Origin of the sequence: Massilia atriviolacea (genome assembly GCF_003953935.1) — a bacterium.
GTDB classification, from domain to species: domain Bacteria; phylum Pseudomonadota; class Gammaproteobacteria; order Burkholderiales; family Burkholderiaceae_D; genus Telluria_A; species Telluria_A atriviolacea.
Genome location: NZ_RXLQ01000011.1, coordinates 57,364 through 172,706, shown reverse-complemented (window position 1 = coordinate 172,706; position 115,343 = coordinate 57,364). Strand labels below are relative to the sequence as shown.

The window sequence follows — 115,343 nt, the reverse complement described above, 5'->3', positions numbered from 1 at the left end:
CGGGTCGGCGGCGCCGGCGTCCTGCTCGAAAAACTCACGCCCGACACGCTGCTGGCGGCCATCGAAAAATACCGCGCCACCGTGTGCTTTACCGCGCCCACCTTTTACCGCCAGATGGCGCCGCTGGCCGCCAATTACGATCTGTCGTCCCTGACCCGGACCGTGTCGGCCGGCGAAGCGCTGCCGCTGGCCACGCGCGAGGCCTGGAAGGCGGCGACCGGGCTGCGCATGATCGACGGCATCGGCGCCACCGAGCTGCTGCACATCTTCATTTCGGCGGCGGGCGACGCGATCCGGCCCGGCGCGACCGGTAAGCCGGTGCCGGGCTACCAGGCCTGCATTCTCGATGCCCAGGGCCGCCAGGTGGGGCCGGGCACGATCGGGCGCCTGGCGGTGAAGGGACCGACCGGCTGCCGCTACCTGGCCGACGAACGCCAGAAAGAGTACGTGACGGACGGCTGGAACCTGACCGGCGACGCCTACGAGATGGATGCCGACGGCTACTTCTATTACCGCTCGCGCACCGACGACATGATCATCTCGGCCGGCTACAACATCGCCGGCGCCGAAGTCGAGGAAGTACTGCTGCGCCACGAGGCGGTGGCCGAATGCGGCGTGGTCGGGCGGCCCTGCGAGGAACGCGGCCAGGTGGTGGAGGCGCACGTGGTGCTCAGGGACGGCTTCGAGCCGACCGAGGCGCTGGCCGCGCAGCTGCAGGAATTCGTGAAGCTGCAGATCGCCCCCTATAAATATCCGCGCTCGCTCAGGTTCATCGACAAACTGCCGCGTACCGAAACCGGCAAGCTGCAGCGCTTCAAGCTGCGCGCCGCCTAGCGCATCCCCTAAACTCACGACCAAGCTCATGAATATTGTATGTATCGGCGGCGGCCCCGCCGGACTGTATTTCAGCCTGCTCATGAAAAAGCAGGACCCGTCCCACCAGATCACCGTGGTCGAACGCAACCGGCCGTACGACACCTTCGGCTGGGGCGTGGTGTTTTCCGACCAGACGCTGGGCAACCTGGTAAACGCCGACCAGGCGAGCGCGCGCGCGATCCTGCAGTCGTTCAATCACTGGGACGATATCGACATCTTTTTCAAGGGCGAAAAGATCACCTCGGGCGGGCATGGCTTCTGCGGAATCGGGCGCAAGCGCCTGCTCAATATCCTGCAGCAGCGCTGCGAGGAACTGGGCGTGCAGCTGGTGTTCGAGAGCGAGGTCGAGGACGACCAGGCGCTCGCCGCCCGCTACGGCGCGGACCTGGTGATCGCCTCCGACGGCTTGAACAGCCGTACCCGCAAGCGCTACGCCGACACCTATCAACCCGAGATCGAGGCGCGCCGCTGCCGCTTCGTGTGGCTCGGCACGCGCAAGAAATTCGATGCCTTCACCTTCGCCTTCAAGCAGACGGAGCACGGCTGGTTCCAGGCGCATATCTACCAGTACGACGGCGACACCTCGACCTTCATCGTCGAAACGCCGGAAGACGTGTGGCGCCGCGCCGGCCTTGACACGATGACGCAGGAGGAGGGCATTGCGTACTGCGAGCGCCTGTTCGCCGACCAGCTGGACGGGCATGGGCTGATGTCGAATTCGCCGCACCTGCGCGGTTCGGCCATGTGGATCACCTTCCCGCGCGTGGTGTGCGCGCAGTGGGTGCACTGGAACGAGCTTGGCTCGGGCCGGGTCCCGGTGGTGCTGATGGGCGACGCCGCCCACTCGGCCCATTATTCGATCGGCTCGGGCACCAAGCTGGCGCTGGAAGACGCGATCGAGCTGGCGCGCTGCTTCGGCGCGCACGCCGATGCGGCGCGGGCGCTGGCGGCCTACCAGGAAGTGCGCGCGGTCGAAGTGCTCAAGCTGCAAAGCGCGGCGCGCAATTCGATGGAGTGGTTCGAGAACGTGGAGCGCTACACCGCCATGGAAGCGCCGCAGTTCGCGTACTCCATGCTCACCCGCAGCCAGCGCCTGTCGCACGAAAACCTGCGCCTGCGCGACCCCGGCTACGTGGCCGGCTTCGAAGCCTGGATCGCACGGCGCGCCTGCGAACAGGCCGGCGTGGAGGCGCCGGCCGGCGCGCGCGTGCCGCCGATGCTCACCCCCTTCAAGCTGCGCGGCGTCACCCTGAAGAACCGCATCGTGGTCTCCCCCATGGCGCAGTATTCGGCGCTCGATGGCGTGCCCGGCGACTACCACCTGGTGCACCTGGGCGCGCGGGCGCTCGGTGGCGCGGGGCTGGTGTTTGCCGAGATGACCTGCGTGTCGGCCGATGCGCGCATTACCCCAGGCTGCCCGGGCATGTACGCGCCCGAACACACGGCGGCATGGAAGCGCATCGTCGACTTCGTGCATGCCGGTTCGGATGCCAGAATCGCGCTGCAACTGGGCCATGCGGGGCCGAAGGGATCGACCCGCGCCATGTGGGACGGGATCGACCAGCCGCTCGAGAGCGGCAACTGGCCGCTGGTGGCGGCGTCCGACGAACAGTATCTGGAGGGCGTGTCGCAGACCGCGCGCGCCGCCACGATGGCCGACATGGACCGCATCGAGGCGGACTTCGTGCGCGCCACCAAGGCCGCCGACGACGCCGGCTTCGACTGGCTGGAGCTGCACTGCGCGCATGGCTACCTGCTGTCGTCGTTCATCTCGCCGCTGACCAACCGGCGCGACGACGAATTCGGCGGCACGCTGGAGAACCGTTGCCGTTATCCGCTGCGGGTGTTCCGCGCGATACGTGCGGCCTGGCCGGTGGACAAGCCGGTCAGCGTGCGTATCTCGGCGCACGACTGGGTCGACGGCGGCATCACGCCCGACGACGCGGTGCGGATCGCGCGCCTGTTCAAGGAGGCGGGCGCCGACATGATCGACTGTTCGTCGGGCCAGGTCAGCAAACGCGAAAAGCCGGTGTACGGACGCATGTTCCAGACCCCGTTCGCGGACCGCGTGCGCAATGAGGCGAAGATTCCGACGATCGCGGTGGGCTCGATTTTCGAGGCCGATCACGCCAACGGCATCATCGCCGCCGGCCGCGCCGACTTGTGCGCGGTGGGGCGGCCGCACCTGGCCAACCCGGCGTGGACCCTGACCGAAACGGCGAAGATCGGCTTTTCGGAGATCGCCTGGCCCAAGCCGTACCGGCCGGCCAAGCAGCAGCTGGAACGCAACCTGGAACGCGAACGCCAGCTGGCCGCCGCCGGCGCCGGCCTGACCCCGCAGCAGCTTGCTGCCAGGTTGCTGGAGGGCTGATGGACGACACCACACCAGACAACGACGGCGCGGTGCTGGACCTGGCCAGCCGCCTGACGCAAGACCATCACCAGTCGCTCAAGCTGTGGCTGCGCATGCTCTCGTGCACCGTGCGCATCGAGAACGAGATCCGCAGCCGCCTGCGCACGACCTTCGACATCACCCTGCCGCGCTTCGACCTGATGGCGCAGCTGGAGCGCCATCCGGACGGACTGCGCATGGGCGAGCTGTCCAAGCGCATGATGGTCACCGGCGGCAACATCACCGGCATCACCGACCAGCTGGAGCAGGAAGCGCTGGTGGTGCGGGTGCCCGACCCGAAGGACCGGCGCGCCTACAGCGTCAAGCTCACGCAGGAGGGCCATATCGCCTTTGCCAGGATGGCGGTGGTGCACGAGGAGTGGATCGCCGACCTGCTCAAGGATATCTCGCCCGACGACAAGGGGCAGCTGATCGCGCTGCTCTCGCAAATGAAACAGCATCTTCAATAAGGAATCCCATGCGTTACCTACCAGGCCAGGCGCAGCAACTGCCCGGCAACCGCAGCGCGCTGGCGTCGTACCAGGCCAGTCATTTTCGTTTCGAGGTCGAGGACGCGGTGGCGACCCTGACCCTGAACCGGCCGGAGCGCAAGAATCCGCTCACCTTCGAGTCCTATGCCGAGCTGCGCGACCTGTTTCGCGCGCTGGCGTACGCCGACGATGTGAAGGCGGTGGTCATTACCGGCGCCGGCGACAATTTTTGTTCGGGCGGCGATGTGCACGACATCATCGGGCCGTTGACGCAGCTCGACATGCCGGGCCTGCTGGCCTTCACGCGCATGACGGGCGACCTGGTCAAGGCGATGCGCGCCTGCCCGCAGCCGGTGATCAGCGCGGTCGACGGCATCTGCGCGGGCGCCGGGGCGATCCTGGCGCTGTCGTCGGACATGCGGCTGGGGACTGCGCGCAGCAAGACCGCCTTTTTGTTCACGCGGGTCGGGCTGGCCGGCTGCGACATGGGCGCCTGCGCGCTGCTGCCGCGCGTGATCGGGCAGGGACGCGCGGCCGAGCTGCTGTACACGGGCCGCTCGATGTCGGGCATCGAGGCCGAACGCTGGGGTTTTTTTAACAGCATCAGCGAACCGGATGCGCTGCTGGCCGACGCCCAGGCGCTGGCGGGGTCGCTCGCTTCCGGGCCGACCTTCGCGCATGGCATGACCAAGAAAATGCTGCAGCAGGAGTGGAACATGGGCGTGGACGAAGCCATCGAGGCCGAAGCCCAGGCGCAGGCGATCTGCATGGCGACCAACGACTTTCACCGCGCCTATCACGCTTTTGTGGCCAGGCAGCGGCCGGCGTTCGAGGGGGACTGAGATGGCGGATAAGACCTATCTGGACTGGCCGTTCTTCGACGCCCGCCACGCCGCGCTGGAGCAGGCGCTGGACGCCTGGGCCCGCGAGCACATCGCGCCCACCCACGGCCGCGATGTGGACGACGCCTGCCGCGCGCTGGTGCGCCGGCTGGGCGCGGGCGGCTGGCTCGATCATGCCGTCGGCGCCATCGACACGCGCGCCATTTGCCTGATCCGCGAAACGCTGGCGCGCCACGACGGCCTGGCCGATTTTGCCTTCGCCATGCAGGGATTGGGATCGGGCGCGATTTCGCTGTTCGGCAGCGCCGCCAACAAGGAGCGCTATCTCGGGCGGGTGGCGCGCGGCGAGGCGATTGCGGCGTTTGCGCTGTCCGAGCCGCAGGCCGGCTCGGACGTGGCGGCGATGCAGTGCGCGGCGGTGGCGGACGGTGACGACTATGTGTTAGATGGCGAGAAGACCTGGATTTCGAACGGCGGCATCGCCGACTTCTACGTGCTGTTTGCGCGTACCGGCGAAGCGCCCGGCGCGCGCGGCATCAGTGCTTTTATCGTCGATGCCGATACGCCGGGCTTCTCGGTGGCCGAACGGATCGCGGTGATCGCCCCGCACCCGCTGGCGCGCCTGCGTTTCGACGGCTGCCGCGTGCCGGCATCGCAGCGCCTGGGCGACGCGGGGCAGGGCTTCAAGGTGGCGATGGCGACGCTCGATGTGTTCCGCACCTCGGTCGCGGCGGCGGCGCTGGGCTTTGCGCGGCGCGCCTTCGACGAGGCGATCGCGCATGCCGCCACGCGCAAGATGTTCGGGCAGACCCTGGCCGACTTCCAGCTGACCCAGGCCAAGCTGGCCGAGATGGCCACCGGGATCGACGCGGCGGCGCTGCTGACGTACCGGGCCGCGTGGCAGCGCGACCAGGGCCGCAAGGTCACCAGGGAGGCGGCGATGGCCAAGATGACGGCCACCGAAACGGCGCAGAAGGTCATCGACGCGGCGGTGCAGATGTTCGGCGGGATGGGGGTGGTCAGCGAACATCCGGTGGAGCGGCTGTACCGCGACATCCGCGCGCTGCGCATTTACGAAGGCGCCACCGAGGTGCAGCAACTGATCATCGCGCGCGAGCTGCTGCGCGAGGCGGCGCCGCTGCGGGAAGGGAAGGCATAGCATGGAATTTCTTCAACCGCCGGGATGGGTGCGGGCACGCGGCTATTCGAACGGCGTGGCGGCCAGCGGACGCACGGTAAGCGTGAGCGGCATGATCGGCTGGGACGGGCAGGGCGTGTTCCACACGGATGACTTCGCCGGACAGGTGCGCCAGGCGCTCCAGAATGTGGTCGATGTGCTGGCCGAGGCCGGTGCGCGGCCGGAACACATCGTGCGCATGACGTGGTACGTGCTCGACAAGCACGAGTACCTCGGCGCGCACAAGGAAGTCGGGGCGGCGTATCGCGAGCTGATCGGCAGGCATTTTCCGGCGATGACCGCGGTGCAGGTGGCCGGGCTGATGGAAGACCGGGCGCGCGTGGAAATCGAGGTGACGGCCATCGTGCCGGACTGAGCCTGGTCGAGCAGCGCTGGGTTTTTCGATTTTTCGGATTGGTTCCCCTCATCGTTTCCTTGTCTGATTCACGGCAAGGCGCCGATGGAAAGCATGATGGCGGCAATCGTACGGGCCTACACTTGACGGCGCGGCGGGTGCCGTGCCAACCGGGGAAGGTCGATGAGTATGAATGCCGTGCCGAGCGAGCCACAGGAGCCTGACGACCAACGTGCGCCAGCGGCGGCTGGCAGTGGGCCGCCGGATCATGGCGCCATGGACCGCCGCATCACCGTGCTCGAAACGCGGTTTGACACCATCTTGCCGACCCTGGCGACCAAGGCTGACTTGGCCGATGTGCGCCTTGATCTGGAGAAGATGCGATCCGAGCTGCTCGGGAAGATAAACGAGTCAGGTTCCGAATTGCGCGGAGAAATCGCCGCGCAGGGCTCCGAATTGCGCGCAGCAATCGCCGTGCAGGGTTCCGAATTGCGCCGGGAGATGAATGAACTGGGGACGGGGCTTCGTGCAGAAATGGGGAAGCTGAGCAAGGAAGTGCAAAGTCAGTTGATGAAGGCGATGATGTGGTTTGGGGCTCCTGCCATGACTGTCATATTTAGCATGGTCGGTTTCGGAATTTACCTGAGTAATCAGGTCGCACAACAAGTCACTAGCCAGATCGGCAATCAGATTCACAATCTCTCCGCGCGTTTGCCGGTTGCCAACGCGCCGCTGGCGCCGCCTCGGGATCGTCCGGCGGACGGCGCTATGCCACCGCCATCGCGTTGAGCGTGCATTTAGTTCCTTTCGTCCGACGCTCGTCTGATTCACGACAAGATGCCCAAGGAAAGCATGACTGTGGCAATCGTACAGGCCTACACTGGTTGGCGCGGCGCGTGCCGTGCCAACCGGGGAAGGTCGATGAGTATGAATGCCGTGCCGAGCGGGCCAGAGGCGCCCGATAGCAAACGTGCGTCCGTTGCAGCAGGCGGGGGGCCGCCGTATGATGGCGATATGGACCGCCGCCTCACCGTGCTCGAAACGCGTTTCGACACCATCCTGCCGACCCTGGCTACCAAGGCCGACGTGGCTGACGTCAGCATCCGGATGGAAAAGATGCGTTCCGACCTGAGCGAAAAGATCGACGCCTTGCGTGGAATTGCACCTTGCGTTGACGAACATAATGAAATGGTGCGTCGGCATCGCCATGACGCTGTTCATCGGCATGGTCGGCCATGGCCTGTATCTGGGCACACAGATGAGTAACCTTGCTGCGCGCCTGCCTCCAGCCTCGCCTGTGGCGCCAGCGCCGGACCAGCCGGCCGCCTCATCCACGCCGCCGGCGCCGCTCGTCCAGCCGGAACCGCGGCCTGCACCGACGCCCTGACAAGCAGCGCCGCGCGCGCCCACGCTGTGCCACCGGCCTTGCCGCATCCTCCCTCTGCGCATTGACGGTAGCGATTTTTCATCCATCGCGCGCATCGCTCCGAACTTTTGCGCCATCGCGCACTCTGACCAGTATCCGGGCGAGATTGCCCATCTACTGCGGGGAAACAATGGACCAGCAACAATTCAGGCAGCACGCGCTCAGCTTCATCGACCAGTTGCGCCGCCTTGAAGACGGCGATGCATGCGCGGTCGACGCACTGGCCGCACTGTTCGGCGACAATGCCCAGCTGCGCAATCCCTTTGTCGACCATGCGGGCCGCGAGCGGATCGCCGCCTTCTGGCGCAGTTACCGGGCCAGCTTCGGCACGGTGCAGTCCACCTTCTCCCACATCACCGTCGCCGACTACTGCGCGGGCCTCTTCTGGCGCTCGGTCGGCACCGGTCCGCAGGGCCAGCCGGTCGACGACGAAGGCGTGACCCTGCTCGAATTCGACGAGGGCGGCAAGATCACGCGCTTGCGCGGCTATGTCGACAGCCGCCAGGTCCGGATCGACGCGCCGGCGCATGGAGCCGGCAGATCGGGGTGCAGGGACTGAGCGAGGGACTGGGCGGAGCGGCAATGGATACGGTGGCAGGCATGGACGCGGTGTTGTTCTCGCGAATCCAGTTCGGATTCACGATCGCGTTTCATATTGTTTTTCCGGCCTTTACCATCGGACTGTCGGCCTTCATCGCCACGCTCGAGGTGCTGTGGCTGCGTACAAAACGCGCGCATTACCACACGCTGGCGCGCTTCTGGACCAAGATCTTCGCCGTGTCGTTCGCGATGGGCGTGGTGTCGGGCATCGTCATGGAATACCAGCTGGGTACCAACTGGAGCCGCTTCGCCGAGATCGTCGGCAACACCCTGGGACCCCTGTTCGGCTACGAGGTGCTGACCGCTTTCTTCCTCGAAGCGAGCTTCCTCGGGATCATGCTGTTCGGCTGGAATCGCTTTCCGCCATGGCTGCACACGCTGGCCTGCATCGCGGTCGCGTTCGGCACCGCGCTGTCCGGTTTCTGGATCCTCGCGGCCAACAGCTGGATGCATACCCCGGCCGGCTTTGCGATGGAGCAGGGCATCGCCTACCCGGTCAGCTGGTTCGACATCATTGTCAATCCGAGTTTTCCGTACCGCTTCACGCACATGATGATCGCCGCCTACCTGACCACCTCGCTGGTGGTGTGCGCGACCGGCGCCCGCTACGCGCTGGCGGGCCGTTTCATGCCGGAAGCGCACACCATGCTGCACATGGGCCTGGGCATGCTGGCGATCCTGGCGCCGCTGCAGGCCGTGGTCGGCGACCTGCATGGCCTGAACACCTTGCGCTACCAGCCGGCCAAGGTGGCCGCCATCGAGGCGCACTGGGACGGTGCGCGCCCGGCGCCGCTGGTCCTGTTCGCCTGGCCCGACAGCGCCGCCGGCCGCAACCGCGCCGAAGTGGCCGTCCCCAAGCTGGGCAGCCTGATCGTCACGCACGACTGGAACGGGCGCTTTCGCGGCTTGCTCGATTTTCCCGCCGACCAGCGCCCGCCCGTGCCGCCGGTGTTTTTCATGTTCCGCCTGATGGTCGGGCTGGGCCTGCTGATGATCGCCGCCGGCTGGATCGGCGCCTGGTTGTGGTGGCGCAAGCGCCTGATGGACGCGCGCTGGTTCCTGCGGCCGCTGGCGCGCGCCTGGCCGCTCGGCTTCATCGCCATCCTGGCCGGCTGGATGGTGACCGAAATCGGGCGCCAGCCGTGGATCGTGTACGGGGTGCTGCGTACCGCACAGGCGGCCTCTCCGGTCACGGCGGCCCAGGTTGCCACGTCGCTGGCGCTGTTCGTGCTGGTGTATATGGTGGTGTTTTCGATTGGCGTCTGGTATATCGGCAAGATGATCGGCAAGGGTCCGGAAGCCTCGCTGCCCGGGCCGGAAACCTTGCCCAACCGTCCGCTGGCGGGCGGCCGGCCCGAGCCGACGGCGCAGCCGTGGGTGCCACCATGAGCGATCCCGGCGAGCTGTTGCCCGTGCTTCTGGCGCTGGTGCTGGGCGTGGCCTTGTCGATGTACGTCGTGCTCGACGGTTTCGACCTGGGCATCGGCATCCTGTTTCCCTGCTTCCGCGACGCATCCGCGCGCGACCAGATGATGAACTCGGTCGCGCCTTTCTGGGACGGCAACGAGACCTGGCTGGTGCTGGGCGGGGTGACCTTGTGGGCGGCGTTTCCCAAGGCCTTCGCCATCATCTTGCCGGCCATGTACCTGCCGGTACTGGTGTTGCTGCTGGCGCTGATCTTTCGCGGCGTGGCCTTCGAGTTCCGCTGGGTGGCCAAGGGGCACCAGCGCATCTGGGATGGGGCCTTCGCCGCCGGCTCCACCCTTGCCGCGTTTGCGCAGGGCGTGATCCTGGGCGGCCTGCTGCAAGAGATCCGGGTGCGCGACGGCCAGTTCGCCGGCGGCCCCTTCGACTGGCTCAGCCCCTTCGCGCTGATGTGCGGGCTGGGCCTGCTCAACGGTTATGCGCTGCTGGGTGCGGCCTGGCTGATGATGAAGACCGATGGCGCGCTTGCCGCCAGGGTGCGCAAGATGGCGCCGGCGCTGCTGGCCGGACTGCTGGGCTTTATCGTGCTGGTCAGCATCTGGACGCCGTTACAGATCCCGCGCGTCGCGCAGCGCTGGTTCAGTTTGCCGAACCTGTTCTTCCTGGTCCCGGTGCCGCTGGCCACCGCCCTGTCGGCGTGGCTGTGCTGGCGCGCCATCCGCCAGGATAGCGGGGTGCTGGCGTTCACGGCGGCGGTCGGCCTGTTTTTGCTGGCGATGGGCGCACTGGTGCTGTCGAACATGCCGTATGTGGTGCCGCCCGCGCTGACCGTGTGGCAGGCGGCGGCGCATCCGAGTTCGCAGCTGTTTTACCTGGTGGGCGCATCCATTTTGCTGCCGCTGATCCTGGCCTACACGGTCATGGTGTTCTGGCTTTTCAGGGGCAAGAACAAGGCGGGGGAGGGCTATCACGCGTGACTGTGCGGTTGTGGAACGCTTACCGGTATGGAAGGTTTCTTTGCCGAAATGTGCGACATTATTCAGGCTGAGCTTGTAGGCTGCGGCTTTCGGGCGGCGTTGCCGCCAGCCGTACACCGCATTCGAAGGAGACCGCATTTGGATATCCGTACCCTGACTTCCCCGCTGGCCGGGATCGCCCCTTCCAACTGGCTGCTCGCCCTGGCCGTGGCCTTGGGCAGCTACGTGATCATGCACGGCGCGGTCGTGCTGTTCCGCCGTCACATGGCCAGGCTGAGCGAGCAGGGACGGGCCGACAAACCCGTCGCCGAATTGCTCAAAGCCACCTTGGCGCGTACCAGCAAGCTGGCGCTGCTGGTGACCGCCCTGTTGTTCGGGCTGACCGTGCTCGACCTCGGCGCGCCGTGGGACGAGCGCGTGCGCCACCTGTGGTTCATTACCCTTGGCGCCCAGCTGGCGCTATACCTGGACCGCGCGCTCAGCGTCGGCGCCCAGCGCTACTTCCGCAGCCGCGCCAGCACGCCGGATGCGCCGGCCACCGTGGCCAACACGCTCATGGTCTGGGCGCTGAAAACCGTGCTGTGGGTGGTGTTTTTCCTGGCCGTGCTGTCGAACGTGGGCATCGATGTCTCGACCCTGGTGGCCAGCCTGGGCATCGGCGGGATTGCCGTGGCGCTGGCGGTGCAGAATGTGCTCGGCGACCTGTTCGCCTCGCTGTCGATCGCGGTCGACAAGCCCTTCGAGGTGGGCGATGCGATCAGCGTGGCCGGGTTTTCCGGCAGCGTCGAGCACGTGGGCCTGAAGACCACCCGCATCCGCTCCGACAGCGGCGAGCAGATTGTGATCGCCAACGCCGAGCTGCTGAAAAACACGCTGCGCAACTTCAAGCGCATGTCGACCCGGCGCGTGCAGTTTTCGCTGCGCGCCAATCCGGCCACCACCCCGGCGCAGGCGGCCCAGGTGCCGGGCGCGCTGCGCGCCATCATCGAACGCCAGGAAGGCGTGCGCTACGACCGCGTGCACCTGAAAAGCGTGACCCAGGAGGCGCTCGAGTTCGATGTCGTGTTTCATGTGCTCGATCCATCCTACGGCCGCTACATGGATATCCAGCAGGCGATTTTGCTGGCGGCGATGGAGGTGTTCGAGGAACTGGGCGTGTCCACGGTGGGAGCGTCGCGCCACGTGCTGATCGAACGGATGAAGCGCCCCGACAGCACGACGGCGGCCGCAGCTGCCAAGCCGGCAGCGGCGCTGCACAATATCGTATTGACACGCAAGCAGCCATCCTGACAAGTCTTTTGCAGCGGTAAGGAAATGGCATCGAAGGACGTTTCCGCGCACAATGTCTTCAAGGAGGAACACGCCATATGGATACCGCAGTCAGATTTCCCACCACGCCCAAGGCGGTGAGGGCTCACGCGCTCACGCTGTCGCCGCGCATGAACGTCGAGAAAGCCTTCCAGGCCATCATGCGCAATTGCCTCGACCAGATCGAAGCCAACGAAACCGGAGTCATCAAGTATCACGATGTCGAGAGCCTGCACCAGATGCGGGTCGGCCTGCGCCGCCTGCGCTCGGCCCTCGGCATGTTCGATGAGGTGCTGAGCCTGCCGCTGGCGCTGCGTCAGGAGCTGGACTGGCTGGTGGCGCAACTGGGACCGGCGCGCGACTGGGATGTGCTGGCCGGCTCGACCTTGCCGCGCATCGCCGCCAGCGTCGCTGGGCTGGCGCCGCTGGTGCCGGTGCAACTGGCCGCAGCCGACAAGGCCAACGCCTTGCACGCGGTCGCCGGCGCGGCGGTCGCGTCCGAACGCTACCAGGACCTGATCGGCCACCTGGAGCGCTGGCTGGACGAGCGCGGCTGGCGCGCGATGCAGTTGCCGGCGGACCGGGTGCGTCTGAAGATGCGGGTTGCCGACTTTGCGAAGGGGATTCTCGAAAAGGACCAGCAGCGCCTGCTCAAGCGCGGCCGCAAGTTAAAGGATGCGAATCCGGAAGCACGCCACCGGGTGCGCATCGCCGCCAAGAAAACCCGCTACGCCGCCGAATTCTTCGCCTCGCTGTATCCCCGGAAGACCGTGCGGCCGTACGTCAGGGCGCTGGCCGGACTGCAGGATGAACTGGGCTTGATGAACGACGCCAGCGTGGCGGACGGCCTGCTGGCGCAACTGGGCGAGGCCGACCCCGGCCTCAAGGATGGCACCGGCTTCGTGCGCGGCTACCTCGCTGCCCGCAGCGAGCAAGCGGGCGGCAAGCTGCGCAAGCTGTGGCAGCGCTTTGTGCCCTTGCGCGCGCCGTCCTGATATGAGGTGGGCAAGCGAGGCGGCCTGCGCGAGGCAGCTCGCATCGCTGCGTTGCCATCGCCTGCGCTTTCTCCCGATGGCGCCGCTGCGAACAGGGCGCCTCACCGCTTTTCCGAAGCCAGTTGAGGGATTTTCTGACGAGGTGATTCAAGTTTTGTCCGACGCCCGGTGCGACCTTGCGGCATATAATAGGGCGTTGACGGAGGTTGGAGAAATGGACGACGAAAAACGCATTCTCGATGCAATCAGTAGCATTGCGCTGCCTGATGATATTAAAAAGTTCGACGTGAAATTTTCACCGGACTCGACGGGCATGCCGGCTGTGTGGGTCAATCTCCACATCGACGACGATTATCATCCGAGCGAGGCCAAGATCGACCGCCTGGGCGCTGCGCGCAGCGCCATTTCCGACAAACTCCTGTCCATGGAACTCGATAGCTGGCCTTACATCAGGCTGGTAACTGACTGACCGTGCCAACGCTGATGGAGCATGTGCGGTTGGCGTCGGCGCCAACCCATCCACTGACCCGGTGCGCCTATCTTAAGATACAATATCTATTTCAAATAAGAAATAGTTCAGATGTCGGCCAGTAGGCCGATCACCCCAAGCTCCTACATCGCGCGCCTGGCCGCCAGGCCGGCGACCCTCCCTGGAAAGACGCTATGCGCACATCCCTGATGTTCATCTTGACGGCTGCCTGTCTGGTCGCCTGCAGCTCGTCTGGTCCGGTTCAAACCGGCAAAGATACCTATATGATCGCCAAAACCAGCGGCGGCGGCATGTTCGTCTCCGGCGCCACCGTCAAGGCAGACCTGATCCAGGAGGGCGTCGCCTTTTGCGCTAAAAACAACAAAACGCTGGAACTGATCAGTGGTGAGGGCAAGAATGCCATTCCGTTCGCGCGGACATCGTCGGCCGAGATCACATTCAAGTGTCTATGAGGGAGGCTGAGTAAAAAGGGGAAGGGGGACAGGCAGGCAGAATCAATGGTCCCTCCGACAAGAATCGAACTTGTATCCCACGCTTAGGAGGCATGTGCACTATCCATTGTGCTACGGAGAGACGCTGCTGATTCGGCGATCGGCGCCCGCCTTGGCTGGCCCGGTGTCGTGAATCGACCGCAATTATAGCCGAGGTTTGCCCCCTGAATGGGTCAAAATAAGGTCAAAGTGGCTTGTGCCTGCCCCAAGTCGGTACAATGCGTGCTTCATTCAATCATCCGGCCGGTTCTCCTGCCTGCGCACTCACTCTCTATGGCTGTCATTTCACTCTCGTCGGCGCAACTTGCGTTCGGCCACGTCGCGTTGCTCGATCACGCGGAATTTTCCCTCGAAACCACCGAGCGCGTCGGCCTGATCGGGCGCAACGGCACCGGCAAGTCCTCCTTGCTGAAAACCATCTCGGGCAAATTCAAGCTCGACGATGGCTTGCTGGTCATGCAACAAGGCATCAAAATCGCCTATGTCGAGCAGGAACCGACCTTCGACCCTGCCATGTCGGTGTTCGACGCGGTCGCCGCCGGCATGGGCGGCCAGGCCGCCATGCTGGCCGAATACGAAGAACTGACCGGCAAGTTCGGCCAGGGCGACGACGATGCGCTGATGGAACGCATGCACGAACTGCAGGTCCAGCTCGACGCCACCGATGGCTGGAGCATGCAAAACAAGGTCGACACCACCCTCGACCGCCTCAGCCTGGCGGGCGAGTCGCTGATGGGCACCCTGTCGGGCGGGATGCAAAAGCGCGTGGCCCTGGCCGTGGCGCTGGTCTCCGCGCCCGACGTGCTGCTGCTCGACGAGCCGACCAACCACCTCGACTTCCGCTCGATCCTGTGGCTGGAAAGCCTGCTGCGCGACTTCAAGGGCTCGGTCCTGTTCATTACCCACGACCGCAGCTTCCTCGATAACGTCGCCACCCGCATCATCGAACTCGACCGCGGCAAGCTGCTGTCCTACCCCGGCAATTTTACCGCCTACCAGACGCGCAAGGCCGAACAGCTCGAAATCGAAGAGGTCGAAGCGGCCAAGTTCGATAAATTCCTGGCCCAGGAAGAAGTCTGGATCCGCAAGGGCGTCAAGGCGCGCCGCGTGCGCGACGAAGGCCGCGTGCGCCGCCTGGAAGCGCTGCGCCTGCTGCGCGCCGCGCGCCGCGAACAGCAAGGCCAGGTCAAGCTCGAAGTGTCCTCGGGCGAACGCTCGGGCAAGATCGTGGCCGACCTGGAAAACGTCAGCAAGGCGTACGGCGAGAAGGTCATCGTCAACAATTTCAGCGGCACCATCCTGCGCGGCGACAAGGTCGGCCTGATCGGCGCCAACGGCGCCGGCAAGACCACCTTGCTGAAGATGATCCTCGGCGAAGAAAGCGCCGACAGCGGCTCGGTCCGCCTCGGCACCAAGCTGCAGGTCGCTTACTTCGACCAGATGCGCGCCCAGCTCAACGAGGAAGCGAACCTGATGGAAACCATCGCCCCGGGCAGCGACTGGGTCGAGATCAACGGCGCGCGCAAGCACGTCATGACCTACCTGAACGACTTCCTGTTCGCCCCGGAACGGGCCCGCTCGCCCGTCAAATCGCTCTCCGGCGGCGAACGCAACCGCCTGCTGCTGGCGCGCCTGTTCGCCAAGCCGGCCAATTGCCTGGTGCTCGACGAACCGACCAACGATCTGGACATCGACACCCTGGAATTGCTGGAAGAGTTGTTGGAAGACTACACCGGCACCGTCTTCCTGGTCAGCCACGACCGGACTTTCCTCGATAATGTGGTGACCCAGGTGATCGTCGCCGAAGGCGAGGGCAACTGGCGCGAGTTCGTGGGCGGATATTCCGACTGGGAACGGGTCAAGGCCCAGGCGCCGGCGCCGGCCGCCAAGGCCCCTGTTAAAAATCCTACAACATCTCCTGGCGTTCCTGTTGCCAAAAAGGTAAAATTAAGTAACAAGGAACAGCGGGAGCTCGAAGAGCTGCCATTATTGATAGCCAGCCTGGAGGACGAGCAATCGGCCATCACGCAGCAACTCAATGCACCGGACTTTTACAGGACCAACCCGGCCGACGCCAAGCGCCTCAATGCGCGCTTCGCCGACATCGATCAGCTTCTGATCGATGCGCTGGAAAAGTGGGAACTGATCGAAGCCCGTTCAAAGGGATGATCACCAACGCATAAAACAGGAGCAGGCAGACCGCCTGGCAGATGAAGAACCATGTCCGAACGCAATGAACAACACGACCTGGCGGCGAGCGCCGCTGCCAACGTTCCGATGTTCAGCCGCGCGGCATGGGCGCGCATCCTGCCTTTCCTGGTTTATATCTTCTTCATCATCGCGGTCGACGGGCTGACCCGCCTGGGCTTTGAGGTCCAGGCCTTGCGCTGGATGTACGCCCTCAAGATCGGCGCCGTGCTGGCCACCCTGGCCTTTTTCTGGCGCGACTACACCGAACTGCACCGCTGGGACCTGGGCCTGCTCGCCAGCGCCGTGGCAGTCGTCACCGGCGTGGTGGTGCTGGTGCTGTGGGTCAGCCTGAACGCCAGCTGGATGATGATCGGCTCGCCAGATGGCTTCGATCCCACCACCGGCGGCCGGGTCGACTGGCTGATGGTGGCGGTGCGCATCGCCGGCGCGGCCCTGGTGGTGCCGGTCATGGAAGAGCTGTTCTGGCGCTCGTTCCTGATGCGCTGGATCGATTCGGATCGGTTTCAAGCGCTTGATCCAGCACAAATAAGCCTGAAAAGTCTGGCGATCGGGATCGTGCTGTTTGGATTTGAGCATAACCTGTGGCTGGCCGGGATGGTCGCCGGCGCCGCCTATTCCCTGTTGTACATGAAACAACGCAGCCTGTGGTCGTCCATCCTCGCGCACGCCGTGACCAACGGCCTGCTCGGGGTGTGGATTGTGCGAACGGGACATTGGACATACTGGTAATATCTCGCCAATTCGATATGACTTGAACAAAGACTAACAAATGCCTTCACCCTTGCTTCCACATCCGCACCGTCCGCGCCGCGCCCAGGGCGCCGTCGCCTTGGTCCTTGCCCTGGGCGCCGTCGCCGGCGGCCCGGCCTGGGCCGGACCGTCCGATGCGCTGCACGTCTATGGCGGCCTCGGCTATTTCTATGACGACAACCTGTTCCGCCTGCCGGATGAGTCGCCCGGATACGACAGGCAGCGCAGCGATTCGGCGCGCCAGAGCGTGGTCGGGGTGCTGTTCGACAAGACCTACAGCCGCCAGCGCATCCAGGCCCAGGGCAAGCTGTCGAAGGTGGCGTTTTCGCACTTCAAGCAGCTCGATTACGACGGCAAGGATTTCCAGGGCACCTGGAACTGGCAGCTGGCCAACCATCTCGAGGGCGCGCTGGGCGCCACCTACGCCCAGACCCTGGCGCCGTACACCGATTTCCAGAGCCGCGAACGCAATCTGCGCGTGCAGCGCCGCCAGTTTGTCGATGCCGCCTGGCGCATGCACCCGAGCTGGCGCCTGCGCGGGGCCGCCTCGCGCGACAAATTCACATATGAACTGGCGGTGCAGCGCTACAACGACCGCACCGAAGACGCGCTCGAGGCCGGCTTCGACTACCTGCCGCGCAGCGGCAGCACCGCCGGCCTGGTCGTGCGCCGCCTGAGCGGCAAGTACCTGAACCAGCGCATCCTGTCCGGCGTGGTGCGCGACGACGATTACGAGCAGGATGAACTCAAGGCGCGCGTGCTGTGGCGCGTCACCCCGACCACCACCGTGCAGACCCTGGCCGGCTACGCCAGGCGCAAGAACGCGCAGTCCGGGCCGCGCGATGTCAGCGGCTTCAACGGGCGCGTCACGGCCAGCTTCAATCCGCGCCAGAAGCTGCGCCTCAACGGCGCCGCGTGGCGCGAGTTTTCTGCGATCGAGAACTACTACTACACGTTCAGCCTGAACCGCGGCGCCAGCGCCGGCGCCAGCTGGGACGCCAGCGCCAAGGTGCGCGTGGACGCCAGCCTGAGCGTGGAGCAGCGCTCCTACGAGGGCAGGCTGCTGAACAATTCGCCGGAGGACCTGAGCGACACGCTGCGCCAGGCCACCGTGGGCGCGACCTGGTCGCCCCTGCAAACAGTGCAATTTTCTACCTCTTTCATCCACCAGGACCGCAGCGGCGCTCAGTTCCTCGGCAATGGAAGCTTCAAGGCGAACACAGTTTCCGTGAACGCCAATGCGCAGTTCTAAAGGTGCCCATGACGGTCAATGACATCCCCTTAATTTCGTTTTTCCAGCGCGTGCTCGATCCCCTGATCATCATGGGGACCCTGTATGTCTCCTCGATGTTCTTCCATGAGCCATTCACGGGTTACTCGCTGGTATTGATGATTCTCGCCTTCTTCGTGTCCTCGGCCGTCTACCAGCACGTCGATCCCTACCGCACCTGGCGCAGCGGGCGCATGGTCGCGTATGTGCGCGACACCGTGTTCGGCTGGGTGCTGACCGTGTGCGTGCTGCTGTTCCTCGGTTCGGCCAGCGGCCTGTCCGGTTATTACGACACCGAGGTGGTGCTGGCCTGGTTCGTCGCCACCCCGGTCGTGATGCTGGTCAGCCACCTGGCGGTGCGGCGCGTTTCTGTCGGCCCCGGCAACAATACCGAGATGCGCTCGGTGGTGGTGATCGGCGCCAACGACGTCGGCCTCAAGTTCGCCGGCATCTGCGAGCGCCACAAGAATCTGTTCATGCAGATGCACGGCTTTTTCGACGACCGCACCGAAGACCGCCATCCGGCCAACCTGCGTCATCCGATGCTGGGCAAGATGGCCGACATCGCCGCCTATGTGCGCGAACATAACATCAAGATGATCTTCATCAGCCAGCCGATTTCGGCCCAGCCGCGCATCCGCAAGCTGCTCGACGAGCTGCAGGACACCACGGCCTCGGTCTACTTCCTGCCCGATATCTATGTGTTCGACCTGATGCAGGCGCGCTTCGACAATGTCGGCGGCATGCCCGTGATCGCCATCTGCGAAACCCCGTTCATGGGCCTGAACAGCATGATCAAGCGCACCAGCGACATCGTGCTCGGCCTGGTGATCCAGCTGCTGCTGCTGCCGATCATGCTGGTGATCGCCGCCGCCGTGAAGTTCACCTCGCCGGGGCCGGTGATCTTCCGCCAGCGCCGCTACGGCCTGTACGGCGAAGAAATCATCGTCTACAAGTTCCGCTCCATGACCGTGACCGAAAACGGCGACACCGTGGTGCAGGCGCGCAAGGGCGACCAGCGCATCACCCGGGTCGGCGCCTTCCTGCGCAAGAGTTCGCTGGACGAGCTGCCCCAGTTCTTCAACGTGCTGCAGGGGCGCATGAGCATCGTCGGCCCGCGCCCGCACGCGGTGGCGCACAACGAGCAGTACCGCAAGCTGATCAAGGGCTACATGCTGCGCCACAAGGTCAAGCCCGGCATCACCGGCTGGGCCCAGGTCAACGGCATGCGTGGCGAGACCGAAACCCTGGACAAGATGGAAGCGCGCATCCAGTACGACCTCGACTACCTGCGCAGCTGGTCGCTCTGGCTCGACCTGTGGATCATCGTCAAGACGGTAAAAGTCGTGTTCAGCCGCGAGAACGCACATTAAGTTGTTTTGTTGCAAAGGCTGATTAAGAGAAGCTTAAGCCTCTGCGGCAGTGCAGCAAAGTTGTTTCGCTGTCATCGGTAACGCGCTAAAATACGGCCCTGCGGACGGGCTCGGGCACAGTCCGCACAGCATGATGCGGAGCGCAATAGCGGCGCCATTTAAACGCAGCGATTTGCCGATATGTGTAATAATCCCGGCAATGTCGTTGTGTATTAATCAAGCTTTATAACAAAAATCAGAGGATAAATTGAACAACTCCACCCTGGCCATGTCGCCGCCTTCACACAAACGCTTGCTGTGCGCCGCCCTGATGGTCGCGCTTGCGGGACTGGCCGGCTGCGGCAACAAGGACAGCAAGCCCAAAGTGGGCCAGGCGCTGGTCAGCGTCAACGGGGAAGAGATCACCGAATTGCAGCTGAGCGAGGAGCTGATGCTGGCCAACGTGCCGCCGGCCCAGCAGACCGAAGCGAGCAAGAAGCTGGTCGAAGCCCTGATCGACCGCCAGCTGCTCCAGAACGAGGCGGCCAAGGATAAAACCGACCGCGATCCCAAGGTGGTGCAGGCGATCGAACGGGCCAAGGCCCTGATCATCGCCCAGGCCTACATGCAGAAAAAAGTCGGCGGCGCGGCCCGTCCGACCGCCGCCGAGGTCAGCGATTACTACAGCAAGAACCCGGACTTCTTTGCCAACCGCAAGCAGTTCGACATGAAGCAGCTGGTCATCCAGACCAAGGACCTGAGCGAGGAAGTCAAGACCGTCGCCGAGAACGCCAAGTCGCTCGACGATGTCGCCGTCTGGTTCGACGCCAACAAGGTCAAGTACCTGCGTACCCAGGCTTCGCGCACCACCTCCGACCTGGCGCCGGAAATGTCGGCCAAGCTCAAGAGCATGCCGAAGAACCAGCTGTTCATCGTCAAGGAAGGCGAGCGCAGCATGCTGGTCTCGATCGTCGACGTGCGCGACAACCCGGCCACGCTGGAAGTGGCGGCGCCCCAGATCGAGAAGTTCCTGTTCAACAAGCGCACCAAGGATGCGGCTGATGCCGAGCTCAAGCGCTTGCGCAGCGCGGCCAAGATCGAGTACCTGAAGGCCCCGACCCTGGCCGCCACGCCGGCCGAGGCTACCCCGGTCCCGGCCGCGCCGGCCCCGGTCGCCGCCCCGGCGCCCGCCGAGCCTGCCGCCACCCCGGCCGCCGACGATGCCGCCACCGCGCGCGGCGTGGCCGGCCTGAAGTAAGCGGCCCGCGCGGCGTTCCGACAACTGACACTGATTAGAGGTAAAGCAAATGAAACAACTGCTCCATGGCCTGATGGCTTTCCTGACCACGATGACGATGGGCGCCGCCATGGCGGCCGACCTGCCGCTCGGACCGGGCGACGTGCTCAAGGTCTCCGTCTACGGCAGCCCCGACCTGACCCTGGAAGCGCGCGTCAGCGAAAGCGGCAACATCAGCTATCCGCTGATCGGCCAGGTGCCGGTGGCCGGCCTGTCGGCCGCCGCGGCGGAAAAGAAGATCGCGTCCCTGCTGGAAGCGGGCAACTTCGTCAAGAAGCCGCAAGTGAACGTCAGCGTGACCGCGGTGCAGAGCCGCCAGGTATCGGTGCTGGGCCAGGTTAACCGCCCGGGCCGCTATCCGATCGAAGGCAAGCGCAGCCTGATCGACCTGCTGGCCATGGCCGGCGGCATCAACAGCGAGGGCGGCGACCGCCTGAGCCTGATCCGCACCCGCGACGGCAAGACCACGCGCGAGGAAATCGATGTCATCGAGATGGTCCGCAACGGCCAGCTGGACAAGGACTATGTCCTGTCCGGCAACGACGTCCTGTACGTCGAACGCGCGCCCAAGTTCTATATCTACGGCGAAGTCCAGCGTCCTGGCGCCTTCCGCCTCGAGCGCGGCATGACCGTGGTGCAGGCCCTGTCGGCCGGCGGCGGCCTGTCCATGCGCGGCACCGAGCGCGGCCTGGTGATCAAGCGCCGCGATGCGGAAGGCAAGATCCGCCTGATCGACGCCAGGCAGGACGATGTGCTGCAAGTGGACGATGTTGTTTTCGTCAAGGAAAGCTGGTTCTGACCGCCGGCCCGGGCCGCCGCACCACATTGAGAGTTGCTAAATGAATCTATCCCAGTTCCTGCTGATTTTGTATGCGCGCAAGTACATCATCCTCGCTACCTTGCTGGTCACCGTCACGCTGACCCTGATGGTCAGCCTGTCGATGCCCAAGACCTACCAGGCGACGGCGTCCGTGCTGCTCAATTACAAGGGCGTCGATCCGCTGACCGGGATCGCCATGCCGAGCCAGCTGTTGCCGGGCTATATGGCGACCCAGATCGATATCATCAGCAGCAAGAATGTGGCGGCCCGGGTGGTCGACCAGCTGAAAATGGCGGAAAACCCGACCGTCGTCGAGCAGTTCCGCAAAGCCACCGGCGGCAAGGGCACGGTGCGCGACTGGCTGGCCAGCCTGCTGCTGCTCAAGCTGGACGTGGTTCCCTCGCGCGAAAGCAGCGTGGTCGAGATCAACTTCAAGGGCGCCGATCCGCAGTTCGTGGCGGCCGTGGCCAACGCCTTCGCCGAGGAATACCAGAAGCTGAGCATCGAGCTCAAGGTCGAGCCGATGAAAAAGGCGGCAGCCTACTTCAACGAACAGACCAAAATGCTGCGCGGTAACGTCGAAGCGGCCCAGAGCCGGCTCTCCAAGTACCAGCAGGACAATGGCATCGTCAGCGTCGACAACCGCCTCGACGTCGAATCGAACCGCCTTAACGACCTGTCGGCCCAGCTGGTCGCGGCCCAGGGCCAGGCCATGGAAGCCAATTCGCGCCAGGGCATGGCGCAGGGCACGCGCGGCGCCGATTCGCCCGACGTGGCGTCCAATCCGCTGGTCCAGAACCTCAAGGTGCAGCTGGCCGGCGCCGAATCGCGCCTGGCCGAAGCCGGCCAGCGCCTCGGTGTGAACCATCCGCAATACCTGAGCATCAAGGCCGAAGTCGACAAGATCAACGCCAACCTGGCCACCCAGCAGCGTTCCGCGTCCAGCAGCGTCGGCAATAACGCCGCCATCCTGCAGCAGCGCGAAGCGGCGGTGCGCGCGGCGCTGGCGGCCCAGAAGGCCAAGGTACTGGAACTGAACCGCAGCCGCGACGAACTGGGCGTGCTGGTCAAGGATGTCGAGAGCGCCCAGCGCGCCTTCGACGCCACCTCGCAGCGCTTCTCGCAGACCCGCATCGAAGGCGCGTCCGAGCAGTCCGACATCGCCGTGCTCAACCCGGCCACCGCGCCGCTCGGCGCCAACGGCCCGCGCGTGATGCTCAACACCATGCTCTCGGCCTTCCTGGGCGTGATGCTGGGCCTGGGCTTCGCCCTGCTGACCGAAATGATCGACCGCCGCGTGCGTTCCGAAACCGATATGGCCGAAGTGCTGCAGATGCCGGTGCTCGGCGTGATCGACTGGACCGCGTCCAAGCGCCGCTACAGCGCGATCAATTCGCTGCTGCCGCGCCGCCTGCGCCTGGGCTAGTCCGCGCGCCCGAACCAACAATAGGAAACACCATGACGCAGACCGAGCTGTCCCTCGCCGCCTCCGAAAAAATGAAACGCGCCGATTCGAGCATCGGCGGCATGCTGCTCGAATCGGGCAAGATCACGCCCGAGAACGCCGAGCGCGTGCTGCGCATGCAGAAGGAACTCGGGATCCGCTTCGGCGAAGCGGCCCAGCGCCTGGGCCTGATCAACGAGGCCGACATCCAGCAGGTGCTGGCGCGCCAGTTCGACTATCCCTACCTGCAGCCGGGCGAGGGCAACTATTCGCCGCACCTGGTGGCGGCCTACGATCCCTTCAGCCCGCAGGTCGAGACCCTGCGCGCGGTGCGCAGCCAGCTGATGCTGCGCTGGTTCGCGCGCGGACGCAAGTCGCTCACCGTGGTCGGGATCGACCGCGGCGACGGCGCCAGCCTGTTCGCGGCCAACCTGGCGGTGGTGTTTTCCCAGCTCGGCGAACACACCCTGCTGGTCGACGCCAACCTGCGCAAACCGTCCCAGCACGCCATCTTTAACATTCCCGGCAAACAGGGCTTGTCCGATATCCTGGCCGGCCGCGCCGAGCTCGACGTCACCGCCCATGTCGGGTCCTTCGTCGACCTGTCGGTGCTGGGCGCCGGCACCTTGCCGCCGAATCCCCAGGAACTGCTCAGCCGCAGCAATTTCGCCGGGCTCAACGCCCAGCTCGAATCCAAGTACGATGTCACCCTCTACGACGTGGCCGCCAGCCAGACCGGGCTCGACGCCCTGGTGCTGGCCGCCCGCACCGGCGGCGTGCTGATCGTCGCGCGCAAGAACAAGACCCATATGGGCGACGTCAACGCCCTGGCCGAACAGGTTGCCCAGAATGGCGCCGTGGTGGTCGGCTCGGTGCTGGTGGATTTCAAATGACGACCCAGGCCAAGTCGACCCTGCCGGCCGGCCTGTCCGGCAACGGCGCGCTGCCGTCCTGGGCGCCGATCGCGCTCGGCCTGTTGCTGATGTACGTGCCGAGCTTCTACGACATGTTTACCGGCCTCTGGTCGACCGAAGAACAGGCGCACGGCCCGATCATCCTCGGCATTTCGCATTGGCTGCTGTACCGCAACTGGGGCCAGATGCTGGCCGTCAGCGAAGGCGAGCGCGGCAGTCCGCTGGGCTGGCCGCTGCTGGTGCTCTCGCTGTTCGTCTACTTCATCGGCCGCTCGCAGGGCATCGCCATCTTCGAGATCGGCTCCTACCTCGGCACCCTGATGGCGGCCATCCTGCTCATGCGCGGCACGCGCGCGCTGCGCGCCCAGTGGTTTCCCTTCTTCTTCATGCTGTTCATGCTGCCGCTGCCCGGTTCCCTGGTCGACATGCTGACCATGCCCATGAAGACCGCGGTCTCCTGGGTGGTCGGCAATGTGCTGTACTGGGTCGGCTACCCGATCTCGCGCAGCGGCGTGATCCTGCAGATCGGCCAGTACAAGCTGCTCGTGGCCGACGCCTGCGCCGGCCTGCACACCTTGTTCACCCTGGAAGCGCTGGGCCTGCTGTACCTGAACATCGTGCGCCACAATTCGCTGTTCCGCAACGTCACCCTGGCGATCCTGATCGTGCCGATCTCCTTCATCTCGAACGTGATCCGGGTCATGGTGCTCACGCTCATCACCTACCACCTGGGCGACGCGGCGGGGCAGGGCTTCCTGCACGGCTTCGCCGGCATGGTGCTGTTCGTGTCGGCGCTGCTGCTCATTATCGCCACCGATTCGCTGCTGCGCTTCGGCGCCGCCGACAAGGAAGCGCTGCCCCTGTTCGCCAGCGACGCCGGGCCGCCGGCCCTGTCGGCCGACTACGGCCCGCTGCGCATGGCGATTCCCGCCGCGCTGCTGATGGGCGCGGCCCTGCTGGCGACGGTCGCCATCAAGCCGCAGAAAATGCTGGCCGATAGCGAACCGGCGATCGTGCTGGAAACCAGCATCCCGGGCGCCTTCGGCGACTGGAAGATCGATCCCGACGCCGTGGCCATGGTGCCGTCCTCGGTGCAGCAGGAAAAAGTGGCGACCATCTACAGCCAGACCCTGTCGCGCACCTATATCAACAGCCGCGGCCAGCGCGTGATGCTGACCATCGCCTACGGTTCGAACCAGACCCAGTCGATGCGCGCGCACCGCCAGGAAGTGTGCTACGCGGCCCAGGGCTTCCAGATCCGCGACCTGCACAACGAAAACCTGGTGTTCGACGGCCTGCCGGTCCCGGTCACGCGCATGGTGGCCAGCCATGGCCCGCGCACCGAGCCGGTCACCTACTGGTTCACCATGGGCAGCAGCGTGGTGCGCAGCTACCTCGACCGCCAGGTGGTGCAGCTCAAGTACGCGCTGTCCGATTTCATTCCCGACGGCTACCTGTTCCGCGTCTCGTCCATCGAGCCCGACGACAAGGCCGCTTTCGCCGCGCAAGATGCGTTTGTCAACGACCTGATGAAGCACGTGGCGCCGCCCGTGCGCGCCAAGCTGATCGGCGCTCCTGCGTGATGTGCGGCGCACCGAACGCCCAGGGGCTCGCATGATCGAGCACCCGGTTCCCCAGTCGCGCCGCTACAAGGGCGGCGGCAAGTCGACCGCGGTGGCCGGCATCGCCGCGCTGCTGGTGCTCGCGGCCGTGTTCGGGGCTGCCGTGCCGACCCTGGGCGTGCTGGTGCCGGCGGCCGTCATCATGGCCGCCCTCGGCTTGTGGGTCATGCTCGATTTCCGGGTCGGGGTGGGCGCCGCCATCGTCATCATGCCGCTCTCGGCGCTGGCCTTCTTCCCGCATGAAATGCTGGGCATCCGCGGCCTCAATCCGCTCAACCTGATCCTGTTCCTGACCATCGTCTCCTACGTGGTCCATGCCGGACTGCGGCGCTGGCGCGATCCGATCGCGCCGATGCGCCTGCTCGCCTGGTATGTGCTGCCGATCGGCATCGCCTGCGTGGTCGGCATGTCCAGCGTGAGCCTGATTCCGCCGCGCTTCGAGGCCGAGCGCCTGATCCAGTTCAAGGATAGCTTCGGCTATCTGCGCGACATGTTCATCAAGCCGCAATTCCTGGTGCTGCTGGCGCTGCTGGTGGCGCTGTCCGTGCGCCACAGCAAAAAGCCGGAAAAATTCCTTTACCTGATGCTGATGTCGGGCTGGATCTTCTGCGCCCTGGTCGGCTGGCGGCTGCTGAGCTCGGGCATGTCGCTGCGCCAGCTGGCCTCGCCCCTGGCGCGCGACTTCCTCGGCAGCCTCGGCATGCACGCCAACGAGATGAGCCTGTTGCTCAACATGCTGTACGCGCTCACCCTGTTCTCGCTGCGCGGGGCCGGCGACGCCCAGCGCCGCCTGCTGTTCGTCTCGTCCGTGGTGTTCGCCGTGTGCGTGCTGATGACCTTCTCGCGCGGCGGCTTCGTCGGCTTCATCCTGGTCAACCTGATTTATTTCTGGAAGCGCATCAGCGTCAAGACCGTCATCATCGGCGTGATCGTGGCCGGCTGCATCGGCCCGCTGGTGATCGAACCGATCCTCGAACGCGCCCTGACCGGGGTCGGCAACGGCGACCGCGGCGCCGTCACGGCCGGCCGCCTGGACGGCATCTGGCTGCCGCTGCTGCCGTATGTGCTGGAAGAACCGGTCTTGCCGCACGGCGTGCGCTCGATCCTGTGGAGCCCGCCCGTGCGCCTGAACAAGATGCTGCCGGTGGCGCAGACCCACAGCGCCTGGCTGGGCGGCCTGATGGACCTGGGCCTGGTCGGCTTCGGCTTCGTGCTCGCCTTCCTGCTGTTCGTGCGGCGGGAATTCCTGCGCCTCTCGCGCGAGCATGCCAGCGCCAGCCTGCAAGGCATGTTCGCCGGCGGCGCCGTGATGATACCGGTGTGGTTCATCCAGGGCTTCACCGACGATATGTTCACTCCCACGTTTTCGCAATCGTATTTCTGGATCCTGCTTGGCATCCTGATGGGTTGCGGCGGCGTGTACCGCATGAAGGACAGGAACCGGCATCGGGAACCGGCGCCCTGGCACGACAAGCCCTTTGACCTACGGAAAGACGAGTTGTCAACGTGACGGATATCGATTCAATGCAGGGCGATGCGATGCAGCGCAAATCGGCGCGCATTTGCATGCTGAACTATTACGCCTGGGGCGTCATCGCCGACCTGGACGGAAAAAAAGTCCATATCGGCGGCGAAGAAGTGCAGCATGCGCTGATGTCGCGCTACCTGGCGCGCAGCGGCCACCAGGTCACCTCGCTGGTGGGCGACTTCGGCCAGCAGCCGGTCGAGCAGGTCGGCGGCGTCACCGTGCGCAAGACCTTCGCCCTCGGCGCCGGCCTGCCGGGCCTGCGCTTTTTCGCGCCGCGCCTGACCGCCACCTGGGCCGGCCTGAAGGCGGCCGACGCCGACGTCTACTACGTCAGCTGCGCCGGCGCCACGGTCGGCATCGCCGCCGCCTTTTGCCGGCGCCACGGGCGCCGCTTCGTGTTCCGCATCGCGTCCGATGCCGATTGCGCGCCCGAGACGCTGATGCTGTCGAACGCGCGCGACCGCATGCTGTATCACTACGGCCTGCGGCGCGCCGACGCCATCCTGGCGCAGACCGACAAGCAGGCCGAGCTGCTGCTGAAGAACTACGGCTTGCATGCCGAGGTGGCCGGCATGTTCTCCGACCTGCCCGAGACCATCGTTGCGCCCGCCGAGCGCGCCACCGACCTGCTGTGGCTGGCCAATATGCGCTCGATGAAGCGCCCCGAGTGGTTCATCGACATCGTGCGCGAGCTGCCCGAGTACGTCTGCGAAATGGCCGGCGGCGCCCACCCGGACGAGCGCGAGCTGTACGCGCGCGCCGAAGCCGGCAGCCGCAGCCTGCCGAACCTGCGCTTCCACGGCCAGGTCAAGTACGGCACCACGCGCAGCCTGTTCGCGCGCGCCCGCATTTTCGTGAACACCTCGTCCTTCGAGGGCTTTCCCAACACCTATCTGCAAGCCTGGGCCAACGGCGTGCCGGTGGTGGCCACCTTCGATCCGGACGGCATCATCGCGCGCCTGGGACTGGGCGTGGCGGTGTCCGACGTCGCCGGCGCGGTCGCCGCGGCGCGCGCGCTGCTGGCCGATCCGGCCCAGCTGGCCGCCTGCAGCGCGCGTTGCCGCGCCTACGCCAGCACCCGCCTGGCGCCCGAGACCGTCTCCGCTCCCTATCTGTCGGCGCTGCTCGCATGAACGCACAACAACGCCAGCACTTGCGCATGCTGTGGCGCTCGGACCTGTATCGCCACCTGGAAGGCCGCACAGGCTGGCGCGCCGGCCTGCGCGCCTACCGCATGGTGCCGGGTTTCCGCTTCCTGTTCTGGCTGCGCCTGGCCGCCGTCACGCGCGGCGCCGGCGGCCTGTGGAAGCTGGCCCACTACGCCGCCCGTTTCATGCACAAGCATTACCGCTTCAAGTTCGGCATCTCGATCCCCTACGACACCGAGATCGGGCCCGGCTTTTACATCGGCCACTTCGGCGGCATCGTGGTCAGCCGCGACGCGCGCATCGGGCGCAACTGCAATATTTCGCAGGGCGTCACCATCGGCCAGGTCAACCGGGGCGCGCGCAAGGGCGTGCCGGTGCTGGGCGACAATATCCACATCGGCGCCGGCGCGGTGCTGCTGGGCGCGATCCGTGTCGGCAACGGCTGCGCCATCGGCGCCAACGCCGTGCTGACGCGCGACCTGGACGACAATGCGGTCGCGGTCGGCATTCCCGCCCGGGTCATCTCGACCAAGGGCAGCGAGGGCTATGTCGAGTACTGCGATTATCCCGATGCGTAGCGGGGGCCTGCGATGAGCGGCGCCAGCCTGAAGCGCGGCGCGATCACCCTGACCGCCGCCAATATGCTCGATTTCGGCCTGCAATTCCTGATGCCGATCGCGCTGGTGCGCCTGTTGCCGACCAGCGCCTTCGCCGATTACCGCCTGGCCTGGCTGGCGATCGGCACCGCCATGGCGATCGCGCCGTTCGCGCTGCCGCGCAGCCTGTTCTACTTTCTGCCGCGCCATGAAGGGCAGGCGCGCGCGCCCTTTGTGCACCAGACCCTGCTGTTGCTGCTGTTCAGCGGCGCCTGCGCCGGCCTGGCGCTGGGGCCGTGGAATCCGCTGCTGCCGGACAGCCTGCGCGCCATGCACAGCGCGGCCTGGTTCATGCCTGCTTTCCTGACCCTGTGGGTGGCGGCCAACCTGATCGAGTTCCTGCCGAATGCGCGCGGGGATGTGGCCGGCCAGGCCAAAACCATCGTCGCGCTGGCCGTGCTGCGCGTGCTGATGGTGGGCGCGGCCGCCTGGTCCGGACGCGCCGACGTGGTGTTCGGCGCCCTGGTGGCCTATGCCGCGATCAAGGTGGCGCTGGTGCTGCTGCATATCGGGCGCCACTACGGCTGGCGCGTGTTTCCGCTGCAGATGCCGGCCCTGCGCACCCAGCTGGTGTATTGCGTGCCCTTCGGCCTGGCCTCGGCCCTGTTCCTGCTGCGCGGCCAGGCCGACCAGTGGGTCGCGGCCGCCATGTTCCCGGCCGCCGTCTTCGCCGCCTTTTCGATCGGCGCCGTCATCATGCCGGTGGTCGCCCTGGTGCGCAACAGCGTCAGCAACGCCATCGCGCCGCGCCTGTCCGCGCTCGAATCGAACAAGGACCAGGCCGGCATGCTGCGCCTGAACCAGCGCGCCAACCTGGCCAGCGCCTTCGTGCTGCTGCCGACCCTGATGCTCACGGCCGTGCTGGCCGTGCACATCGTGACCGTGGTCTACACCGACAAATACCTGCTCGCCGCCGACGTCATGCGCATCAACTGCCTGGCCCTGCTGGGCGTGGCGGTCGAGGTCAGCACGCTGACGGTGGTGCTCAACCAGGGCCGCTTCCTGCTGGCCGCCGACGCCTGCCTGCTGCTGGTCAGCCTGGCCGCCGGCGTCACCGGCGCGCTGCTGTTCGGCGTGCCCGGCGCCGCGCTCGGCAATGTGCTGACCCTGGCCGCCGGCAACGCTTTCAGCTTCTGGCGCGTCGCGCGCGTGACCGGGGTGCCGCTGCGCCGCCTGCAGCAGTGGGGCGCGCTGCTGCGCATCCTGGCCGCCTGCCTCGGCGCCGGCGCGCTGGCCGCGCTGCTCGATGCGGCCGACCTGGTGCGCGCGGCCCTGCCCGAAGCCGTGCTGATCGGCGCCGCCTTCGCCCTTGCCTATGCCGCCCTGCTCAAGCTGGTCGGCGTGCTGCCCGAGGCGCGCGCCCTGTTCCTTGCGCCGGCGCCGGCCGCCGCTTCTCCCTCTTCGACCAAACACGATTAACCCTCCCAGGATCCATCATGCCCGCACTTCAAAAACTGCTCTTCGTCTTCGGCACCCGTCCCGAGGCCATCAAACTGGCGCCGGTGGTGCTGGCCGCGCGCGCCCACGGCGGCTTCGAGGTCGTGGTCTGCGTCAGCGCCCAGCACCGTGAAATGCTCGACAGCGTGCTGGCCTTTTTCGGCATCGTGCCCGAGTTCGACCTGAACCTGATGAAGCCGGGCCAGACCCTGACCGGCCTGACCACCGGCGTGCTCGAGGGCCTGGCCCCGGTGCTCGACCAGGTGCGCCCGGACTGGGTGCTGGTGCAGGGCGACACCACCACCGCCTTCGTCGGCGCGCTGGCCGCCTTCTACGCCAAGGCCAGGGTGGCCCACGTGGAAGCGGGCCTGCGCACCGGGAATATCTATGAACCGTTCCCGGAAGAGATGAACCGCAAGCTGGTCGGCGCCATCGCCGAGATGCACTTCCCGCCGACCGCGCCGGCGCGCGCCAACCTGCTGCGCGAAGGCATTGCCGAAGAACGCATCCTGGTCACCGGCAACACCGGCATCGACGCCCTGTACCTGGTGCGCCAACGCCTGCAGTCCGATCCGGCTTGCCGCGCGCAGGTCGCCGCCGCCCTCGAGCCGCAGGGCCTGAACCGCTTCATCGGCCCGCGCCGCCCCTTCGTGCTGGTCACCGCGCACCGCCGCGAAAGCTTCGGCGCCGGTTTCGAGGCGATCTGCACCGCCATCGCCGAGCTGTGCACGCGCTATCCCGCCATCGATTTCGTCTTCCCCGTGCATCCGAACCCGGCCGTGCGGGGCGCCGTCGAGCGCTACCTGGTGCCGGCCGGCTTCGCCAACCTGGTGCTGTGCCAGCCGCTCGATTACCTGCCGTTCGTGGCGATGATGATCAACGCCAGCGTGGTTCTCACCGATTCCGGCGGGGTCCAGGAAGAAGCGCCCAGCCTGGGCAAGCCGGTGGTGGTCATGCGCGACGTCACCGAGCGCATGGAAGGCGCCGCTTCCGGGATGGTGCACCTGGTCGGCCCCAACCGCGAACGCATCGTGGCGGCCGTGGCCGGCCTGCTCGACAGCGAGGTGCGCGACGGCAGCGGCGGCAATTTCTACGGCGACGGCCACGCCTCGCTGCGCATCCTCGACACCCTGGCCGGCTTCGGAGAGCGCGCTTGAAGATTTTTGCGATCTGCTACTACGCGCCGCCCAAGCTGACCCCGCAGGCGATCCAGATCGGGCGCCAGCTGTACCACCTGGAGGCGCGGGTCGAATTGCTGCATGGCAGCGATCCGCAGTTTTCCGACGCCTACGATCAGTATCCGGATTTCTTCGAACGCATCGGCTCGCTGTGCGTGCCCAGCCCCGGCACCTTTTTCAAGGGCTTCGCGCACCGCGTCGCGCGCCGCCTGCTGCCGCTGTATAACACCATTCCCGACGGCCTCGGTCCGTGGCGCCGCCGCGCGCTCGCACCGGCGCTCGAGCGCATCGCGGCCAGCGGCAGCGAGGTCCTGGTCAGCTTCGGCATGCCGATGTCGGACCACCTGCTGGCGCTGCAGCTGAAACGCCGCACCGGGCTGCCGTGGCTGGCGCATTTCAGCGACCCCTGGTCGGACAATCCCTTCCATCCGAACACCTGGCTGGAGCACCGGGTCAACGCGGCGCTCGAGCGGCGCGTGATCAGGCACGCCGACCGCGTCCTGTTTACCTCGCAGCGCACGCTGGAGCTGGTGATGGCCAAGTATCCGCCGGCCTGGCGCGCGCGCGCCGCCGTGCTGCCGCACGCCTGGGACATGGACAATTTCGCCGGCCCGGCCGCGGCCGTGGCGGCGGGGCCGGATGCGCGTCCCGGCATGCGCCGCCATGTGGTGCGCCACATCGGCGCCTGCTACGGCGCCCGCTCGCCCGAGCCGCTGTTCGCGGCGCTGGCGCGCATCCTCGAACGCCAGCCGGCCGCGCTCGACACGGTCGCCTTCGAATTCGTCGGCCACGTCTCGCCCAACCTGCTCGCATCGGACGCCTACAAGGCGCTGCCGGCGGGCCTGGTGCGCATGCGCGGCCAGGTCGGCTACCGCGAATCGCTGCAGCTGGCGCGCGACGCGGACGCGCTGCTGGTGATCGACGCGCCCAGCAAGTTGCCCAGCGTGTTCCTGCCGAGTAAACTGGTGGAATACATCGGCGCGCGCCGCCCGGTCTGGGGCATCACGCCGCCGGGCACCTCGGCCGACCTGATCGCCGAGTGGGCCGGCAGCAGCGACGCCTGCGCCGCGCCGGACGATATCGAAGCGGTCACCCGCATGCTGCGCGCCGGCCTGGCCGCACTCGATGGCGCGGCGCAGCAGGGCGGACCTGAAGCGGTCGCCCAGCGCTTCGCCGCGCCGCGCGTGGCGGCCGCCCTGAAAGCCCAGATCGCGCTGGCCATCGTGCGCGGCCCGGCCTGACACGGCGCGGCCTGGCCTGACACGGCCCGCGTGGCGCGGCCCCAACCCGCTGTCGGCCCCGCCGCGGCGGGCGCCTCAACCTTGACTATGATTGTTTGACAACCCAGATGACGCCAATGACACTCCTGTTCGTCGCCGACCAGCTCAAGTTCGGCGGCGCCGAACGCCACCTGGTGGCGCTGGCCACCGGCCTGGCGCAGCGCGGCCACCGGGTGGCCGTGGCCTACCTGAAGGATTCCGATGAACTGGCCGCCGAGCTGGAGCGGGGCGGGGTGTCGCCCATCGTCTGCTGCCATTCGCGCGGCGGGGTCGACCTGGGCGCGCTGGCGCGCCTGGCCGGCCTGATCGACCAGCTGGCCCCGGACCTGGTGGTCGCCACTTCCCAGTATTCGCAGATGTGCGCCACCCTGGCCGGCTGGCGCGCGCGGCGCCGCCCGCCGCAGGCCTTTATCTGCCACAGCATGGGGGTGGTGCGGCGCGGCGGCAGCGCGCGCCTGCGGTTCATCGTGTACCGCCAGTTTTACCGGATGGCCGGCTGCGTCATCTTTATCAGCGAGCTGCAGCGCGGTTTCTTCGCCAGGCTGGGGGTCGGGCTGCGCCGCAGCGAAGTGGTCCACAACGGGGTCGACCTGGGCCATTTTTCGGCCGCGCTGGTGGCGCGGCAGGCCGCCGAATTGCGCGCCCGCCACGGCATCGGCGCGCACGAGCTGGTGATCGGCCTGTGCGCCATTTTCCGCGAGGAGAAACGGCACGGCGACCTGCTCGAGGCGCTGGCGCGCCTGCGCAGCGACGGGGTGGCGGCGCGCGCGGTGCTGGTCGGGGACGGCGTGATGCGGCCCGCGATCGAGGCCCGCATCGACGCGCTCGGCCTGCGCGAGGCGGTCGTGCTGGCCGGCTTCCAGCAGGATGTGCGGCCCTTCATCGGCATGTGCGATGTGATGACCCTGACCTCGCACGACGAGAATTTTCCCATCGCCACCCTGGAATACATGGCGCTCGGCAAGCCGCTGGTGGCGAGCGACGTCGGCGGCATGCGCGAACAGGTCGACGACGGCGTCAATGGCCTGCTGTACCCGGCCGGCGACGTCGGCGCGCTGGCCGCCGCGCTGGCCCGCCTGAGCGACCCGGCGCTGTGCGCGCGCCTGGGGCAGGGCGCGCTGGCGTCGGTGCGCGCGCGCTTCGACGTGCAGCACATGATCGCCCGCTATGAGACCATCTTCCGTGGACTGGCCGGCGCGGGCGCCGCCGCCGGCGCGGCCACGACAGCACAGAAAGCCCAGCAGCATGCCGATTGAAGACATTGTCCATCCTTTCCTGAAGTTTTATACGGCGGCCCCGCAATGGGTCAAGAGTTCGGTCGGCCAGCTGTATTCGCTGGCGCCGACGCGCCTGCGCTATGGCGCCAAGTACGAGGAATTCGCCGCCGAGATCGGCCGCTGCGGCGATCCGGCCTGGACCGCCCGCCGCGCCGACGAAAAACTGCTGGCCACCCTGCGCTGGGCGATCGAGACCGTGCCCGCCTACGCCGGCCTGAAGGGCGCCCTGGCCGAGGTGCGCGACGCCGCCGACGCCACGCGCCTGCTGGCCGCCTTTCCGCTGCTCGACAAGGAGTCGCTCAAGGCCGACAGCACGCGCTACCTGTCCACCCGGATGGGGCCGGAAACCCATCTGATGGCGTTTACCGGCGGCTCGACTTCGGTGCCGATGAAGCTGTACCTGGAAAAATACGTCTCGCGCTCCAAGGATTTTGCCTATAACAGCATGTTCGACACGGTCGCCGGGGTCGGCCGCGGCGACATCATCCTGGCGCTGCGCGGACGCAGCGTGCCGGGCGCCGGCAAGCCGGGCGGCGCGCTGTGGATGTACGACCCGATCAAGCGCTACCTGCATCTGTCGTCGGACCACCTGGAGGCCCAGTACATGCCCGGCTACGTGGCCGCCATGGCCAGCTGGAAGCCGACCGTCATCCACGCCTTTCCCTCGGCGCTGGTGCCGCTGGCGCACTGGCTCAAGGCCAATCCGGCGCCCGGGATCTGCGCCCGCATCAAGGCCGTGCAGCTGTTTTCCGAGAATGTCTACGATTACCAGGTCGACCTGATCCGCGAAGTATTCGGCTGCCCGGTCCTGCTCGACTACGGCCACTCCGAGCGCGCCGTCAAGGCCATCTCCCTGCCCGAGGACGGGCGCTATTTCTTCTGGCCCCTGTACGGCAAGGTGGAACTGGTCGACAGCGCCGGGCGCGCCATCGAGGAGCCGGGCGTGCTCGGCGAAATCGTCGCCACCGGCTTCGACAACCGGGTCATGCCGCTGATCCGCTACCGCACCGGCGACCTGGCCATGTGGAGCGCGGCCCCCAACCCGCTGCGCCCGGGCTTTCCGGTGGTGGACAGGATCGAAGGGCGCCTGCAGGAATTCCTGGTGTGCCGCGATCACCGCCTGGTGTCGATCTGCACCATCGGCGCGGCCCACTTCGAGCAGCTCGCCAGCGCCGACCGCATGCAGTTCGAGCAGTCCGCGCCCGGGCGCGCCACCCTCAAGGTCATGTCCGACACCGAACTGACCGCGCGCGCGCGCGCCGCGCTGGCGGCCGGCATCCTGGCCAAGACCCAGGGCGGGCTGGACGTCGAGATCGTGCGCGTCGACGCCATCGCGCGCACCGGCTCGGGCAAGCACAAGCTGCTGATCCAGCGCCTCGACCTGTCGGGCTACCTGGGCGCGGCCGGTATCGACCAGGCCGGCCAGGACGACCGCGACGACCGCGCCGGGCCGCCCCCATGAAGTCGGTGATCATGATCGGACCGTCGCCGGCCGCGCGCGGCGGCATGGCCAGCGTGGTCCAGACCTATCTGGCGCACGGCTACGAGGAGGGCGGGCGCTGCCGCTTCATCGCCACCCACGTCGACGGCGGCGCGCTGCGCAAGGCGGCGCGCGCGGGCGCCGCGCTGCTGCAGTTCCTCGGGCTGCTGGTGCTGGGGCGCGTTGCGCTGCTGCATGTGCACCTGGCTTCCGGGGTCAGTTTCTGGCGCAAGGCGGCCTTCATCGCGGCGGCGCGCCTGTTCCGGCGTCCGGTGCTGCTGCACCTGCACGGCGGCGAGTTCATCGATTTTGTCGAGGTGCGCCTGTCCGGCCGGCGACAGCGCCTGGCGCTGGCGCTGCTGGGCGGCGCCGCGGCCGCCTTCGCCCTGACCGAGGTCTCGGCGGCCTGGCTGCGCACGCGCGCCGGGCTCGGCCAGGTCGAGGTGTTTCCCAACCCGATCGCCAGTAGCGCGCCGCTGGCGCGCCGGCCCGGACGCAGCGTGCTGTTCCTGGGACGGCTGGAAGAGAAGAAGGGCGTGTTCGACCTGATCCGCGCCTTCGCCGCCGTGCATGCGCGGGCGCCCGACGCGCGCCTGGTGCTGGCCGGCGACGGCGACGCCGATGGCGCGCGCGCGCTGGCGGCCGAACTGGGGGTGGCGCACTGCCTGCACCTGCCGGGCTGGGTCGACGCCGGCGCGCGCGCGGTCCTGATGGCCGAAGCGGCGCTGTTCGTGCTGCCATCGCACAAGGAACAGATGCCGATGTCAATTTTGGAAGCCATGATGGCAAGTGTTCCTGTGGTCGCCACCGATGTTGGCGCAGTGCCACAGATGTTGGATCAAGGAAAGTGTGGTTTTCTGGTCCAAGTCGGCAATATACCCCAATTGGCTGCCTCAATTTTGCGCATTTTGGACGATAATATCCTGGCGGATACGATCTCCGAGCGCGGACTTGTGCGTGTCAAGTCCGAGTACATGGTCGAGACAGTCTTGCGACGTCTTCGACACCGTTATGAGGAGTTGGCAGCATGATAAAATTAGTAAGCGTTATTTCCCTGGCGACGGCGGCCTTCTGCCTGCCCGCCTCGGCCCAGAATTTCACCACCACGACGCCGCGGTTTACCGCCGCCGAACTGACGGCCACAGTCAACGCCCTGAGCGCACCGTCGCTGACCACGGCGATCGACAAATTCGACGCCGCCCCGCCGATGGGCCACCCGCGCCTGTTCAAGGGCCAGCCCGATTACCTGGGCATCGTGGCGGCCACCAAGGCCGAGCGCGCCTCGTCGATCGTGGCCCTGACCGGCTATTTGCAGCGCAATTCGGTGGCCAATGTCACCACCGCCCTGAAGACCCAGATCAATTCGACCAACACGGCGGTGCGCATGGAGTCGTGGTGGCAGCAGGACCGCATCCTGGAAGGCATGGCCGAGGCGGCCGTGGCCTACCATATGACCAAGAATACCTGGTTCCTGACCGAAATGCGGGCCCGCATGCAGCTATTTGCGCCCGGCATCCTGGCGCGCAAATGCGCCGGCGACGTCTCCGAAACGCGCGATTACGCCTGGTTCTACGCCCTCACTTACGATTTTGCCTATCCGGCCATGACCAGCGCCGACAAGCAGATGGTCAAGGATATCCTGATCGCCTGCGGCAACTCGGGCCTGAACAAGGTGGCCGACACGGTCAAGCTGTATCCGGAAAACGGGATCGCCTTTAATGCCCTCGGCAAATTCGTCGGCGCCCTGCTGATCGTGCGCGGCGACATGCCCGAGACCCACGCCTGGCTGCGCACCGCGCTGCCGGTGTATGTCAGCAGCACCAGCCCGTGGGGCGGCGACGACGGCGGCTTTGCCAACGGCTCGAGCTACGCCAGCTGGGATGCCGGCGAATCGCTGGTGATGTGGGACCTGATCGAGCGCGTGCTCGACGTGCCGTTTTACCGCAAGCCCTGGCTGGCCGAATTCGCCCGCTTCATGGCCTACGCGCTGCCGCCCGGCGTGCCGGTCGGCGTGTTCGGCGATGGCGCCGAAGTGAACCGGATCGAAGACTGGGCCCGCTTCGGCAAGGCCATCATGAACCGCTCCGACACCACCTTGTCGCGCTGGTACGTGAAACAGCAGAGCGGGGAAGACTATGCGCGCCTGCACATCCTGCTCAGCCCGCGCGAATACATCGGTCCGGTCACCTTGCCGGCCACGCAGCCGAACGGCGCCTACTTCCCGGCGATCGGCTGGGCCGCCATGCACAGTTCGCTGACCGACCGCAGCCGCACCTCGGTGTTCTTCAAGAGCAGCCCCTTCGGTTCGGTGAACCACTCGCACGCCGACCAGAACAGCTTTGTCATGTATTCGAAAGGCAAAGTGCTGGCCATGGACAGCGGCTATTACGACTACTACAACTCGCCGCACTGGCGCGACTACTACAAGCAGACCAAGGCGCACAATGCGATCACCTTCGACGGCGGCCAGGGCCAGTACCTGGGCGCCAGCGGCCTGGGCGACCGCGCCGCGTCCGGCAAGCTGACCAAGTTCCTGCAGACGGCCGCCTACGACATCACCACCGGCGACGCCAGCGCCGCCTACGCGGGCAAGCTGAGCCAGGCGAAGCGCACCGTGGTCTTCATCCGTCCGTCGACCCTGGTGACGATCGACCAGCTCAACAGCGCGACGCCGCGCAAATACGAGTACAACCTGCACACCGTGGTGCCCTTGAGCGGGACGGCGGCCGCCTTCCGCGCCGACCTGGCGCCGGCCGAGATGTGCGGCACGGTCGCCTCGCCCGACGCCTTTGCGATGAGCGCCTCGGTCGGCTACACGCCGGCGCCGTCGGTGCCGGCGGGGCCGCATTTCTGGAACAAATTTAACTATTCGACGGCCAAGAACCGCGGCTTTTTCGTCTCGGTGCTGCGTTCGAATTGCTTGATTGTTAAACCGGACATCACTTTTAGTGGTACAAGTGCTAAGATTACGGTTGGCGGACGAGTCATCTCGGTGACCGACCAGGATGTGACAGTCAACTAATCATGCATAGGGCGGACAATGGGGGGTGAAGGATCGGTAGTACACAGCGTGGTGGGGCGTTTGCGTTTCGGCCTGATCGACCTGATCAGGCGCACCAGCACGGTGTCCATCCTGCACGAACTCGAGGCCATTCAGTTCGCGTCTCCCTCCGACCTGCAGCGGCGCCAGCAGGCCCTGCTGCAAACCTATGTCGAGCTGGTGCGCAAGGCCAGTCCGCTGTACGCGCGCTTGAGCGGCTTCGCCCAGTTCCCCGTGATCGACAAGGCCTTCGCCAACGCCAACCGCGCGGGCCTGGTCAACCCGGACTACCGCGGCAAGGTGGTCAACAAGAAGACCGGCGGCTCGACCGGCGAACCCTTCGTCTACGCCACCGGCGTCAAGGCCCAGTCCTACCTGTGGGCCGCCATCCTGCTGAGCTGGCGGGTGGCCGGCTACCGGCTGGGCGAACCGGTCGCCTTCATCGCCGGCACCGCGCTGTTCGGCACCGGCTACAAGCAAAAGATCTATTACGCGCTGATGAACGTGCGCATGTATTCGGCCTTCGACATGAGCGCCGCCCGGCTCGACGCCTACGCGGCCGACATCGCGCGCCAGCGCTGCCGCCTGGTGTACGGCTACGCCTCGGCCATCCACCAGCTGGCGCTGCACATCAACAAATCGGGCCGGCGCCCGCCATTCCGGCTGCGCGGCGTGGTCTGCACCGCCGAAGTGCTCACCCCGGCCATGCGCGAGACCATCGAACAGGCGTTCGGGGTGCCGTGCTTCAGCCAGTACGGCTGCAACGATGCCGGCGTCTCGGCCTACGAGTGCGAACGGCGCAGCGGCTTTCACCTGATTACCGAGCGCTCGTATTTCGAAGTGCTGCCGGGCGGGCGCCTGGTCTCGACCGACCTGTCGAACGACGCTTTCTTCTTGCCGCGCTACGACACGGGCGACCTGGTCGAGATGGCGCCGGCGCCGTGCCCCTGCGGCCGTGGCTTTCCGCTGATTAAAAGCGTGGTCGGACGGGCCAACGACCTGGTCGAAGACCAGGCCGGCAACACCGTCCATTCCGAGTTCTTCACCCATCTGTTCCGCGAAGACCGGCGCATCAGCGAATTCCAGGTGGTCTACGACGCGCGCGAACTGGTCGTCATCGTCCATTGCGCCGATGCCGCCTTCGCCCATCCGCCGTATCTCGAGCGGATTGCCGCCGCGCTCGCCTTCGACAGCGTCCGCTTCGCCGTCAACCAGCCCTTTGTTGCCATCAAGAACGGCAAGCACCGCTTCGTGATGCGTGTCGACAACGTCGAACTGGCCCTGGGCGAGACGCTCGCTTGCTGAGCGGGCGCGCACATTCGATAATGTGCAGACAACGGATTTGCCTTTCCGATTATAATTGCCTTTTTTATAAATCTGGATGACTATGCCACTGATCTATCTGGTTGCCGGTGCTCGACCCAACTTCATGAAAATCGCGCCGATCGTGCGCGCCTTGCAGCAGCAGGATGCGCTCACCTTCAAGATCATCCACACCGGCCAGCACTACGACCGCGAGATGAACGATGTCTTCTTCGAAGAACTGGGCATTCCCCAGCCCGATATCTTCATGGGCGCCGGCGGCGGCAGCCATGCCCAGCAGACGGCCAAGATCATGGTCGCGTTCGAAGAACTGTGCCAGGCCGAGCGCCCGGCCGCCGTGCTGGTGGTGGGCGACGTCAATTCCACGCTGGCCTGCTCGATCGCCGCCAAGAAGCTCAACATTCCCGTGGCCCACGTCGAAGCCGGCCTGCGCAGCGGCGACATGGGCATGCCGGAAGAAATCAACCGCCTCGTCACCGACAGCATCAGCGACTGGTTCTTCGTCACCGAGCCGAGCGCCGTGACCCACCTGCGGCGCGAAGGCAAGGCCGAGGCGGCGATCCATTACGTCGGCCATGTGATGGTCGACAATGTGCTGTTCCAGGCCGACAAGCTGGACGCGGCCGACACCTCCGCCTACGAAACCAGCGCCATCAAGGCTGCGCGCAGCGCCGGCGGCGCGCGCTACGGCGTGGTGACCCTGCACCGCCCGAGCAATGTGGACGACGCCGCCATGATGCGCAGCCTGGCCGGCGCCCTGCGCGAGATCGCGCAGGAGCTGCCGCTGGTGTTCCCGGTGCATCCGCGCACCCGCGCCAATCTGGACAGCTTCGGCATCGACCTGGGACCGAACGTCACCCTGGTCGGCCCGCAAGCCTACATGGCTTTCCTGAACCTGTGGAAGGACGCGGCGGTGGTGCTCACCGACAGCGGCGGCCTGCAGGAAGAAACCACCGCCCTGGGCGTTCCCTGCATCACCATCCGTGAAAACACCGAGCGCCCGGTCACCGTCGACGAAGGCTCGAACGTGCTGGTCGGCACCGATCCGGCGCGCATCGTGGCCGAGGCGCGCAAGGTCTTGCGCGGCGAAGGCAAACAGGGCCGCCGTCCGCACCTGTGGGACGGCAAGGCCGCCGAGCGCATCGTCGCGGTGCTGACCACGGAACTCGTGAACAAGGAAGTGGCGTGAACGAGCGTATCGAGATGATGGGTTGTCTGATGGACAACCTCACGATGGAAGAAACCTTGCAAAAAGTGGAAGGTTTCATCGCCGCCGGCACGCCCCACCAGCACGTGGTCGTCAACGTCGACAAGCTGGTCAAGGCCAACCGCGATCCCGAACTGCGCCGCATCATCAACGAATGCGCGCTGATCAACGTGGACGGCATGCCGGTGGTGTGGGCCGCGCGCCTGCTCGGCAAGCCGCTCAAGGAGCGCGTGGCCGGGGTCGACCTGTTCGAGGCGCTGATGAAGCGCGCCGCCGAAAAAGGCTGGCGCGTCTACCTGCTCGGCGCGCGCGAGGAAGTCGTCTCCGACGTCAAGCGCATCTACGAGAAAAAATACGCCGGCATGACCCTGGCCGGCTACCGCAACGGCTACTGGAAACCCGAAGAAGAAGCGGGCGTGGTCGAACAGATCGCCGCCGCCAAGGCCGACCTGCTGTTCGTGGCGATCAGTTCGCCCAAAAAGGAACATTTCCTGGGCCAGTACCAGGCGCAGATGAAGATTCCGTTCGCGATGGGCGTGGGCGGCACCTTCGACGTCGCCGTCGGCAGGGTCAAGCGCGCCCCGCTGTGGATGCAGAAAAGCGGGCTCGAGTGGTTCTACCGTTTCCTGCAGGAGCCGCGCCGCATGTTCCGCCGCTACTTCATCGACGACATGGGCTTTATCTGGCTGTTCCTGAAAGAAGCGACCCGGCGCCGTCCCGCCGCGCGCTGAGCTCCCGGTTGTCGAACCCTGGCGATCGAACCCAGGTTCGCGAACCTTATTAACACTATTCATTCAAAGGCAGTTTTATGAGCACAATTGGCGTCATCGGTCTCGGCTACGTCGGACTCCCCCTCGTTGTCGAGTTCGCGAAACTGGGTCCGACCATCGGCCTCGATATTTCGGTCTCCAAAGTCGAAGCCTGCCGCCGCGGGGTCGACCCGTCGCGCGAACTGTCGGACGAGCAGATGGCCGCGGCCGTGCACGCCGAGTACACCAACGATCCGGCCCGCCTCGGCGACGCCGACCTGATCATCGTGGCCGTGCCGACCCCGGTCGACATCGCCCACAATCCCGACTTCGGCCCGCTGATCGGCGCCAGCCAGGTGGTCGGCAAGCACATGAAGAAGGGCGCCACCGTCATCTACGAGTCCACCGTGTATCCGGGCGCGACCGAAGAAGTGTGCATCCCCGTGCTCGAAAAAGCCTCGGGCCTGAAGTGGAAGGAGGATTTCTTCGTCGGCTATTCCCCTGAGCGCATCAACCCGGGCGACAAGGAGCACACCCTCACCACCATCCTCAAGGTGGTCGCGGGCGACACCCCGGAAACGCTGGAAAAAGTGGCCGCCATGTACGAATCGATCGTCAAGCCGGGCGTGCACCGCTGCTCGAGCATCAAGGCGGCCGAAGCCTGCAAGGTCATCGAAAACACCCAGCGCGACCTGAACATCGCGCTGATGAACGAACTGGCCATCATCTTCGACAAGATCGGCATCGACACCTCCGAAGTGCTGAAGGCGGCCGGCACCAAGTGGAACTTCCTCAAGTTTTCGCCGGGGCTGGTGGGCGGCCACTGCATCGGCGTCGACCCCTACTACCTGACCCACAAGGCCGACATGCTGGGCTACCACCCGCAGGTCATCCTGGCCGGCCGCCGCATCAACGACGGCATGGCCAAGTTCATCGCCGAGCAGACCATCAAGAACATGATCGCCGCCGGCAGCTACATCAAGGGCGCCAGGGTCAACGTGCTGGGCCTGACGTTCAAGGAAAACTGCGCCGACCTGCGCAATTCCAAGGTGGCCGACGTGATCACCGAACTGAAAACCTACGGGGTCGAGGTATTCGTGCACGATCCCTACGCCGACGCCGACGAAGCCATGCACGAATACGGCGTCAAGCTGGTCGGCTGGGATGAACTGCCGCGCGCCGACGCGGTCGTGGCGGCCGTCTCGCACCGCCAGCTGATGGCCACCTCGATCGAAGACTTCCAGAAGAAACTGATCAAGGGCGGCGTGTTCATCGACGTCAAGGCTTGCTTCGACCATGTCGCGCTGGCCGAGGCCGGCATCAAGGTATGGCGCCTGTAAACACCGTCATCGGCGGGCGGCGCCAGCACGGCGCCGCCTTGCTGCTGATGCTGGCCGTGGCCGGACTGGGCGCGGCATCGCTGCTGATGGCGGGCGTCTCCCGCACCGATACCCAGTCCGGTCCGGAGCGGCGCAGCACGGCCGCGCTGGTCCAGGCGCGCGACGCGCTGGTCGGCTTTGCGCTGCTCAACGGACGCCTGCCGCGCCCCGCGCTCGAGGGCGGCGACGGACGCGAGTTCGACGGCCGCTGCGACAGCGAGGAGCGCTGCAGCGGCCTGCTGCCCTGGGTCACCCTGGGCATCGCAGCGGGCGACGGCTGGGGCAAGCTGCTGCGCTACAGCGTCACCCCGTCCATGAGCGCGGCGCCGATCCAGCCCACCGTGGCCTTCGGCACCAAATCCGTGCTCACGCGGCGCGACGGCCAACTGGTCTACCAGAGCGGCGCCGCCGCCTGTTCGATGGCCACCCAGTGCGGCGCGGCGGTGGTGTTTTCGTACGGGCGCGAGCACGGCGGCACCAGCGTGCACGGGGTGCGCCAGCCGGGCGGCTCGGCCACCAACCTGGACGAACGCTTCAACGCCGCCGCCAGCAGCACCTTTATCGCGCGCCCCCTGAACCGCGACCCCGGCCTGGCCGGCGGCGAGTTCGACGACCAGCTGCTGCTGTTGCCGGTCGGCGTGCTGTTGAATCGCATGAGCCTTGCGCGCGCCCTGCCGCAGGGCAAGTAAGGCGGCCAGCGGCTGCCTCCACCTCTTTCCGAAAGTGTCACCATGAAAATTCTTGTTACCGGCGGCCTGGGCTACATCGGCTCGCATACCTGTGTCGAACTGATCAAGGCCGGCCACCAGCCTATCGTGTTCGACAACCTTTCCAACAGCCAGCGCAGCGTGCTCGGCCGTGTGGAGCGCATCAGCGGCCAGCCGCTGACCTTCATCGAAGGCGACATCCGCGACGGCGCCGCCCTCGACGCCGTCTTCAAGGAGCACACGATCGGCGCCGTGATCCACTTCGCCGGCCTGAAAGCGGTGGGCGAGTCGGTCTCGCAGCCGCTGCGCTACTACGACAACAACGTGTCCGGCTCGCTGGTGCTGTTCGCGGCCATGGCGCGCCACGACGTCAAGTCGCTGGTATTCAGTTCCTCGGCCACCGTCTACGGCGACCCGGTCTCGGTGCCGATTCGCGAAGACTTCGCGCTGTCGGCCACCAATCCCTACGGCCGCAGCAAGCTGATCATCGAAGACATGCTGCGCGACCTGATCGTGGCCGACCCGGACTGGCGCATCGCGCTGCTGCGCTACTTCAACCCGGTCGGCGCCCACGAGAGCGGCCTGATCGGCGAAGAACCGAGCGGCATTCCCAACAACCTGCTGCCGTATATCGCCCAGGTGGCCGAAGGCCGGCGCGAATTCCTGTCGGTCTACGGCGGCGATTATCCGACCCCGGACGGCACCGGCATGCGCGATTACATCCACGTAGTCGACCTGGCCATCGGGCATGTCAAAACCTTAAGCAAGCTGGCGACAGGGTCCGGCGTTGTTACGTACAATCTTGGCACCGGGCGCGGCAACAGCGTGCTGGAAATGGTGCGCGCGTTCGAACAGGCCAGCGGCAAGCAAGTGCCCTACCGGATCGTGGCACGCCGTCCCGGCGATATCGCCGCCTGCTACGCCGACCCCAGCCTTGCCGAAAGCGAGCTTGGCTGGAAGGCGGAGCGCGACGTGGCCCGGATGTGCGCCGATGCGTGGCGCTGGCAATCCCTGCCCAAATAATGCTTGAGCACGTGCTCGACAAGTAAATTAAGGAAAGAACCCCCATGAAAGCGATGATCCTGGCTGCTGGTAAAGGCACCCGCGTGCGTCCCCTGACCTATGATCTGCCCAAGCCGATGATCCCGATCCTGGGCAAACCCGTGATGGCCTACCTGGTGGAGCATCTGGCCAAGTACGGCGTGACCGAAATCATGGTCAACGTCAGCTATCTGCACGAAAAGATCGAAGAGTATTTCGGCGAAGGCCACCAGTTCGGGGTCCAGATCGGCTATTCCTTCGAAGGCTATACCAACGACGAAGGCGAGGTCGTGCCGCAGCCGATCGGCTCGGCCGGCGGCATGAAGAAGATCCAGGAATTCGGCAAGTTCTTCGACGACACCACCATCGTGCTGTGCGGCGACGCCCTGATCGACCTCGACCTCAAATCGGCCCTGTTCGAGCACCGCCGCAAGGGCGCGCTGTGTTCGGTCATCACCAAGGAAGTTCCCTGGGATAAGGTATCGAGCTACGGCGTGGTGGTCACCGACAAGGATGGCCGCATCACCGAGTTCCAGGAAAAGCCGTCCGAAGCCGAAGCCAAGTCGAACTTCATCAGCACCGGCATCTATATTTTCGAGCCGCAGGTGATCGACCTGATTCCCTCCGGTGTGCCGTTCGACATCGGCTCCGAACTGTTCCCCCTGCTGGCCAAGGAAGGCATGCCGTTCTACGCCCAGACGCGCGGCTTCAACTGGATCGACATCGGCAGCGTGTCCGACTACTGGCAGACCCTGCAGAACGTGCTGCTGGGCGAAGTCGCCCACATGGACGTGCCCGGCATCCAGGTCGAAGACGGCCTGTGGGTGGGCCTGAACACCCGCATCGACTGGGAGGGCACCACCATCGAAGGGCCGGTCTACATCGGTTCGGGCGCCTGCATCGAAGCGGGCGTGACCATCGTCGGTCCGAGCTGGATCGGGCACGGCAGCCACATCTGCGAAGGCGCCAGGATCGTGCGCAGTGTGTTGTTCGAATACACACGGGTCTTGCGCGATGTAACGTTAGATGAAATGATCGTCTTTAAGGATTACAGTGTGGACCGGGCCGGCGAAATGAAGCACGTCTCGGACTATGCCTCGGGCGAGTGGGTCAATGCGCGCGACCGCCGCTTTGCCCGGCGCACCGAAGCGCCGCTCGAAGCGGTGAAGTAGGCGCGGCAGGCGGCACCCATAAAAACAGCGGTACTAAAACGACCTGAAAGAGATGCAATGAAAATCTACCCAGTGATCCTGTCCGGTGGTGCGGGGACGCGCCTGTGGCCCTTGTCGCGCGCGGTCCTGCCCAAGCAGCTGCTGCCGCTGGTCGGCGACAAGACCATGCTGCAGGATACCGTCCTGCGCGTGGCAGGCTGGCCCGGGCTGATGGCGCCGCTGGTGGTGTGCGGCAACGAGCACCGCTTCCTGGTGGCCGAGCAGTTGCGCGAAATCGGCGTCACCCCGCTCGGCATCCTGCTCGAACCGGTCGGCCGCAACACCGCCCCGGCGCTCGCGGCCGCCGCCAACTACCTGCGCGCCATCGATCCGGATGCGGTCATGCTGGTGCTGCCGGCCGACCATGTGATCGACAAGCCCGTGCCCTTCGCCGAGGCGGTGGCCCAGGCCGCCACCCTGGTGGCCGATGGCGCCCTGGCCACCTTCGGCATCGTGCCGCAGGCGCCCGAAACCGGCTACGGCTACATCCACCGCGGCGCGCCGGCGGCCGGGGCCTCGGGGGCGTCGGGGGCCTACCAGGTCGACCGCTTCGTCGAAAAACCCGACCGCGCCAGCGCCGAGGGTTTTGTCGCCGACGGCGCTTATTACTGGAACAGCGGCATGTTCCTGTTCCGCGCCGAAGGCTATCTGCGCGAACTGGGCGAATTCGCCCCGGCCATCGCCGTGGCGGCCGAAGCGGCCGTGCGGCTCGGCTACCGCGACCTCGATTTCTGCCGCCTGGACGAGGCGTCCTTTTCCAGCTGCCCGTCCGACTCGATCGATTACGCCGTGATGGAGCGCACCCGCCACGCGGTGGTGGTGCCGGCCGACATCGGCTGGAGCGATGTCGGCTCCTGGTCGGCGCTGTGGCAGGTGCAGCAGGGCCGCGCGGCGGACGCGCAAGGCAATGTGCAGCGCGGCGATGTCTACCTGGACGGCGTGAGCAACTCCCTGGTGCGGGCCGAGAGCCGCATCGTGGCCGTGGTCGGCGTGAGCGACCTGGTGGTGGTCGAAACCCCGGACGCGGTGCTGGTGGCGCACAAGGACCAGGTGCAGCGGGTCAAGCAGATCGTCGACCACCTCAAGTCCAAGGAGCGCACCGAGCACCTGCATCACACCAGGGTGTACCGTCCCTGGGGCTACTACGAGGGCATCGATGCCGGCGATCGCTTCCAGGTCAAGCGCATTACCGTCAAGCCGGGCGAAAAACTGTCCTTGCAGATGCACCATCACCGCGCCGAGCACTGGGTGGTGGTCAGCGGCACCGCGCGCGTGACCTGCGGCGAGAAGGTCAGCCTGCTGTCGGAAAACGAGTCCACCTACATCCCGATCGGCATGAATCACCGCCTGGAAAACCCGGGCAAGGTGCCGCTGCACATCATCGAGGTGCAGTCGGGCAGCTATCTGGGCGAGGACGATATCGTGCGCTTCGAAGATATCTACCAGCGCGCCTGAGCGCTGCGCCGGGCACGGGAAGGGTGAAGGGGGAGGGGAAGGGGAGCTGCGGCTCCCCTTTTTCATGTCCAGGTGGCAGCGGCAGGGCAGGCGCATTGGTTGTCAGACAACTTAAATGCTGCGTCGCAACAACCTGCTGCAATCGATTTCTAGCGTCTTGTTCAAAGAAAATGTTGCTAAATACACTTAGTTACAACTTAGGGCTTTTTTCGTGTCCTGAAATTGACGTTTCCAAAAAATTTTTTATGTTTCCCGTCAGGCATGTTCGGACTACGTTAGTTCTTCCTCGTTCAACATCGGATAAAATAGATAAAAATAAGCAATTTGTGAAATCTTGAAATAAATTTCCCCACCAGAACTGTTTCCCCACGCATAGAATTCGGTCCGTTATCCGAATTTATCTGATGTGAGGAAGTATGTTTTTTAACGTATTCAAGCGCGCCATCCTCTGCGCCGGCATCTTCGCACTGACCGCATGCGGCGGTGGAGAGCCGATCGGCACGACCAGCAGCCCCGTTACCAGCCCCGTTGCCAGCCCTGCCAGCACGGTTGTAAATTCCGCAATGCAGCAATCTTCCCTCCCTTCCACCGGCGCGCCCGCCAGCGCCCCGGGTGGCGCCGTGCAGCCGGCCGCGCCGCTGGTGAGCGCGGCCGAGCGCGAGGCCGAGCAGCTGCGCATGGTGCCCTACGAACAAGCTTTCTCTATCGAAATTCAGCGCCGCGCGCAAGAGCGCCCCGAGCATTTGCGCGGGCAGGGCGAGGCCAGCCCGCCGCCCGCGCCGCCAGCCTGCGCGGCAGCGGCAACGGCCGATCCGGCCGATCCGGCCGCAGCCGCCGGCTGCCCGCCGGGGGCGCCAGGCAGGCAGCCGGCGCCACCGGTCCAGGCGCTATAATCGGCGCTGCGGGGCAAACGGCCCCGTTCCCCGACCCTGGCGATTCGATGACCCTGCGCGCTGCCCTGATGCTGATCCTTGCCCTGAGCGGCGCCACCGGCCAGGCCGGCGCCCAGGGGGTCCCGGCGTCGCGCCTGCGGCCCAGCCAGCTGGCCCTGGTCGTCAACGACGCCGAACCGAACAGCGTGGCGATCGCCGCGTATTACCGCAAGGCGCGCGCGCTACCGGCCGCCAACATCATCCATGTGACGATTCCCGGCAAGCCGCAGCGCCTCGACGCCGCCGCCTTCCGCGCGCTCAAGGAGCGCATCGACAGCCAGCTTCCGGCCGGCATCGACGCCGTGCTGATGGTGTGGAGTGCGCCTTACGCCGTCGAATGCAATGCCATCACCGCCGCCTACAGCATGGGTTTCGACGCCGGCCAGTGCAGCAATACCTGCGCCGCCAGCCGCCCCAGCGCCTATTTCAACGCCAGCTCGGTGCAGCCGCTGGCCGACTTCCGCATGCGCCTGTCGATGCTGCTGCCGACCGATTCGGTGGCCCAGGCCAGGGCCCTGATCGACCGTGGCGTCGCCAGCGGCTTCCGCGTGCCGAACGCGACAGCGTATTATCTGGTGACCTCGCAGGCGGCCCGCAATGCGCGGGCCGAGCTGTTTCCGCGCGACGGACAGATCGCCGCCAAAAAAATCCGCACCAAAACCCTGCACAGCGACGCGCTCGAAGGCGTGAGCGACATCATGATTTACCAGACCGGCATGGCGCGCGTCGACAAGCTCGACAGCGTGAAGTTCTTGCCGGGCGCGCTGGCCGACCACCTGACCTCCTTCGGCGGCGACCTGTACGGCACCAGCCAGATGAGCAGCCTGCGCTGGCTGGAAGCGGGCGCCACCGCCAGTTACGGCAGCGTGAGCGAGCCCTGCAACCACTGGCAAAAATTCCCCCATCCCGGCATCCTGCTCAAACATTACCTGAGCGGCAGCACCGCCATCGAAGCCTACTGGCGCAGCGTGGCCTGGCCGACCCAGGGCCTGTTCATCGGCGAGCCGCTGGCCGCGCCGTACGGACGCTGAGGCAGCGCCGCCATCGGCCTGGGTGTTCCAGGCGGGGCGCTGTCATCATGTTGTCATTTATCACAATTATGATGAAATTTACTATGGAAGAATACTTTTTGCTAACATAGAACTCCAACGTCCGTAGTCAGCATGACAATGACGATTCCAATCTCCTCCCTTCAGGAAGTTTCGATGAAAAAGCTCGCAGCAACCCTCCACGTTCCCGGCCGGCTAACCGTGCTGGCCGCACTGATGGCGGGTTTTGCCTCGCCCGCGATGGCGGTCTCGCCCGACCTCGTGATCAGCCAGGTGTATGGTGCCGGTGGCAATGCCAACACCACCTTCTTTACCCACGACTACATCGAAATCTTCAACCGGGGCAGCGCCCCGGTCACCGCCGAAGGGTGGAGCGTGCAGTACGGCTCGGCCACCAGCACCGGCGCCTGGAGCGGCAAGTCGGCCCTGCCGACCTTTACCATCGAACCGGGCCAGTACGTCCTGATCCAGCAGCAGAGCGGCGGCACGGGCCAGCCTGCGCTGCCAACCCCGGTCATCGTGCCGCAAAGCGGTTTTAACATGTCGGGAACCACCGGCAAAGTCGCCCTGGTGCGCGATACCGCCACGCTCAGCGGCGCTACCCCGACGGGCGCCAATATCGCCGACCTGGTCGGCTTCGGCACCGCCAACGGCGCCGAGGGCACGCGCGCGCCGGCCATGTCGGCATCGCTGGCCCTGTTCCGCGCCAATGGCGGCTGCGCCGACAGCGACGACAACAGCGCCGATTTCGCCACCGGCGCGCCGGCCCCGCGCACCAGCGCCTCGGCGCGCAATACCTGCGGCGCCACCGTGCCGCAAGCCAAGCCGATCGTGCCGGTCTGCCCGGCCAGCCTGGCCATCGAACAGGGCCAGCCGGGCGCGCTCCTGCTGCGCGCCTCGGATGAAGACAGCATCGTCGACGGCGCCGTGATCGCCAGCGGCGCCGTGCCCGGCATCAGCCTGGGCAGCCTGACGGCGGCAAGCGCCAACGGCGCCTTCGCCAGCGTCAACCTGCAGGCTGGCGCGGCCCTGGCCTCGGGCAGCTATCCGCTGGTGATCCGCTTCACGAATAATGCCGGCCAGGAAGCGACCTGCCCGGTGAACGTGAGCGTCTCCGGCGCCGCCACCATTGCGCAGATCCAGGGCGCGGGCGCCGCCAGCCCGTTCGCCAATGTCAGCGTCAGCACCCAGGGCGTGGTCACGCACAAGGTGTCGAACGGCTACTTCATCCAGGATGCCAACGGCGACGGCGACCCGGCCACCTCGGACGGCCTGTTCGTGTTCACCGGCACCGCGCCGGCCGTCGCCGTGGGCGACCTGGTGCGCGTCAAGGGCACCATCGTCGAGTACAGGCCGACCGGCGCGCTGCGCACCTACACGGAAATGAAGGACATTACCGGTACCGACGTGCTCGGCAGCGGGAACAGCGTGACCCCGGCCAATATCGTGTTCGAGCCGGGCATGGACCTGGCGCGCTACGAAGCCATGCTGGTCAATATCAGCAATTCCCTGACCGTCAACCAGACCAATTACCTGGGCGACCGAGGCGAGCTGACCTTGTCGGTGGGCCGCCGTGAAACCGCGACCAACCGTTTCCGTCCGGGCACGCCGGAAGCGCTGACGCTGGCGGCCGCCAATGCGCGCAACGAACTGGTGCTCGACGACAGCTGGTTCGTCACCCCGCCGCCCGCCACCCCGCCATGCGCCGACGTGGTGGCGTGCTCGGGCATCCCTTACCTCGGCCAGGATGGCACGGTGCGCGCGGGCGACAGCGTCAGCAACCTGGTCGGCGTGGTCGACTTCGGCGCCATCGGCGGCGGCCGCACGGCCTTCAAGATCCAGCCGACCATGGCGCCGTCGTTCACGCGCAGCAATCCGCGCCTGGCCGCGCCGGAACTGCCGGTCGGTAACGTCAAGGTCGCCAGCGCCAACGTGCTCAACTTCTTCACCACCTTCCTCGACGGCGCCGACGCCTGGGGCCGCACGGGGCAGGGCTGCAAGGTCGGCTCGACCACGCGTGCGTCGAATTGCCGTGGCGCCGACAATATGGCCGAATTCGTGCGCCAGCGCGACAAGATCGTCAACGAACTCAAGGCCATCGACGCCGATGTGGTGGGCTTGATGGAAATCCAGAACAACGACGATATCGCGGTCGACTACCTGGTCAGGCAGCTCAACGCCGCCATCGGCGCCGACGCCTATGCCTACGTGCCCAAGCCGGCCAGCACCGGCACCGACGCGATCCGCGTGGCGATGATCTACAAGCCGGCCAGGGTCGCGCTGGCGGGCGGCGCGCTGTCCGATGGCGACGCCGTCAACAACCGTCCGCCGATGGCGCAGACCTTCAAGGCCGGCAACGGCGCGAAGTTCTCGGTGATCGTCAACCACCTCAAGTCGAAGGGCGGCTGCGGCTCGGGCGCGAATGCCGACCTGGGCGATGGCCAGAGCTGCAATAACGCCACCCGCGTGCAGCAGGCGCAGCGCCTGGCCAGTTATTTCATTCCGCACGTCGTGGCCAGCGCCGGCGACCCGGATGTGCTGGTCATCGGCGACATGAATGCGCACGGCTTCGAAGATCCGATCCACCTGCTCAACCAGGCCGGCCTGGTCAACCAGCTGGAACGCTTCGTGCGTCCGTCCGGCATTCCTTACTCCTACGTCTTCGACGGCGAAAGCGGCTACCTCGACCATGCGCTGGCAAGCACCTCGCTCGACGCCCAGGTCGTCGGCGCCACCGAATGGCATACCAATGCGGACGAACCGACCGTGATCGACTACAACACCGACGCCAAGAGCGCCGCCGCCCAGGCCCTGTTCAAGAACGATGCCTTCCGCTCCTCGGATCACGATCCGGTGGTGGTGGCCCTGAACCTGGCCCCGGCCCAGCTCGACGTCACCGCAGCCTTCCGCGAAGAGCGCTCCGGCCTGAGCGTCGACCGCAAGGCCAACAAGTTCAGCGCCACCATCACCCTGACCAACACCTCCGGCGCGGCCATCGACGGCCCGGTCCATTTGTTGCTGACGGGCTTGACCGAGGGGGTCACTCTTGATAATCAGTCAGGTGTTGCAGGAAATGAACCTTATGTGAGTGTTAACAATGCTACAATTCCCGCTGGGGAAAAAATCACACTCAAAGTCGTGTTCAGCAACCCGCGTCGACTTGGTATTGGTTTCGTTAGTAAAATTTTAAGTGGTTCAATCTAAAGGGAAGCAATATGTTCAATTTCAGGACTTTTGTAAAACAAGCGCTGCTCGCCGCCACCCTGGCTTTCGGCATCGGCAATGCATCGGCAGGACCGACGTATCACGTCGACATCAATACCAGCCAGTTTTCGGGCCTCGGATCGGTTGATTTCGTCATGTCCGGCTTTTTCGGCGCTTCCGGCGCGATTGCGACGGTGAGCAATTTCACCGGCGCCCTGGGTGAAGAGTTCGATCGTTCCGGCAGCGTGGTCGGTGCCCTGCCGGCTTCGGTCAGCCTGGCCAACACCATGATGTTCAATTCGGTCTCGCATGACCTGACCCTGGGCGGCATGTTCGGTTTCGACGTCAGCTTCAGCGGCGACTTCCTGACGGTGCCGGGCTTCGGCTCGACCTTCAGCGTCTCGATGTACGATGCGCTGGGCGATTACCTGACCCAGTCGGTGTCGGTGGTCGAGTTCAGCCTGATCCCGTACTCGGTCGATAACGACGCTGCCGTACGCTACACGACCGACAGCATCGTCCGCGTGGCGGTGCCGGAACCGTCGGACCTGCTGCTGGTGCTCACCGGCCTGGGCCTGGTCGCCTTCGTGCGCCGCCGCGCCACCAGGGCGGCACGCTAAGTGCCGGCATGGCGGGCCGTGCGGCCCGCCTGCCTGTATGCAATGCACATTTGTCCGGCGACGGCAGATGTGCATTTTTTTTGCCGGTCCGGCAGCGCCGCCACCGCTCCGCAAAGCGCGCGGCAAGCACCGTCGAAATCCTTGCTCAAAAGCATGCCAAACCTTGCTGCGCCCGCTATGAAAGAATAGTTGTCGCAACCGTCGGCGGCATGGTAGCCTTGCACGCCAAATTCAGCATTGAGGAGTCGAACGGATGTTTGCAGTAACGAAAATCAACCACTCCCGGCGCGTGCGCCATGCGGGCTTCACCCTGCTTGAATTACTCGTTGTCATCGTCATCATCGGCTTGCTCGCCGCCTATGTGGGACCGAAGTATTTTGCCCAGCTCGGCAAGTCGGAAGTGACGGTCGCCAAGGCCCAGATCGAAGCGTTCGAAAAGTCGCTCGACACCTACCGCCTCGATGTGGGCCGCTACCCGACCACCGAAGAAGGCATGGCTGCGCTGCTGACCGCGCCCGCCACCGCCGGCGCCAAGTGGAACGGTCCCTACCTGAAAAAAGCCGTGCCCCAGGATCCATGGGGTCGTCCCTACCAGTACCGCGCGCCGGGCACCAAGGGCGAGTACGAAATCTTGTCCACCGGCAAGGACGGCCAGCCCGGCGGCACCGGCGAAAACGCCGACATCACGTCGCAATAGATTCCTGACCCCGCAGTTTTTCGTTCCCCTTCAAAGGCCTCATGCAGTTTGCTGTCCGTACCCTTGCGCCCGACCTGAGCATTCAGAGCCAGGTGGTCGACGCCCAGGATGAGGCCGATGCCCGCCGCCAGTGCGAAGCGCGCGGGCTGTTCGTCAGCGCGGTCGAACCGGTGCGCGCCGCCGGCCTGCGCCGCGGGCGTGGCGCCAGCCTGTCGCTGGTGCTGTTCAGCCAGGAGCTGCTGGCCTTGCTGACCGCCGGCCTCGGCATCGTCGAAGCGCTCGAAGCCCTGCTCGAAAAAGAGGCCAATGTCGCGACCCGCAGCGTGCTCGAACGCCTGCTCGGCGGCTTGCGCGAAGGCAAGCGATTTTCCAGCGTGCTGGCCGACCAGCCCGACCTGTTTTCCCCGCTCTACATCGGCATCGTGCGCGCCGCCGAGGGCACCAGCGACCTGCCGCGTTCGCTCGCGCGCTACATCGATTACCAGCAGCGCATCGACGTGGTGCGCAGCAAGATCGTCAGCGCCGCCATTTATCCGGTGATCCTGCTGCTGGTCGGCGGCGGCGTGAGCATGTTCCTGATTACCTACGTGGTGCCGCGCTTCGCCGAGGTCTACCAGGGCGCCGGCCGCAACCTGCCGTGGATGTCGCAAATGCTGCTCGGCTGGGGCCAGTTCGCCGGCAGCCACACCGGCCTGCTGCTGGGCGGCCTGGGCGCGCTGGCCGCCGGCCTGGTGCTGCTGTGGCGGCGCCTGACCCGCAACGGCGGGCTGGCGCGCCTGGTCACGCGCCTGCCCGGCATCGGCGAGCGGGTGCGCATCTACGAGCTCTCGCGCCTGTACCTCACGCTCGGCATGCTCAGCGAAGGCGGCATCACCATCGTCAACGCCATCGATACCGTGCAAGCCATGGTGTCGAGCTCGATGCGGGCTTCGCTGGCGGCGGCCCGCAGCGCCATCGAAGCCGGCCTGCCGCTGTCGGCCGCCTTCGAAGCGAACAGCCTGACCACGCCGATTTCGCTGCGCATGCTGCGGGTGGGCGAGCGCACCGGCGACATGGGGCCGATGCTGACCCAGTCGGCGGCCTTTTACGACGGCGAAATCAGCCGCTGGATCGACCGCTTCACCCGCACTTTCGAACCCCTGCTGATGGCCGCCATCGGGCTGGTCGTCGGCGCCATTGTGGTGCTGCTGTATATGCCGATTTTCGATCTGGCGGGAGACATGTCGTGAGTTCCGCCGCCGTCCTCGATCCCACCCTGCTGGCGCGCGCGCGCGCCCGCAGCCTGCAGACGCAGCGCCCGCTGGTGGCCGAACTGGAAGCGGCCAGCGGCCTCGATGCGCGCCAGATCGTCCAGGCCCTGGCCGAGCCGTTCGGCCTGGCCGTGATGGAAACGGCCGAGATGCTCGGCTGCGCCACCGCCTTCGACCTGCTGCCGCTGGCGCAGGCCCTGGCGCGCCACTGCGTGCTGCTGCGCGCGCCCGGCGGCCAGGTGCTCGGCGTGATCGCCGATCCCTTCGACGTCGACCTGCAGACCTGGCTCGGCACGCGCGCGCGCGCCACCCCGGCCGCGCCGCTGAACCTGCGCCTGGCGCTGCAGTCGGACATCCAGGCCTACCTGTCCAAGCAGGAAGAGTCGGCGCGCGCGGTCGACACCCTGGTGGCCAACGTGGGCGACGCCCGGCGCGACGGCAAGACCGCCGCCGTGCTGTCGTTCGCCTCGGTGTCCGAGGCCGCCAGCCCGGCCGTCAAGCTGGTCAACTCGACCCTGTACGACGCGCTCAAGGCCGGCGCCTCCGATATCCACCTCGAGAGCACCGCCGGCGGCCTGGCCGTCAAGTACCGGGTCGACGGCGTGCTCGATCACGCCACCTCGGTCGGCGGCATCGAAGTGGCGGAGCACATCATCTCGCGCCTGAAGGTGCTGGCCGAACTCGATATCGCCGAACGCCGGGTGCCGCAGGACGGCAGCTTCCGGGTCGAGTCGGGCGGGCGCGAGATCGACCTGCGCGTCTCGATCATGCCCAGCATTCACGGCGAGGACGCGGTGATCCGGATCCTCGACAAGCGCGCCATGATCGAGGCCTACGGCGCGCTCACGCTCGAAGCCCTGGGCTTCGACGCGCCCTCGCTGGTATCCTTGCGCATGCTGGCGCAGGAAGCCTACGGCATGCTGCTGGTGACCGGGCCGACCGGTTCCGGCAAGACCACCACCCTGTACGCGGCCCTGACCGAAATCCACAACGGCCGCGAAAAGATCATCACCATCGAAGACCCGGTCGAATACCAGCTGCCCGGCATCCTGCAGATCCCGGTCAACGAAAAGAAGGGCCTGACCTTCGCCAAGGGCCTGCGCTCGATCCTGCGCCACGACCCCGACAAGATCATGGTCGGCGAAATCCGCGACCGCGAAACCGCCGAAATCGCGGTGCAGTCGGCCCTCACCGGCCACCTGGTGCTCACCACCGTCCACGCCAACAACGTGTTCGACGTGTTCGGCCGTTTTACCCACATGGGCATCGACCCCTACGCCTTCGTTTCGGCGCTCAACGGCATCTGGGCCCAGCGCCTGGTGCGCACCAACTGCCCGCACTGCGCGGAACAGTTCACGCCGAGCGACGCCGAACTCGATGCGGTCAACCTGGAACGCAAGGACGTGAGCGACTACCTTTTCATGCAGGGCAAGGGCTGCGGCGATTGCCGCGGCACCGGCTACAAGGGGCGCCGCTCGATCGCCGAAATCCTCACCCTCAACGACGAGATCCGCGAACTGATCGTCGACAAGCGCCCGATCCGCCAGATCAAGGCCGCCGCCCACGCCAACGGCACCCGCAGCCTGCGCCTGGCCGCGCTCGACCTGGTCAAGCGCGGCGCCACCACGCTCACCGAAATCAAGCGGGTGACCCTGCATGCGTAGACGCTTCGGACAATCGCTGCGGGTCGGCATCGCGCCCGGCGCCGTCGCGCTCCTCAAGACCAGCCGCTTCGGCGGCCATGCGCCCGAACTGGTGGCCGAACTGGCCTTCGACGGCGGCAGCGACCCCGCATCGATCGCCGCGACCTTGCGCCAGCTGCTCGACGGCTGCGCCAGCTGGCCGGTCTCGATCGTGCTGGCCGACGAACTGGCGCGCATCTGGCAGGTAACGCCGCCGGCCGGCAGCGCGCGCCTGGCCGACCTGGAAGCGGCCGCCGCGCTGCGTTTCCAGACCCTGTTCGGCGAGCCGGCCGGCGCCTGGCAGCTGGCCGCCGGCTGGGATGCGGCGCGGCCCTTCCTGGTCGCCGCCTTGCCGCGCCAGCTGCTGGCCTCGATCGGACAGGTGTGCGCCGCCCAGCGCACGCCGCTGGTCGCACTGGCGCCGCAATTCGTGGCCGGCTTCAACCAGTGGCGCGCGAGCCTGAAGGCGGGCGCCTGGTATGGCCTGGTGCAGCAGCGCGTGCTGACCATGGCCGCCATCGAGGACGGCGCCATCCGCGCCGTGCGCGCGGCGGCGCTGCCGGACGGCGCCGATTGCGACTGGCTGGCCGCGCACGTGGCGCGCGAAGCGCTGCGCCTGAATCTGTCCGTGCCCGCGCGCCTGAGCGTGTCGGGCCACGCGCCGGCCGCCTGGAGCAAGGGCGCCACCCATCCCGCGCTGGCCTGCCAGTTGCTGGGCCAGGGGCAGGGCGGCGGATGGTCCGACTGCGCGCGCCTGGCCGCCACCGGGAGCCGCCCATGAAGCCGGTGCGCATCGATTTCGCGCCGCCGTCCTGGCAGCGCACCTTGCACCGCGCCGGTCCCGGCACCTGGGCCGTGGCCGTGATCGGCCTGGCGCTGTGCGCCGGCGCCGCGGCGCTGGGCTGGCGCCTGCTGGCGCAGCAGCGCGCCGATAGCGAAGAACTGGACGCGGCGCGCCTGCGTTCGCGCGCTCCCGTGGTGACGGCGCCGCTCGCCCAGGGGCCGCGCATCTCGGAAGCGCAGGCGGCCGGCGTGAACGCCGCCGTCCTGCAACTGAACCTGCCCTGGCGCGCCCTGTACGACGCCATCGCCGCCGCCACGCCGCCCGGCATCGGCATGCTGGCGCTGGAACCGGACGCGCGCAAACGCAGCCTGAAAATCACCGCCGAAGCGAAAAGCAGCGATGCCATGATCGAATACGTCGAACTGCTCAAGCGCGAAGAACTGTTCGCCGGCGTGACCCTGACCCGCCACGAAATCAACGAGCAGGATCCGAACAAACCGATCCGCTTCCAGCTCGAAGCCGAATGGGTGGCGCCATGAGCGCGCCCACGCCCACGTTTGCCGCGCTGGCGCTGCGCGCGCGCCTGGCCGTGGCGGCGCGCGGCTCGTTCTTTTGCGGCGCCTGCGTGCTGCTGCTGGCCGGCGCCGCCGCCGTCGCCTGGCTGCTGCCGCAGCGCGCGCTGCAGGCGCAGCGCCACGCGGTCGCGCTGGGACTGGCGCGCATGCCGGCGCCTGCCGACAAGCCGGCGCCGGTCGTCGCCAACGAGAACCTGGCCCTGTTCTACGCCACCCTGGGCGAGAAGCGCTACGCCGAGCAGCAGGTCAAGACCCTGTTCGGGATCGCCGCCAAGAGCGGCCTGTCGCTCTCGCAAGGCGACTACAAGTCCGGTTACGACCGCAACGCGCGCGTGCACACCTACCAGGTCACCTTGCCGGTCAAGGGCAGCTACGGTGCGATCTGGAAGTTCACGATGATGTCGCTGCGCGCGATTCCCTTCGCCTCGCTCGACGACATCAGCTTCAAGCGCGACAGCATCGGCGAGGCGGCGCTGGAAGCGCGCGTGCGCATGACCTTTTACCTGGCCGAGCAGCCGGGAGTGCCGCAATGAGCCCGCGCCACCTTGCCATGGGCGCGGCCGTGCTGGCCGCCGCCGGCCTGCTGGTCTTCGGCGATAACAAGCCCGAGCCGGACGTGGCCGAAGCGGTCGAGCGCAGCGCGCCTTCTGCGGCTCCGGCGCCGGCCGCGCCGCGCGCTGCGGCGACCGTGGCCGCCGCGCCGGCCGAACCGGCCATCCTGCGCCTGGCCGCGCGCGACGCCCTGATCGGCGAGGGCGACGACTTCGGCGGCGGGGTATTCGGCAGCCAGAACCTGAACCCGCCGCCGCCGCCGCCGCCGCCGGACAACACGCCGCCGCCACCGCCGCCGCCGCCCAGCGCGCCGCCGCTGCCCTTCGTCTACATCGGCAAGGCGGTCGGCGAGGGCGCGTGGGAAGTGTTCCTCGCGCGCGGCGACAAGACCTATATCGTACGTAACAAGATGGTGATCGACGGCGTGTACCGGGTGGACGCGATTGCGCCGCCCACACTGACCCTGACCTATCTGCCCTTGAACCAGGTTCAACAGCTCAACATTGGAGTCTTCGACTGATGGCTAGCCACCGGATTGGCACACGCTGCCTGTATTTGCCACCCTGGCGCCGCCTTGCGCGCGCCGCGGGGGGGGCGCTGATGATGCCGCTGATGCTGCTGGCGCTGGCCGGCTGCGCCGGGCGCGCCGCTTACCTCGAAGGCAATTCGCTGGTCGAGAAGGATGAAGTCGAGGCGGGCCTGATCAAGTACCGCCAGGCGATCGACGCCCAGCCCGAAAACCCGGTCTTCCGCGCCGCCTATCTGCGCGCGCGCGACCGCGCCGCCACGCGCCTGCTCGACCAGGCCGACCGCGCCCTCGCCGGCGGCAAGAGCGCGCCGGCGCTGCAGGACTACCAGCGCGTGCTGGGGTTCGACCCGGCCAACGAACGCGCGCGCGCCGGCCTGCGCCTGATCGAGATGGACCAGCGCCACGCCAAGGCGATCGAGGAAGCTGCCGCCGCCGTCGAGCGCAAGGAATACGAACCGGCGCGCGCGCGCGTCGCCGCGATCCTGGTCGAGCGTCCGCAGTACGAGCCGGCGCGCCAGCTGCAGCAGCAGATCGCCGAACAAACCGCCTTGCCGGTCGCCGAATCGGGCCTGTCCGCCGCCTACAGGACGCCGATCAGCATCGAGTTCCGCGACGCCCCGCTCAAGCAGGTGCTCGACGTGATCGCGCGCCGCTCGAACCTGAACTTCATCTTCGACAAGGACGTCAAGACCGACCAGAAGACGTCGATCTTCCTGAAGAACAGCACGGTCGAATCGGCCATCTACTACCTGATGGTGTCGAACCAGCTGGACTACCAGGTCATGGACGGTAATACCCTGCTGGTGTACCAGAACGTGGCGACCAAGCTCAAGGAATACCAGGAAATGACGGTCAAGACCTTCTTCCTGGCGAACGCCGAAGCGAAGGTGGTGGCCAACACCCTCAAGACCATCCTCAAGTCGCGCGACGTGGTCATCGACGAAAAGCTCAACCTCGTGATCGTGCGCGACAACCCGGAAGCGATCAAGCTGGCCGCCAAGCTGGTGGCGCTGCAGGACGTGGCCGAACCGGAAGTCATGCTCGAAGTCGAGATCCTGGAGATCAAGCGCAGCCGCCTGCTGGAACTGGGCGTCGCCTGGCCCACCAGCGTGACCCTGGCGCCCCTGACCACCCCCGGCGGCGGACCGCTCACGCTCGACACCGTGCGCGGGCTGGGGCGGGCCGACATCGGCCTGTCCTCGCTGTCGACCACGATCACCGCGCGCAAGACCGACGGCGATTCGAACACCCTGGCCAATCCGCGCATCCGCGTGCGCAACAAGGAAAAGGCCAAGATCGTCATCGGCGACAAGGTCCCGAACATCACCACCACCTTGTCCGCGGGCGGCGTGGCGAACGGCTTTTCGCAGGAGTCGATCACCTACCTGGACGTCGGCCTGACCCTGAACGTGGAGCCGACCATCTACCTGAACAACGAAATCGGCATCCGCGTGGGCCTGACCGTCAGCAGCCTGCTCGACACCATCACCACCGCCTCCGGCACCACGGCCTACCGCATCGGCAACCGCGAAGCGACCACCATGCTGCAGTTGAAGGATGGCGAGAACCAGGTGCTGGCGGGCCTGATCAACAACGAAGACCGCAGCAACGGCACCAAGATCCCGGGCGTGGGCAACCTGCCGGTGGTGGGGCGCCTGTTCGGGCGCACCGCCGACGGCGCCGACCGCACCGAAATCGTGCTCTCGATTACCCCGCACCTGATCCGCAATATCCAGCGTCCGCCGGCCAGCGCGTCCGAGTTCAGCGCCGGCACCGAGACCAGTTTCCGGCGCCGTCCGGACACTACCCCGCGCGCGCCGGTGGCGATGCCGCCGTCGCCCGGTACGCGCGCGCCTGCGCCTGCTGTTCCGGCGCCGGCCCCGGTGCCGGTCCCGGTTCCGGAAGCGCCGGCCGCCGCTGTCACCCCGGTGCCGGCCCCGGAAACCACGCCCGCGCCGCAGCAATGATGGCGCACGGGCGGGGCCGCGGCTTCACGCTGATCGAATTGCTGGTGACCCTGGCGATTCTGGCCCTGCTCGGCACCCTGGTGGTGCCGGTGACGCAAGTGACCATGCAACGCCAGCAGGAACAGGAGCTGCGCCGCGCCCTGCGCGAAATCCGCCAGGGCATCGACGCCTACAAGCGCGCCTACGACGAAGGCCGCATCGCGCGCGCCTTGAACAGCAACGGCTATCCGAAGTCGCTCGACCAGCTGGTCGAGGGCGTGCCCGACGTGCGCAGTCCGACGCGCGCCAAGATTTTTTTCCTGCGCCGCGTGCCGCGCGACCCCTTCAGCGCCAGCGGCGACCTGAACCCGGCCCAGACCTGGGGCAAGCGCAGCTACGCCAGCGAGGCCGCCGACCCGCGCGAAGGCGAGGACGTGTACGATGTGTATTCGACCTCGGACCGGGTCGGCCTGAACGATGTACCGTACCGCAAATGGTAAAGAGGATGCAAGCCCGGATGGACGCAAACCAAGCCCGCGCTCGGCGCGGCTTCACCCTGATCGAACTGCTGGTGGTGCTGGGCATCGTGGCGCTGCTGCTCACGCTCGCGGTGCCGCGTTTTTTTCCGAGCATCGACAGCGCCAAGGACACGATCCTGGCCGACAACCTGCGCAATACGCGCGCCGTGATCGACCAGTATTACGCCGACACCGGGCGCTATCCCGATTCGCTGGAACAGCTGGTCGAGAAAAAATACCTGCGCGCGATCCCGGTCGACCCGGTGGCCGACAGCAGCACCAGCTGGATCCTGGTGCCGCCCGACGACACCACCAAGGGCAACCTGTACAGCATCAAGAGTGGGGCGCCCGGCAATGACCGTCACGGCAAACCGTATCTCGACTGGTAGGGCCGCGCCGCGCCGCCTGCGCGCGCCCGGCTTTACCTACCTGGGGCTGATCATCCTGGTCACCGTGATCGGGCTGGTGGGCGCGGCCAGCCTGAAGGTCGGCTCGCTCATGCAGCGCGCCGCCGCCGAAGAAGAACTGCTGGCCATCGGCGCCGCCTTCAGCGATGCGCTGCGCAGCTACGCCGCCGCCACGCCGCCCGGCCAGCCGCAGCAGCCGCCCACCTTGCAGGACCTGCTGAAGGACCCGCGCTTTCCCGGCACGCGGCGCCACCTGCGCAAGATATTCGTCGACCCGATCACCGGCAAGGCCGAGTGGGGCATCATGTATGTGGGCGACAAGCAGGGCGTGCTGGGCGTCTACAGCCTGTCGGACGCGCCGCCGCTGAAGGTCGGCAATTTCGACGCGCGCTTCCTGAACATGGAAAACAAGACCAAACTGTCGGAGTGGAAGTTCACCTTGTCGACCCTGACCATGGCGCCGCAGGAAGCGATGACCGCGCCTGCGCCGAACCAGGCGGCGCCGCTGTTCGCGCCGCCGGCCGACGCGATGGCCAGGCCGGCCGACCAGACTGGCGCCGTGCCGCCTGCCGCGCCAGCCCAGGAAGCGGGCGCCGAGGCCGCCATCCCGCCAGCGGAGCAGGCGCAGCCGGAGAAGGTCGAGCCGGCGGCGGACAAGCCGGCCGAGCCGGTGCAAACGGTGGAGCCGCCGCAAGAAGATGAATCCGGCAAGAACGGCCAGGAGGCCGCCGGGCAGGACGAGCGCCAGCGCGACGAACGCCAGCGCGACGACGGCCGCCGCAACGAGCCGAAACGCGAAATGTGAGGCTTAGCGTCCGCTGCGCTTGAAGTCCCTGAAGCGGAATCCCAGCCCGAACAGCACCACGAAGTAAGCCATGGCGCTGCCGCCGACGATGGCGAACAGGGCGCCGGCGCGCAGCCACGGACGCGCTTGCAGCGCGGCCCAGTCGAACTGGATCTTGCAGTACCAGGCGATCAGGCCCATCACGGCCACGGCGGCCAGCAGCTTGAGGAAGAACACGATCCAGCCCGCCTGCGGCACGTAGATGCCGCGCTTGCGCAGCATGGCGTACAGCACGGCGGCATTCAGGCAGGCGCCCATGCCGATCGACAGCGCCAGCCCGGCCACGCCCAGCAGCGGCACGAACACCAGGTTCATCAACTGCACCGCCACCAGCACGCCGATGGCGATGCGTACCGGCGTGCGCACGTCCTGGCGCGCGTAAAACGCCGGGGTCAGGGTCTTGACCAGGATAATCCCGACCAGGCCGGCGCTGTAGGCCATCAGCGGCATGGCCGAGGCATGGATGGCCTTGGCGGTAAACGCGCCGTAGTGGAACAGGGTCGCGATCATCGGCTCGGCCAGCATGGCCAGGCCGACCGAGGCGGGCAGGGCCAGCAGGAAGGTCAGGCGCAGGCCCCAGTTGAGCAGGGCCGAGTATTCGCCGGTGTCGCCCTCGGTATTCGCCTTGGCCAGGCTGGGCAGCAAAATGGTGCCCAGCGCCACGCCCAGCATGGCCGTGGGGAATTCCATCAGGCGGTCGGCGTAGGTGAGGGCGGAGACGCTGCCGGCGCCCAGGCGCGAGGCGATGCCGGTATTCACCAGCAGGCTGATCTGGGCGGCGGACACGGCGAACACGGCCGGGCCCATCTTTTTCAGCATGCGGTGCACGCCCGGATCGCGCAGGGCGGCGATGGGATTGATCGAAATGCGCGGCAACATGCCGATTTTCATCAGCGACGGAATCTGTATACCCACCTGCAACAGGCCGCCGACCACCACCGCGAACGCCATGGCGTAGATCGGCTGTTCGAGGCGCTGGGCCAGGAACAGCGAGGCCAGGATGAAGGAAATATTCAGCAGCACCGGGGTGAAGGCGGGAATCTTGAACTGGCGCCAGGTGTTGAGGATGCCGCTGGCCAGCGAGACGAAGGCCATGCAGATAATGTAGGGGAACATCATGCGCGTCATGAAGACGGCGGCCTGCTCGGCCTGCGGGGTCTGGCGCGAGGTGTCCATGATCCATTTGATCAGCAGCGGCGTGGAAACGATGCCGGCGATGGTGATCAGGAGGGTCGACCAGATCAGCACCGTGGCCACGCTGTCGACCAGCGGGCGCGTGCCTTTATCGCCGTGTTCGGTCTTGACCTCGGCCAGGATCGGCACGAAGGCCTGGGCGAAGGCGCCCTCGGCAAACATGCGGCGCAGCAGGTTGGGGATGCGGAAGGCGACGTTGAAGGCATCGGTGAATTCCGACGCGCCGAAGGCGCGCGCGAAGAGGCTTTCGCGCAGCAGGCCGGTGACGCGGGACAGCATGGTCATGCTGGAGATGGCAGCCAGGGTTTTGAGCAAGTTCATGGGCCGGGATTATAGCCCGGCAAGCGTGGCGCGAACGGGGCCTGCCGACAAATGTTGATTTTTGAATTGCCCTTGCCGGAAGTTTTCGCTATAATCGAAGGCTGTACAGAATTCTGTTACGCAGACACTAATGTTTGGCAGGCACTGGTTTGACACACAAGGTGTAGAAAAAACACTGGTTTGACAGACGCTATTGTTTGCAAACGCAACTTGACCCCGATTTAGGAAATTCCATGGCAAATACCGCACAAGCACGCAAGCGCGCTCGTCAAGCAGTTAAGCAAAACGCTCACAATTCGTCGCAGCGTTCGACCCTGCGTACCGCTATCAAGGCAGTGCGCAAGGCTATCCAGGCTGGCGACAAGGCCGCCGCAGCATCGATCTTCCAGGCATCCGTGTCGACCATCGACAGCATCGCCGACAAGAAAATCATCCACAAGAACAAAGCAGCGCGTCACAAGAGCCGTCTGGCTGCCGCTCTGAAAGCGCTGGCTTAATAGCCTGTGCCGCCGCGCGGACCACGGTCCGGCGGCAGAGCTTGTGAGCATCTTCAACAACCCGCCTGGCTTCGGCTCCGGCGGGTTTTTGTCGTCTGTAAACAGGGGGCAGACCCCGGTGTTGCTTGCATGGGGTCTGACCCCGGTTTAGGGTCTGACCCCTGTTTAGGGTCTGACCCCGGTTGACGACCCCGGTTCAAGAATTGTGGCCACGCAACTGTGTCAGATTTTCTTCATGTCCCCGGCCGGCACTTCCACCCATTCTCCCGGCATCAAGGGGTGCGTGGCCAGCGAAAACGCCCCGATGCTGCTGCGCACCAGGCGCAGCGTCGGCAAGCCGACCGCCGCCGTCATCCTGCGCACCTGGCGGTTCTTCCCCTCCTGTAAAGTGATCGCGATCCAGCTGGTCGGCTTGTCGGCGCGGACCCGGATCGGCGGCGTGCGCGGCCACAGCCAGCCCGGCTCGGCGATCTGCACCGCCTTGCACGGCTTGGTCACGAAGTCGCCCAGGTCGAGCGGCGCCTGCAGGCGCGCCAGCGCCGCGGCATCGAGCGCGCCGTCGACCTGCACCAGGTAGGTCTTGGCTTCCTTGTGGTTGGGATGGGCGATGCTGTGCTGCAGGCGGCCGTCGTCGGTGAGCAGCATCAGCCCTTCGCTGTCGGCGTCCAGCCGGCCGGCCGGATAGATGCGCGGCGTGTGCAGATAGTCGGCCAGGCAGGCACGCCCCTCCTGGGGAGAGAACTGGCACAGCACCTGGAACGGCTTGTTAAAGAGAATGAGGGGCATAATTGAATGACTGGAAGGTGGTAAGCTCGCCGTTCGGCCGGCAAGCCATTTGTTAGTGTCGCAAAACCGTAGCGCCTAGTAAAATACTGGTGCATAATATGAAACGCGCGTCTTATGTCTTATAGAAGACTACAACTCTCGTCGTATTTATAGTAACCAATTCAGATTGCAGACCATGCCTGACAGACGCCACTTTTGTTGTCGCCTGCTATGCGTCCACTTCGGAGATCACGATGTATCAACATATCAAAGTACCTGCTGACGGCCAGAAAATTTCGGTCAATGCCGATTTTTCGCTGAATGTACCAGATAATCCAGTCATTCCCTACATCGAAGGCGATGGCACCGGCGTCGATATCAGCCCGGTCATGATCAAGGTCATCGACGCAGCCGTGGCCAAGGCCTACGGCGGCAAGCGCAAGATCAGCTGGATGGAAATCTATGCCGGCGAGAAATCGACCACCGTGTACGGCCCGGACGTATGGCTGCCGGAAGAAACCCTGCAAGTGCTGAAGGACTACGTCGTGTCGATCAAGGGTCCGCTGACGACCCCGGTCGGCGGCGGCATCCGTTCGCTCAACGTCGCCCTGCGCCAGCAGCTCGACCTGTACGTCTGCCTGCGCCCGGTGCGCTACTTCACCGGCGTGCCCTCGCCAGTGCGTGAGCCTGAGAAGACCGACATGGTCATCTTCCGCGAAAACTCGGAAGACATCTACGCCGGCATCGAATACCAGCAAGGTTCCGAAGGCGCCAAGAAGCTGATGGATTTCCTGATCAAGGAAATGGGCGTCACCAAGATCCGCTTCCCTGAAACCTCGGGCCTGGGCATCAAGCCGGTCTCGATCGAAGGCACCGAGCGCCTGGTGCGCAAGGCGATCCAGTACGCGATCGACAACGACAAGCCTTCCGTGACCATCGTTCACAAAGGTAACATCATGAAGTACACCGAAGGCGGCTTCCGCGACTGGGCGTACGCACTGGCCCAGAAAGAGTTCGGCGCCGAGCTGATCGATGGCGGCCCATGGTGCAAGTTCAAGAATCCGAAGACCGGCAAGGACATCATCGTCAAGGATTCGATCGCCGATGCGTTCCTGCAGCAGATCCTGTTGCGTCCGGCCGAGTACAGCGTCATCGCGACCCTGAACCTGAACGGCGACTACATTTCCGACGCGCTGGCCGCGCAAGTGGGCGGTATCGGCATCGCTCCGGGCGCCAACCTGTCGGACTCGGTCGCCATGTTCGAAGCGACCCACGGCACCGCGCCGAAGTACGCAGGCAAGGACTATGTAAACCCGGGTTCGCTGATCCTGTCGGCTGAAATGATGCTGCGCCACATGGGCTGGCTGGAAGCGGCCGACCTGGTCATCGAGTCGATGCAGAAATCGATCGCCTCGAAAAAGGTCACCTACGACTTCGCCCGCCTGATGGAAGGCGCGACCCAGGTGTCGTGCTCCGGTTTCGGCGATGTGATGATCGAGCAGATGTAAGCACGCCGCTGCGCCCAGGCGCAGCCTGAACAGCCCCGTCCGCGCAAGAGGATGGGGCTTTTTTCGTTTAACAGGGCGCTGCCGCCTGTGCCGCCCGCCCCCTGCGGGACGGGCGTACCTTCGAGCGCGCCGGGCAAGGGCGCGCAGCGCAAGCGGCGATGCGTGCCCGGATGGAACGCAACCGCCTTCACCCGCAAGCCCCGCAACGACCGCTTCAGCGCGGCCTGGACCAAGCGACTCCCTTGGAAACGGCTTCACCGGGCTAAAACGGCTCCGGCTGACAACCGCCGGCACCGTCCCGGACGGTTGATCGACATGGTCCGGCATATCGTCGTTGCCAGCGATTCGCGTAAGTACGAATCCACATTCATGCCCCCAGCCCGCTGCAAAGCACCTCGGCCGCGCGCTGTCGAAGGGCAACTAGAAATATTTCCAAAAATACCTAAACTTTTCCGCCCTTCCTCAGATGTATTGGCAGAAGCGGCCTGTCGAGCCGCGAATCGAATGCCTGTCAATACACTTCAGCGCCTGCGGCGACGCCGCCCGATGCGGTGTTGGCAATGCAAACGACCACCCCGTCCAACATTGTTGGCTATCCGGTGATAGCCATCCACACGCAAGGTATACATATGGTAGCGATCGTCAGCGGCAACACCCTGGGTTTGAGCCTCACAACACTGTCGACCCTGGGCCAGAACGGCGGCAGCGGGTCTGCCGCGCTTGGCCGTAACGGCCAGCAGGTGTACGTGAACAGTGCCAACGGCAACCTGGTGCTGCTGAACCGTGACGATCGCTTGATGGGGCAGGGGCTGGACGCAACGGTCATGCGCAGCTACAACAGTCAAGGCAACTTCCAGGGTGAAGGCAGCGCCGACAACTGGCGCATCGGCTTCTATCGCAGCCTGGGCAGCGTGACCGGGACCTTCAATACCGACGGGACGATCACCCGCACCGACGGCGATGGCGCCCAGACGGTTTACCGCTACGACGGTCACATGCAGGCCTACGTCCACCGGGAGGGAGCGGGCGCCTACGACCTGATCAAGTACGACGAAAAGACCAAGCTGCTCACCTGGACCGATGGCGATACCCAAACGGTCGAAACCTACGACTGGACCGCCGGCCAGGGCAAGATGATCCGCCAGGCCGACCGCAGCGGCAACTACCTCGATTTCACCTACAGCGGCGAGCGCCTGGCCGCGATCACCGATCAGGATGGCGAGAAAATGGTGCTCGACTATGCAAATGGCAAGCTGAGCCAGATCCATACCGAAGCGCGCGGCGGCGCCATCCAGACCCGCACCCGCTACAGCTATGACGCCCTCGGCCGCCTGAGCAGCGTGACGGTCGACCTGAGCCCGGAAGACAACAGCATCGCCGACGGCCGCAGCTACGTCACCACCTATGGCTACGATGGCGACAGCAAGCGCCTCGCCAGCGTGCTCGAGAGCGACGGCACCCACGCCACCTTCACCTACAAGCAGGTCGGCGCGAGCTGGCAGATCGCCAGCATGAGCCAGCTGGTCGACGGCGTGGCGCGCACCACGCGCTTCGATTATGCCGACCTGAACAATGCTTTGCCGGCCACGGCGAATGTCGACACCGGCAAGCTCGACACCATCGGCGACAAGATGATCGACACCACCTCGCCGCTCGATCCGTCCAGGCTGACCGGCAGCGAAACGGTGGTCAACAACCACAACGCCAGCGTCGACAGCGGCAAGCTCGTCACCACCGACACCACCACCAAAAACGGTAACGTCACGCTCGATTCGAACAAGCTGTCCACCAGCGACACGCCGCTCAGTCCGATCAGCGTCCCGCTCGATTCCAGCAAGCTGGGCACGACCGACCCCAAGGTGGTCGACCATGTCACGCAGGTCGATCCGTCCAAACTGGCGGTGACCGAGCCGCAGGGCGGCACCATCAGCCTGCCGATCGATGCCGGCAAACTGTCGACCACCGAGAACCAGGTCGCCCCGCACAGTGCAACGCTCACTCCGGGCGCCTTGTCGAGCACCGATACCCAGAGCGCAACGGTCAGCGCAGGCATCGTCGCGGGTAGCCTGAGCAGCACAGATACGACCAGTACCGCCAAATCCTTGAACGTGATCAAATCGGCCATCTCGACCACCGACCCGGCGATGGTGACGGTGTCCTTCGATGCGCTCGCGGGCAAGCTGCAGCGCACTGCGACGCTCGCCGCCAACGCCACCTACGCGCGCACCGGTGTGGCCACGCCCTACGTGGTCGAGGGCAATCCCACCCGCTGGAGCGTTGCGCTGGCGTTATACGGCACCGAACTGGCCGCCGACGCCATGATGGAAGCGCTCGGCCTGTCGGCGCTCTACATGGGCGACGAATTGAGCGCCCTGCCGCCGACGCTCAGCGTGACGGCGGGCAGCGTGGTCTCGGTCAAACCGTATTACATGGTCAAGGCCGGCGATACCTGGGCCAGTATCACCAAGGATGTGTACGGCACCACGGATGCGCAAACGATCGCCAATATGCGCGCCATCCACGCCGATCCCTTGACGCCAGGGCGCAAGCTGAGCGAGATGCGCGATACGATGAGTTACTCAAAGATCGGTACCGTGCCGGCGGCGGCGCCGTACTACCGTATCCTGAACATCGATACCTGGGCCACCATCGCCAAAAAACTGTACGGGACAACGGACCCGGCGGCAGTGGCGGCGTTCGAGAAAGCGATGGCCGGACAGACCCTGCAGAACAATACCAAGCTGCTCAATATTCCGGACAAGCTGACCTACACGGTCACCGCCAGCGTCACCGTGCCGGCCTACTATATGATCGCCACTGGCGATACCTGGGCCAGCATCGCCGCCAAAGTCTACGGCGCCGATACCCCGGCCGCCGCGGCAGCCCTGCAAAGCGCCATGGGAAATCGCGCCCTCACGCCCGCCACCAAGCTGACCGGCTTGCCGGCAACCATCAGCTACACCAGCACCAGCAGCGTGACGGTGCCGCCGTTCTACCGCATCGTCGCCGGCGATACCTGGGCCGGCATTGCCCTCAAACTGTACCAGAGCGGCGCCCCCGAAGCGGCCGGCGCGCTGCAGGCGCTGCTGGGCAATCCGCCCCTGACGGCCGGCGCCAAGCTGAGCAACCTGGCGGCGACCCTCAACTACGAGGTCCTCATCAGCAGTACCGAGGTGCCTGCGCACTACCGCATCCTGCAAGGCGACAGCTGGGACGCGATCGTCCTGAAACTGTACGGCAGCAAGGATCCCGACGCGGCGGCGGCGCTGCGGGAGGCCATGGGCAACCCGACCCTGCTGGCGGGCGCCAAGCTGACCAAGTTGCCCGCCACCCTAGACTACCAGGTGATGGTGGCGGTGCCGGCGCACTACCGGATCCGCGTCGGCGACACCTGGAGCCGCATTGCCACGCTCCTGTACGGCGCCCCCGAACCCGAGGCCGGCGCGGCCTTGCAGGCCTTGATGGGCAACGTCGCGCTGCTGCCGAACGCCAAGCTGGGCGGTCTGCCTGCCACCCTGGCCTACACCACGACCACCATCGCGGTGCCGCCGTTTTACCGGATCGGCGCTGGCGACACCTGGGCCAGCATCGCCGGCGCCCTGTACGGCAACACCGACCCGGCGGCGGCGGCCGCCTTGCAGGCGTACGCGGGCAATCCGGTCCTGGTCGCAGGCAGCAAGCTGACGCCGCTGCCGACCTGGCTCAGCTTCACACCCGCCACCGTCACGGTGCCGCCTTATTACCGCGTGTCGACGGGCGATACCTGGAAGTCGATCGCCAGCCAGCTGTACCACAGCAATGAGCCGGGTGCGGCCGAGGCCCTGCGCCTCGCCATGGGCAATGTGGACCTGGTTGGGGGCAGCAAGCTGACCGGTCTCCCGGCCCGGCTCGACTTCCAGATCGTCACGCCGGTGACCCCGTATTACATCGTGCGCGAAGGCGATACCTGGGCCAGTATCGCCATGGCGCTGTACCGCGCCGACACGCCATCCCTGCTGGCCGCGCTCACCTCGGCGCTCGGCAACCCGGCGCTGACGGCGGGCAAGCGCATCGACAGCTGGCCGGCCACGCTCAATTACACCACCAGCACGGCGATTGCCCTGGAATCGACCTACGTGGCCAAGACGGGCGACACCTGGACATCGATTACCCAGGCCCTGTTCGGCACCAGCGAGCCCACCGCCGTGGCGGTGCTGCGCGCGGCGCTCGGCAATCCGGTGCTCGGCGCCGGCGTCAAGCTGGCCCCGGTTCCAGCCACCTTGCGCTACGATGTCACCGCCACCGGCGTGCCGGTGGCGCCTTACTACCGGGTACGACAGGGCGATACCTGGAGCAGCATCGCGGCCAGCCTGTACGGCGTTACCGATGGCGGCGCCGCCGATGCGCTGCGCGCCTTGCTGGGCGATCAAGCCTTGCTGGCGGGAGCACAGCTCGCCAAGCTGCCCGCGACCCTGCACTATGCGCAGGCGCCGGCCGCAGGCGCGCAGACGCGCATCACCGACGCGCTCGGCAATGTCACGACCCTGACCACCGACAGCGCCGGCCGCCTGACCGAGATCGACGGTCCTGCCGTGGGTGGCGTTGCGACCGGCTTCAGCTTCACTTACGATGCCGACGGCAACGTGTTGACGCGCACCGATGGCGCGGGCAAAGTCAGCCGCTATGAATACGATGCGCGCGGCAACCAGAAAAAATCGATCGATGAACTCGGCATCGAGATCACCCGCGATTTCAACGACAAAAACCAGCTCACCAAGGAAACGACGGTCTGGAGTGCGACGAACGCGAGCGATTCGCGCCAGACTTTGCATGCCTACGACAGCGCCGGCCGCCTGCGCTTTACGCGCACGCCGAGCGGCAGGGTCACCGAATATCGTTACGATGGTTTCGGCAATCGCGCCAGCATCATCGAGTACGTGGGGGAGACCTGCGCCAGCGGCTACCTGAGCGAGGCCGAATACATGAGCTGGGCCGCCGCCACGGCGGACAAGTCGCGCAACCAGCGCACCGACATCAGTTACGACTTCCGCGGCCAGGTCAGCAAGACGATCAGCTGGAAAACGCTCGACAGCAGCGGCGCCGGCGTGGCCGACGGACTGCAGCAGGTCAGCGAGATGGTGTACGACCAGAGCGGGCAACTGTTGCAAAGCATTAGTGCCGGCGGCCTGGTGACCAGCTACGCCTACGATGGCCTGGGCCGCACGCTCACCACCTTCGACAACAGCGGCGCGGCGGCCACCAATCTGTACGACGATGCCGGCAATACCGTGCGCACCACGCTCGGCACGGGCCTGGTGACGACCTCGGTATTCAATCAGGCCGGCGAGCTGGCCGCCAGGATCGACAGCGCGCCCGGCGCGGTGCTGGGCGAGACGCGCTTCTGGTATGACGCGCTGGGACGCCTGCGCCTGACCCAGAACGCCAACGGCGCCAAGACGCTGCTGCTGTACGATGCGGCCGGCAAGCTGAGCGCAGAAGTCGATTCCAGCGGCGCCCTGCGCGAGTACCGCTACGACGTCAACGGTCATCGCACCCAGAGCATCGCCTACGCCACCGGCGTCAATCCCGGCGGCGCCATGGGCGCCGCGCGCGACCTGGCGGCGCCGGCCAACGCCGGTGCTCTGACAGCGCTGCTGGGCCTGACCCTGGACGGCCTGCGTCCGCCCGCCGCGGCGTCGGATGCGAAAACCTGGAACATCTACGACGCCGCCGGGCGCCTGAGCTGGCAGGTCGATGCGCTCGGCTACGCCACCCAGACCTTGTATGACGGCAGCGACGCGCCGTATGCGACCAACCGCCTGGCCACGCCGATCGATACCGCGCTGCTGGGCGACGGCAGCGCGGTCATGCTGCGCCTGGCCGGCAGCGCCACGGCACTGCGCATCAGCGAGAGCGGCACGCCCGCCGGCCCGCACAGCCCGCGCACCTTCGTGGCGCTGGCCAGCGCCATCGGCGCCGAGCGCAGCCTGACCGGTACCGTGAGCTTCTTTGCCGGCGCCACCTTCCTCGGCAGCGCCACCCTGGTCAACAATGCCGCCAGTTTCACTACCAGCAGCCTGACGCCGGGGCATCACCAGATTACCGCCGTGTACTCCGGCGACGCCGCCAACGTGGGCAGCAATTCGAACCGGATCGGCGCCGACGTGCTGGCCGGCCAGCCGAGTACGGTCGCGCTGGCGCTCGAGCTGGCCCAACCCGTGGCCGGTTCCGCTGCGACCCTGCGCGCCAAGGTCAGTGGGGTCAATCCGTCCGGCATGGTCGCGTTTTACAGCGGCGAGACCTTGCTCGGCTACGCTGCGCTCGCCAATGGCGCGGCCAGCCTGGCTTTGCCATCGCTGCCGGTCGGGGCCAATCGCCTCAGCGCCGTCTACCTCGGTGACGACGTGAATGCCGCCAGCACCTCGGCGGGACTGGAGCAGGCCATCGGGATCGCCCCGACCTCGGTCGTGCTGACATCGTCGAACCCGCTACCGAACGCCGGCGAGCAGATTACGCTCACGGCCACGGTCAACGCCTACCGCCCCGGCGGGAGCGTCAGCTTCTACGACCGCAACCGCCAGTTGCTCGGCAGCGCCGCCGTCATGCACGGCGTGGCGACCCTGGCGGTGCGCAACCTGGCCGCCGGGAGCGGCGAACTGGTCGCCGTCTATTCCGGCGACACGGCCAATGCCGGCAGCAGCTCGGCGCTCTTATCCACCCCGGTCGAGCCGGCGGCCAGCCACCTCACCCTGTTCGCCAACAGCACCGGCAACGGTGCCCGCACGGCACTGAGCCTGGTCGCCGACGTGCGCGGTTTCAATCCGACCGGCCTGGTCAACTTCTTCGATGCCAACAAGCAGCTGCTCGGCAGCGCCAGGATCGTGCAGGGATTGGCCACCTTGTACCTGCTCGATTCCGCGGTCCCCGCCGAGCAGGTGGTGGCGGTCTACGCGGGCGATGCCAACAATGCCGACAGTATCGCGCATGCGCTGCCTTTCGCGCGTCCGGACACGGCCCTGTCCATCACCAGCGCCACCAAACAGGCCGCCGCCTTCGATCCGGTGTCGATTTCGTTCACCTTGGCCGGCATCAATCCCGGCGGCACGGTGTCGCTGATCGACGGCCAGGGCCGCCTGATCCGCAGTGTTCCCGCAACCGAATCGTCGCTCGGATTTTCCGCTTATCCGCTGCCGGCGGGCGTCAACACGCTGACGGTGCTGTATTCGGGCGACGCCAACAACGCGGCCAGTTCGGCGCAAGTGGCGGTCAATGTCACGCCGGCCACCAGCAGCAGCAACCTCAAGTTGAACAATGTCGCCGGCAGCTATGTCAAGGTGGGGGAAACCGCCGTGTTCGCGGCCACCGTAACCGGCAAGGATGGCGTGCTTCCCACCGGCGAGGTGGAGTTCGTGGAACGCGCCACCGGCAGGGTGCTCGGCTACGCCAAGCTGGTCAATGGCATCGCATCGCTCGGGGTGCAGTTCGATACCCCGAACGGCAACTGGCCGTATTTCGATGCCCGTTACAAGGGCGACCAGTATTACGCCGCCTCGACGTCGAGCGTGTCGATCATCATCAACAAGGCGCCCGACTCGGTTCCTGTCGCCCAGATCAGCGCCAGCGCCGACGCGGTGGTGCAGGGCGCGCCCCTGACGCTGAGCGCAAAAATCACTACGGCCGACGGCCTGAACAAGCCGGAGCTGCTGAACGGCTATGTCTATTTTTACAGCGGCAAGACCTATCTCGGATACAATAGTACCGAAAACGGCGTTGCCACGCTGCTCACCTCGCTCTCCAGCGTCGGGCTTACGCAGGTGCAGGCAGTGTTCGTCCGCGCGAGCGGTGTGTATGCCGGGGAAGTGGTCAATCACGGTGCCAGCAACAAGATCGACATCAATGTCAGCGCCGCGGCCAAGCCGCCCGTGATCGCCCCCACCAAGCCGAGCAAGACCGTGCTCCTGATCGAGCGCGAGGGCATCGACCGGACCCTCGCCACCAGCGACCAGCCGATCTCGCTGCGGGTCAAGGTGTCCGGCGAAGGGGTGGAATATGGCACGGTGTCCTTCTATAGCGCGGGCCAGCTGATCGGCATCTCCGACTATCGCTCCGGTGACGCCTATCTTCATCTGGGCAAGCTGCCGGTCGGCGATTACGCTTTCACGGCGGTCTACTCCGGCTACGGTTCGGCGGGCCCGAGCGAATCGGTGGCGCACGGCCTGAACGTCGCCCTGGCGCCGAGCGCCACGGTCCTGAGCGCGCAGCCGCTGCCCGGCGCCGCGCGCGACCGCTATGCCTTGCTGGCGCAGGTGACCGGCAACCTGCTCACCAGCGGCATCGTCAAGTTTTACAACGGCGCCACCCTGGTCGGACAGGCTGCCCTGGTCGACGGCGTGGCCAGGCTCGATGCCACGCTGGCCGGCGGCCCGGCCAGCTTGCGCGCCGAGTATGCGGGCGACGCCGCCAGTGCGGCCAGCGTCTCGGCCGAACTGAGCCGCCTGGTCTTCGATGAGAGCGTGACGGTGGACCTCACGGCCGCTGCCGCCAGCGTGGTCGCCGGCGCGCCGCTGTTGCTCAGCGCACGGGTCGACGGCGCCGCGCCGCACGGCACGGTCAGCTTTTTCGATGGCAACGTCCTGCTCGGCAGCGCCAATCTGGTGAACGGGGTCGCGACCTTGCAGGTCGACCATCTGCAACTCGGCGCACGCCAGTTGACAGCCGTGTACGCGGGCGATGTGAACAACCGCCAGGCCAGTTCGGCTGTACTGCAGCAGACCGTGCTGCGTCCGGCAAGCGGCATGGTGCTCACGTCCGATGGCGGGCAGGGCAATGTCGCCTCGCCGCTGCGCCTGAATGTCACCATGGCCGCGGCCGCTGCCGGCGGCACCGTCAGGTTCATGAGCGGCGAGCTGGTGCTCGGCACGGCGACGGTGGTCGACGGCCAGGCTTCGATCAGTCTCGACCGGCTCGCCGCCGGCATCGCCGACGTGCGCGCCGTGTACGCGGGCGATGGGACGGCGCCAGCGGCCGTGTCCGCCAGCGTGGCGCTGAACCTGCGGGCGGTCACCAGCGACATCAGCTTTACCGTGGCGCCAGGCTCGGCCTACGGCGACCCGCTGACATTGCGCGTGCGGGTCACCGGCAATCATCCGGGCGGCCTGGTCGCGTTTTCCTTCTCAGGGGAGACCTATACCTTTTACGAAACGCTGACCGCCGACGTGGTCGACGGGGTCGCCACGCTGGTCGTGCCGTTTGCGCTCGGCCAGAATAATACCTACAGGATCCGGGCCAGCTATCTGGGCGACGGCTGCAACACGCCCGTGGTGGCGCCGATGCTCAAGCATGTGGTTTCGCCCGCCAGCGCGACCATGCAGGTCGCTCCTGTGCAAACGATCGTCTCCAGCGGCAACAATACCATCTTGTCGGCCCAGGTAACGCCTAACGGCAACGGTAAGCTCAAAGGTTCGGTGCAATGGTACGAAGGCGGCACGCTGCTCGGCACCAGCGTGCTCGGCGTCGATGGCTCCGCGCGCCTGCTGACCCGTCTGTCCGCCGGAGCGCACAATCTGAGCGCGCTGTTCGTGGGCAGCGAGGGCCACACCCTGCCGGGAACGCCGGTGGCGTTCGCGGCGACGGTGCCGTCAACCCTGCAGCCGACCACCTTGAGCGTGGCGCCTAGCGGCGGGACGATCAGGATCGCCGGTAAGGAAACTGTCACCCTGAGCGCGACGGTGGCCGGCGGCAGCAATCCGTCCGGCATGGTCAGCTTCCTGATCGGCAACGAGCGCGTGCTCGGCACTGCGGCTGTGGTCAACGGCGTGGCCACCCTGGTGGTCTCGGCCAACGACATCGGCAATCTGGAGGGCGTTGTCCGGCTCAGCTATTCCGGCGACGCCGGCCATGCCGGATCGGTCCAGAACGGGCCGACCGTCAATGCCAGCGGCACCCGCGCGAGCGATACCCGCCCGCTTGCGGTTCCGGTCCTGAGTACCTCGATCCAGGAGACGCCGTTCGGCAACCGCCTGGTGGTGCGCGCCGCTGTCGGCGGCGCGGCAACGTCCGGCACCATCAGCTTTTTCGACAACAAGATCCTGATCGGCAGCGCCCAAGTCGTCAATGGCGTTGCAGAATTGAACATGCCGATGCCTGCCAAGCGTGTGGCAAGCCTGGCGGCCGTGTATTCGGGCGATGCGCTGCATGCGCCGGCAAGCACGGCGACGCTGGTAACAGAGGCGCCGTTGGCCGGCGCCGAGTTGCTGCTTTCCGCCGACGAGCGGTATGTCGAGGGTTCCCAGCAAACCATCAGCCTGACCGTCAAAGGTCCTTACGCCAGAGGCAAGGCGGCGTTCTTCCTCGATGGCGTGAAAATCGGCGAGGCCTACACCTACGGCGGCCTGGACACGTTCACCTGGAGCCTGCCAGCCACCCTGAGCGTCGGTGCGCACCGGATCGAAGCGACCTACCTGAGCGAGACCGAAGTTGCCAGCGGCGCCAGCAAGACCGCCTTGACGATGCGGGTCATCGCCAAGTCGGCCACTGTCGTCAGCGCGTTGCCGACCATGGCACCGGTCGGCGCCGAGGTCACGCTCAGCGCCAGGGTGAGCGGTTACCAGCCAGGCGGCGTCGTGGAGTTTTACGAGGATAACAAGCTGGTCGGCAGCGCGTTGGTGAAGGATGGGATCGCGACTCTGGTCACGCGCAACACCAAACCCGGTGCGCGTGAGGTCAGCGCCTACTATTCCGGCGATGTGAACAACCATAAGTCGACCGCCGCGATCACCGCCCGCGCGGCCGCCGTCGCCACCACGACCGCGCTCGACAGCCGTATCGTGAACGGGCCCGGCGGCGCCACGCAAATCGTCACGGCCACCGTCACCGGCGTCAAGCCGGGCGGGCGCGTCACTTTCCTCGATCAATTCGGCAATGTGCTGGGTATTTCCACCATCACCGAGAGCGACTCGCTCAGCCAGGGCCGGGCCGAACTGACCTTGCCCGGGTATGTCGAGGGCAGGGGCGTGGCCAGTGCAAGCTATGGCGGCGATGCGAACAACGCCGTCAGCGTCGCTTCCATGGCGGCGGTTCCGGCCCAGCGCACGACGCTGACGCTGTCGAGTTCGCATGCGGCGGCGCCGTACGGCACCGGTTTGACGCTTAGTGCCACCATCGGCGACCGCCAGGCCCGTGGCGTGGTGCGTTTTATCGGCGATGGCGGTGTCTTCCTGGGGACGGCCGAGGTGGTCGACGGTGTCGCGCGCCTGGTGGTGAGCACCCTGGCGGCCGGCCAGCGCACGATTACGGCATTCTACGAGGGCGATGCGGCCCACGCCGTGGAAGTGGCCGGCATCGCGCAGGAAGTAACGCCGGCGCAGACCTCCACTTCCCTGACCACGAGCGCGGCGACCCTCGACGAAGGCGCGCCGCTGATCCTCACGGCCCGGGTTGCGCACCTCGGCGCCGGCTATCCGGATGGCGTCGTCACGTTCTACGACGGCGCCAGCGTGATCGGCAGCGGCACGCTGATCAATGGCGTGGCGGCGCTCAAGGTGTCGAATCTGGCCACCGGCACCCATGCGCTGAGCGTGCGCTACGAGGGCGACCGCAACAACCGCGCCGGGCGTTCGGAAGCGATCGCGCAGACGGTGCTGGAAGCGCCGCGCCCGACCACCATCGGCATGTCGATGTCGCACGCCAGCGCGCGCCGCGGGGACGATGTGATCTTCACCGCGCGCATCGGCAGCAACGGCGGCGCCAAGGTCGGGGGCCTGGTTACTTTCTTCAACGGCAATGGCGTACTGGGTACGGGCAAGGTCGTCGACGGCGTCGCCCAACTGACCTACCGGATCCCCACGGCAAATAGTTTTGACGTGTTCGCCGTGTATTCCGGCGACGCCCAGAACGCTGGCAGCAGCGCCCCCACGCCCGTCCAGAAGCTGAGCGTGTCGGATAACCCGTCCGCCGCGCCGGTCGCGCCGGCGGCGACGACCCCATCGAGCCTGTCCTTGTCGGCCACGCCGCAGAAAGCCGCGTTCGGCCAGCCGATCAGGCTCACTGCCACGGTGAAAGGTGCGCCCGGCGCGCCGGCGCCGCGCGGCGCCGTGATCTTTCAAAGCGGAAACTACGTTGTGGGCAGCGCCCAGCTGATCGATGGCGTGGCGACGCTGGACTGGGCCGAACCCGAAGGGGGCAAGGCGGAGTTGTTTGCCTTCTACTCGGGCGACGAGACCAATGCGCCGACCGCCACGCTCAATGTGGCCAGGCTGGCGCTGCAGGTCGACCCGATCAGGATCGACCCGGTCGTGTCGGTTTCGGTCCGGATGGCGGGTTACAAGCCGGTGCTGGACCTGGTGGTGCAGATCCCGTATCCGCCTGGTCACGCGGGCAGGCTGATTGACGAAGACAGAAATACCTTTGTCTATTTCTATCTGGACGGGAAGGAGCTCGGGCGCGCTGAAATGACCAATGGCCTTGGCGTTCTGAAAGGTGTTGATGTTTTCGGTGCCAAGAGCGGCACCATCACGGCCGTGTATGGCGATTGGGAAAAACGCACGGTAAGCGGGACCTCGGCGCCGGTCGCCGTCAGCTTGCCGGAAAGCGCGCTGATGCCGCTCTACCTGAGCACCTTCACCCCCTCCGACAGCATGCCGAGCGGGGTGCCCGTCACGCTGTACGCGAAAACCTCGTCCGACAATTTTCCGAATGGCCTGGTGAGCGGCACGGTGAGCTTTTACGATGGCGACGTGCTGCTGGGCAGTGTCGACGCCGGTTCCAGCAACGCCACTTTGCTGGTCGATACGCTGGCGCCGGGCGAACATCGCTTCCGCGCGGTCTATTCGGGTACGCCCGGTGCCTGGCTGGCGCCGACCAGTTCGGACGTGGTCGTCTACACGGTGAACAAACCGGTGGCTACCCTGGCCGCCGAATCGGTGCTGGTCGACGCCAACGGCACGGTGCTGAGCAAGGCCGACGCCGACCTGGCAAGGTTTGCGCGCATCACCGTCAAGGTCAAGGGCGCCGTCCCGCCGAGCGGCACCGTCGCCTTGTTCTCGCACGATCTCAAGGAGCGCCTGGGCTCGGCCGCCGTGGTCAACGGCGAAGTGGTGATCATGGTGCCGGTGTCGGCGATGAGGCCGGGCACGAACTGGACCACCGCGGTGTATTCGGGTGACGACTACAACGCGCCTGGCGTGCCGATGAACTATATTTCGACCGAGCTGAGCAGCAAGGCCGCCATCTCTCCGAACGACACCACGCTCAGCCTGAGCGGCGGTGCGGCGGCCGGCGGTACGATCAATCTGTTGGCGATCGTCAAGGGCAATAGTCCCGATGGCAGCGTCACGTTCAAAGACCGTTTCGGCAATGTGATCGGGGTCGGCACCATTCTGGGCGGACGCGCCAGCCTGACGGTCGCCGAGCCGTCGGGCGGGCTGGCCGGTGTGACGGCCGAGTACCCCGGCGATTCCGCCAACCGTGCCCGCACCGCCACGATGGCGGCGGCGCCGGCGGTCGCATTGGCCGTGACCGGTACCGCGCTGGCCGTCAGCGGCAATGGCGCCAGCCTGGTCATGACGGCCCAGCTCAGCGGCGCTGCCACCGATGGCGGCGTGATGGCCTTTTACAGCGGCACGAAGCTGCTGGGGACGGCACCGGTCGTCAATGGACAGGCGCAGCTGGCCATCGCCTCCCTGCCGGTCGGTGCCAACCGCCTGGTCGCGGTGTACGAAGGCAATGCCCAGAACGCGTCGAGCATCTCGTCCGTGGTGCACCACCAGGCGCCGGGCGCGCCCGTCACGATCAGCCTGAGCGGACCGGGGCCGGTGCGCCAGGGCGCCTCGTTCACCATCCGCGCGACGGTGCAGGGGGCCTTGCCGAGCGGCCTGGTGACGTTCCTGAGCGGTACAACCGTCCTGGGAACCGCCGCCGTCGTCAACGGTGTCGCTACCCTCGTTATGGCAAGCAATAATTTCGATATCGGCAGCCTGGCCATCGTGGCCGCCTACGCCGGCGACCTCGACAATCCGTCCGCACTCTCGGCGCCGTTGCAGCAAACGGTCACGGCTGGCACAAAAACGCTCGTCGTTGGCGCCAGCGAATCGGACCGCAAGACGCGCCGGTTCATGGACAGCGACGGCAATGTACGTTCCATCCTGGACGCCCAGGGCGGCTACACCGAGTACCGCTACGACGCCGCCGGCCGCCTGGTGGAGACCATTGCCTTCGCCAAGCCCTTGCAGGGCATGCAATCGGTTTATCAAAGTGAACAGGCCGGTCTCGCCAACCGCTACGATTCCACCACCGGCTGGCTTCCGTATCCCGATCCGGCCGATATCCATACCTTCATTTACTACGACAACCTCGGGCAGAAAATTGCCGAGGTCAACGGCGAGGGCTATCTGTCCGAGTACGCCTACGACGCCGGCGGTCGCCTGGTCGGCAGCACGCGCTACGCCACGCCGGCGCGCACCCCGGTCACTGTGCAATCGACCCTGGCGGCGCTGCGTCCGGCAGCCAATCCCGCCGACCAAAGCACCAGCCGCCGCTGGGATGTCAAGGATCGCCTGCTGAGCCAGACCGGCGCCGACGGCACAGTCACGTCCTACGTCTACGATGCCGCCGGCCGCATGGTGTCGAGCACCAGCGCGCAGGACACCAGCGAAGTGCGCACGGTATTGCGCCGCTTCGACGTCCAGGGCCGCGTCAAGGCCGAGCTGAACGGCGCCGGCAGCGCCCTGATCACGGGCGTCCAGAGCGCCGCCGAGGTCGATGCGATCTGGGCCGCGCACGCCACCACCTACACCTACGACGCGGCCGGCCAGCGCACCGGCAGCACCGATGCGCTCGGCCACCGCACCGTGTTCTTCCACGACGAGGCCGGCCGGGTGCGCTACACGGTCGATGCCGAAGGCGGCGTCACCGAAAACCGCTACGACACCCTGGGCCGTCTCGACGCCGTGCTGCGCTATGCCACGGCGATCCCGCCCGCAGCGCGCGCCGCCCTGCGCGGCGGCCTGCTGGCGTCGGCGGCCAACATGGCCGACGTGGCGGCACTGGCTGCGGCCGCCAACGCCCAGCCGGCCGCCAACAGCATCACCCGCATGCGCTACGACGCGCGCGGCCAGGTGGTGGAAACGAACGACGCGCTCGGCGCCACCACGCGCGCCAGCTACGACGCCTTCGGCGCCGTCGCGACGGTCACCGCGCCTGCCACCGCCGGCCACGGAGAAACCGTCACCACCACGACCTACGACAACATGGGCCGCCAGCTGACCGTGGCCCGCAGCGGCGATAAGCTGTATGTCAGGGAAAGCAATGCCTACGACCAGTTCGGACGCCTGACGCGTTCGGTGGACGGCAACGGCAACGTCACCGCGCTCGCCTACGACCGCCTGGGCCAGGTCGTCACGACCACCAATGCCGCCAACGGCGTGCGCAAGCAATCCTACGATGCGTTCGGACGCACGCTCACGGTCACCGATGCCCTCAACAACGTCACCCAGTACAGCTACGACACGGCCACGCGCAGCACCACCGTGCGCACCGCCGAGAAGGTCGAATCGGTCACGCGCCAGAACGCGCACGGCCAGGTGCACAGCGTCACCGACGGCAGGGGCAACACCACCAGCTTCCATTACGACGCCGACGGCAAGCTGGTCGACACCGTCACCCCGCTCGGCCACAGCACGCGCGACTATGACGCCGCCGGCCGCCTGGTCCACACGCAAGACGCTGCCGGCAACGACGTCAACTACACCTACGACGCCGTCAACCGCGTCCTGACCCGCACCCAGGACCAGGACGGGCTGGCGCTGACGACCCGCTACAGCTACGACGCCAAAGGCCAGCGCGTGAGCACCACCGATGCCGCCGGCACCGTCACGCTGACCGAGTACGACCTGCTCGGCCAGGTGCTGACCCAGACCCTCGACCCGACCGGCTTGAAGCTGGTCACGCGCTACACCCACGACGAGCGCGGCGCCACCCTGAGCGTCACCGACGCCGGCGGCAAGCTCACCGTGCACGCCTACGACGCGCTGGGCCGCCGTATCGCGACCACGGTCGATCCGGACGGCCTGAAGCTGACCGAAACCTACCAGTACGACAGCGACGACAACCTCGTGTCCATGGTCGACGCCGGCGGCAACCGCAGCCGGATCGCCTACGACAAGCTGGATCGACCGGTCTATACGGTCGACGCGCTCGGCTACGTCACGCAGCAGAGCTACGACGCCGAAGGACGGGTCACGCGGACCGTCAACTACGTCAAGCCGGTCAAGCTTGGTAACGCCGCCAGCGCCGATGTCATCGCCGGCCTGCTGGCGCCGAGCGCCGCCAAGGATACGGTCGTGCACCACGTGTACGACAAGGATGGCCGCCTGGCCTTCGACGTCGACGGCCTGGGCGGCGTGACCGCCTTCGGCTACGACGGTAACGGCAATGTCGAACGCCGCACCACGTACGCCACCCGCATCGCCATGTCGGCCTGGGTGCCGGGCACGGTACCGCCGGTGGTTGCCGATGCACTGCGCGACCAGACCCTGCGCACGGTTTACGACGCCCTGAACCGCCCGATCTTCACGCTCGACGGCGCCGGTGGCCTCAGCGAATTGCGCTACGACGGCAACGGCCAGGTCAGCGAGCGGATCGGCTATGCCAATACGCTCGCTACCGACACCGCCCTGACGGTAGTCGCGCTGCGTGCGGCGGTACTGGCGCGCGCCGATGCGGCGCGCGACCTGCATGTGCGCTACACCTACGACAAGGCGGGCCGCCTGGCCTGGGAAGTCGACGGCGTGGGCCGGGTCACCGGCTACAGCTACGACCGTGCCGGCAACCTGCTGCGCCAGATCCGCTACGAAAAACCGCTGGCCGCCGGCGCCCTGCCGTCGGCAGTCGAAGGCAGGGCGGGCGACCGCGTGACCCTGATGGGCTACGACGCCGCCAACCGCATGGTGGTGCAGATCGACCAGGCCGGGCAGATTACGCGTCAGAGCTACGACCGCGCCGGCAAGGTGGTCGGCCGCACCGTGTACGCCAACAGCGTCGCCATGCCGGCGGCGGGCAAGGTGCCGGCCGATGCCGTGCAACTGGCTTCGACGGTCGTTATCGATACGGCGCGCGACCAGAGCGTGCGCAGCGTGTACGACGCCATCGGCCGCGAACTGTATCGCGTCGACAGCGTCGGTGCCGTCACCGAACAGCATTACGATGCCGCCGGCCATGTCACCGAAAGCATCACCTACGCCACGCCTGTGGCGGCGTCGGTCAAGATGACCGCCGCCGACCTTGGCGCGGCGGTGGCGCTGCTCAAGGATTCAAAACGCGACAATCATGCGCGCTTCGTGTACGACGCCAACGGCCTGGTGCAATGGAGCGTGGAAGGCGAGGGCGACCTGTCCGCCTACAGCTACGGCCACATGGGCCAGCTGCTTGGCCGCACGGTCTACGCCAAGGCCATCCCGGCCGGCCTGGCCGAATACAACGACACGACCCTGAGTGCCGCTGCGCTGGCCGCCGCTTCAGGCATGGACGGCAAGGAAGTGCGCGTCTACGACAAGCAGAACCACCTGCTGTGGACCTACGACGGCACCGGCGCGCATACCCAGTTCCACTACGACGTGAAGGGCAACCTGACCTCGAGTGCGACTTCGGTCAGGCGCCTGGACCTGTCGCGCTTCGTGGGCGAGTTTGTGCCGTCGACGTATACGGACGAACTCGACATCGCCAGCTACCGCGTCTACGACGCCGCCAATCGCGTGGAGTGGACCATCGACGGTAACGGCGGTGTGGTGCACTTTAGCTACGACGGCAACGACCAGGTCGTCGAGCAGACCAGCTACGCCAACCGCATCGACCGCAGCAAGTGGGTTATCGGTTCGGCGCCGGCGGTGGTGGCCGACGCCACGCGCGACAGCGTGCAGCGCAAGGTGTACGATGCCGCAGGCAGGGTGATCCTGAGCGTGGACGGCACCGGCGTGGTGGTGCGCTACGCGTACGGCAGCAACGGCCAGGTCAGCGACAAGCTGCGCTATGCCGAGCCGATTGCGCTCTCGACCGCCGCCACGGCGGCGGCGATCGACGCCGCGTTGAAGCCGGACAGCGTGCGCGACCTGCACGAACGCTACGCCTACGATACTGCCGGGCGGGTAGCGCTGCAGGCCGACAGCCTCGGCTTCGTCGAAGGCTATCTGTACGACGTGCAGGGCAACCTGGTGCGCCAGGTGCGCTACAGCGCGCCGATCGCCAAGGATGCCGCGCTCGACAGCGTCAGGACCAGCGCCTCGGACCGCGTCAGCCTGATGAGCTACGATGCCGACAAGCGCCTCGTCCACAAGGTGGACGAGCATGGACAGATCACGCAATTGTTCTACGATGCCCACGACAACGTCACCAAGCGCATCAGTTACAACCAGCGCGCGCCGCGTCCGGACGCCGGCAGCATCGCCACCGGCGCGGCCATCGCCGCGCTGGTCAAGCCGGATGCGGCCAACGACCAGGTGTCGTTCAGCCTGTACGACGCCAGCGACCGCGAGATCGTCGGCATCGATGCCCAGGGCCGGGTTACCGTACGCCAGTACGACGCCAAAGGCCTGGTGAGCGACAGGGTCACCTACGCGGCCGGCATTGCTGTGCCGGCCGTGCCGACACTTGCGTCGGTCGCGGCGGCGGTGGCGCTCATCGCCAGCAGCGAACGCGACGACCACATCCGCTATGCCTACGATGCCGCCGGCCAGCTGGAGTGGAGCGTCAACGCTGCGGGCGACCTGAACAACTACGTCTATACCACCGGCGGCAAGCTCGCCACGGCGTTCACCTACCTGAACAAGGTGCCTGCGGGTACCGAACTGAAGGCCGAGGCATTGCGCGCCATGCTGCTGTCGGCAACGCCCGACGCCCGCCACGAGTACGTCTACGATGCGGCCAACCGCCTGGCCCGGACCGTGGACGGCACCGGCGTGGTGACCCGCTACCTCTATGACGGCAAGGGCAACCTGGTCGACAAACAGGTCCAGAACCACTACGTGGGCACGACCCCCGATTCGACCCTGCGCACCGTGTACGACGCGCGCAACCGCCCGCTGTTTACCATCGACGGCAACGCCAATGTGGTCGCGCTGAAGTACGACCTGTACGACAACGTGATCGAGCGCGTGGCCTATGCCAGGCCGATCGATCCCGCCACCGCGCTCACTGCCGAGGCGGTCGGCGCGGCCGTGCTGGCCGGGGCCGACGCCACGCGCGACGCGCGCAGCATGCGCGTGTTCGATGCGCTCAACCGCCTGGAATGGGAGTCCGATACCGCCGGCATGGTGACCTCGTACGGCTACGATGCCGACGGCAACGTCATCAGGCAGGTGCGCTACGGGATACCGGTTGCGATCGGTTCCGGACCGCAGAGCGTGGCCGTGTCGGCGCTGGACCGGGTGACCTTGACCGCCTACGACGTCGAGCGCCGTCCGGTGCTCAACGTCGATGGCGAGGGCTATGTCAGCCGCATGGTGTACGACGCGCGCGGCCGCCTGGCCGAGCAGGTCAGCTACGCCAACCGGGTGGCGCGGCCGCACGCCGGCAGCGCCGCGCTCGATGCCAGCTTCGTCATGCCGGCCGCCGATCCCGCGCGCGACCAGCGGGTGCGCAGCGTCTTCGACGCTGCCGGCCGCGAACTGTTCCGCCTGGATCAGTCCGGGGCCCTGGTAGCCTGGCGTTATGCGGGCAATGCGGTCGAACGGATCGCGTATGCCGTCGCCATCGGCGCCGATACCGCGCTGACGGTGGCCGCGCTGACCGAGGCTGCGGCCAGGGTGGCCGACGCGGCGCGCGACAACGACGTGCGCGAAACCTACGACGGCAACGGCCGCATGGCCAGTTCGACCAACGCCAACGGCGGCGTGACGCGCTACAGCTACGACGCCAACGGCAACCAGATCGGGATCGCCACGCCGGACGGCTACCGCATGCTGAAGGTATTCGATACCGAGGGCCGCCTGATGGCGACCCGCAGCGGCCAGGGCGGGCGCACCAGCTTCGCCTACGATGCCAACGGCATCCAGGTCGCCCGCGCCGGCTTCGGCGCGCTGACCGCCGCCAGCAACTGGTACGCTGCGCCGGACGCGGGGCGAGAGGGTGACGCCACCCTGCGCACCGTGTTCGATGCCGCCTACCGTCCGATCTACACGGTCGACAATTACGGCAACGTGGTCGAACAGCACTTCGACGCACGCGGCAATCTGCTCGAACGCATCACCTACGAAGCGCGCTTCGCGGCCAACACGGCCGTCAATGCGGCCACCGTGGCGGCCTTTGCCTTGCAGGCCGGCAAAGGTAACAATATCCACGTACGCAATGTGTACGATGCCAGAAACCAGCTCATTGCCAGTGTCGACGGCGGCGGCGCCGTCACCAGCTATGCCTATGATGGCGCCGGCAATCTGGTCAGGCAGATCCAGCATGCCACCAGGATCGCTCCCGGTGCCGATCCGGCCAGCGTGGCAAGCAGTCCGGACGACCGCGTCAGCCTGATGGCCTACAACCAGGATCGCCAGCTGGTGTATGCGGTCGATGCCGAAGGCGTGCTGCGCCACCAGCAGTTCGACGCCTACGGCAACATGACCGGCGTGACCCTGTTCGCCAGGCGCCTGGACGTGGCGGCGATGGCGCTGGCGGGCGGCTACGACCTGGGCAGCCTGGCCGCGATCGCGCCGACCCTGGCCAATCCGGCCGAGGACCGCAGCAGCCACCAGAGCTTCGATGCGCTCAACCGGCTCGCGTACAGCGTCGACGCGCGCGGCCACGCGCAGAAGAATACGTACGACCTGTTCGGCAACCTGGTATCGACCACGCAGTTCGCCACGGCCTACAAGGGTAGCGATTTCAGCAAGGCCGCCCTGGATACGCTGCTTGTGTCCGACGCGGCCGCCGATCGTACCGAGCTGTTCCGCTACGGCCCGATGGGCGGCGTGGTCTGGCACCAGGATTCCCTGGGCAATGCCGAAACGACGACCTACAACACGTCCGGACAGAAAGAGACTTTCCTCGACAAGAACGGCGGCCTGTGGAAGTACACCTACGACGCGGCCGGCCTCCTGCAGACCGAGACTGCGCCCGCGGTCCAGGGCAAGGACGGGCTGTACCAGCGGGTGGTCAGGACCGACTACGATGGCTTGGGACGCTTGAGCTATCGCCTGGAAACGGGGAATGGCCAGACGCGTGCCAACAGTTTTAGCTACGACAATTTCGGCAAGCAGGTCGAGATCAAGTTCGGCAGCAATGTCGAGTACAGCACCACGCAAAGCGGCCTTGGCAGCGTCGACGCGGGCGCCAGCAAGATCGACTACAACGGCCTGGGCCTGGCGATCCGCAAAACCGATGTCAGCGGTTATGTCAGCAACAGCGTCTACGACGCCAGCGGCAAGCTGCGCTTCGACATCGACGCCAAGGGCTATGTCACTGGCTACGAGCGCAATGCGTTCGGCGAGGTCACCAGGCTGACCCGTTACGCCAGGCCGGTCGTGCTGCTGCAGCACGCGCTGCCCGACAGCGCGGCGATGGAAACGCTGGTCGCCGGCCTCGATCACAGCCAGGACCGCACCATCGTCAGCACCTACGATCATGCGGGCCGGGTGCTGGAAGTGACCCAGCCGCCGGTGTACGTGATCGATCCGGACGCGGCCGACGCGGCGCAGCGCGGCTTCGTGGCCGGCGCGGTGACGCGCAACAGCTACAACAGCTTCGGCGACGTCACGCGGGTATCGACCCTGGTCAATCCGTTGAGCGGCCAGTGGAGCGTGGTAAACAACTACTACGACCAGCGCGGCCAGCTCAGCGCCACGGTCGACGCCGGCGGCTACCTGACGACGCACACCTACGACTTTGCGGGCAACCGCAAGGAGACGGTGGAGTCGGCCAAGGCCATTGCGGGTTGGAGCGGCAAGGAAGAGAAAGCGCCGGCGGCCCAGGCGGACGTGCGCGACCGCACCGTCAGCCGGACCTACGACAAGGCCAACCGGGTGCTGCGCGAGACCAGCAGCGACGGCGCCGGCGACGCGCACGTGCGCGTGAACGAGTACGACGCCGGCGGCCATGTCACGCTGACCAAGGCGTGGGGGCCGGGAGCGAGCGATTCGGCAACGCCGTCGCGCATGTTCTACGACGTGCTGGGCCGGATGACGGCGATGCTCGACGGCAGCCACCCGATCGGCGACGGGCTCGGCCTGACCACGTACGAGTACGATATGTACGGCAATGTGGCGGTCGAAACGCGCTTCGCGAACGGCTCGCAGAGCCCGACCAGTCCGCTGCCAGCGGCGCCCGGTCCGGACGACCGCACCCGCCGCACCGAGTTCAACCAGCAGGGCAATCCGATCCGCGTGACCGACGCCGAAGGCAACGATCACTACTTTGCCTTCGACCGTACCGGCTCGCTGTCCAGGAAATGGAGCTACGCCAAGGCGGGTCCGGGTACCAACGGCGGCTATGTCGGCTTCAGCAGCCGTGGCTACGACCAGCTGGGCCGCTTGGTCAGCGACAGCAATACGGGCGAAGTCAACGACTACAACGCCTTCGGTGAAATCGTGCGCCAGACGCGCGGCACCCGCGTGATCACCTACGACTACGACAATGCGGGCCGACTGTGGCGCACCAACGAAAGCGGCGCCGACCAGATCCGCCTGTACGATCTGCAGGGCCGCCTGAGCGTGACCCTGGGCAGCGGCGGCAAGGACCATGGCGACCGCGCGCTGGGCGGTTTCGCCAGCGCCGCCGAGGCCTTGGCGTTCGGCGACCTGCGCCGCGTCGATTACCGCTACGACGCCGCCGGCCGCATGATCCAGACCGACATGCCGGCGTCGGAAGCCGGGCGTGCGCGCGTGGTGCAGCAGTTCGATCGCTGGGGCAATCTGCTCAGCAAGACCGAACCGGGCCCGGCCAGCGCGGCCGGGCCGACCACCACCTTCACCTACGACATGCAGAACCGGGTGACGAGCGAGCGCAACGCGCGCGCCGACGGCAGCGCAGGCGGACGGGTGCGCGAGTACCTGTACATCTTCGGTGCGCAGGGCGCGGTGATGGGGCGCCAGACGATCGACCGCGAAAGCGCCGACGTCACAGGTCCGTCCGCCAACGATGCCATGCATGCGCGCTGGCGCGTGACGACCGACACCTACACGCCTGCGGGCAAGTTGCTGTCGTCGTCGACCAATGGCCTGACGAGCGAACGGCATACCTACGATGCCTTCGACCAGCTGCGCACGGACGAACTCGACCCGGCGAAGAAGACCTTCTATACCTACGACCGCCTCGGTCACGTGAAGACGGTCAGCCACAGTCCGGTGGAGCTGTTCGGCGTGGTGCAGGGTTCGGCGGCCGGTTCGAGCGGCGGAGCGCCCGACTTCGGCTCGCCATTCCCCGTGCTGAACACGGTCAGCCTGGGCAGCCAGGCCCTGAGCGAAAGCTATACCTACGATGTCCTGGGCTTCCTGGCCACGGCGACCAATACGGCCGGCCAGGTCACCCGCTATGTGCATAACGAGAAGGGCCAGCTGCTGCAGATGACGGCGCCCGGCAAGCCGACGGTGTTCACCACTTGGGACAGCGAGGGTAAAAAGCTGTATACAAAAGATATCTTCGGCTACGAGGCGCGCTGGAGCTACGACAGCAACGGCCGCATGGCCACGTCGACCGGCTACGACGGTTCGCTGACCACCTACACTTACGACAACGCCGGCCAGCAGATCGGCACGATCCAGCCGTCCAAAGGCCAGGTGACGACCTACACCTACGATGCCGTGGGCCAGATGAACGGCATCAGCGAAGTGGTCTCGGGTCCGAACGCCAAGCCTGCCTACAACAAGCAGACGACCTACGGTTACGACCTGGCGGGCAACCGTACCCTGGAACGCACCATGCAGGACGGGCGCATCTTCCAGGACAACACCCAGCGCTACGACATGCTGCGGCGCCTGGTCGGCACGGTCGCCAACGATCCGTACGAGGGCGCGCAGTCGCTGGCGTTCGAGTACGACGGCTTCGGCAACCGCAGCCGCTTCACCTCGAGCGCGCCGGGCAAGGGCGCGCAGCGCAATGAAGACGGCTACTTCATGTTCGACGCCCTGAACCGCATGATCGTGTCGAATGCGGCGGACGGGGCCGGCACCGTGAGCAGCGCGTCGGTGGTGCGCACCTTCGAGACTGGCGGCAAGCTGAGCACGTCGACAAGGGCCAACCGTACCGAACGCTACGAGTACGACGCCATGAACCGCCTGGTGAGCACGAGCGTGAACGGGAAGTTCGCCTTCGCCACCAGTTACGACGCCCTCGGACGGGTGGTGGCCGACGCGGTCCAGCCGGACTTGCCGACCGACCTGACCGGCGGATTGGTGATGCCGACGGCGCCGGTCGCCCCGGTCGCGCCCGAGGTGCCGCCGGCCGGCAGCACGGCGGCCGTGATGGAGCTGTACGCCAAGCAGAACGCGCAGTACAAGCTCGACCTGGCCGCCTACGACAAGGCCGTGGCAGCCTATCCGCAGGCGGTACAGGACTTCAAGGACCAGCAAGCCTATCTGGGATCGATGTATGGCGTGCTCGACACGGCCAGCGGCTACGAGCGTCACATCCGCCTGTTCGATGCCGCCGGCAACATGACCCTCGAGCAAGCCTTCCAGGACAATGGGCGCATCAAGCACCAGGTGACGAATGAAAAATTCGACATCGGGGGCAACGTGCTGGCGTATCACGTCGATTCGCTGGTGGGCGACCACGTACTCAATACTTACACGAACACCTATCGTGTGGGCGTGAACGGCATGGTGGCCGATGGCAGCTCGGGCTATATGCGCATGATTACCGGCAAAATGGCCGGCAAGCGCGGCGACACGTCCAGCAACCGGCAGATCTACGATCCGAACGGCGTGATGATCGGCATCGAGTACATGAACAGCGGGGCGAAGCCGACCTCCGGTGCGTGGATGAAGACCTTCATCACCGATGCGCGCGGGAATATCCTGCTGAGCCGGATTGCCGAACACGATTCGCCGACGCAGGAACAGCACCAGATCATCACGGATGGCGAGCTGCTGCTGCGCTACAGCACGACGTACGGCGGATTCGGCAAGAACGTCAGCGACGACGGCAGGAACGCCTTCTGGAAAGCCTACGACAACGAGGTCAGCCAGAGTATGCTGACCCCGGGCGGCGTGAATGCGGCCGGCGAAAGCGCGGCCAGCGGCGGCACCGTGGAAGCGGCCGATGGCGATACCCTGAGCAGCGTGGCGCTGCGCGTGTATGGCACGAAGGATGCTTGGTATCGCCTTGCGGAAGCGAACGACCTGGAGTTCGACTCGGTCCTGAAAACCGGGCAGGTGCTGGTGACGCCGGCGGTGGCGACCGATGGCGGCAGCAAGCTGAGCTTTAATAACGGCAAGCTGGTCGGCAGTACCGCGCCGACCCTGCCGGCACCGCCGCCGCCGAGCGACAACTGCTTCGTGGCGATGCTGCTCATCATCCTGGTGATCGTGGTGTGCATTGTGGCGCCGTATGCGGCGGCGGCGGCGGCTCAGGTTGCCGGGGCGGGCTATGCCGCGGCGGCGCCGTTCGTTGCGGGCGCCATCATGGGGGCGGCGACCAGCCTGGCCACGGAAGTGGTGTCCGTCGCTGCGGGCAAGAAGGATAGCTTCGAATGGAAGAATGTTGGCATGGGGGCGGTGACCGGCGCGATCAGCGGCGGGCTCAATCTGACAGGCGTTGCGGCGGCCGATGCGGTGATCAAGAGCGTCGTCGTGCAGGGCGTGTCGATCGCCACCGGCATGCAGGAGAAATTCAGCTGGGCTGCGGTGGCGGGCGCTGCCGTCAGTGCCGGGGTGACGCAGGCGATGACGCCGGAGTCGTCGGTCAATCTGGGAGACAGTCAGGCCCAAAACATACCGACCGAGCGCTTCAGTGATGGCTTCTCGCGTGGTGCGATGGCCGGGCTGGCGGGGCGGATGACGACCGCCCTGCTGTCGCCGGGCAAGGTGAACTATGCGATGATAGCGCTTGGTGCACTGGGTGATGGGGTCGAGAGCGGCGTTGCGACGGAACGAACCTACATGAGCGCACGCGGGAAAGGTTTGTTCGGCAATTCTATTGTTCGGAATGACGAACTTGGCTCGACCAGGACGGAAAATTCTTATTCGGTTGCGCTCGGCAATCCGCCGGGAACCAGCTTGACAAATCGCGGCCAATTTGAAACTTACACAAGACCGGAAGTAGAGGGGCAAGGCACGTTGTTGCCGGGTGCTGAGGTCAACGCCCCGATGGACGGGATGAAATTCGCCTCCATAGGACCGAGTAATATTTACGCACAAATGCTCGCGAACCTGACGTCACATGACAGCGAATACGACTTCGTCTCGCGAGCAGAGTTGACGGAACTGTCACGCGCAGCAGACGCAAATGGAGGCGTACTTCCTACGATGACTCCAGCTGGCGATGGCCCCGTTAACGAACCAAGCTATTTGGCTCAGTCTGAAGTTGATAGAGAGAATTATCTTTTGGCACAGCGTTCCGGCGCGGTATCCAGTATGTCTACGGCGGGAATAGTCAAGTCGGAGGGTAAGGATTATTATTTGACAATGCGCGATAAAAATGGACTTGGAATCTATCAGAGCAGGGACTTTACGACCAGTTCTTATAGTGAACCGATAGGCTCTGGATCTCCGACCGGGAGCGATGCGCAAAACAATATTCCGCAAGTGATAATTAGAGGAAAACGCGATACTTCTCAATCGGTTGAGGATTCAGCTAAGCAGGCTATGCGACTATCGTGGCTGAATTTTCTTGGCGCCCCCACGCGTAGCGTCGTGAGAAATCCGAATCCGGTTACTCCCCAGATAACCGTGCCTAGATCGCCGGAGAGACTCCTGTCGAGACAGGAGATCGAAGATCGTGATAAACAATTAATGCGGCTTGCCACAGTAAATTCTTCTGGCCGGCCGCGAACAAGCACTGCAAGAAGCAGAAACGCTTCCGCGGAAAGTGCTCGAATGGAACGGTGGAATAGTACGAAAGAACATATCGTCCGCGCCGCGTTAATAGCGGATGTCGATGCAGGTGTTCTGGCGAAAATCGCAAATTTTGAGTCTCGTGGATTTGATGTGACTGCAAGGCCTATCTCTCGGCGAGCACCAGCTCTGAACACGAAACGACAATTTGATGGTGTTATGGCAATGTCAACAGCCCACGGTTTAGGGCAGTTGTTGGACGGTGCTTGGAAAGATATGGTGAATAACTATGGTTCCAAATATGGAATTGAAAACGCTCGCAACCTGTCAGAGACTGAAGTTAAAAGATATCGTACCGACGTGGCGATTCAGGCAGGAACATTGGCCGAGTTTACAAGGATCAATGTCGTAGCGGGGAGGCAAATCGGGGGAGCGGATGACGACGCGAATGTATATGCCTTACATAACCTGGGCGCCGGCGATGGAAGACGATTCCTGACCGCTTATCGAAATACTCCGAACGCTTCGGTGCGAAGTGTGCTTAGCAATCGAGTCATTTCGGTGAACACATCTCTTTACGGTGACGACGGTTCCATGTCGCTTAGTCAGGCATACAGAAATATGGGTAATGTGATGAGGGCCGGAGATGCGTTTGCAGACGAGGCTAGAACAATGCAGAGAAATTTAAGGAATAGATAATTCATGAAGAAAAATATCGTTAATTTTTGCGCAGCGCTGTCAATGTCGATCGTTTCATCATTTGCTGCCGCGCAATACGCTGATGTCGACGGACGGTATACCTCGGACTCCATCCACTTGCAGATCATCGTATTAAATCCTGAAAGCGGGGACGTTGCAGCCACAACTAGTGTAATCACGGGCGCTTGCTCAGGGAATATTGCAGGGCTGGGTAAGGTATCCGGAAACAAGCTCTCATTTTCTCCTTACGTAAAGGAAGCGGGTGCGGAATCATGCGTTGTTCACGTCGAGTTCGATGGGAATAGAAAACGTGCCAAGATATCCGCAGCCGGTGTTTGTAGCGCTTATCACGGTGGGGGATGTGGTTGGGAAGGAAAAACGACGTTGAAAAAGTCGCGTTAAGGGATTCGCCGCGTCTTATGTCTAAACGCATATGGTTGATCATTAGTTTGACGCAATGATATCCATTTGTTTCCTGGTAATGCATGAAATACGGCGGTTATTTTCTTTTACTGCATTCTGTTTTTTGATATCTTTATCAGTAATCTTGAGCGCGGCACATTTCCATCAACGCCGGGTGTGCGAAGTTTTTTAGAGGGTGTGTAAAGTGAGGTTTGCAATAAATTTGCACTAGCCGTCGTGTTGCACAGCTAGTGCAGGGGGCCTCATGCTCACGAAGATCGCATCGATCCGGGTTTTTATTCTTAATTGATGACTTAGAAATATCGACTCATTATGTCCACAACACTATCTACCCTGGACCAGGCTGAACTCCACCAGCTTGCCATCAACGCCAGCGCCTCCGGCGACGACGGCGCGGCCATCGTCTATTTCAAGGAGGCGGCGTCCCGCCCGGACGCCTCGGGCACCACGCACTTCCTGCTGGGCGCCCATTACGCCCAGATCAGGATGTACGACCGTGCCGCCGGCGAAATGGAGGCGGCCCTCGCGCTCGACCCGGGTTTGTCGATCGCGCGCTTTCAGCTTGGCTTGCTCTGGCTGACCAGCGGCGACGTTGCGAAAGCGGTCGCCGTACTGACACCCTTGCAGGAATTGCCCGACAGCGATCCCTTGCATCGCTTCGGTCAGGGATTGGTCTTGCTCGCGCAGGACCAACTGCCTGAATCGAGCGCTGCCCTGGCGAAGGGAATCGAACTGAACCACACCAATCCCGCGCTCAACAAGGACATGCAGATGTTCATCGACGATATCGCCAAAGCCCTGGCGGGCGTCGCCGCAGCGCCACCAGCCACGACCCCGGAACCGGTGGCGGAAGAGACCGTCGAGGACAGCCCCTACCATCGCCACCTGCTGATGTCCGCGTACGGCGGCACGCTCCCGAAGTAAGGTCGTCCCGATCAGCTACAATCGGCGTCTGCGCGGGTTCTGCCCGCGCACGACCTGCGCAGACGCCATGCCGCACCCACCACCTCCCGGACCCGAATCATGCAAGAACCGACATCGCAAGAAGAATTGACGCGCCAGCGCGACCGTACCGAGAGTTACCTCAAGGCCGATCCCAACAACAAGCAATTGCTGACCCGCGCAATCGAGCTCAATCTTGCCTTGTCGAACCCGGCCGGTGCCGAGCCGCATGCGCTGGCGGCCGTTGCCGCCTTCCCGCACGATCCGATGATCGTCTGCCTGCAAGCGCACGTGTTCGCCGCCCAGCAGCGCTGGAGCCAGGCCGCGCCCATCTACGCCGGCTTGCTTGCCCAGATCAGCGACCCGGACCTGGCGTTCAGCCTCGCGACCTGCCAGGTGTGGCTCGGTCAGCACCAGGCCGCGCTGGACACCATGGCGCCGTTCGAACGCGCTCCCGACCTGCCTGCGGCAACGGTCACCTTGCTGGTCCGCGCCTACCATCACGTCGGCAAGCTTGACCGCGCTATCGAACTGATCGAGCACAACGAAGCGCGCCTGGCCACCGATCCTGTCTTCATGGCTGCCGCCAGCATGGCTTACATCGACAGCAACAAGGGCGCCGATGCCGTGCGCATGAGCGCAGCCGCGCTGGCCCATGGCGAACGTCCGATCGAAGCGTTGGTCGTGAGCGCGACCCTGTGCCTGGAAAACGCCGACGCCGACGGCGCCCTGGCCCAGTTCCAGGAAGCGCTTGCGCTCAATCCGCAGGAAGGACGCATCTGGAACGGACTGGGCATGGCCAATCTGCTCAAGCAGGATTTCGCCACCGCAGAACAGCAACTCGAGCGCGCTTCCGAACTGATGCCGACCCACATCGCCACCTGGAATGCGCTCGGCTGGTGCCGCCTGATGAGCAACCGGCTGCCCGAGGCCGATGTCGCCTTCGCGCGCTCGCTGGAACTCGACCGCAACCTCAGCGAAACCCACGGCTCGATCGCGCTGGTCGCGGCCCTGCGCGGCGATCGTTCCGTGGCCGAAGCGGCCTTGCAGCGCGCCATGCGCCTCAATCCCCAGTGTGTCTCCGGCACCGTGGCGCGCATGGCCCTCGACGGTCAGCTGGGCGACATCGAGCGCTTCCGCGCGACCACGCTGAAAGCCACCGCAGGGCGCAAGAATCTGTTCGGCGTGGAGTTCAGCGACATTGCCCTGCGCGTTCTCGACGCCGAAAAACGGCGTGCCTCGAACGCCGCGCCGCCAGCGGATTGATGCTGCAAGGGGCGTCCTCACGCGTCCCGCGTTCCGCGTGTTTCAGCCGACGCGGCGCGCGAGCATGGTGCTGAAGCATTCCTGGCGCAATCCCGTTTGCGCCAGCGATGCCCCATCGCACGTCTTCGAAAGACGAACGAATTGCACGATCCGCGGCCTTGTTCCGACTGTCCCATCCCTTTCCCTAAGCCGATGCATTGCATCGAGCGCGTGCGCTAGGGCACGTCCCGGTGCACATCGCGGTACATCAGCATATCGACCAGGCGCTCTTCCTTGTCCGCATCGAAGCCGCAGGTCGCCTCGAACCGCTTCGGATTCTCGTAGGTTCCGAACAGCATGTCCCACCACACGATATCGCCGTAGTTGTTCTTGTGCCGTCCGTATTGATGGTGAATCCGGTGCATTTCCGGGCGCTGGAAGAGATAGCCGATCCAGCGCGGCGTGCGCACGCTGGTGTGATAGAAGAACTCGCCCAGCGCCGTGCACAGCGTGTAATACGCACCGGCCTCCGGCGACAGTCCCAGCAAGGTGTACACCAGCAGGCTGCCGATGATCGAATTGACCAGCATTTCCCCCGGATGCTTGTAAAACGAGGTGATCACCTCGATCCGGCGCGGACTGTGGTGAATCTGGTGAAAATGCAGCCACAGCCAGTCGACCTCATGGCGCCAGCGGTGCCACCAGTAAAACACGAAGGTGGCAATGAAGTAGGCCAGCATGCCGCCCGCGACCGGATTGAGGTAATGCGACAGCCGGAAGACGGATTGCGCCGACAGCCAGCGCTCCCAGCTGATCCCGGCCAGCACCACGATCGCCAGTTGGGCCGCATTGATCAACAGCACCCGCAGCGGCCAGGTGCGGATCTTGGGCAATTTCCAGCCCGGAATGACGCGTTCAAGAACGAAGCACGCCGCGAACACGGCGAAGATGGTGGGTAGCATGACAGTCTCCATGGCAGGTCGGGAACGCAGTCTGGCACGCCGGCAAACGATGTGAAGTTGGCATGCGCTCGGTACTGCGACGCGGTGCCGCCGGTAGCGCGCGACGATCCTGCACGCTCGCGCACGTCTGCGCGAAACGCTCACCGTGGCGCGTGTCCTCCCCGGTTTCCTGGCGCCGGCATGCATGCCGCATCGGCGCGCCTACCCCTTCGGCATGGGCGCGCCATCCTTGCCTTCAGAGCGATAATAAATTTCATAAATATTAAGAATGCCTGAAATGCAATTGCGTTACACTGGCCCCGCTGTTGATTTTTATGCAACGCATTCTGCATATTCACATCCGTGGATGGGCTAATCAAGACAAGGAAAAACATGACAAGAGCAATGGGTAAACGTGTTCATGCATTGGCGGTAAGCGGTCTGTTCGGCGCGGCGGCACTGGGGGCCATGGCTGGCGCCCAGGCCCAGGCCGGCACGGCCGGGGCCAGCCTGGCACAGCCGGCGGCGAACGTGCTCGCGGCGTCCGTACCGGCGCGTATCACCAACGAGGCCGGCAGCGTCCACTACATCGTCACTTTCGCCGACGCCGCCGCGCAGCGTTACTCTGCCAAGGCGGTCAGCGACCCGCGCTTCGGCGCCGATCATGATGGCAGGGTGATGCGCCTGCTGCACGAGGTCGAAGCCGCGCACCGGATCGCCGCCACGCACGCGTACAGCCACACCCTGCAAGGTTTTGCCGCGTATCTCACGGTGCAGCAGGTCGAGGCGTTGCGGCGCGATCCGCGCATCAAGGCGGTGGCGGCCAACGTGCCCATCGAATCGAGCGCCAGCGCTGTCTGGAGCGATGTGGCGGTCGGCGCCAGCACCCTGCCTTGGGGCGTGCAGGCGGTCGGCGGCAGTTCCACCAGCAACGGCGGCGCCACGGTCTACGTCGTCGACAGCGGCATCGGCAACCATCCCGATGTCGCCGTCAGCGCGCGCTGGAATGCACCGGGCGCCTGCGCGATCGGCACCTATCCGCATTCGACCTTTGTGGCGGGCATCATTGCGGCCCGCAACGATACGGTCGGCGTCACCGGCGTCAACGCCGGCGTCAAGCTGGTCTCGCTTGCCTATGGCGATAACCAGTGCGCGGCGCAAAGCAAGACGCTCGCCAATGCCATCGCGGCGCTGGACGAGGCCAAGCGCCGCATCCGCATCGGCGGACGCGTGGCCGTGGTCAATTTGTCGAGCAACTTCGAGATGCCGACCGCGACCACGCCCGGGACGCCGCTGGCGCCAGCCTTCATGCAAAGCGTGCGTTCCCTGATCAAGCCCGATCCGGCCACCGGCTATCCGGGGGCGTTTTTCGTGCAGTCGGCCGGCAACAAGTACAAGGACGCCTGCCAGTGGAGCTTCAACGACCGCCTGCCGTCCGACGGCGCGATGGTGGTCGGTGCGATCGACAATAACGGCCAGCCGGTGCAGCCCTTGAACGGCGAGGGCGGCTTCAATGCGGGCGACCCCAGGTTCGGCCCGGAGCCAGGCTCGAATTTCGGCCCCTGCGTCGACGCGTGGGCGCCGGGCAAGCGGATCGTATCGACCTGGATGAACGGTACCGCCCCGACCTATATCAGTAGTTCCGGTACTTCGTGGGCGGCGCCGCACGTGGCGGCCCTGGCCGCGCGCCTGATCGAAACCACGCCTACCTTGCGCACCCCGGCCGAGGTGGAAAACGCCGTCCGCGCGCGCCTGGTCAGCGGCGGCGCCCTCACGCAGGGACAGCCGCTGCGCAGCGCCAGCCTGACCGGCGCTGCCTATAGCGCGCGTCCGACGGTCGAGTTCAAGATCGGCTCGCTGCCTTCCGGCCCGACCCCGCCCGTCTTCGGCGATGCCCCCACGCCGGCGCTGGTCGGCAGCGGCAAGTTCTTCCTGCGCTACGATGCGATCGGCGCGCAGAGCTGCGACGTGCGCAGTTATGTGGATGGCAACCTGGTGGAGCAGAAGCTGGGACAGGCGCCCGTGTTTACCTGGGGCGAGCTGACGCGCGGTGTCGGCCTGCACCGCTGGGACGTCGACTGCCGCGCGGCGAACGGCGCGACCAATAGCGCCAGCGCCTCGGCCCGCGTGGTCAAGGCCGCGCCGGCGCCAGTCGTGGTGTTCAGCATCGATGGCGTGCCTACGGTAAAAGGCGTGCGCCGCTTCATTCCGACCACCCAGGCATTCACCCTGTCCTACGCTGCGGCAGGCGCGAGCAGCTGCAATGTGCTTGCCTACCGCACTGCGCCGGACGGCTGGCTCGGCCCATGGTTTGAAAGTCCCAACCAGCCGGCAGCGTACAGCTGGACCGGGCTCAGGCTCACAGTGGCGACGCATCGCTGGAGGGTCGAGTGCAAGACCAGCAATCCAAGCTATCCGATCATCAGCGCCGAGCAGGAGATCGATGGCTACTGAGGCCATCGGCCGCACGGCATAGCGCATCATCGGCCCGATCCATCCACTGTTGCTCGGTTTCCCGGCCAGTGGGTGGTGCGATCAAGGGGGCAGTCAGCGCTATCGATACCTCACGCAGCAGAACGCGGCGCCGGTGGAGCAGCTAGCCGCCGCCGCGTTGCTGGAAGTACAGGCACACGGCCTGGCGCGGATCGTCGCGGCGTTGAGGGCACGATGCGCGCGACACGTGTAGCTGGCTGGCGCATGGCATTGCTGGAAAAGTCTATGATGGTGAATTGTAAAATTCACCATTTAACGGAGACGCCCGCCATGCTGACCATCAGTGCCTTCCAATACGTTCCTCCCTTCGCCCAGGGCGTCGTGCGCGATCTGCGCGTGCGCTGGGCGCTCGAAGAAGCCGGCCTGCTGTACGACGTGCGCCTGATCGGCCCGCCCGACCAGCGTTCACCCGACTACCTCGCCCTGCAACCGTTCGGCCAGGTCCCGATGCTGCAGGATGGCGACTTCACGATGTTCGAATCGGGCGCGATCGTGCTGCATATCGCACAGCGCAGCGGCGCCCTGTTTCCCAGGGAAGAAGCGGGCAGGGCGCGCGCCACCAGCTGGATCTTCGCGGCCTTGAATACGCTCGAGGTGCCGATCCAGCAGCTGGCCGCGATCGACTTCTTTTACGCCGAAGAGGAGTGGGCCAAACAGCGCCGTCCGGGCGCGGTGGAAGACGTGCACGTTCGCCTGCGCCAGTTGTCCGCCTGGCTGGGCGAGCGCGACTATCTGGACGGCGCCTTCAGCGCGGGCGACCTGATGATGACCACGGTGCTGCGCATCCTGCGCCACACCACCATGGTGGAAGCGTATCCGAATCTCAAGGCTTACCAGCAGCGCTGCGAGGCGCGTCCGGCCTTCCAGAAAGCCCTGCGCGACCAGATGGCCGCCTTCGAACGCGGCTAGGGTGACCCAAGCTGAGCTAAGCCGGCTTGCGCAGCACCCACTGCAGCAGCTCCTCGCCGTCGGCGTCGCGCACGCGGGCGCCGGCTTCGAAGCCGAGCTTGCCGACCACGCGCAAGGAGGCGATATTGTCCGGCGCAATCTGCGCCAGCACGCGCTCCACCGCGCCGCTGGCAAAAGCGATGCGCGCCAGTTCGCGCACGGCGTCGGTGGCGATGCCCTGTCCGTGCCAGCCGGAGGCGACGCCATAGCCGATCTCCACCTGGCCGTCCTGCGGTTCGTCCTTGAATCCGCAGGCGCCGACCACCATCTGGTCGCTCACGCGCAGCATGACGAAGGTGGCGCACCAGCCGGGGCTTTTGCCGGCCTCGAGGTGCGCCAGCGCGCGCTGCGCGACAAAGGCGGGGGGCAGGGCGCCGGGGGCGGCATGGCCGACGTAATGGCGCGGCGTGCGCGCGGCGGCAAGCGTGCGCAGGTCGGCCAGGCCGAGAAGCTGTAAGATGATGGTCATGGGGAACAAAGCGGGGATAAAAAAACCCCGCTCGGAAGCGGGGTTTTTTACATCGGTGATTGCTTAAGCAGCCTGGATGTTGGAAGCTTGCTTGCCTTTAGGGCCTTGCGTGACTTCGAATTGAACTTTTTGACCTTCTTTGAGGGTCTTGAAACCGTTCATGTTGATTGCGGAGAAGTGCGCGAACAGATCTTCGCCGCCGTCATCTGGAGTGATGAAGCCAAAACCTTTGGAATCATTGAACCACTTAACTGTACCTGTTGCCATAAAAGAACTTTCAAAATTATAACCAATCACACGAGCCATAAAAGCAAGAAGCTTCTGCCCCCTCCTCAGCCTGCTCACTTCTTATCAACAAGTACATAAGTACAAGTCGATAACCGCATTGTTGGTTGAAAAAATATTCAAGTCAAGCGCTTTTGCATGGGAATTGCCAAATTCCTCACACTCTGCGAAAAAGCAACTCTTGATTTACCGAATTAGGTCGCCATCTGCGCATGGATCGGAAAACGCGTAAGATGGAAAACAAATGTAAATGCCCTGATATTTACCCATAGCATCATCGTCGAAAGCATTAGAATAAGCGTATGGCCACTAAGCAAGATACCGAACAACTGCTGGAGCGGCAGACGGTCAAGCCGCCGCCGCTGTACCAGGTAGCACTACTGAACGATGACTACACGCCCATGGAGTTCGTGGTCGCGGTCATCCAGGAATACTTCAACAAAGACCGGGAGACGGCCACGCAGATCATGCTGTCCGTCCATCGTCATGGCAAGGGAGTGTGTGGCGTGTTTTCCAAAGATATAGCGTGTACCAAAGTGGAGTTTGTATTAACGCATGCGCGCAAGGCGGGGCACCCCCTGCAGTGCGTGATGGAGGAAGTATGATTGCGCAGGAATTGGAAGTCTCTTTACACATGGCCTTTGTCGAAGCTCGGCAAGCACGGCATGAATTCATCACCGTTGAGCATTTGCTGCTGGCGCTTCTGGACAACCCATCGGCCGCCGAAGTCCTGCGCGCCTGTGCCGTCAACATTGAAGACCTGCGCAAGACGCTGACCAATTTCATCGGCGACAACACCCCGACCGTGCCCGGCACGGGCGAGGTCGACACGCAGCCGACGCTTGGTTTCCAGCGCGTGATCCAGCGTGCCATCATGCACGTTCAATCCGCCTCGAACGGCAAGAAGGAAGTCACCGGCGCCAACGTGCTGGTGGCGATCTTCGGCGAAAAAGACTCGCACGCGGTCTACTACCTGCACCAGCAGGGCGTGACCCGCCTCGACGTGGTCAACTTCATTTCGCATGGCGTGCGCAAGGACCAGCAGGTCGACTCGCAAAAAACCTCCGAAGGCGTGGAAGAAGCGCAAGTCGAAGGCCAGGCCAAGGAAAGCCCGCTCGACCAGTTCACGCAGAACCTGAACAAGGCCGCCGCCGAAGGCAAGATCGATCCGCTGATCGGACGCGAAGAAGAAGTCGACCGCGTGATCCAGATCCTGTGCCGCCGCCGCAAGAACAATCCGCTGCTCGTCGGTGAAGCCGGGGTCGGCAAGACCGCGATCGCCGAGGGCCTGGCCTGGCGCATCACGCAGGAAGAAGTGCCCGAAATCCTGCAGAATGCCATCGTGTATTCGCTCGACATGGGCGCGCTGCTGGCCGGCACCAAGTACCGCGGCGACTTCGAGCAGCGCCTCAAGGCGGTGCTCAAGCAGCTCAAGGAAACCCCGCACGGCATCCTGTTCATCGACGAGATCCACACGATCATCGGCGCCGGTTCGGCGTCCGGCGGCACCCTGGACGCGTCCAACCTGCTGAAGCCGGCGCTCGCCAACGGCCAGCTCAAGTGCATCGGCGCGACCACGTACACGGAATTCCGCGGCGTGTTCGAAAAAGACCATGCCCTGTCGCGGCGCTTCCAGAAGGTCGACGTCAACGAGCCGACCGTCGAGCAGACCGTGCAGATCTTGCGCGGCCTCAAATCGCGCTTCGAAGAGCACCACGGCGTGAAGTACTCGTCGTCGGCGCTGTCGACCGCGGCCGAGCTGGCGGCGCGCTTCATCAACGACCGCCACCTGCCCGACAAGGCGATCGACGTCATCGACGAAGCCGGCGCCGCGCAGCGCATCCTGCCGAAATCGAAGCAGAAAAAGACCATCGGCAAGGCCGAGATCGAGGACATCATCGCCAAGATCGCGCGCATCCCGCCGCAGACCGTCAACCAGGACGACCGCAGCAAGCTGCAGACCATCGACCGCGACCTGCGCAACGTCGTGTTCGGCCAGGAGCCTGCCATCGATGCGCTGTCCTCGGCGATCAAGATGGCGCGCGCCGGTTTGGGCAAGACCGACAAACCGATCGGCTCCTTCCTGTTCTCCGGTCCGACCGGGGTCGGCAAGACCGAGGTGGCCAAGCAACTGGCCTTCATCCTCGGCATCGAGCTGATTCGCTTCGACATGTCGGAATACATGGAACGCCACGCCGTCAGCCGCCTGATCGGCGCGCCGCCGGGCTACGTCGGCTTCGACCAGGGTGGTTTGCTGACCGAAGCCATCACCAAGAAGCCGCACGCGGTGCTGCTGCTCGACGAGATCGAAAAAGCGCATCCGGATATCTTCAACATCCTGCTGCAGGTGATGGACCATGGCACCCTGACCGATAACAACGGGCGCAAGGCGGACTTCCGCAACGTGATCATCATCATGACGACCAATGCCGGCGCCGAAAGCCTGACCAAGCGCTCGATGGGCTTTACCGACTCCAAGGCGGCGGGCGACGAGATGGCCGACATCAAGCGTATGTTTACGCCCGAGTTCCGCAACCGGATCGACGCCACCATCAGCTTCCGTGCGCTGGACGAAGAAATCATCCTGCGCGTGGTCGACAAATTCCTCATGCAGCTGGAAGAACAGCTGCACGAGAAGAAAGTCGAAGCCATCTTCACCGAGAAACTGCGCAAGTTCCTCGCGAAGAAAGGATTCGATCCGCAGATGGGAGCACGGCCGATGTCGCGCCTGATCCAGGACATGATCCGCAAGGCGCTGGCCGACGAACTGCTGTTCGGCCGCCTGGTCAGCGGTGGCCGGGTCACGGTCGACATGGACGACAAGGATACGGTCACGCTGGAATTCCCCGAATCCGACGCGGCGCCCCCACCGGCGGCACCGGAAACGGTCGAAATCGAATAAGCAACAGCCAACAAAAAAGCCCGCACACGATGCGGGCTTTTTTTATCCCCGGTCCCGCTGTCGAGTCCGTGTCCACTCCGGTGCCAGGCACCGGCTGGACATTTTTTATCCCCCGCCCCACTGTCGCGTCCGTGTCCACTCCGGTGACAGGCACCGGCTGGACAAAGTCCCGCTGTCGCGTCCGTGTCCACTCCGGTGACAGGCACCGGCTGGACAGGCACCGGCTGGACACAGTCCCGCTGTCGAGTCCGTGTCCACTTCGGTGACAGGCACCGGCTGGACAAAGTCCCGCTGTCGCGTCCGTGTCCACTCCGGTGACAGGCACCGGCTGGACACCGGCTGGACGCGCACTCAGCGCCGCTGGCGCCGCTGGCGCCGCTGGCGCCGGCACCGCTGCGCGCGCCAGCAGCGGTTCTTTGACCACTGTCACAAACAATCCCCCCGCACCGAAATAGACCTCCTGCAGGCGCGCGGCGATCTGGCGCAGGTCGTCGTTGCCGCTCGCATTGGCCAGTTCCAGCACATGGCGGCAATAGCCCGGATCGACGCGCATGTAGTCGATATCGGTCACGCGGCCTTGCCCGCGCCGCAGTATCACGTGCAGGCGCGACATTAAGGCAAACGCCTGGTTTTCCAGGTGGGCGATGCTGATTTGTTCGGCGGTCGTCATCAATCGAATCCTTTATGGTACGTGCGCGGCCATGCATTTGCCGGATAAGCAAGTTCCCAGCAGTTTGCATGCCAGCTTATACACGCAAACACCGTGCGCTTTATCCGAATTGCATTGCCCGCGCACCAATGTGGCGCAGCGCCGTTCGCTTTTGGCGCTAATCCCGCACCGCGCTGTCAAGTGATTCCCGCCAGGCGTTGTTTTCCTCCAGCGTTGTCAAGCCCACGGCGCAAGACTATTGCCGAGTCCGCCTGCTTCATTGAGCAATGTCAAGGATATCGTTTTCAAACAGCATCTAATAGCTATATCGGCGCAGTTCGCCGCAGCCGTAAAAAAACGAGACCGAAACAGGAGATACCATGCATGCCGCAATGAGCTACGCCAGCACCGTGACCGAGCACCTTCCCGCCTCCGTGTACCCGATCGCCGGCGTGGACACCTCGATCACCGCGTTCGTCGGCCGCGCCTTGCGCGGGCCGGTGGACGAACCGGTCAGCATCGCCAGCTTCACCCAGTTCGAACGCCTGTTCGGCGGCCTGTGGGAACACAGCGCGCTGGGATACGCGGTGCGCGATTTCTTCCTCAACGGCGGCAGCAAGGCCGTCATCGTGCGTCTGTACCGCGCGCCGGACCCGATCGACGGCGTGGTGCGCAGCCATGCCATCGTGCGCGCCGGCGCGTTGACCTTGCAGGCGCGCGACCCCGGCACCTGGGGCAATGCGCTGCAGGTGCGCGTCGACCATGAACTGCTCACGGGCGACCCGGACAGCTTCAACCTGTCGGTGCGCGACAGCGCCACCGGCCATGTCGAGGTATTCCGCAATGTCTCGCTCGGCGCCGGCCATCCGCGCCGGGTCGACCTGGTCTTGCGCAGCATCTCGCGCCTGGTCACGATGAGCGGCAAGCTGCCCGCCGGGCGCCCCGACAGCCATCCGCGCGCGCCGCAACAGGGCGACGCCTGGGAGTGCGGCGCCGCCAGCAATTCGGGCGTGATGGATGCCGACCGCGCCGTCGAGGAACTGCCGCTCACGCTGGCGGACTTCATCGGCAAGGGTAACCTGGCGCGCAAGTCCGGCCTGTATGCGCTCGACCGCGCCGACCTGTTCAACCTCCTGTGCATTCCTCCCTATCTGGACAACGGCGGCGACCTGCTCGACGCGGGCGTTCACAGCGCCTTGCTGGCCGAAGCGGGCGCTTACTGCGAACTGCGGCGCGCCATGCTGCTGGTCGATCCGCCGCCGGAGTGGGACAGTGTCGACAATGCCGTCGAAGGCGTGGCCGCCCTCGGCACCAGCAGCCGGAATGCGGCGCTGTTCTTCCCGCGCCTGCGCCAGCCGGTCGACCAGCGCGGCGGCCGGCCGACGCGCCTGGCGCCGTGCGGCGCGGTGGCGGGCATCATCGCCCGCACCGACCAGCAGCGCGGCGTCTGGAAGGCGCCGGTCGGCATGGATGCGACCCTGATCGGCGTGCCGGAACTGAGCGTGCCGGTGTCCGACAGCGAGAACGGCATGCTCAACCCCCTCGGCATCAACTGCCTGCGCAGCATGGCGTCGGCGGGCCGCATCGTGTGGGGCGCGCGCACGCTGCATGGCGACGACCCCGATGGCGCCCAGGGCAAGTGCATTCCGGTGCGGCGCACCGCGCTGTACATCGAAGAGAGCCTGGTGCGCGGCACGCGCTGGGTGATGTGCGAGCCGAACGACGACCAGCTATGGGCGCAGATCCGCCAGAGCATCCACGCCTTCATGGTCGGCCTGTTCCGCCAGGGCGCCTTCCAGGGCAAGACGCCGCACGACGCGTTTTTCGTGCGCTGCGGTCCGGAGACGACCACGCAGGACGATATCGATCACGGGGTGGTCAACATCACGGTCGGTTTCGCGCCGCTCAAGGCCGGCCAGTTCGTGCTGGTGCACGTGCAGCAGGCGGCCGGCCAGGTGCGCAGCCACTGACGCCTGGCCGCGCGAGCGCTGCGGGCCTAGATGGCGGCCAGCGCGGCGCGCAGGTCGTCGCGCAGGTCTTCCACGTGCTCCACGCCGACCGACAGGCGAATCAGCCCGTCGCTGATGCCGAGCAGCGCGCGCTGCGCCGGCGGAATGGTCGCATGCGTCATCAGGGCAGGGTGCTCGATCAGGCTTTCGACGCCGCCCAGGCTCTCGGCCAGGGTGAACACCTCGCAGCGTTCCAGGAAGCGGCGCGCGCCCGCCAGGTCGGTATCGAGCTGGATCGAGATGATGCCGCCGAAGCCGTTCATCTGGCGCCTGGCCAGCGCGTGCTGCGGATGCGAGGCCAGTCCCGGATAGAAAACGCGGCCGACCTTCGGCTCTTTTTCCAGCCACGCGGCCAGGTCCAGCGCGCTGGCGCAGTGGCGTTCCAGCCGCAGCGCCAGGGTCTTGATGCCGCGCAGGACCAGGAAGCTGTCGAACGGTCCCTGGATCGCGCCCACCGAATTCTGCAAAAAGCCCAGCTGCTCGGCCCATGCCGCCTGCTGCTCGCCGGCGCCGACCACGGCGATGCCGCCGATGACGTCCGAGTGGCCGTTCATGTACTTGGTGGTCGAGTGGACCACGATGTCGATCCCCAGCTCCAGCGGACGCTGGACGATCGGGCTGGCGAAGGTGTTGTCGCACACCGAGATGATGCCGCGCTCGCGGCAGATGTCGCCGATGGCTTTCAAGTCGGCCAGCTTGAGCATCGGGTTGGTCGGCGTTTCGACCCACACCATGCGCGTTTCCGGACGAATCGCCGCCAGCAGTGCAGCCGGATCGGTCAGGTCGACGTAGCTGAAGTCGTGGCCCGCGCTGCGCCGGCGCACGCGCTCGAACAGGCGGTAGGTGCCGCCGTACATATCGTCGCCGGCGATGATGTGCGAGCCGGCGTCGGCCAGTTCCAGCACGGTCGAAATGGCGGCCAGCCCCGAGGCGAAGGCGAACGCCTGCGCGCCGCCTTCGAGGTCGGCCACGCAGCGCTCCAGCGCCCAGCGCGTCGGGTTGTGCGAGCGCCCGTAATCGAGCCCCTTGTGCACCCCGGGGCTCTCCTGCACATAGGTGGAGGTGGCGTAGATCGGCGGCATGACAGCGCCGGTGGACGGATCGGGCGACTGGCCGCCGTGGATCACACGCGTGGAAAGGTGTTTCTTGATCTTGGAGCCGGACAGGGGGTCGGTCACGGAAGTAGTCACGGAGGTAGTCACGGAAGTAGTCACGGAGGTAGTCACGGAGGTAGTCACGATAAGGTCCTGCGCAAGTGGTTGAGAAGGTCGAAGCGGGTAATCAGGCCGTAAAAATGGTCGTCCTCGCTGATGACGGCGGTCAGGCCGCGGTCGAGTATATCGCGCAGTTCGGTCATCCCGGCGGACGGGCGCAGGGTTTGCAGTTCCGACGTCATGGTCGTGCCGACAAGGTCGCGAAAGCGCGTGGCGTCGCCCGTCACGCGCAACAGCAGGTCCGATTCGTCCAGGATGCCGGCCAGGCGACCGTTGTCGATCACCGGCAGCTGCGCCAGGTCGGCGCTGCGCATGCGGTTGAATGCGGTGAGCAGGGTGTCGGACGGCGCCACCGTGACCACGTCGCCGTCGTCGAAACGGCGTCCGATCAGGTCGCGCAGGTCGCCCAGGGCCGGCCGCCGGAGCAGGCCCTGGTCGACCATCCAGCCGTCGCTGTACACCTTGGTCAGGTAGCGGGTGCCGGTGTCGCACACGAAGGTGACCACGTTTTTCGGCGTGCTCTGTTCGCGGCAGTAGCGCAGCGCGGCGGCCAGCAGGGTGCCGCTCGACGAGCCGGCCAGCACGCCTTCTTCGCGCAGCAGCATGCGCGCGCTGCCGAAACTGTCTTCGTCGCTGACGGTGTAGGCGCGCTTCACGCGCGACAGGTCGGCAATGGCGGGAATGAAGTCTTCGCCGATGCCTTCGACCGCCCACGCGCCGGCGTCGGCGCGCAGCACGCCGGTGTTGATGTAGTCGGCCAGGATCGAGCCCTCGGGATCGGCCAGCACGAATTCGAGCTTCGGCTGCACGGTTTCGAAGTAGCGCGACAGGCCGCTCAGGGTGCCCGACGAGCCGACGCCGACCACGATGGCGTCCAGATCGTGGCCGCTCTGCTCCCACAGTTCCGGGCCGGTGGTGGTCTGGTGCGCCAGCGGATTGGCCGGGTTGTTGAACTGGTCGGCGAACCACGAACCGGGAATCTCGCGCGCCAGGCGCGCCGCGACATCCTGGTAGTACTCCGGATGACCCTTGCCGACATCGGAGCGGGTCAGGTGGATTTCGGCGCCCAGGGCCTTGAGGTGGAGGATTTTTTCGATCGCCATCTTGTCGGGCACGACCAGCACCACGCGGTAGCCTTTCAGGCGCGCGACCAGGGCCAGGCCGAGGCCCGTATTGCCGGCGGTGGCTTCGACCACCACGCCGCCGGGCTTGAGGCTGCCGTCGGCTTCGGCCGCTTCGATCATGGCGCGGCCGATGCGGTCCTTGATGGAGCCGCCGGGATTTTGCGATTCGAGCTTGAGGAACAGGCGGCACGGGCCGGTGTCGATGCGGGTCACTTCGATCAGCGGGGTGTTGCCGATCAGGGAAAACAGGGCAGGCTGCGGTGCGGATGACATGAGAACCTCCGAAAGCCGGGTGCCGGCCGCCTGGTGGGCGGCCGGTCCGGCGGAAAAAGGGCGGATCATAGGCTTGCGCTTACGGCAATGGAACGAATAATTCTATGCTTCGATATATGAATTCCGATCCGGTTTGCGCAAGTGCCGCGCATTGCGCGCCTTCAGGTCGACGCCGATTTCAGCTTGCGCCACAGGGTGGTGCGGCTGATGCCCAGGTATGCGGCCGCCTCGTCGCGCCGGCCGCCGAAGCGCGCCAGCACCTCTTCCACGGTGTCGGGCTGCGGCGCCTGTACCGACGGCGGCTGCGCATCGCGCCCCAGTTCCGGCGCGACCGACAGCACGAAGGCCGGCGTCAGGGCCTGCAATGGCTCGGCCGCCAGGAACAGCGCGACCCGCTCCATCAGGTTGCGCAGCTCGCGCACATTGCCCGGCCAGCCATAGCGCTCCAGCAGCGGCGCGCAGCCCGCCATTTCCGCATGCAGGTTCGGATGCGGCCTGGCTCCCAGCGCCGCCAGCGCATTCTTGAGCGACCACTCGGCCAGTGCCGCCACGTCGCCCGCGCGCGCGCACAGCGGCGGCAAGGACAGGCGCAGCACCGCCAGCCGGTAAAACAGATCGGCCCGAAAGCGCCCCTCGCGCACCCGCTGCTCCAGGTCGCAGTGGGTGGCGCTGATCACGCGCACGTTGATCGCAATCGGCCGCGTGCCGCCGACCCGCACCACCTCGCGCTCTTCCAGCACGCGCAACAGGCGCGTCTGCAGCGCCAGCGGCATTTCGCCGATCTCGTCGAGGAACAGGGTGCCCCGGTTGGCCGCTTCGAACAGGCCCGCGTGGCCGCCGCGCCGTGCGCCGGTAAACGCCCCTTCCTCGTACCCGAACAGTTCCGATTCCAGCAGCGACTCGGCCACTGCGCCGCAATTGACGGCCACGAACGGCCGGTTCGCACCCAGGCTGCGCGGGCTTTCGCGGTGTATCGCCTGCGCCACCAGTTCCTTGCCGGTGCCGGTTTCGCCTTCGATCAGCACCGTGGCGGGCGAGCGCGCATACAGCACCACCGCCTGGCGCAAGGTCTCCATGGCGGCGGACTCGCCGCGCAGGTCGTTCAGGCCGTGGCGGGTGCGCATGGTGTCGGCCACCACCGGGCGCCGCCCGCTGTTCGATTCGAGCTGGGTCAGGCGCGCCAGTTCCAGCGCATCGTCGAAGGCCTGGCGGATCGACGCGGCCGAATACACGAACACCCCCGTCAATCCCGCTTCCTCGGCCAGGTCGGTGATCAGGCCCGCGCCGACGATGGCCTCGATGCCGGCCGCCTTGAGGTCGTTGATCTGCGCGCGCGCGTCTTCTTCCGTCACGTAGGTGCGCTGCGCGATGCGAAAGCCGAAGGTGCTGGCGAATTCGGCCAGTTCGGGCAGTTGCTGCTGGTAGGTGATCACGCCGATGCGCTCGGCCACGCGGCGCGCGCGCGCCAGCGCCTGCATCACATCGAAGCCGCTGGCCTTGGCGATCACCACCGGCACCGACACGCGGCCCTTGAGGTAGGCCGCGTTCGAGCCGGCCGCGATCACGACGTCGCAGCGTTCCGTGGCCATGCGCTCGCGGATATGCCGGGCGGCTTCGTCGAAGCCCAGGTTGACCGGCTCGATCGACGCCAGATGGTCGTATTCGAGCGTGATATCGCGGAACAGGTCCGACAGGCGCGAGACGGACACGGTCCAGATGACCGGCTTGTCGTTGCCGTCCGGGGCGGTGCGGGAAGAATAGGGCATGTTTCAATTTTACCGCAGTTGCGTTTCAGGCGTTTCAAATTGAAACAATATGCAACGCGCGCAGAGCGGCACAGCCTGTTTCAAATCTGCGCAAACCATTGAATATAAAGACCTTTCGACAAACTGCCAGGCAGTGGCACGGCGCTTGCAATGCAGCCGGCATGGCATTCCAACGCATCACCCGAGGAGAAAACGCAATGAGAGAATCACGAGGCGCGATGTTCCGCCGCGCAGTCCAGGAAGAGTCGCCCTTGCAGGTTGTCGGCACCATCACCGCCTACACCGCGCGCATGGCCGAACAGACCGGCTACAGGGCCGTGTACCTGTCCGGCGGCGGCGTGGCCGCCAACTCGCTCGGCATGCCGGACCTCGGCATCAGCACCATGGACGACGTGATCACCGATGCCCAGCGCATCACCGACACCTGCGGCCTGCCGCTGATGGTCGACATCGACACCGGCTGGGGCGGCGCCTTCAACATCGCGCGCACGATCCGCCACATGATCCGCGCCGACGTGGCAGCGGTGCACATGGAAGACCAGGTCTCGGCCAAGCGCTGCGGCCACCGTCCGGGCAAGGAAATCGTCAGCAAGGAAGAAATGGTCGACCGCATCAAGGCCGCCGTCGACGCCCGCCATGACGAGAGCTTCGTCATCATGGCGCGCACCGATTCGCTGGCCGTCGAAGGCCTGAACGCCGCCATCGACCGCGCCTGCGCGTACGTGGAAGCGGGCGCCGACATGATCTTCCCGGAAGCGATCACCAAGCTGGAGATGTACAGCCAGGTGCGCGACGCGGTCAAGGTGCCGATCCTGGCCAACCTGACCGAATTCGGCGCCACGCCGCTGTTCACGCTCGACGAACTGCGCTCGGCCAAGGTCGATATCGCCCTGTACTGCTGCGGCGCCTACCGCGCCATGAACGCGGCCGCCCTGAACTTCTACAAGACGCTGCGCGCCGAAGGCACCCAGAAAAACGTCGTCCCGACCATGCAGAGCCGCATGGAGCTGTACGACTACCTCGGCTACCACGAGTACGAGCAAAAGCTCGACTCGCTGTTCGCCCAGGGTAAAGAAAAGTAATCACACCAATTTTGCAAGAAGAATCGCGGAGCTCACATGACTGACACCACCACCCCGGCCGACGCCGTCCCATTCAAGCCGAAAAAATCGGTCGCCCTGTCCGGCGTCACCGCCGGTAACACCGCACTGTGCTCGGTCGGCAAAACCGGCAACGACCTGCACTACCGCGGCTACGACATCCTGGACGTGGCCGACAGCTGCGAGTTCGAAGAAATCGCCTACCTGCTGGTGCACGGCAAACTGCCGAACGATGGCGAACTGCGCGGCTACAAGGCGCACCTGAAATCGATGCGCGGGCTGCCGCAGGCGGTCAAGAACGCGCTCGAGGCGCTGCCGGCATCGAGCCACCCGATGGACGTGATGCGCACCGGCGTATCGACCCTGGGCTGCGTGCTGCCCGAAAAGGACGACCACAATGTGCCAGGCGCGCGCGCCATCGCCGACCGCCTGATGGCCTCCTTCGGCTCGATGCTGCTGTACTGGTACCACTTCAGCCACAACGGCCGCCGCATCGACACGGAAACCGACGACGACTCCATCGGCGGCCACTTCCTGCACCTGCTGCACGGCTTCAAGCCGCCGCAGGCATGGGTCAAGGCGATGCACACCTCGCTGATCCTGTACGCGGAACACGAATTCAACGCGTCCACCTTTACCGCGCGCGTCATCGCCGGCACCGGCTCCGACATCCACTCGGCCATTACCGGCGCGATCGGCGCGCTGCGCGGACCGAAGCACGGCGGCGCCAACGAAGTCGCGCTGGATATCCAGAAGCGCTACGAAAACCCGGACGAAGCCGAAGCCGACATCCGCAACCGCGTCGCCAACAAGGAAGTCGTGATCGGCTTCGGCCATCCGGTCTACACCGTGTCCGACCCGCGCAACAAGGTGATCAAGGAAGTGGCGCGTTCGCTGTCCGAAGGCGCCGGCTCGACCAAGATGTTCGACATCGCCGAGCGCCTGGAAAGCGTCATGTGGGAAGTCAAGAAGATGTTCCCGAACCTGGACTGGTTCTCCGCCGTGTCGTACCACATGATGGGCGTGCCGACCGCGATGTTCACGCCGCTGTTCGTGATCTCGCGCACCTCCGGCTGGGCCGCGCACGTGATCGAACAGCGCATCGACAACAAGATCATCCGCCCGAGCGCCAACTACGTCGGCCCGGACGACCTGAGCTTCGTGCCGCTGGCCGAGCGCAAGTAAACAAGCAAGGGACCGACATGAACACGAATCACCGCAAGAACCTGCCCGGCACCGCGCTCGATTACTTCGACGCGCGCGCCGCGGTCGACGCCATCGCGCCCGGGGCCTACGACAGGCTGCCGTACACCTCGCGCGTGCTGGCCGAGAACCTGGTGCGCCGCTGCGACCCGGCGACGCTCGATGCGTCGCTGGGCCAGCTGATCGAGCGCAAGCGCGACCTCGACTTCCCGTGGTTT

At 65.7% G+C, this 115,343-nt stretch carries 80 protein-coding genes and 1 tRNA gene (2 of these 81 only partly in view); 71 read left to right on the top strand and 10 right to left on the bottom strand.

The annotated features are described in order from the left end of the window. The 15 genes from EJB06_RS20830 to EJB06_RS20765 all read left to right on the top strand — a co-directional run. On the top strand, window positions 1-834 hold the 3' portion of the coding sequence (locus EJB06_RS20830) for an AMP-binding protein (RefSeq protein WP_126075938.1). 795 nt of this gene lie to the left of the window's left edge; only the last 834 of its 1,629 coding nucleotides appear in the window; the start codon falls outside the window, past its left edge; its stop codon occupies window positions 832-834. A 28-nt stretch (window positions 835-862) separates the two neighbouring features. Then, window positions 863-3,247 (top strand): bifunctional salicylyl-CoA 5-hydroxylase/oxidoreductase, encoded by a 2,385-nt coding sequence (locus EJB06_RS20825; RefSeq protein WP_126075937.1) that lies wholly within the window; start codon window positions 863-865, stop codon window positions 3,245-3,247. Continuing rightward, window positions 3,247-3,738: a MarR family winged helix-turn-helix transcriptional regulator gene (locus EJB06_RS20820; protein WP_126075936.1), complete on the top strand. Its 492-nt coding sequence runs from the start codon at window positions 3,247-3,249 to the stop codon at window positions 3,736-3,738. The genes EJB06_RS20825 and EJB06_RS20820 overlap by 1 nt, the downstream gene beginning before the upstream one ends. An 8-nt stretch (window positions 3,739-3,746) precedes the next feature. Beyond that, a complete protein-coding gene (locus EJB06_RS20815; protein WP_126075935.1) occupies window positions 3,747-4,601 on the top strand; it encodes an enoyl-CoA hydratase family protein in 855 nt (284 codons plus the stop codon). Between the two features lies 1 nt (window position 4,602). Then, window positions 4,603-5,760, top strand: a complete 1,158-nt coding sequence (locus EJB06_RS20810; protein WP_126075934.1) for an acyl-CoA dehydrogenase family protein — start codon at window positions 4,603-4,605, stop codon at window positions 5,758-5,760. Window position 5,761: 1 nt separating this feature from the next. After that, entirely contained in the window at window positions 5,762-6,154 is a 393-nt protein-coding gene (locus EJB06_RS20805) for a RidA family protein (RefSeq protein WP_126075933.1), read from the top strand. A 162-nt stretch (window positions 6,155-6,316) separates the two neighbouring features. Next, window positions 6,317-6,922, top strand: a complete 606-nt coding sequence (locus EJB06_RS31955; protein ID WP_164557981.1) for an apolipoprotein A1/A4/E family protein — start codon at window positions 6,317-6,319, stop codon at window positions 6,920-6,922. A gap of 132 nt (window positions 6,923-7,054) precedes the next feature. Next, window positions 7,055-7,399: a hypothetical protein gene (locus EJB06_RS31950; protein ID WP_164557980.1), complete on the top strand. Its 345-nt coding sequence runs from the start codon at window positions 7,055-7,057 to the stop codon at window positions 7,397-7,399. A 290-nt stretch (window positions 7,400-7,689) separates the two neighbouring features. Next, the gene (locus EJB06_RS20795; protein ID WP_126075931.1) at window positions 7,690-8,118 is read left to right on the top strand and encodes a nuclear transport factor 2 family protein; all 429 of its coding nucleotides are present in this window, start codon (window positions 7,690-7,692) and stop codon (window positions 8,116-8,118) included. Between the two features lie 23 nt (window positions 8,119-8,141). Then, entirely contained in the window at window positions 8,142-9,548 is a 1,407-nt protein-coding gene (locus tag EJB06_RS20790; RefSeq protein WP_229427185.1) for a cytochrome ubiquinol oxidase subunit I, read from the top strand. Then, window positions 9,545-10,561, top strand: coding sequence for a cytochrome d ubiquinol oxidase subunit II (gene cydB, locus EJB06_RS20785; RefSeq protein WP_126075930.1), 1,017 nt, complete (start codon window positions 9,545-9,547; stop codon window positions 10,559-10,561). The genes EJB06_RS20790 and cydB overlap by 4 nt, the downstream gene beginning before the upstream one ends. A 138-nt stretch (window positions 10,562-10,699) precedes the next feature. Continuing rightward, window positions 10,700-11,851: a mechanosensitive ion channel family protein gene (locus tag EJB06_RS20780; protein ID WP_126075929.1), complete on the top strand. Its 1,152-nt coding sequence runs from the start codon at window positions 10,700-10,702 to the stop codon at window positions 11,849-11,851. A 77-nt stretch (window positions 11,852-11,928) separates the two neighbouring features. Next, window positions 11,929-12,864, top strand: coding sequence for a CHAD domain-containing protein (locus EJB06_RS20775; RefSeq protein WP_126075928.1), 936 nt, complete (start codon window positions 11,929-11,931; stop codon window positions 12,862-12,864). Window positions 12,865-13,078: 214 nt separating this feature from the next. Continuing rightward, on the top strand, window positions 13,079-13,333 hold the full coding sequence (locus tag EJB06_RS20770) for a hypothetical protein (RefSeq protein ID WP_126075927.1): 255 nt from the start codon (window positions 13,079-13,081) through the stop codon (window positions 13,331-13,333). A 194-nt stretch (window positions 13,334-13,527) separates the two neighbouring features. Next, window positions 13,528-13,806, top strand: coding sequence for a hypothetical protein (locus EJB06_RS20765; protein ID WP_126075926.1), 279 nt, complete (start codon window positions 13,528-13,530; stop codon window positions 13,804-13,806). Window positions 13,807-13,852: 46 nt separating this feature from the next. Here EJB06_RS20765 and EJB06_RS20760 read toward each other — a convergent pair. Further along, window positions 13,853-13,927: transfer RNA gene (locus EJB06_RS20760), tRNA-Arg, on the bottom strand. A 191-nt stretch (window positions 13,928-14,118) separates the two neighbouring features. Between EJB06_RS20760 and EJB06_RS20755 the strand changes: the two genes are divergently transcribed. The 42 genes from EJB06_RS20755 (at window position 14,119) to EJB06_RS32615 (ending at window position 63,171) form a co-directional block, all read left to right on the top strand. Further along, entirely contained in the window at window positions 14,119-16,014 is a 1,896-nt protein-coding gene (locus tag EJB06_RS20755) for an ATP-binding cassette domain-containing protein (protein ID WP_126075925.1), read from the top strand. Between the two features lie 51 nt (window positions 16,015-16,065). Then, window positions 16,066-16,785, top strand: a complete 720-nt coding sequence (locus EJB06_RS20750) for a CAAX prenyl protease-related protein (protein ID WP_198420879.1) — start codon at window positions 16,066-16,068, stop codon at window positions 16,783-16,785. Between the two features lie 40 nt (window positions 16,786-16,825). Next, window positions 16,826-18,058 (top strand): XrtB/PEP-CTERM-associated polysaccharide biosynthesis outer membrane protein EpsL, encoded by a 1,233-nt coding sequence (gene epsL / locus EJB06_RS20745; protein WP_126075924.1) that lies wholly within the window; start codon window positions 16,826-16,828, stop codon window positions 18,056-18,058. 8 nt (window positions 18,059-18,066) lie between these two features. Then, on the top strand, window positions 18,067-19,449 hold the full coding sequence (locus EJB06_RS20740) for an undecaprenyl-phosphate glucose phosphotransferase (RefSeq protein WP_126075923.1): 1,383 nt from the start codon (window positions 18,067-18,069) through the stop codon (window positions 19,447-19,449). Between the two features lie 247 nt (window positions 19,450-19,696). Continuing rightward, window positions 19,697-20,686 (top strand): EpsD family peptidyl-prolyl cis-trans isomerase, encoded by a 990-nt coding sequence (locus EJB06_RS20735; protein WP_307720466.1) that lies wholly within the window; start codon window positions 19,697-19,699, stop codon window positions 20,684-20,686. A 49-nt stretch (window positions 20,687-20,735) separates the two neighbouring features. Next, window positions 20,736-21,524, top strand: coding sequence for a polysaccharide export protein EpsE (gene epsE, locus EJB06_RS20730; RefSeq protein WP_126075922.1), 789 nt, complete (start codon window positions 20,736-20,738; stop codon window positions 21,522-21,524). A 40-nt stretch (window positions 21,525-21,564) separates the two neighbouring features. Further along, window positions 21,565-22,971: a chain length determinant protein EpsF gene (gene epsF, locus EJB06_RS20725; protein WP_126075921.1), complete on the top strand. Its 1,407-nt coding sequence runs from the start codon at window positions 21,565-21,567 to the stop codon at window positions 22,969-22,971. A 32-nt stretch (window positions 22,972-23,003) separates the two neighbouring features. Further along, on the top strand, window positions 23,004-23,882 hold the full coding sequence (epsG, locus tag EJB06_RS20720) for a chain length determinant protein tyrosine kinase EpsG (RefSeq protein ID WP_126075920.1): 879 nt from the start codon (window positions 23,004-23,006) through the stop codon (window positions 23,880-23,882). After that, window positions 23,879-25,486, top strand: a complete 1,608-nt coding sequence (xrtB, locus tag EJB06_RS20715; RefSeq protein ID WP_126075919.1) for an exosortase B — start codon at window positions 23,879-23,881, stop codon at window positions 25,484-25,486. The genes epsG and xrtB overlap by 4 nt, the downstream gene beginning before the upstream one ends. A 31-nt stretch (window positions 25,487-25,517) precedes the next feature. Continuing rightward, window positions 25,518-27,035: an O-antigen ligase family protein gene (locus EJB06_RS20710; protein ID WP_126075918.1), complete on the top strand. Its 1,518-nt coding sequence runs from the start codon at window positions 25,518-25,520 to the stop codon at window positions 27,033-27,035. Beyond that, window positions 27,032-28,186, top strand: coding sequence for a glycosyltransferase family 4 protein (locus EJB06_RS20705; protein ID WP_126075917.1), 1,155 nt, complete (start codon window positions 27,032-27,034; stop codon window positions 28,184-28,186). The genes EJB06_RS20710 and EJB06_RS20705 overlap by 4 nt, the downstream gene beginning before the upstream one ends. Continuing rightward, window positions 28,183-28,779, top strand: a complete 597-nt coding sequence (locus EJB06_RS20700; protein WP_198420878.1) for a serine O-acetyltransferase — start codon at window positions 28,183-28,185, stop codon at window positions 28,777-28,779. Before EJB06_RS20705 ends, EJB06_RS20700 begins: the two co-directional genes overlap by 4 nt. Window positions 28,780-28,791: 12 nt before the next feature. Beyond that, entirely contained in the window at window positions 28,792-30,276 is a 1,485-nt protein-coding gene (locus EJB06_RS20695) for a lipopolysaccharide biosynthesis protein (RefSeq protein WP_126075916.1), read from the top strand. Window positions 30,277-30,293: 17 nt separating this feature from the next. After that, the gene (wecB, locus tag EJB06_RS20690; protein ID WP_126075915.1) at window positions 30,294-31,451 is read left to right on the top strand and encodes a non-hydrolyzing UDP-N-acetylglucosamine 2-epimerase; all 1,158 of its coding nucleotides are present in this window, start codon (window positions 30,294-30,296) and stop codon (window positions 31,449-31,451) included. Next, a complete protein-coding gene (locus EJB06_RS20685; protein ID WP_126075914.1) occupies window positions 31,448-32,713 on the top strand; it encodes a glycosyltransferase in 1,266 nt (421 codons plus the stop codon). Before wecB (EJB06_RS20690) ends, EJB06_RS20685 begins: the two co-directional genes overlap by 4 nt. Before the next feature lie 116 nt (window positions 32,714-32,829). After that, window positions 32,830-34,008 (top strand): glycosyltransferase, encoded by a 1,179-nt coding sequence (locus EJB06_RS20680; protein ID WP_164557979.1) that lies wholly within the window; start codon window positions 32,830-32,832, stop codon window positions 34,006-34,008. Continuing rightward, the gene (locus tag EJB06_RS20675; protein ID WP_126075912.1) at window positions 33,998-35,491 is read left to right on the top strand and encodes a phenylacetate--CoA ligase family protein; all 1,494 of its coding nucleotides are present in this window, start codon (window positions 33,998-34,000) and stop codon (window positions 35,489-35,491) included. The genes EJB06_RS20680 and EJB06_RS20675 overlap by 11 nt, the downstream gene beginning before the upstream one ends. Next, a complete protein-coding gene (locus EJB06_RS20670) occupies window positions 35,488-36,540 on the top strand; it encodes a glycosyltransferase family 4 protein (protein WP_126075911.1) in 1,053 nt (350 codons plus the stop codon). The genes EJB06_RS20675 and EJB06_RS20670 overlap by 4 nt, the downstream gene beginning before the upstream one ends. Continuing rightward, window positions 36,537-38,531 (top strand): heparinase II/III domain-containing protein, encoded by a 1,995-nt coding sequence (locus EJB06_RS20665; RefSeq protein ID WP_126075910.1) that lies wholly within the window; start codon window positions 36,537-36,539, stop codon window positions 38,529-38,531. The genes EJB06_RS20670 and EJB06_RS20665 overlap by 4 nt, the downstream gene beginning before the upstream one ends. A gap of 48 nt (window positions 38,532-38,579) precedes the next feature. Continuing rightward, window positions 38,580-39,854: a phenylacetate--CoA ligase family protein gene (locus tag EJB06_RS20660; RefSeq protein ID WP_164557978.1), complete on the top strand. Its 1,275-nt coding sequence runs from the start codon at window positions 38,580-38,582 to the stop codon at window positions 39,852-39,854. Window positions 39,855-39,936: 82 nt separating this feature from the next. Then, entirely contained in the window at window positions 39,937-41,061 is a 1,125-nt protein-coding gene (gene wecB, locus EJB06_RS20655) for a non-hydrolyzing UDP-N-acetylglucosamine 2-epimerase (RefSeq protein WP_126075908.1), read from the top strand. After that, the gene (locus EJB06_RS20650) at window positions 41,058-41,810 is read left to right on the top strand and encodes a WecB/TagA/CpsF family glycosyltransferase (RefSeq protein ID WP_229427184.1); all 753 of its coding nucleotides are present in this window, start codon (window positions 41,058-41,060) and stop codon (window positions 41,808-41,810) included. The genes wecB (EJB06_RS20655) and EJB06_RS20650 overlap by 4 nt, the downstream gene beginning before the upstream one ends. Window positions 41,811-41,887: 77 nt before the next feature. Then, window positions 41,888-43,168 (top strand): nucleotide sugar dehydrogenase, encoded by a 1,281-nt coding sequence (locus EJB06_RS20645; protein WP_126075907.1) that lies wholly within the window; start codon window positions 41,888-41,890, stop codon window positions 43,166-43,168. Continuing rightward, the gene (locus EJB06_RS20640) at window positions 43,156-43,896 is read left to right on the top strand and encodes a hypothetical protein (RefSeq protein ID WP_126075906.1); all 741 of its coding nucleotides are present in this window, start codon (window positions 43,156-43,158) and stop codon (window positions 43,894-43,896) included. Before EJB06_RS20645 ends, EJB06_RS20640 begins: the two co-directional genes overlap by 13 nt. Before the next feature lie 42 nt (window positions 43,897-43,938). After that, window positions 43,939-44,937: a UDP-glucose 4-epimerase GalE gene (galE, locus tag EJB06_RS20635; protein ID WP_126075905.1), complete on the top strand. Its 999-nt coding sequence runs from the start codon at window positions 43,939-43,941 to the stop codon at window positions 44,935-44,937. Between the two features lie 44 nt (window positions 44,938-44,981). Then, complete coding sequence (locus EJB06_RS20630) at window positions 44,982-46,127, top strand: nucleotidyltransferase family protein (RefSeq protein WP_126075904.1); 1,146 nt, start codon at window positions 44,982-44,984, stop codon at window positions 46,125-46,127. Between the two features lie 57 nt (window positions 46,128-46,184). Further along, window positions 46,185-47,621 (top strand): mannose-1-phosphate guanylyltransferase/mannose-6-phosphate isomerase, encoded by a 1,437-nt coding sequence (locus EJB06_RS20625; RefSeq protein ID WP_126075903.1) that lies wholly within the window; start codon window positions 46,185-46,187, stop codon window positions 47,619-47,621. 563 nt (window positions 47,622-48,184) lie between these two features. Beyond that, on the top strand, window positions 48,185-48,514 hold the full coding sequence (locus EJB06_RS20620; protein ID WP_126075902.1) for a hypothetical protein: 330 nt from the start codon (window positions 48,185-48,187) through the stop codon (window positions 48,512-48,514). 47 nt (window positions 48,515-48,561) lie between these two features. Continuing rightward, complete coding sequence (locus tag EJB06_RS20615) at window positions 48,562-49,584, top strand: TIGR03790 family protein (protein ID WP_126075901.1); 1,023 nt, start codon at window positions 48,562-48,564, stop codon at window positions 49,582-49,584. A 174-nt stretch (window positions 49,585-49,758) separates the two neighbouring features. Then, window positions 49,759-52,806 carry an ExeM/NucH family extracellular endonuclease gene (locus tag EJB06_RS20610; RefSeq protein ID WP_229427183.1) on the top strand — a complete coding sequence of 1,016 codons (3,048 nt, stop codon included), beginning with the start codon at window positions 49,759-49,761 and terminating at the stop codon, window positions 52,804-52,806. Window positions 52,807-52,817: 11 nt separating this feature from the next. After that, window positions 52,818-53,426, top strand: coding sequence for an NF038129 family PEP-CTERM protein (locus EJB06_RS20605; RefSeq protein ID WP_126075900.1), 609 nt, complete (start codon window positions 52,818-52,820; stop codon window positions 53,424-53,426). Between the two features lie 253 nt (window positions 53,427-53,679). Beyond that, entirely contained in the window at window positions 53,680-54,123 is a 444-nt protein-coding gene (gspG, locus tag EJB06_RS20600) for a type II secretion system major pseudopilin GspG (RefSeq protein WP_126075899.1), read from the top strand. A gap of 41 nt (window positions 54,124-54,164) precedes the next feature. After that, the gene (locus tag EJB06_RS20595; protein ID WP_126075898.1) at window positions 54,165-55,352 is read left to right on the top strand and encodes a type II secretion system F family protein; all 1,188 of its coding nucleotides are present in this window, start codon (window positions 54,165-54,167) and stop codon (window positions 55,350-55,352) included. After that, complete coding sequence (locus EJB06_RS20590; protein WP_126075897.1) at window positions 55,349-57,037, top strand: GspE/PulE family protein; 1,689 nt, start codon at window positions 55,349-55,351, stop codon at window positions 57,035-57,037. Before EJB06_RS20595 ends, EJB06_RS20590 begins: the two co-directional genes overlap by 4 nt. Then, window positions 57,030-57,836 carry a type 1 periplasmic-binding domain-containing protein gene (locus EJB06_RS20585; RefSeq protein ID WP_126075896.1) on the top strand — a complete coding sequence of 269 codons (807 nt, stop codon included), beginning with the start codon at window positions 57,030-57,032 and terminating at the stop codon, window positions 57,834-57,836. The genes EJB06_RS20590 and EJB06_RS20585 overlap by 8 nt, the downstream gene beginning before the upstream one ends. Continuing rightward, the gene (locus EJB06_RS20580) at window positions 57,833-58,378 is read left to right on the top strand and encodes a PilN domain-containing protein (protein ID WP_126075895.1); all 546 of its coding nucleotides are present in this window, start codon (window positions 57,833-57,835) and stop codon (window positions 58,376-58,378) included. Before EJB06_RS20585 ends, EJB06_RS20580 begins: the two co-directional genes overlap by 4 nt. Beyond that, window positions 58,375-58,947 carry a hypothetical protein gene (locus EJB06_RS20575; RefSeq protein WP_126075894.1) on the top strand — a complete coding sequence of 191 codons (573 nt, stop codon included), beginning with the start codon at window positions 58,375-58,377 and terminating at the stop codon, window positions 58,945-58,947. The genes EJB06_RS20580 and EJB06_RS20575 overlap by 4 nt, the downstream gene beginning before the upstream one ends. Beyond that, window positions 58,944-59,486 (top strand): hypothetical protein, encoded by a 543-nt coding sequence (locus tag EJB06_RS20570; RefSeq protein WP_126075893.1) that lies wholly within the window; start codon window positions 58,944-58,946, stop codon window positions 59,484-59,486. Before EJB06_RS20575 ends, EJB06_RS20570 begins: the two co-directional genes overlap by 4 nt. 80 nt (window positions 59,487-59,566) lie before the next feature. Beyond that, the gene (locus EJB06_RS20565) at window positions 59,567-61,462 is read left to right on the top strand and encodes a secretin GspD/PilQ domain-containing protein (RefSeq protein ID WP_126075892.1); all 1,896 of its coding nucleotides are present in this window, start codon (window positions 59,567-59,569) and stop codon (window positions 61,460-61,462) included. Further along, complete coding sequence (locus EJB06_RS20560) at window positions 61,462-61,941, top strand: type II secretion system protein (protein WP_370660144.1); 480 nt, start codon at window positions 61,462-61,464, stop codon at window positions 61,939-61,941. Before EJB06_RS20565 ends, EJB06_RS20560 begins: the two co-directional genes overlap by 1 nt. 17 nt (window positions 61,942-61,958) lie before the next feature. Then, window positions 61,959-62,348: a type II secretion system protein gene (locus EJB06_RS20555; protein WP_229427182.1), complete on the top strand. Its 390-nt coding sequence runs from the start codon at window positions 61,959-61,961 to the stop codon at window positions 62,346-62,348. Further along, window positions 62,314-63,171: a type II secretion system protein gene (locus EJB06_RS32615; RefSeq protein ID WP_229427181.1), complete on the top strand. Its 858-nt coding sequence runs from the start codon at window positions 62,314-62,316 to the stop codon at window positions 63,169-63,171. The genes EJB06_RS20555 and EJB06_RS32615 overlap by 35 nt, the downstream gene beginning before the upstream one ends. Window positions 63,172-63,174: 3 nt before the next feature. Here EJB06_RS32615 and murJ read toward each other — a convergent pair whose 3' ends face one another. Then, on the bottom strand, window positions 63,175-64,725 hold the full coding sequence (gene murJ, locus EJB06_RS20545; protein ID WP_126075889.1) for a murein biosynthesis integral membrane protein MurJ: 1,551 nt from the start codon (window positions 64,723-64,725) through the stop codon (window positions 63,175-63,177). 233 nt (window positions 64,726-64,958) lie between these two features. Here murJ and rpsT point away from each other — a divergent pair, with 233 nt between their 5' ends. Beyond that, window positions 64,959-65,222 (top strand): 30S ribosomal protein S20, encoded by a 264-nt coding sequence (gene rpsT / locus EJB06_RS20540; RefSeq protein ID WP_054267030.1) that lies wholly within the window; start codon window positions 64,959-64,961, stop codon window positions 65,220-65,222. A gap of 222 nt (window positions 65,223-65,444) precedes the next feature. On the opposite strand, the gene EJB06_RS20535 is transcribed toward rpsT, so the two are convergent. Next, window positions 65,445-66,008, bottom strand: a complete 564-nt coding sequence (locus EJB06_RS20535) for a pseudouridine synthase (protein ID WP_126075888.1) — start codon at window positions 66,006-66,008, stop codon at window positions 65,445-65,447. Between the two features lie 233 nt (window positions 66,009-66,241). Here EJB06_RS20535 and icd point away from each other — a divergent pair, with 233 nt between their 5' ends. From icd to EJB06_RS20510, 5 genes are all read left to right on the top strand, one after another. Then, window positions 66,242-67,495, top strand: coding sequence for an NADP-dependent isocitrate dehydrogenase (gene icd / locus EJB06_RS20530; protein WP_126075887.1), 1,254 nt, complete (start codon window positions 66,242-66,244; stop codon window positions 67,493-67,495). A 629-nt stretch (window positions 67,496-68,124) separates the two neighbouring features. Then, on the top strand, window positions 68,125-95,139 hold the full coding sequence (locus EJB06_RS20525) for an Ig-like domain repeat protein (RefSeq protein WP_164557977.1): 27,015 nt from the start codon (window positions 68,125-68,127) through the stop codon (window positions 95,137-95,139). Between the two features lie 3 nt (window positions 95,140-95,142). Continuing rightward, complete coding sequence (locus tag EJB06_RS20520; RefSeq protein ID WP_126075885.1) at window positions 95,143-95,541, top strand: hypothetical protein; 399 nt, start codon at window positions 95,143-95,145, stop codon at window positions 95,539-95,541. Window positions 95,542-95,874: 333 nt separating this feature from the next. After that, window positions 95,875-96,486: a tetratricopeptide repeat protein gene (locus EJB06_RS20515; protein ID WP_126075884.1), complete on the top strand. Its 612-nt coding sequence runs from the start codon at window positions 95,875-95,877 to the stop codon at window positions 96,484-96,486. Window positions 96,487-96,585: 99 nt separating this feature from the next. Continuing rightward, a complete protein-coding gene (locus EJB06_RS20510) occupies window positions 96,586-97,770 on the top strand; it encodes a tetratricopeptide repeat protein (RefSeq protein ID WP_126075883.1) in 1,185 nt (394 codons plus the stop codon). Between the two features lie 215 nt (window positions 97,771-97,985). Here EJB06_RS20510 and EJB06_RS20505 read toward each other — a convergent pair whose 3' ends face one another. Next, on the bottom strand, window positions 97,986-98,711 hold the full coding sequence (locus EJB06_RS20505) for a sterol desaturase family protein (RefSeq protein WP_126075882.1): 726 nt from the start codon (window positions 98,709-98,711) through the stop codon (window positions 97,986-97,988). Between the two features lie 384 nt (window positions 98,712-99,095). On the opposite strand from EJB06_RS20505, the gene EJB06_RS20500 reads away from it, so the two are divergent. Together EJB06_RS20500 and EJB06_RS20495 are read left to right on the top strand one after the other, a co-directional pair. Continuing rightward, the gene (locus tag EJB06_RS20500; protein WP_164557976.1) at window positions 99,096-101,144 is read left to right on the top strand and encodes a S8 family serine peptidase; all 2,049 of its coding nucleotides are present in this window, start codon (window positions 99,096-99,098) and stop codon (window positions 101,142-101,144) included. 309 nt (window positions 101,145-101,453) lie between these two features. Further along, window positions 101,454-102,092 (top strand): glutathione S-transferase family protein, encoded by a 639-nt coding sequence (locus EJB06_RS20495; RefSeq protein ID WP_126075880.1) that lies wholly within the window; start codon window positions 101,454-101,456, stop codon window positions 102,090-102,092. 16 nt (window positions 102,093-102,108) lie between these two features. Here EJB06_RS20495 and EJB06_RS20490 read toward each other — a convergent pair whose 3' ends face one another. Then, window positions 102,109-102,600 carry a GNAT family N-acetyltransferase gene (locus EJB06_RS20490; RefSeq protein ID WP_126075879.1) on the bottom strand — a complete coding sequence of 164 codons (492 nt, stop codon included), beginning with the start codon at window positions 102,598-102,600 and terminating at the stop codon, window positions 102,109-102,111. A gap of 63 nt (window positions 102,601-102,663) precedes the next feature. Further along, window positions 102,664-102,867 carry a transcription antiterminator/RNA stability regulator CspE gene (gene cspE / locus EJB06_RS20485; RefSeq protein WP_010395943.1) on the bottom strand — a complete coding sequence of 68 codons (204 nt, stop codon included), beginning with the start codon at window positions 102,865-102,867 and terminating at the stop codon, window positions 102,664-102,666. 320 nt (window positions 102,868-103,187) lie between these two features. On the opposite strand from cspE, the gene clpS reads away from it, so the two are divergent. Both clpS and clpA read left to right on the top strand, forming a co-directional pair. After that, window positions 103,188-103,490 carry an ATP-dependent Clp protease adapter ClpS gene (gene clpS / locus EJB06_RS20480; RefSeq protein ID WP_099881541.1) on the top strand — a complete coding sequence of 101 codons (303 nt, stop codon included), beginning with the start codon at window positions 103,188-103,190 and terminating at the stop codon, window positions 103,488-103,490. Next, the gene (gene clpA / locus EJB06_RS20475; protein ID WP_126075878.1) at window positions 103,487-105,787 is read left to right on the top strand and encodes an ATP-dependent Clp protease ATP-binding subunit ClpA; all 2,301 of its coding nucleotides are present in this window, start codon (window positions 103,487-103,489) and stop codon (window positions 105,785-105,787) included. The genes clpS and clpA overlap by 4 nt, the downstream gene beginning before the upstream one ends. Here clpA and EJB06_RS20470 read toward each other — a convergent pair. After that, window positions 105,717-106,457 (bottom strand): hypothetical protein, encoded by a 741-nt coding sequence (locus tag EJB06_RS20470; protein ID WP_126075877.1) that lies wholly within the window; start codon window positions 106,455-106,457, stop codon window positions 105,717-105,719. The two genes, clpA and EJB06_RS20470, sit on opposite strands and share 71 nt — an antisense overlap. 359 nt (window positions 106,458-106,816) lie before the next feature. Here EJB06_RS20470 and EJB06_RS20465 point away from each other — a divergent pair, with 359 nt between their 5' ends. Continuing rightward, window positions 106,817-108,406, top strand: a complete 1,590-nt coding sequence (locus EJB06_RS20465) for a phage tail sheath family protein (RefSeq protein WP_126075876.1) — start codon at window positions 106,817-106,819, stop codon at window positions 108,404-108,406. A 26-nt stretch (window positions 108,407-108,432) separates the two neighbouring features. On the opposite strand, the gene EJB06_RS20460 is transcribed toward EJB06_RS20465, so the two are convergent. The 3 genes from EJB06_RS20460 to prpR all read right to left on the bottom strand — a co-directional run bounded on the left by EJB06_RS20460 (window position 108,433) and on the right by prpR (window position 112,822). Next, a complete protein-coding gene (locus tag EJB06_RS20460; RefSeq protein ID WP_370660143.1) occupies window positions 108,433-109,635 on the bottom strand; it encodes a trans-sulfuration enzyme family protein in 1,203 nt (400 codons plus the stop codon). A gap of 44 nt (window positions 109,636-109,679) precedes the next feature. Next, the gene (locus EJB06_RS20455) at window positions 109,680-111,056 is read right to left on the bottom strand and encodes a pyridoxal-phosphate dependent enzyme (RefSeq protein ID WP_126075875.1); all 1,377 of its coding nucleotides are present in this window, start codon (window positions 111,054-111,056) and stop codon (window positions 109,680-109,682) included. A 161-nt stretch (window positions 111,057-111,217) separates the two neighbouring features. Next, the gene (gene prpR, locus EJB06_RS20450; protein WP_126075874.1) at window positions 111,218-112,822 is read right to left on the bottom strand and encodes a propionate catabolism operon regulatory protein PrpR; all 1,605 of its coding nucleotides are present in this window, start codon (window positions 112,820-112,822) and stop codon (window positions 111,218-111,220) included. Between the two features lie 197 nt (window positions 112,823-113,019). On the opposite strand from prpR, the gene prpB reads away from it, so the two are divergent. The 3 genes in view from prpB to acnD are tightly spaced (at most 36 nt apart) and all read left to right on the top strand, a layout consistent with a single transcriptional unit that may run on beyond the window. Beyond that, window positions 113,020-113,904, top strand: a complete 885-nt coding sequence (gene prpB, locus EJB06_RS20445) for a methylisocitrate lyase (protein WP_126075873.1) — start codon at window positions 113,020-113,022, stop codon at window positions 113,902-113,904. 36 nt (window positions 113,905-113,940) lie between these two features. Then, window positions 113,941-115,107: a bifunctional 2-methylcitrate synthase/citrate synthase gene (prpC, locus tag EJB06_RS20440; RefSeq protein ID WP_126075872.1), complete on the top strand. Its 1,167-nt coding sequence runs from the start codon at window positions 113,941-113,943 to the stop codon at window positions 115,105-115,107. A 17-nt stretch (window positions 115,108-115,124) separates the two neighbouring features. Next, window positions 115,125-115,343, top strand: the 5' end (the start) of a protein-coding gene (gene acnD, locus EJB06_RS20435) for a Fe/S-dependent 2-methylisocitrate dehydratase AcnD (protein ID WP_126075871.1). 2,379 nt of this gene lie beyond the right edge of the window; only the first 219 of its 2,598 coding nucleotides appear in the window; it begins with the start codon at window positions 115,125-115,127; its stop codon lies off the right edge, out of view.

Bases quoted from the DNA above. Each gene is read 5' to 3' on its own strand.
- icd (WP_126075887.1), top strand. From the start codon at position 66,242: ATGTATCAACATATCAAAGTACCTGCTGACGGCCAGAAAATTTCGGTC.
- EJB06_RS20765 (WP_126075926.1), top strand. From the start codon at position 13,528: ATGCGCACATCCCTGATGTTCATCTTGACGGCTGCCTGTCTGGTCGCC.
- cspE (WP_010395943.1), bottom strand. From the start codon at position 102,867: ATGGCAACAGGTACAGTTAAGTGGTTCAATGATTCCAAAGGTTTTGGC.
- EJB06_RS20560 (WP_370660144.1), top strand. From the start codon at position 61,462: ATGGCGCACGGGCGGGGCCGCGGCTTCACGCTGATCGAATTGCTGGTG.
- EJB06_RS20790 (WP_229427185.1), top strand. From the start codon at position 8,142: ATGGATACGGTGGCAGGCATGGACGCGGTGTTGTTCTCGCGAATCCAG.
- EJB06_RS20645 (WP_126075907.1), top strand. From the start codon at position 41,888: ATGAGCACAATTGGCGTCATCGGTCTCGGCTACGTCGGACTCCCCCTC.
- rpsT (WP_054267030.1), top strand. From the start codon at position 64,959: ATGGCAAATACCGCACAAGCACGCAAGCGCGCTCGTCAAGCAGTTAAG.
- clpS (WP_099881541.1), top strand. From the start codon at position 103,188: ATGGCCACTAAGCAAGATACCGAACAACTGCTGGAGCGGCAGACGGTC.
- EJB06_RS20815 (WP_126075935.1), top strand. From the start codon at position 3,747: ATGCGTTACCTACCAGGCCAGGCGCAGCAACTGCCCGGCAACCGCAGC.
- EJB06_RS20525 (WP_164557977.1), top strand. From the start codon at position 68,125: ATGGTAGCGATCGTCAGCGGCAACACCCTGGGTTTGAGCCTCACAACA.
- EJB06_RS20580 (WP_126075895.1), top strand. From the start codon at position 57,833: ATGAAGCCGGTGCGCATCGATTTCGCGCCGCCGTCCTGGCAGCGCACC.
- EJB06_RS20820 (WP_126075936.1), top strand. From the start codon at position 3,247: ATGGACGACACCACACCAGACAACGACGGCGCGGTGCTGGACCTGGCC.
- EJB06_RS20795 (WP_126075931.1), top strand. From the start codon at position 7,690: ATGGACCAGCAACAATTCAGGCAGCACGCGCTCAGCTTCATCGACCAG.
- EJB06_RS20535 (WP_126075888.1), bottom strand. From the start codon at position 66,008: ATGCCCCTCATTCTCTTTAACAAGCCGTTCCAGGTGCTGTGCCAGTTC.
- clpA (WP_126075878.1), top strand. From the start codon at position 103,487: ATGATTGCGCAGGAATTGGAAGTCTCTTTACACATGGCCTTTGTCGAA.
- EJB06_RS31950 (WP_164557980.1), top strand. From the start codon at position 7,055: ATGAGTATGAATGCCGTGCCGAGCGGGCCAGAGGCGCCCGATAGCAAA.
- EJB06_RS20505 (WP_126075882.1), bottom strand. From the start codon at position 98,711: ATGCTACCCACCATCTTCGCCGTGTTCGCGGCGTGCTTCGTTCTTGAA.
- EJB06_RS20675 (WP_126075912.1), top strand. From the start codon at position 33,998: ATGCCGATTGAAGACATTGTCCATCCTTTCCTGAAGTTTTATACGGCG.
- wecB (WP_126075915.1), top strand. From the start codon at position 30,294: ATGCCCGCACTTCAAAAACTGCTCTTCGTCTTCGGCACCCGTCCCGAG.
- prpB (WP_126075873.1), top strand. From the start codon at position 113,020: ATGAGAGAATCACGAGGCGCGATGTTCCGCCGCGCAGTCCAGGAAGAG.
- EJB06_RS20575 (WP_126075894.1), top strand. From the start codon at position 58,375: ATGAGCGCGCCCACGCCCACGTTTGCCGCGCTGGCGCTGCGCGCGCGC.
- EJB06_RS20825 (WP_126075937.1), top strand. From the start codon at position 863: ATGAATATTGTATGTATCGGCGGCGGCCCCGCCGGACTGTATTTCAGC.
- EJB06_RS20465 (WP_126075876.1), top strand. From the start codon at position 106,817: ATGCATGCCGCAATGAGCTACGCCAGCACCGTGACCGAGCACCTTCCC.
- EJB06_RS32615 (WP_229427181.1), top strand. From the start codon at position 62,314: ATGACCGTCACGGCAAACCGTATCTCGACTGGTAGGGCCGCGCCGCGC.
- EJB06_RS20500 (WP_164557976.1), top strand. From the start codon at position 99,096: ATGGGTAAACGTGTTCATGCATTGGCGGTAAGCGGTCTGTTCGGCGCG.
- EJB06_RS20775 (WP_126075928.1), top strand. From the start codon at position 11,929: ATGGATACCGCAGTCAGATTTCCCACCACGCCCAAGGCGGTGAGGGCT.
- xrtB (WP_126075919.1), top strand. From the start codon at position 23,879: ATGACGACCCAGGCCAAGTCGACCCTGCCGGCCGGCCTGTCCGGCAAC.
- EJB06_RS20470 (WP_126075877.1), bottom strand. From the start codon at position 106,457: ATGACGACCGCCGAACAAATCAGCATCGCCCACCTGGAAAACCAGGCG.
- EJB06_RS20610 (WP_229427183.1), top strand. From the start codon at position 49,759: ATGAAAAAGCTCGCAGCAACCCTCCACGTTCCCGGCCGGCTAACCGTG.
- EJB06_RS20585 (WP_126075896.1), top strand. From the start codon at position 57,030: ATGCGTAGACGCTTCGGACAATCGCTGCGGGTCGGCATCGCGCCCGGC.
- EJB06_RS20555 (WP_229427182.1), top strand. From the start codon at position 61,959: ATGGACGCAAACCAAGCCCGCGCTCGGCGCGGCTTCACCCTGATCGAA.
- EJB06_RS20695 (WP_126075916.1), top strand. From the start codon at position 28,792: ATGAGCGGCGCCAGCCTGAAGCGCGGCGCGATCACCCTGACCGCCGCC.
- EJB06_RS20495 (WP_126075880.1), top strand. From the start codon at position 101,454: ATGCTGACCATCAGTGCCTTCCAATACGTTCCTCCCTTCGCCCAGGGC.
- prpC (WP_126075872.1), top strand. From the start codon at position 113,941: ATGACTGACACCACCACCCCGGCCGACGCCGTCCCATTCAAGCCGAAA.
- EJB06_RS20700 (WP_198420878.1), top strand. From the start codon at position 28,183: ATGAACGCACAACAACGCCAGCACTTGCGCATGCTGTGGCGCTCGGAC.
- EJB06_RS20750 (WP_198420879.1), top strand. From the start codon at position 16,066: ATGTCCGAACGCAATGAACAACACGACCTGGCGGCGAGCGCCGCTGCC.
- EJB06_RS20620 (WP_126075902.1), top strand. From the start codon at position 48,185: ATGCAGCAATCTTCCCTCCCTTCCACCGGCGCGCCCGCCAGCGCCCCG.
- gspG (WP_126075899.1), top strand. From the start codon at position 53,680: ATGTTTGCAGTAACGAAAATCAACCACTCCCGGCGCGTGCGCCATGCG.
- EJB06_RS20490 (WP_126075879.1), bottom strand. From the start codon at position 102,600: ATGACCATCATCTTACAGCTTCTCGGCCTGGCCGACCTGCGCACGCTT.
- epsE (WP_126075922.1), top strand. From the start codon at position 20,736: ATGAAACAACTGCTCCATGGCCTGATGGCTTTCCTGACCACGATGACG.
- epsG (WP_126075920.1), top strand. From the start codon at position 23,004: ATGACGCAGACCGAGCTGTCCCTCGCCGCCTCCGAAAAAATGAAACGC.
- epsL (WP_126075924.1), top strand. From the start codon at position 16,826: ATGCCTTCACCCTTGCTTCCACATCCGCACCGTCCGCGCCGCGCCCAG.
- EJB06_RS20515 (WP_126075884.1), top strand. From the start codon at position 95,875: ATGTCCACAACACTATCTACCCTGGACCAGGCTGAACTCCACCAGCTT.
- galE (WP_126075905.1), top strand. From the start codon at position 43,939: ATGAAAATTCTTGTTACCGGCGGCCTGGGCTACATCGGCTCGCATACC.
- EJB06_RS20565 (WP_126075892.1), top strand. From the start codon at position 59,567: ATGATGCCGCTGATGCTGCTGGCGCTGGCCGGCTGCGCCGGGCGCGCC.
- EJB06_RS20670 (WP_126075911.1), top strand. From the start codon at position 35,488: ATGAAGTCGGTGATCATGATCGGACCGTCGCCGGCCGCGCGCGGCGGC.
- wecB (WP_126075908.1), top strand. From the start codon at position 39,937: ATGCCACTGATCTATCTGGTTGCCGGTGCTCGACCCAACTTCATGAAA.
- prpR (WP_126075874.1), bottom strand. From the start codon at position 112,822: ATGCCCTATTCTTCCCGCACCGCCCCGGACGGCAACGACAAGCCGGTC.
- EJB06_RS20615 (WP_126075901.1), top strand. From the start codon at position 48,562: ATGACCCTGCGCGCTGCCCTGATGCTGATCCTTGCCCTGAGCGGCGCC.
- EJB06_RS20710 (WP_126075918.1), top strand. From the start codon at position 25,518: ATGATCGAGCACCCGGTTCCCCAGTCGCGCCGCTACAAGGGCGGCGGC.
- EJB06_RS20520 (WP_126075885.1), top strand. From the start codon at position 95,143: ATGAAGAAAAATATCGTTAATTTTTGCGCAGCGCTGTCAATGTCGATC.
- EJB06_RS20570 (WP_126075893.1), top strand. From the start codon at position 58,944: ATGAGCCCGCGCCACCTTGCCATGGGCGCGGCCGTGCTGGCCGCCGCC.
- EJB06_RS20595 (WP_126075898.1), top strand. From the start codon at position 54,165: ATGCAGTTTGCTGTCCGTACCCTTGCGCCCGACCTGAGCATTCAGAGC.
- cydB (WP_126075930.1), top strand. From the start codon at position 9,545: ATGAGCGATCCCGGCGAGCTGTTGCCCGTGCTTCTGGCGCTGGTGCTG.
- EJB06_RS20455 (WP_126075875.1), bottom strand. From the start codon at position 111,056: ATGTCATCCGCACCGCAGCCTGCCCTGTTTTCCCTGATCGGCAACACC.
- EJB06_RS20805 (WP_126075933.1), top strand. From the start codon at position 5,762: ATGGAATTTCTTCAACCGCCGGGATGGGTGCGGGCACGCGGCTATTCG.
- EJB06_RS31955 (WP_164557981.1), top strand. From the start codon at position 6,317: ATGAGTATGAATGCCGTGCCGAGCGAGCCACAGGAGCCTGACGACCAA.
- EJB06_RS20770 (WP_126075927.1), top strand. From the start codon at position 13,079: ATGGACGACGAAAAACGCATTCTCGATGCAATCAGTAGCATTGCGCTG.
- EJB06_RS20625 (WP_126075903.1), top strand. From the start codon at position 46,185: ATGAAAATCTACCCAGTGATCCTGTCCGGTGGTGCGGGGACGCGCCTG.
- murJ (WP_126075889.1), bottom strand. From the start codon at position 64,725: ATGAACTTGCTCAAAACCCTGGCTGCCATCTCCAGCATGACCATGCTG.
- EJB06_RS20630 (WP_126075904.1), top strand. From the start codon at position 44,982: ATGAAAGCGATGATCCTGGCTGCTGGTAAAGGCACCCGCGTGCGTCCC.
- EJB06_RS20755 (WP_126075925.1), top strand. From the start codon at position 14,119: ATGGCTGTCATTTCACTCTCGTCGGCGCAACTTGCGTTCGGCCACGTC.
- epsF (WP_126075921.1), top strand. From the start codon at position 21,565: ATGAATCTATCCCAGTTCCTGCTGATTTTGTATGCGCGCAAGTACATC.
- EJB06_RS20640 (WP_126075906.1), top strand. From the start codon at position 43,156: ATGGCGCCTGTAAACACCGTCATCGGCGGGCGGCGCCAGCACGGCGCC.
- EJB06_RS20680 (WP_164557979.1), top strand. From the start codon at position 32,830: ATGACACTCCTGTTCGTCGCCGACCAGCTCAAGTTCGGCGGCGCCGAA.
- EJB06_RS20510 (WP_126075883.1), top strand. From the start codon at position 96,586: ATGCAAGAACCGACATCGCAAGAAGAATTGACGCGCCAGCGCGACCGT.
- EJB06_RS20740 (WP_126075923.1), top strand. From the start codon at position 18,067: ATGACGGTCAATGACATCCCCTTAATTTCGTTTTTCCAGCGCGTGCTC.
- EJB06_RS20810 (WP_126075934.1), top strand. From the start codon at position 4,603: ATGGCGGATAAGACCTATCTGGACTGGCCGTTCTTCGACGCCCGCCAC.
- EJB06_RS20665 (WP_126075910.1), top strand. From the start codon at position 36,537: ATGATAAAATTAGTAAGCGTTATTTCCCTGGCGACGGCGGCCTTCTGC.
- EJB06_RS20605 (WP_126075900.1), top strand. From the start codon at position 52,818: ATGTTCAATTTCAGGACTTTTGTAAAACAAGCGCTGCTCGCCGCCACC.